The 115,343-nt window shown below is 64.6% G+C and carries 96 protein-coding genes, 1 tRNA gene and 1 pseudogene (2 of these 98 cut by a window edge); 65 read left to right on the forward strand and 33 right to left on the reverse strand.

Going from position 1 to position 115,343, the window contains the following annotated elements:
- From CLU90_RS07405 to CLU90_RS07475, 15 genes are all read left to right on the forward strand, one after another.
- Positions 1-107, forward strand: partial view of a type II secretion system protein GspD gene (locus CLU90_RS07405; protein WP_100427565.1) — the 3' end only. 1,849 nt of this gene lie to the left of the window's left edge; the window shows 107 of its 1,956 coding nt (coding positions 1,850-1,956); the start codon falls outside the window, past its left edge; its stop codon occupies positions 105-107.
- Positions 104-1,516 carry a tetratricopeptide repeat protein gene (locus tag CLU90_RS07410; RefSeq protein WP_100427566.1) on the forward strand — a complete coding sequence of 471 codons (1,413 nt, stop codon included), beginning with the start codon at positions 104-106 and terminating at the stop codon, positions 1,514-1,516. The genes CLU90_RS07405 and CLU90_RS07410 overlap by 4 nt, the downstream gene beginning before the upstream one ends.
- Before the next feature lie 7 nt (positions 1,517-1,523).
- Positions 1,524-3,227, forward strand: a complete 1,704-nt coding sequence (locus tag CLU90_RS07415; RefSeq protein ID WP_100427567.1) for a GspE/PulE family protein — start codon at positions 1,524-1,526, stop codon at positions 3,225-3,227.
- On the forward strand, positions 3,227-4,432 hold the full coding sequence (locus tag CLU90_RS07420) for a type II secretion system F family protein (protein ID WP_100427568.1): 1,206 nt from the start codon (positions 3,227-3,229) through the stop codon (positions 4,430-4,432). Before CLU90_RS07415 ends, CLU90_RS07420 begins: the two co-directional genes overlap by 1 nt.
- A 7-nt stretch (positions 4,433-4,439) precedes the next feature.
- Positions 4,440-6,005 (forward strand): hypothetical protein, encoded by a 1,566-nt coding sequence (locus CLU90_RS07425; RefSeq protein WP_100427569.1) that lies wholly within the window; start codon positions 4,440-4,442, stop codon positions 6,003-6,005.
- Positions 6,002-6,694 (forward strand): hypothetical protein, encoded by a 693-nt coding sequence (locus CLU90_RS07430; RefSeq protein ID WP_232731115.1) that lies wholly within the window; start codon positions 6,002-6,004, stop codon positions 6,692-6,694. Before CLU90_RS07425 ends, CLU90_RS07430 begins: the two co-directional genes overlap by 4 nt.
- Complete coding sequence (locus tag CLU90_RS07435) at positions 6,691-7,107, forward strand: hypothetical protein (protein WP_100427570.1); 417 nt, start codon at positions 6,691-6,693, stop codon at positions 7,105-7,107. The genes CLU90_RS07430 and CLU90_RS07435 overlap by 4 nt, the downstream gene beginning before the upstream one ends.
- Positions 7,104-7,823, forward strand: coding sequence for a hypothetical protein (locus CLU90_RS07440; RefSeq protein ID WP_100427571.1), 720 nt, complete (start codon positions 7,104-7,106; stop codon positions 7,821-7,823). The genes CLU90_RS07435 and CLU90_RS07440 overlap by 4 nt, the downstream gene beginning before the upstream one ends.
- A 5-nt stretch (positions 7,824-7,828) precedes the next feature.
- Positions 7,829-8,536, forward strand: a complete 708-nt coding sequence (locus CLU90_RS07445) for a type II secretion system protein (RefSeq protein WP_198511168.1) — start codon at positions 7,829-7,831, stop codon at positions 8,534-8,536.
- A 5-nt stretch (positions 8,537-8,541) separates the two neighbouring features.
- Positions 8,542-9,309, forward strand: a complete 768-nt coding sequence (locus CLU90_RS07450) for an ABC transporter permease subunit (RefSeq protein WP_232731116.1) — start codon at positions 8,542-8,544, stop codon at positions 9,307-9,309.
- The gene (locus tag CLU90_RS07455; protein WP_092709617.1) at positions 9,309-10,061 is read left to right on the forward strand and encodes a hypothetical protein; all 753 of its coding nucleotides are present in this window, start codon (positions 9,309-9,311) and stop codon (positions 10,059-10,061) included. Before CLU90_RS07450 ends, CLU90_RS07455 begins: the two co-directional genes overlap by 1 nt.
- 43 nt (positions 10,062-10,104) lie before the next feature.
- Positions 10,105-10,677: a prepilin-type N-terminal cleavage/methylation domain-containing protein gene (locus CLU90_RS07460; RefSeq protein ID WP_100427574.1), complete on the forward strand. Its 573-nt coding sequence runs from the start codon at positions 10,105-10,107 to the stop codon at positions 10,675-10,677.
- Between the two features lie 27 nt (positions 10,678-10,704).
- Positions 10,705-11,067 (forward strand): YgiW/YdeI family stress tolerance OB fold protein, encoded by a 363-nt coding sequence (locus CLU90_RS07465; protein WP_100427575.1) that lies wholly within the window; start codon positions 10,705-10,707, stop codon positions 11,065-11,067.
- 262 nt (positions 11,068-11,329) lie between these two features.
- Positions 11,330-15,781: a PAS domain-containing protein gene (locus CLU90_RS07470; RefSeq protein ID WP_157808769.1), complete on the forward strand. Its 4,452-nt coding sequence runs from the start codon at positions 11,330-11,332 to the stop codon at positions 15,779-15,781.
- Entirely contained in the window at positions 15,778-16,701 is a 924-nt protein-coding gene (locus CLU90_RS07475) for a diguanylate cyclase domain-containing protein (RefSeq protein ID WP_092709629.1), read from the forward strand. The genes CLU90_RS07470 and CLU90_RS07475 overlap by 4 nt, the downstream gene beginning before the upstream one ends.
- A gap of 92 nt (positions 16,702-16,793) precedes the next feature.
- Here CLU90_RS07475 and CLU90_RS07480 read toward each other — a convergent pair whose 3' ends face one another.
- The 7 genes from CLU90_RS07480 to CLU90_RS07510 all read right to left on the reverse strand — a co-directional run bounded on the left by CLU90_RS07480 (position 16,794) and on the right by CLU90_RS07510 (position 23,552).
- Positions 16,794-17,249, reverse strand: coding sequence for a MaoC family dehydratase (locus CLU90_RS07480; protein WP_100427577.1), 456 nt, complete (start codon positions 17,247-17,249; stop codon positions 16,794-16,796).
- A complete protein-coding gene (locus CLU90_RS07485) occupies positions 17,242-17,730 on the reverse strand; it encodes a MaoC family dehydratase (RefSeq protein ID WP_092709632.1) in 489 nt (162 codons plus the stop codon). Before CLU90_RS07485 ends, CLU90_RS07480 begins: the two co-directional genes overlap by 8 nt.
- The gene (locus CLU90_RS07490; protein WP_100427578.1) at positions 17,727-18,872 is read right to left on the reverse strand and encodes an acyl-CoA dehydrogenase family protein; all 1,146 of its coding nucleotides are present in this window, start codon (positions 18,870-18,872) and stop codon (positions 17,727-17,729) included. Before CLU90_RS07490 ends, CLU90_RS07485 begins: the two co-directional genes overlap by 4 nt.
- 16 nt (positions 18,873-18,888) lie before the next feature.
- The gene (locus CLU90_RS07495; protein WP_100427579.1) at positions 18,889-20,079 is read right to left on the reverse strand and encodes an acyl-CoA dehydrogenase family protein; all 1,191 of its coding nucleotides are present in this window, start codon (positions 20,077-20,079) and stop codon (positions 18,889-18,891) included.
- A 171-nt stretch (positions 20,080-20,250) separates the two neighbouring features.
- Positions 20,251-20,601, reverse strand: a complete 351-nt coding sequence (locus CLU90_RS07500) for a VOC family protein (protein ID WP_100427580.1) — start codon at positions 20,599-20,601, stop codon at positions 20,251-20,253.
- A 69-nt stretch (positions 20,602-20,670) separates the two neighbouring features.
- Positions 20,671-22,260, reverse strand: a complete 1,590-nt coding sequence (locus CLU90_RS07505) for an aspartate:alanine exchanger family transporter (protein ID WP_100427581.1) — start codon at positions 22,258-22,260, stop codon at positions 20,671-20,673.
- 257 nt (positions 22,261-22,517) lie between these two features.
- On the reverse strand, positions 22,518-23,552 hold the full coding sequence (locus CLU90_RS07510) for a LacI family DNA-binding transcriptional regulator (RefSeq protein WP_092709651.1): 1,035 nt from the start codon (positions 23,550-23,552) through the stop codon (positions 22,518-22,520).
- A gap of 396 nt (positions 23,553-23,948) precedes the next feature.
- Between CLU90_RS07510 and araD the strand changes: the two genes are divergently transcribed.
- From araD to glpK, 15 genes are all read left to right on the forward strand, one after another.
- Positions 23,949-25,616 carry an L-arabinonate dehydratase gene (gene araD / locus CLU90_RS07515; protein WP_232731370.1) on the forward strand — a complete coding sequence of 556 codons (1,668 nt, stop codon included), beginning with the start codon at positions 23,949-23,951 and terminating at the stop codon, positions 25,614-25,616.
- 41 nt (positions 25,617-25,657) lie between these two features.
- Positions 25,658-26,470: an HpcH/HpaI aldolase family protein gene (locus CLU90_RS07520; RefSeq protein ID WP_092709658.1), complete on the forward strand. Its 813-nt coding sequence runs from the start codon at positions 25,658-25,660 to the stop codon at positions 26,468-26,470.
- A gap of 64 nt (positions 26,471-26,534) precedes the next feature.
- Positions 26,535-27,638 carry an ABC transporter ATP-binding protein gene (locus tag CLU90_RS07525; RefSeq protein ID WP_092709662.1) on the forward strand — a complete coding sequence of 368 codons (1,104 nt, stop codon included), beginning with the start codon at positions 26,535-26,537 and terminating at the stop codon, positions 27,636-27,638.
- A 46-nt stretch (positions 27,639-27,684) separates the two neighbouring features.
- A complete protein-coding gene (locus CLU90_RS07530; RefSeq protein WP_100427582.1) occupies positions 27,685-28,935 on the forward strand; it encodes an ABC transporter substrate-binding protein in 1,251 nt (416 codons plus the stop codon).
- A gap of 75 nt (positions 28,936-29,010) precedes the next feature.
- Positions 29,011-29,925 (forward strand): carbohydrate ABC transporter permease, encoded by a 915-nt coding sequence (locus CLU90_RS07535; RefSeq protein WP_100427583.1) that lies wholly within the window; start codon positions 29,011-29,013, stop codon positions 29,923-29,925.
- Positions 29,922-30,752 (forward strand): carbohydrate ABC transporter permease, encoded by an 831-nt coding sequence (locus tag CLU90_RS07540; RefSeq protein ID WP_100427584.1) that lies wholly within the window; start codon positions 29,922-29,924, stop codon positions 30,750-30,752. Before CLU90_RS07535 ends, CLU90_RS07540 begins: the two co-directional genes overlap by 4 nt.
- Before the next feature lie 8 nt (positions 30,753-30,760).
- A complete protein-coding gene (locus tag CLU90_RS07545) occupies positions 30,761-31,657 on the forward strand; it encodes an aldose 1-epimerase (RefSeq protein ID WP_100427585.1) in 897 nt (298 codons plus the stop codon).
- Entirely contained in the window at positions 31,650-32,558 is a 909-nt protein-coding gene (locus CLU90_RS07550; protein WP_100427586.1) for an SMP-30/gluconolactonase/LRE family protein, read from the forward strand. The genes CLU90_RS07545 and CLU90_RS07550 overlap by 8 nt, the downstream gene beginning before the upstream one ends.
- A 28-nt stretch (positions 32,559-32,586) precedes the next feature.
- Positions 32,587-33,375 carry an SDR family NAD(P)-dependent oxidoreductase gene (locus tag CLU90_RS07555; protein WP_100427587.1) on the forward strand — a complete coding sequence of 263 codons (789 nt, stop codon included), beginning with the start codon at positions 32,587-32,589 and terminating at the stop codon, positions 33,373-33,375.
- 30 nt (positions 33,376-33,405) lie between these two features.
- Complete coding sequence (locus CLU90_RS07560; protein WP_100427588.1) at positions 33,406-34,860, forward strand: NAD-dependent succinate-semialdehyde dehydrogenase; 1,455 nt, start codon at positions 33,406-33,408, stop codon at positions 34,858-34,860.
- Positions 34,861-34,924: 64 nt separating this feature from the next.
- The gene (locus CLU90_RS07565; protein ID WP_157808770.1) at positions 34,925-36,325 is read left to right on the forward strand and encodes a porin; all 1,401 of its coding nucleotides are present in this window, start codon (positions 34,925-34,927) and stop codon (positions 36,323-36,325) included.
- 69 nt (positions 36,326-36,394) lie between these two features.
- A complete protein-coding gene (locus tag CLU90_RS07570) occupies positions 36,395-38,416 on the forward strand; it encodes an alpha-glucosidase (RefSeq protein ID WP_100427590.1) in 2,022 nt (673 codons plus the stop codon).
- A gap of 7 nt (positions 38,417-38,423) precedes the next feature.
- The gene (locus tag CLU90_RS07575; protein ID WP_092709695.1) at positions 38,424-39,185 is read left to right on the forward strand and encodes a TSUP family transporter; all 762 of its coding nucleotides are present in this window, start codon (positions 38,424-38,426) and stop codon (positions 39,183-39,185) included.
- Between the two features lie 43 nt (positions 39,186-39,228).
- A complete protein-coding gene (glpD, locus tag CLU90_RS07580) occupies positions 39,229-40,788 on the forward strand; it encodes a glycerol-3-phosphate dehydrogenase (protein WP_100427591.1) in 1,560 nt (519 codons plus the stop codon).
- The gene (gene glpK, locus CLU90_RS07585) at positions 40,785-42,275 is read left to right on the forward strand and encodes a glycerol kinase GlpK (RefSeq protein WP_100427592.1); all 1,491 of its coding nucleotides are present in this window, start codon (positions 40,785-40,787) and stop codon (positions 42,273-42,275) included. Before glpD ends, glpK begins: the two co-directional genes overlap by 4 nt.
- 169 nt (positions 42,276-42,444) lie before the next feature.
- Here the strand turns inward: glpK and CLU90_RS07590 are convergent, their stop codons facing one another.
- A complete protein-coding gene (locus CLU90_RS07590; RefSeq protein WP_100427593.1) occupies positions 42,445-43,248 on the reverse strand; it encodes an alpha/beta fold hydrolase in 804 nt (267 codons plus the stop codon).
- Positions 43,249-43,608: 360 nt separating this feature from the next.
- On the reverse strand, positions 43,609-44,826 hold the full coding sequence (gene alaC / locus CLU90_RS07595) for an alanine transaminase (RefSeq protein ID WP_092709708.1): 1,218 nt from the start codon (positions 44,824-44,826) through the stop codon (positions 43,609-43,611).
- Between the two features lie 307 nt (positions 44,827-45,133).
- Between alaC and CLU90_RS07600 the strand changes: the two genes are divergently transcribed.
- Positions 45,134-45,817, forward strand: a complete 684-nt coding sequence (locus CLU90_RS07600; protein WP_232731117.1) for a pentapeptide repeat-containing protein — start codon at positions 45,134-45,136, stop codon at positions 45,815-45,817.
- A 164-nt stretch (positions 45,818-45,981) separates the two neighbouring features.
- On the opposite strand, the gene CLU90_RS07605 is transcribed toward CLU90_RS07600, so the two are convergent.
- A complete protein-coding gene (locus tag CLU90_RS07605) occupies positions 45,982-47,196 on the reverse strand; it encodes an MFS transporter (protein ID WP_100427594.1) in 1,215 nt (404 codons plus the stop codon).
- Positions 47,197-47,302: 106 nt separating this feature from the next.
- Between CLU90_RS07605 and CLU90_RS07610 the strand changes: the two genes are divergently transcribed.
- On the forward strand, positions 47,303-48,229 hold the full coding sequence (locus CLU90_RS07610) for a LysR family transcriptional regulator (RefSeq protein WP_100427595.1): 927 nt from the start codon (positions 47,303-47,305) through the stop codon (positions 48,227-48,229).
- 197 nt (positions 48,230-48,426) lie between these two features.
- On the opposite strand, the gene CLU90_RS07615 is transcribed toward CLU90_RS07610, so the two are convergent.
- Entirely contained in the window at positions 48,427-50,697 is a 2,271-nt protein-coding gene (locus tag CLU90_RS07615; protein ID WP_100427596.1) for a carboxy terminal-processing peptidase, read from the reverse strand.
- A 520-nt stretch (positions 50,698-51,217) separates the two neighbouring features.
- Between CLU90_RS07615 and CLU90_RS07620 the strand changes: the two genes are divergently transcribed.
- Both CLU90_RS07620 and CLU90_RS07625 read left to right on the forward strand, forming a co-directional pair.
- Positions 51,218-53,188: a methyl-accepting chemotaxis protein gene (locus CLU90_RS07620; RefSeq protein ID WP_198511169.1), complete on the forward strand. Its 1,971-nt coding sequence runs from the start codon at positions 51,218-51,220 to the stop codon at positions 53,186-53,188.
- 49 nt (positions 53,189-53,237) lie between these two features.
- Positions 53,238-53,510 (forward strand): putative signal transducing protein, encoded by a 273-nt coding sequence (locus CLU90_RS07625; RefSeq protein WP_100427597.1) that lies wholly within the window; start codon positions 53,238-53,240, stop codon positions 53,508-53,510.
- Position 53,511: 1 nt separating this feature from the next.
- Here the strand turns inward: CLU90_RS07625 and CLU90_RS07630 are convergent, their stop codons facing one another.
- Positions 53,512-54,060 carry a thymidine kinase gene (locus CLU90_RS07630; protein WP_086136657.1) on the reverse strand — a complete coding sequence of 183 codons (549 nt, stop codon included), beginning with the start codon at positions 54,058-54,060 and terminating at the stop codon, positions 53,512-53,514.
- A 294-nt stretch (positions 54,061-54,354) separates the two neighbouring features.
- On the opposite strand from CLU90_RS07630, the gene CLU90_RS07635 reads away from it, so the two are divergent.
- From CLU90_RS07635 to CLU90_RS07645, 3 genes are all read left to right on the forward strand, one after another.
- A complete protein-coding gene (locus CLU90_RS07635; protein ID WP_442906678.1) occupies positions 54,355-55,746 on the forward strand; it encodes a pyridoxal-phosphate dependent enzyme in 1,392 nt (463 codons plus the stop codon).
- Complete coding sequence (locus CLU90_RS07640; RefSeq protein WP_092709731.1) at positions 55,743-56,924, forward strand: trans-sulfuration enzyme family protein; 1,182 nt, start codon at positions 55,743-55,745, stop codon at positions 56,922-56,924. The genes CLU90_RS07635 and CLU90_RS07640 overlap by 4 nt, the downstream gene beginning before the upstream one ends.
- A gap of 337 nt (positions 56,925-57,261) precedes the next feature.
- On the forward strand, positions 57,262-58,221 hold the full coding sequence (locus CLU90_RS07645; protein ID WP_100427598.1) for an IS110 family transposase: 960 nt from the start codon (positions 57,262-57,264) through the stop codon (positions 58,219-58,221).
- A gap of 80 nt (positions 58,222-58,301) precedes the next feature.
- On the opposite strand, the gene CLU90_RS07650 is transcribed toward CLU90_RS07645, so the two are convergent.
- Both CLU90_RS07650 and CLU90_RS07655 read right to left on the reverse strand, forming a co-directional pair.
- Positions 58,302-60,509 (reverse strand): acylase, encoded by a 2,208-nt coding sequence (locus tag CLU90_RS07650; protein WP_100427599.1) that lies wholly within the window; start codon positions 60,507-60,509, stop codon positions 58,302-58,304.
- Between the two features lie 15 nt (positions 60,510-60,524).
- Positions 60,525-61,364: a hypothetical protein gene (locus CLU90_RS07655; RefSeq protein WP_100427600.1), complete on the reverse strand. Its 840-nt coding sequence runs from the start codon at positions 61,362-61,364 to the stop codon at positions 60,525-60,527.
- Between the two features lie 112 nt (positions 61,365-61,476).
- On the opposite strand from CLU90_RS07655, the gene CLU90_RS07660 reads away from it, so the two are divergent.
- From CLU90_RS07660 to CLU90_RS07720, 17 genes and pseudogenes are all read left to right on the forward strand, one after another.
- On the forward strand, positions 61,477-61,923 hold the full coding sequence (locus CLU90_RS07660) for a DUF2939 domain-containing protein (RefSeq protein ID WP_092709737.1): 447 nt from the start codon (positions 61,477-61,479) through the stop codon (positions 61,921-61,923).
- Between the two features lie 124 nt (positions 61,924-62,047).
- A complete protein-coding gene (locus tag CLU90_RS07665) occupies positions 62,048-62,551 on the forward strand; it encodes a DUF2939 domain-containing protein (RefSeq protein WP_157808771.1) in 504 nt (167 codons plus the stop codon).
- Positions 62,552-62,602: 51 nt separating this feature from the next.
- Complete coding sequence (locus CLU90_RS07670) at positions 62,603-62,815, forward strand: hypothetical protein (protein WP_092709745.1); 213 nt, start codon at positions 62,603-62,605, stop codon at positions 62,813-62,815.
- Positions 62,815-63,204 carry a nuclear transport factor 2 family protein gene (locus tag CLU90_RS07675; RefSeq protein ID WP_100427602.1) on the forward strand — a complete coding sequence of 130 codons (390 nt, stop codon included), beginning with the start codon at positions 62,815-62,817 and terminating at the stop codon, positions 63,202-63,204. The genes CLU90_RS07670 and CLU90_RS07675 overlap by 1 nt, the downstream gene beginning before the upstream one ends.
- 263 nt (positions 63,205-63,467) lie before the next feature.
- On the forward strand, positions 63,468-65,198 hold the full coding sequence (locus CLU90_RS30100; protein ID WP_100427603.1) for a methyl-accepting chemotaxis protein: 1,731 nt from the start codon (positions 63,468-63,470) through the stop codon (positions 65,196-65,198).
- 438 nt (positions 65,199-65,636) lie between these two features.
- Positions 65,637-67,922 (forward strand): TonB-dependent receptor, encoded by a 2,286-nt coding sequence (locus CLU90_RS07685; protein ID WP_100429398.1) that lies wholly within the window; start codon positions 65,637-65,639, stop codon positions 67,920-67,922.
- A gap of 82 nt (positions 67,923-68,004) precedes the next feature.
- Positions 68,005-68,091 (forward strand) — tRNA-Leu (locus tag CLU90_RS07690).
- Between the two features lie 173 nt (positions 68,092-68,264).
- On the forward strand, positions 68,265-69,473 hold the full coding sequence (locus CLU90_RS07695) for a tyrosine-type recombinase/integrase (protein ID WP_100427604.1): 1,209 nt from the start codon (positions 68,265-68,267) through the stop codon (positions 69,471-69,473).
- 319 nt (positions 69,474-69,792) lie between these two features.
- Positions 69,793-70,185, forward strand: a complete 393-nt coding sequence (locus tag CLU90_RS07700) for a plasmid mobilization protein (protein WP_100427605.1) — start codon at positions 69,793-69,795, stop codon at positions 70,183-70,185.
- A pseudogene (locus CLU90_RS30205) lies at positions 70,175-70,588 on the forward strand (relaxase/mobilization nuclease domain-containing protein); the annotation flags it as partial. The gene CLU90_RS07700 and the pseudogene CLU90_RS30205, both read left to right, overlap by 11 nt.
- 478 nt (positions 70,589-71,066) lie before the next feature.
- Complete coding sequence (locus tag CLU90_RS30210) at positions 71,067-71,417, forward strand: hypothetical protein (protein ID WP_442906736.1); 351 nt, start codon at positions 71,067-71,069, stop codon at positions 71,415-71,417.
- Between the two features lie 650 nt (positions 71,418-72,067).
- Positions 72,068-72,664, forward strand: coding sequence for a hypothetical protein (locus CLU90_RS29170; protein ID WP_157808772.1), 597 nt, complete (start codon positions 72,068-72,070; stop codon positions 72,662-72,664).
- A 112-nt stretch (positions 72,665-72,776) separates the two neighbouring features.
- Positions 72,777-73,454 (forward strand): hypothetical protein, encoded by a 678-nt coding sequence (locus CLU90_RS29175; protein ID WP_157808773.1) that lies wholly within the window; start codon positions 72,777-72,779, stop codon positions 73,452-73,454.
- A 263-nt stretch (positions 73,455-73,717) separates the two neighbouring features.
- A complete protein-coding gene (locus CLU90_RS07715; protein WP_100427608.1) occupies positions 73,718-74,275 on the forward strand; it encodes a hypothetical protein in 558 nt (185 codons plus the stop codon).
- Positions 74,276-74,761: 486 nt separating this feature from the next.
- Positions 74,762-74,932 carry a phage tail protein gene (locus tag CLU90_RS30105; RefSeq protein ID WP_269800057.1) on the forward strand — a complete coding sequence of 57 codons (171 nt, stop codon included), beginning with the start codon at positions 74,762-74,764 and terminating at the stop codon, positions 74,930-74,932.
- A 49-nt stretch (positions 74,933-74,981) separates the two neighbouring features.
- Positions 74,982-75,143, forward strand: a complete 162-nt coding sequence (locus CLU90_RS29665) for a hypothetical protein (protein ID WP_175539330.1) — start codon at positions 74,982-74,984, stop codon at positions 75,141-75,143.
- A gap of 325 nt (positions 75,144-75,468) precedes the next feature.
- Positions 75,469-80,511 carry a diguanylate cyclase domain-containing protein gene (locus CLU90_RS07720; protein ID WP_100427609.1) on the forward strand — a complete coding sequence of 1,681 codons (5,043 nt, stop codon included), beginning with the start codon at positions 75,469-75,471 and terminating at the stop codon, positions 80,509-80,511.
- A gap of 25 nt (positions 80,512-80,536) precedes the next feature.
- Here the strand turns inward: CLU90_RS07720 and CLU90_RS07725 are convergent, their stop codons facing one another.
- The 3 genes from CLU90_RS07725 to CLU90_RS07735 form a co-directional block, all read right to left on the reverse strand.
- On the reverse strand, positions 80,537-82,036 hold the full coding sequence (locus CLU90_RS07725) for a nucleobase:cation symporter-2 family protein (RefSeq protein ID WP_232731119.1): 1,500 nt from the start codon (positions 82,034-82,036) through the stop codon (positions 80,537-80,539).
- A 274-nt stretch (positions 82,037-82,310) separates the two neighbouring features.
- Entirely contained in the window at positions 82,311-82,739 is a 429-nt protein-coding gene (locus CLU90_RS07730; RefSeq protein ID WP_100427610.1) for a hypothetical protein, read from the reverse strand.
- 55 nt (positions 82,740-82,794) lie between these two features.
- Positions 82,795-83,229, reverse strand: a complete 435-nt coding sequence (locus tag CLU90_RS07735; RefSeq protein WP_157808775.1) for a FeoC-like transcriptional regulator — start codon at positions 83,227-83,229, stop codon at positions 82,795-82,797.
- A 149-nt stretch (positions 83,230-83,378) separates the two neighbouring features.
- Here CLU90_RS07735 and CLU90_RS07740 point away from each other — a divergent pair, with 149 nt between their 5' ends.
- Entirely contained in the window at positions 83,379-84,092 is a 714-nt protein-coding gene (locus tag CLU90_RS07740) for a S24 family peptidase (RefSeq protein ID WP_100427612.1), read from the forward strand.
- Between the two features lie 44 nt (positions 84,093-84,136).
- Here CLU90_RS07740 and CLU90_RS07745 read toward each other — a convergent pair whose 3' ends face one another.
- The 9 genes from CLU90_RS07745 to CLU90_RS07785 form a co-directional block, all read right to left on the reverse strand.
- Positions 84,137-86,023 carry a propionate--CoA ligase gene (locus tag CLU90_RS07745; protein WP_100427613.1) on the reverse strand — a complete coding sequence of 629 codons (1,887 nt, stop codon included), beginning with the start codon at positions 86,021-86,023 and terminating at the stop codon, positions 84,137-84,139.
- 45 nt (positions 86,024-86,068) lie between these two features.
- A complete protein-coding gene (locus CLU90_RS07750; RefSeq protein ID WP_100427614.1) occupies positions 86,069-87,295 on the reverse strand; it encodes a hypothetical protein in 1,227 nt (408 codons plus the stop codon).
- Positions 87,296-87,309: 14 nt separating this feature from the next.
- Positions 87,310-88,836 carry an MBOAT family O-acyltransferase gene (locus CLU90_RS07755; RefSeq protein WP_100427615.1) on the reverse strand — a complete coding sequence of 509 codons (1,527 nt, stop codon included), beginning with the start codon at positions 88,834-88,836 and terminating at the stop codon, positions 87,310-87,312.
- Positions 88,837-88,973: 137 nt separating this feature from the next.
- The gene (gene prpF / locus CLU90_RS07760) at positions 88,974-90,164 is read right to left on the reverse strand and encodes a 2-methylaconitate cis-trans isomerase PrpF (protein ID WP_100427616.1); all 1,191 of its coding nucleotides are present in this window, start codon (positions 90,162-90,164) and stop codon (positions 88,974-88,976) included.
- Between the two features lie 98 nt (positions 90,165-90,262).
- Positions 90,263-92,857 carry a Fe/S-dependent 2-methylisocitrate dehydratase AcnD gene (gene acnD, locus CLU90_RS07765; RefSeq protein ID WP_100427617.1) on the reverse strand — a complete coding sequence of 865 codons (2,595 nt, stop codon included), beginning with the start codon at positions 92,855-92,857 and terminating at the stop codon, positions 90,263-90,265.
- A gap of 11 nt (positions 92,858-92,868) precedes the next feature.
- Positions 92,869-94,023 (reverse strand): bifunctional 2-methylcitrate synthase/citrate synthase, encoded by a 1,155-nt coding sequence (gene prpC, locus CLU90_RS07770; protein WP_100427618.1) that lies wholly within the window; start codon positions 94,021-94,023, stop codon positions 92,869-92,871.
- An 80-nt stretch (positions 94,024-94,103) separates the two neighbouring features.
- Positions 94,104-94,991: a methylisocitrate lyase gene (prpB, locus tag CLU90_RS07775; protein WP_092714575.1), complete on the reverse strand. Its 888-nt coding sequence runs from the start codon at positions 94,989-94,991 to the stop codon at positions 94,104-94,106.
- A 343-nt stretch (positions 94,992-95,334) separates the two neighbouring features.
- Positions 95,335-95,583: a hypothetical protein gene (locus CLU90_RS07780; protein ID WP_034751890.1), complete on the reverse strand. Its 249-nt coding sequence runs from the start codon at positions 95,581-95,583 to the stop codon at positions 95,335-95,337.
- 123 nt (positions 95,584-95,706) lie between these two features.
- The gene (locus CLU90_RS07785; RefSeq protein WP_092714573.1) at positions 95,707-95,943 is read right to left on the reverse strand and encodes a hypothetical protein; all 237 of its coding nucleotides are present in this window, start codon (positions 95,941-95,943) and stop codon (positions 95,707-95,709) included.
- 165 nt (positions 95,944-96,108) lie between these two features.
- Between CLU90_RS07785 and CLU90_RS07790 the strand changes: the two genes are divergently transcribed.
- Together CLU90_RS07790 and CLU90_RS07795 are read left to right on the forward strand one after the other, a co-directional pair.
- Positions 96,109-96,966, forward strand: coding sequence for an MBL fold metallo-hydrolase (locus tag CLU90_RS07790; RefSeq protein ID WP_100427619.1), 858 nt, complete (start codon positions 96,109-96,111; stop codon positions 96,964-96,966).
- A 121-nt stretch (positions 96,967-97,087) separates the two neighbouring features.
- Complete coding sequence (locus tag CLU90_RS07795; protein WP_100427620.1) at positions 97,088-98,518, forward strand: MFS transporter; 1,431 nt, start codon at positions 97,088-97,090, stop codon at positions 98,516-98,518.
- Positions 98,519-98,532: 14 nt separating this feature from the next.
- Here CLU90_RS07795 and CLU90_RS07800 read toward each other — a convergent pair whose 3' ends face one another.
- Both CLU90_RS07800 and CLU90_RS07805 read right to left on the reverse strand, forming a co-directional pair.
- Positions 98,533-99,438 carry a LysR family transcriptional regulator gene (locus CLU90_RS07800; RefSeq protein WP_100427621.1) on the reverse strand — a complete coding sequence of 302 codons (906 nt, stop codon included), beginning with the start codon at positions 99,436-99,438 and terminating at the stop codon, positions 98,533-98,535.
- Between the two features lie 6 nt (positions 99,439-99,444).
- Positions 99,445-100,893, reverse strand: coding sequence for a M20/M25/M40 family metallo-hydrolase (locus tag CLU90_RS07805; protein ID WP_100427622.1), 1,449 nt, complete (start codon positions 100,891-100,893; stop codon positions 99,445-99,447).
- A 175-nt stretch (positions 100,894-101,068) separates the two neighbouring features.
- Here CLU90_RS07805 and CLU90_RS07810 point away from each other — a divergent pair, with 175 nt between their 5' ends.
- From CLU90_RS07810 to CLU90_RS07820, 3 genes are all read left to right on the forward strand, one after another.
- Positions 101,069-101,599 (forward strand): GNAT family N-acetyltransferase, encoded by a 531-nt coding sequence (locus CLU90_RS07810; RefSeq protein ID WP_092714563.1) that lies wholly within the window; start codon positions 101,069-101,071, stop codon positions 101,597-101,599.
- A 120-nt stretch (positions 101,600-101,719) separates the two neighbouring features.
- Positions 101,720-102,166: a glycine zipper 2TM domain-containing protein gene (locus CLU90_RS07815; RefSeq protein ID WP_092714561.1), complete on the forward strand. Its 447-nt coding sequence runs from the start codon at positions 101,720-101,722 to the stop codon at positions 102,164-102,166.
- A gap of 147 nt (positions 102,167-102,313) precedes the next feature.
- The gene (locus CLU90_RS07820) at positions 102,314-103,264 is read left to right on the forward strand and encodes a PP2C family protein-serine/threonine phosphatase (RefSeq protein ID WP_100427623.1); all 951 of its coding nucleotides are present in this window, start codon (positions 102,314-102,316) and stop codon (positions 103,262-103,264) included.
- Here CLU90_RS07820 and CLU90_RS07825 read toward each other — a convergent pair.
- Positions 103,245-103,664 carry a DUF2177 family protein gene (locus CLU90_RS07825; RefSeq protein WP_092714556.1) on the reverse strand — a complete coding sequence of 140 codons (420 nt, stop codon included), beginning with the start codon at positions 103,662-103,664 and terminating at the stop codon, positions 103,245-103,247. The genes CLU90_RS07820 and CLU90_RS07825 overlap by 20 nt on opposite strands.
- Before the next feature lie 311 nt (positions 103,665-103,975).
- Between CLU90_RS07825 and CLU90_RS07830 the strand changes: the two genes are divergently transcribed.
- From CLU90_RS07830 to CLU90_RS07850, 5 genes are all read left to right on the forward strand, one after another.
- A complete protein-coding gene (locus CLU90_RS07830; RefSeq protein ID WP_232731120.1) occupies positions 103,976-105,580 on the forward strand; it encodes an FHA domain-containing protein in 1,605 nt (534 codons plus the stop codon).
- Positions 105,581-105,969: 389 nt separating this feature from the next.
- Positions 105,970-106,563: a metal-dependent hydrolase gene (locus CLU90_RS07835; RefSeq protein ID WP_092714554.1), complete on the forward strand. Its 594-nt coding sequence runs from the start codon at positions 105,970-105,972 to the stop codon at positions 106,561-106,563.
- A gap of 116 nt (positions 106,564-106,679) precedes the next feature.
- Positions 106,680-107,198, forward strand: coding sequence for a sigma-70 family RNA polymerase sigma factor (locus CLU90_RS07840; RefSeq protein ID WP_100427624.1), 519 nt, complete (start codon positions 106,680-106,682; stop codon positions 107,196-107,198).
- A complete protein-coding gene (locus tag CLU90_RS07845) occupies positions 107,198-108,160 on the forward strand; it encodes a FecR domain-containing protein (protein ID WP_100427625.1) in 963 nt (320 codons plus the stop codon). The genes CLU90_RS07840 and CLU90_RS07845 overlap by 1 nt, the downstream gene beginning before the upstream one ends.
- Before the next feature lie 126 nt (positions 108,161-108,286).
- A complete protein-coding gene (locus tag CLU90_RS07850) occupies positions 108,287-110,761 on the forward strand; it encodes a TonB-dependent siderophore receptor (protein WP_100427626.1) in 2,475 nt (824 codons plus the stop codon).
- A 9-nt stretch (positions 110,762-110,770) separates the two neighbouring features.
- On the opposite strand, the gene CLU90_RS07855 is transcribed toward CLU90_RS07850, so the two are convergent.
- The 4 genes from CLU90_RS07855 to CLU90_RS07870 all read right to left on the reverse strand — a co-directional run.
- Complete coding sequence (locus tag CLU90_RS07855; protein WP_100427627.1) at positions 110,771-111,658, reverse strand: pirin family protein; 888 nt, start codon at positions 111,656-111,658, stop codon at positions 110,771-110,773.
- On the reverse strand, positions 111,655-112,053 hold the full coding sequence (locus tag CLU90_RS07860) for an OsmC family protein (protein ID WP_100427628.1): 399 nt from the start codon (positions 112,051-112,053) through the stop codon (positions 111,655-111,657). The genes CLU90_RS07855 and CLU90_RS07860 overlap by 4 nt, the downstream gene beginning before the upstream one ends.
- A gap of 126 nt (positions 112,054-112,179) precedes the next feature.
- Positions 112,180-114,501 (reverse strand): SUMF1/EgtB/PvdO family nonheme iron enzyme, encoded by a 2,322-nt coding sequence (locus CLU90_RS07865; RefSeq protein ID WP_100427629.1) that lies wholly within the window; start codon positions 114,499-114,501, stop codon positions 112,180-112,182.
- A gap of 19 nt (positions 114,502-114,520) precedes the next feature.
- Positions 114,521-115,343: the final stretch of a hypothetical protein gene (locus CLU90_RS07870; RefSeq protein WP_100427630.1), read on the reverse strand. Its footprint extends 1,502 nt past the window's final position; 823 of the gene's 2,325 nt are visible here — the last part of the coding sequence; its start codon lies off the right edge, out of view; the stop codon is at positions 114,521-114,523.

The raw sequence follows: 115,343 nt of genomic DNA on the forward strand, positions 1-115,343 counted from the left end.
GCTACCTGCTGCCCGGCCAGGCGCCGCTCAACAGCCAGCCATACACGGATGGCCCGCCGGCGCCGGCCGTCCAGCCGCAGGCACGCCTGCAGGGAGACTTTCCATGAGCTTGCTCATGCAGGCGCTCAAGAAGGCCGAGCGCGCCAAACAGAACAGCCTGTCCGACGAGGAACTGGAAAAGCCGTCCGAAGCCTACGACCAGGTGCTGGAACTGGCGCCGGCAGACGCCCCGCCGCCCCGTCCCGCGCCAGTTGCGCCGCCGCCCGTGCAGCCGGCAAGCGGCTTGAGCCTGGAACCGCTGGCGGACGCCCCCGCGCCGCAGCCGCAAGCCAGTGCCTCCCGGCCAAGCCCCCAGCCCGGTCCGCAGCAAGGCGCGCAGCCCGGTCCGCCCCCCGAGCCGCCGCGCGCCCGTGCGGAACCGCCGCCCGCCCGGCCCCGCGCCAGCCGCAGCAATCCGCCGCCGAAAGGTCCCACCGGCCCCATCAGCGTCGACCCGGCCACCGTGCGCCTGGCCGTGCTGCTGGCGATCCTGCTGCTGGTGGCCGGCTCCATGGCGTACTGGTATTGGCGCGCCAGCACCAGCCCCGGCGCGGGCGCCAACCTGCCCGGCGTGCCCATGCCGCTGACGGATGCGCCGGGCACGGGCGGCGTTGCCGGTCCCGTCGTGGTGGCGCCAGCGGCCGGCGGCGCCATGCCGGAAGCCCCCGCACCCGCGCCGCTGCCGCAGGAGGCGCCGCGCGAACAGCGCCAGCAAGCGAACGCGGCTGAACAGCAGGCAATGATCCAGGCCGCCGCGCAAGCGGCCGTGGCCGCCCAGCTGGCGCAACTGCCGCCGCCTGCGCCGCCCAGCCTGCCGCAGGTGGCCGCGCCCGACAACAGCCAGATCCAGGTGCTGCGCAACGATACGGCGCCGCAGATCAACCCAGGCGTGCAACAAGCCTACCAGGCCTTCAACAGCGGACAGCTGGGCACGGCGCGCCAGCAATATGAAGCCGTGCTGCAGCAGGACGCCAACAACCGCGATGCGCTGCTGGGCCTGGCGGCCGTGGCCTTGCGCGAGAACCAGGGCGCGCAGGCGGCGGCCCTGTACGTGCGTTTGCTCGAGATCAATCCCGACGATGGCGTGGCGCTGGCCGGCCTGATCGGCCTGCGCCAGGGCGACGTCGTGCAAAGCGAGGCAAAACTGAAAGCCATCCTGGCGCGCAGCCCCGACAGCGGCCCCGTGCTGTTTGCACTGGGCAACGTGTACGCCAAGCAGCGCCGCTGGAACGACGCGCAGCAGCAATTTTTCCGCGCCTACAGCGCCGCGCCCGGCAATCCCGACTATGCCTTCAACCTGGCCGTGGGCCTGGACCGGCTGAACCAGCCCAAGCTGGCCGCCACCTACTACCAGCGCGCCTTGACCCTGGCGCAAACGGCGCCCGCCGCCTTCGACCAGGCCGTCGTGCAAACGCGCTTGCGCGAGCTGGCGGCCCCGGCCACCACCCCGGCCACCACCCCCCCCCGTCAGGAATAAGCATTACATGGCAGAACAGGCAAAACTTCCGCTCGGCAAATTGCTGATCCAGAAAGGCGTGATCAGCGAAGACCAGTTGCGCATCGCCCTGATCGAGCAGCGGCGCAGCAGCGAACCGCTGGGCAAGCTGCTGATCACATTGGGCTTCGTCACGGAAGCGACCGTGCGCGAGGCGCTCAGCGAAAACCTGAAACAGGTCAGCGCGGACTTGTCGAGCCTGGTGGTCGACGCCATTGCCTTGAAACTGATCCCGAAGGACGTGGCCAAGCGCTACCGCGTCTTCCCCATCGTCTACGAACGCCAGGCGGACAATCTGATACTGGCCATGGCCGACACCAGCAACATCGTCGCGCTCGACCAGATCAGCGCCATGCTGGTCAAGGGCATCACGATTTCCACGGTGCTCGTCAACGAATCCGATATTTCGCGCGCCATCGACCAGTACTATGGCTTTGAACTGTCGATCGACGGCATCCTGCACGAGATCGAAACGGGCGAAGTCAGCTATCAAAGCATGGCCTCGCCATCGGACGAGTACAGCCAGCCCATGGTGCGCCTGATCGACGCGTTGCTGGCCGACGCCGTGCAGAACGGCGCGTCGGACCTCCATTTCGAGCCGGAACAGTCGTTCCTGCGCATCCGCTACCGCATCGACGGCATCCTGCGGCAAATCCGCAGCCTGCACAAATCGTACTGGCCGGCCATGGCCGTGCGCCTGAAGGTGATGTCGAACATGAATATCGCCGAGGCGCGCGCGCCGCAGGATGGGCGCATCAGCATCAAGTTTTCCGGGCGACAGATCGACTTCCGCGCGTCGGCGCAGCCCACCACGCATGGCGAAAACTTCGTGCTGCGCGTGCTGGACCGCCAGAAAGGCATCGTGCCGCTCGACGCCCTGGGCCTGGCCGAGGCGGAACTGAACTTGCTCAAACTGATGATCGCGCGGCCCGACGGCGTGATCCTCGTGACCGGCCCGACGGGCAGTGGCAAGACGACGACCTTGTATTCGATCATCAACCACATCAATACGGAAAGCGTCAACATCATGACGCTCGAAGACCCGGTCGAGTATCCGATGAACATGATACGCCAGACCTCCGTCAACGAATCCGTCAAGCTGGGCTTTGCCGACGGCATCCGCTCGATGATGCGGCAAGACCCGGACATCATTTTAGTGGGCGAGATCCGCGACCGCGAAACGGCGGAAATGGCCTTTGCCGCCGCCATGACGGGCCACCAGGTGTATTCCACCCTGCACACGAACTCGTCCATCGGCTCCATCTCGCGCCTGCTCGATATCGGCATCCTGCCCGACATCATGGCCGGCAACATCATCGGCATCGTGGCGCAGCGCCTCGTACGCCGCCTTTGTCCGCATTGCAAGGAAACCGTAATCGCCGACGACGTCGAGCGCCGCCTGCTGGGCCTGGCGGCAACCGACGCGCCCGTGTCCATCTGCCGCGCCGTCGGCTGCGAGCGTTGCGCGCACCAGGGCTACAAGGGCCGCCTGGCCATCATGGAAATCCTCAAGATGACGGCCGAGCTCGACGAATTGACGGCGCGCCGCGCCAGTTCGCGCGAACTGAAGAACGCGGCGCGCGCGGCCGGTTTCAAGGGCATCGTCGACGACGGCGTGCGCCGCGTGATGGAAGGCGTCACCACCCTGGAAGAAGTGGGCCGCGTGGTCGACCTGACGGAAAGGCTGGCCTGATGGCGCAATATGTCTACCGCGCCATGGATGCCGCCGGCACATTGATTCCCGGCAGCATGGAGGCGGCCAACGTGCCGGACCTGGAAGCGCGCCTGCACCGCATGCAGCTCGACTTGATCGACTGCAAGATCACGGGCCAGTACCTGGTGCTGCTGGGTAAACGGGTCATCCACCGCCGCGACCTCATCAATTTCTGCTTCCACATGGAGCAATTGACGGGCGCGGGCGTACCCATCCTGGAAGGCTTGAACGACTTGCGCGAAAGCACGGACCACCCGCGCCTGCGCGAAGTCGTCACGGACCTGATCGAAAGCATCGAGGGCGGCCTGCCCCTGTCGGGCGCACTGGCCCAGCACGGCGACATCTTCGACGCCACGTTCACGAGCCTGATACTGGCGGGCGAACAGAGCGGCAAGATCGCCGAGGTCTTCAAGAATCTGTCCGAAAGTCTGAAATGGCAGGACGAGCTGGCGTCGCAGACGCGCAAGATCGTCATGTACCCGATCATCGTGGCCATCGTCGTGGCGGCCGTGACGTTTTTCCTGATGATCTATCTGGTGCCCCAGCTGACGGCTTTTATTCGCAACATGGGCGGCGAGCTGCCGCTGCACACGCGCGTGTTGATTTTTGTCTCGAATGTGTTCATCGATTACTGGTATGTGCTGCTGGCCTTGCCCGTGCTGCTGTTCTTCGGCCTGCGCGCGCTCATCCGCCGCAGCGAAAGCGCCCGCTATGCCTGGGACGGCTTGAAGCTGCGGCTGTGGCTGGTCGGCCCCGTGCTGCACAAGATCATCCTGGCCCGCTTCGCCACGTTTTTCGCCCTCATGTATGCTTCCGGCATCACGATACTCGAATGCATCCGCCTGTCCGAAGGCATCGCCGGCAACCAGGTGGTGGCGGCCGGCCTGCGTCGCGCCGCCCAGCTGATCAGCGAGGGCTACGGCGTCACGTCCGCCTTCCAGCACACGGGCATCTTCCCGCCGCTGGTGATCCGCATGCTGAAGGTGGGCGAGGCGACGGGTTCGCTGGACACGGCCTTGCGCAATGTCAGCTATTTTTACAACCGCGAAGTGAAGGAATTGATTGAGAAAGTGCAAGCCATGATCGAGCCGGCCATGACGGTCATCCTGGGCCTGCTGCTGGGCTGGATCATGCTGTCGGTGCTGGGGCCGATCTACGACACCATCAGTACAATCAAGACCTGAGGCCGCCGTGTTCCGCAAACAATTACTCTACATCACCAGCGACGCCCTGTGCGCCTACGACTGGAACCACGGCGTGCTGGGCCCGGGCCATACCTTCCCTGCCAGCGCGGCCGGGCTGGACGGCTTCGCCGCGTGGCTGGAAGACCCGCAGGCGCACCGGCTGGACGTGCCCGCCTACCTGCTGACGGACTTGATCGAGGAAGATTTCCAGCACCAGTTGCTGCCCCACGTGCGCGGCAAGGCGGGCCGTGCCTTGCTCGATCGGCGCAAGCAGCAATTGCACCGCGATACGCCCTACCGGGGCAGCGCCCTGCTGGGCCGCGAAAGCACGGGCCGCCACGACGACCAGGTGCTGTTCTTTGCGTTGACGAACCCGTCCTTGCTGCAGCCGTGGACGGAGGCGCTCGAACACTTGCGCGTGCCCGTGGCCGGCATTTATTCGACCAGCCTGCTCAGTATCGCGCTCGTCAAGAAACTGTCGATCGCGCACGAACACCTGCTGCTGGTGACGCAGCAATCGGGCGGCTTGCGGCAAAGTTACTATGAAAAGGGCCAGCTGCGCTTTTCGCGCCAGACGGCCACCATCGCACTCGACGGCGTGGCCGTGAATATCGCGCTGGAAACGGAAAAGACGCGGCAATTTCTCACCAGCACGCGCATGCTGGCGCGCGGCGACGTCCTGAATACCGTCATCCTCGCGCCGGCGCCGCAGATCGCCAAGCTCGAATTGCTGTGCGATAACGGTGTCGAAGTGGCTTACCATTTCATCGACCTGCAGCTGGCCGGCGAACGGGTGGGCTTGCGCCGCACGCCGGCGCTGGCCGACGAATTGCTGCTGACCTTGCTGGGCAAGCATCCACCGCCCAGCCACTATCCACCGGGCGCACTGGCCCGCTACTACCACTTCCAGCGCGCGCGCAAGACGCTGTATGGCGCCAGCGCGCTGATCGGCGCATCGGCAGCCCTGTGGTGCGCGATTAACTTGCTTGGCGGGATAGCCGACGGGGCCGCCACGCAGCGCCTGGCGCAGGAAACGGCGTCCTACCAGGAGCGCTACCGCAGCGTCATGTCGACCCAGCCGCCGGCGCCGGCCAAGACGCAGAACATGAAAGTGGCCGTGACGCTGGGCCACATGATCGCCAGCCAGGCGCCCGAACCGGGCAGGCTGCTGGGCGTGCTGAGCGCGGCGCTGGACCAGGCGCCGCAAGTCAAGCTGGGCCAGTTGCAGTGGAATGCGGGCCCGGCGCCCGCGCGCGCGCCCGGCGGCCAGCCACAGCCGCTACAGCAAGGCAAGGGCGCGCCGCCCGGCAGCGCCCTGGCCGGCATTCCCGTCGCGCCGCCGCAGGCGCTGCGCCTGGAAGCGGACGTGGACATGCCGAACAACGACTACCGCGCGGCCCTGTCCGCCATCACGTCCTTCGCGCAAACCTTGGCGCGCCAGCCCGGCCTGCGGGTGGCGATCGAGGAAGCGCCGCTGGACTTGCGTTCCAGCGCCAGCCTGTCCGGCAAGAGCGTCACGCCGGCCCCGGCCAGCCAGGCCCGCTTCACCCTTTTGCTCGCGTGGCAGCCATGAGCGGCCCCGTCAAGCAGCCACCGCTGCCCGGCATGAAGAAAGCCGCGGCACCCGCGCGCGCCCTGCCCGCCTGGCTGGGCGAACTGCACCTGATACGCCGCGCCCTGCTGTGCTTTACGCTGACCATGCTGGCCAGCCTGCTGCTGCTCAGCCTGAGCATCGCCTACCGCGAGCGCGAGGCGCAGCAGCTGGACCTGGCCCAGCGCACAAGCTCGGCGGCCGCGACCCTGTTCAACCATGCGGAAGCGGAAAAGCAGGAAATCCGCGCCTACGAACCGCAATTCCTGGCCCTGCGCCAGCGCGGCCTGATCGGCGAGGAAAACCGCCTGGCGTGGATCGACGCCATCCGCCTGAGCCAGGAACAACGCAAGCTGTTGCCGATCAGCTATGACATCGGCCCGCAGCAAGTGCTGTCCGTGCCATTGCCCATGGTGATGGGCCAGTACCAGCTGCGCGGCAGCCAGATGCAGCTGCGCATGGATTTACTGCATGAAATGGATTTGCTGAACCTGTTCGACGACTTGCGCCAGGCCGGCTATTTCGCCGTGCAGGAATGCGCGCTCAAGCGCAGCGGAGCCGGTGTCGCGCCGGGCACAGGCGGCGCCATGCCCCCGGTCCTCAGCGCCGATTGCCGCCTGCTGTGGCTGACGCTGGGCAGCGTGGCCGTGCCCGTGCTGGGGCGGCCATGAAGCGCGCCGTCCTCCTGTGTGCGCTGCTGGCCGGTGCCGTGCCTTCCATCCAGGCCCAGGGGCCGCAGCTGGGGCGTCTGTTTTCCACGCCGGAACAGCGCAGTGCGCTCGATGCGCAGCGCTATGGCAAGCCGGCGGCCGACCCCGCCTTGGCGGCGCCGCCTGCGCCACCACCGCCGCCACCGCCCGGCCCGCCCGTCGAATTGAATGGCGTGATGCAGCGCAGCAGCGGGCGCTCCACCGTCTGGCTGAACCAGGCGCCGCAAAACGAGCCGCACAACAGCCTGGCGCGCGGCAAGGACAACACCTTGAGCCTGACCCTGTCGAACGGCCAGGTGGTGCTGCTGAAGTCGGGCCAGCGCTATGACCCGGCCAGCGGCACGGTCACCGAGGCGCAGGAGACGCGGCCATGACGCCGCAGCCAAGGCGCCAGCGCGGCGCCGCCCTGTTGCTGCTGGTGGCCGTGCTGGGTCTGGGCACGGCCAGCCTGCTGATCAGCGCCTTTGGCCGCAACACGGGCGAAGCGGAACGCCAGCTGCGCACCCTGGCCACCCTGGCGCAGGCGCGCGACGCCCTGCTGGGCTTTGCGGCGGCCAACGGCCGTTTGCCCCGTCCCGCCGCCTCCGCCCTCGACGGGCGCGAACGGGCCGCCGACTGCGCCGGCGACGCCGACTGCAGCGGCTTTTTGCCGTGGGTGGCGCTGGGCGTGGACGGCGTGGATGCCTGGGGCAAGCTGCTGCGCTACAGCGTCACGCCGGAAATGGCGCGCGCCCCCATCGTCTCGTTTTCCGCCGTCGCCAACAGAGTCGTGCTCACGCGCGACGGGCGCGGCGCCTTCGCCTACGTGGCGGGACAGGAACAGTGCGACGTCAGCGCCCAATGCCTGCCCGTCGTGCTGTTCTCGCAAGGCAAGGATCACTACGGCACGGCCGCCAGCGGCGTGCCGCAGATCAATACGGCGCGGGGCAATAGCGACGAAGCGGCCAACGACGGCGCCAGCCGCAGTTTCATTACCCGCCCCGCCACCGGACTGGCCACGCCGCCCGGCGGCGCCTTTGACGACATGCTCACCTGGATTACCTTGCCCACCCTGTACCAACGCATGCGCGCCGCGCGCAACCTGCCATGAGCCATATGGATCGATTCCGGCGCCGCCAGGGCGGCTTTTCCCTGATCGAGATCGCCATCGTGCTCGTCATCGTCGGCCTGATGATAGGCGGCCTGGTGACGCCATTGACGGTGCAACTGGAACAGCGCAAGGTGGCCGAGACGCAGCAGGCGCTCAATGAAGCGAAGGAAGCGCTGACGGGCTTTGCGCTGCGCTACGGCTACCTGCCCTGTCCCGCCATCTCCGCCGGCAACGGCCTGGAAGACCGGCGCGGCGCCCGCTGCACGGGCGAAAAACGGGCCGGCTTCCTGCCCTGGGCCACCCTGGGACTGCGCCAGGGCGACAGCTGGAACAATCTGTTCCGCTACAGCGTCACGCCGGCCTTCAGCGACAGCGAGCAGCAATTCAACCTGGGCACGCCGCGCGACATCAGCATCGTCACGCGCAACGGCGGCGCGCTGCTGCAGGCGACGGCCTTGAGCGACATCCCCGCCTTGATCATGTCGCACGGCAAGAACGGCTTTGGCGCCACGGGCGTGCAGGGCCAGCGCCAGGCGGTGGCTTTCGGCAACAATGTCGACGAGCGCAACAATGCATCGAACGCCACCACCGTCATCAGCCGCGCCGCCAGCGGCCCGCAGCAGCCCGGCGGCGAGTTCGACGATATCGTCGTCTGGCTGTCGCCCAACATCCTGTTCAACCGCATGGTGGCCGCGCAAAGGCTGCCCCGCTGATGCCGATGTTCTTTCCTTCCCTCACCATCGCCCGCTACACGCTGCTCGAAGCGCTGCGCAGCCGCCTGCCATGGCTGTTCCTGCTGGCGGCCTGCGCCGCGGCCGGCCTGGCCGGCTTCCTGCAGCAACTGGCGCTGACGGAAAGCGGCGCCGTGCAGGCGGCCCTGCTGGCGGCCACCTTGCGCCTGGCCGGCGTCTTCCTGCTGGCCACCTTCATCATCACCAGCATGGCGCGCGAAGCGGCCGACCGGGGCCTCGAATTGCTGCTGGCTCTGCCCATGCCGCGCGCGGCCTACCTGCTGGGGAAACTGCTGGGCTACGGGGCGCTGGCGGCCGTGCCGGCCGTGCTGTTCGGCCTGTTGATGGCGCTGTTCGCCGCCCCCGCGCAAAGCGCGCTGTGGGCGCTGTCCTTGCTGGGTGAATTGTGGATCGTCGCTGCCTTCAGCCTGCTGTGCGCGGCCAGCTTGCAGCACGCCCTGCCCGCGCTGGCCGCCACGGGGGGCTTTTATGTGCTGGCGCGCATGCTGGGCAGCCTGCAACTGCTGGCGCACGGGCCGCAGGCGGGCGATTCCTGGCCGCAGCGGGCCACGGCCGGCGCCATCGACGTGCTGGCCCTGCTGCTGCCCCGCCTCGACGCGTTTACCCGCACGGAATGGCTGCTGTACGCGACGGGCGACTGGCATGCCCTGGCCGGCGTGGCGACGCAAACCCTCATCTACGTCGGCTTGCTGGCCAGCTGCGCGCTGTGCGACTTTTACCGCAGGAACATCTGATGGCTGCCGCCCAGCGTCCCTGGACCAGCGTGCCGCGCCCCCTGTGCTGGCTGCTGGCCGCCTGCCTGCTGCTGCAGCTGGGCTGGCGCCTGGCGCAGCAGCAGGCGCCCGCACAGGCGCAGCCCCTGCCCGCCGCGCCGCCAGCTGGCGTGGCGCGCCTGGCCAGCCTGGGCGAGCCGCTGGCCATGTCGAAGGCGATGCTGCTGTACCTGCAATCGTTCGAAGACCAGCCCGGCGTCAGCCTGCCGTGGCGTGCGCTCGATTACGACCGCCTGGCTGGCTGGCTGGAGACGGCGCAAACGCTCGATCCGCGCAGCCGCTACGCGCTGGTGGCCGCCAGCGAGGTGTATGCGGGCGTGGCCGACCCGCGGCGCGCGCGGCGCATGCTGGCCTTTGTCGCCGCCAGCTTCGCGGCCGACCCGCAGCACCGCTGGCCCGCCATGGCGCAGGCGGTGCTGGTGGCCAAGCACCAGTTGCACGACCTGCCGCTGGCGCTCGGCTATGCGCGCGCGCTGCGCCAGCTGGCGACGGGGCCGCACGTGCCGCCGTGGGTGCGCGAGATGGAAGCGTTCATCCTGGAAGACATGGACCAGCTCGACAGCGCCCGCCTGGTGATCGGCGGCCTGATCGCCGGCGGCCAGATCAGCGATCCGCACGAGCTCGCTTTCCTCGCGCGCAAGCTCGACGAACTGGCCAAAAAGAAAGCCAGGCCATGCGCGCGCGGCGCCATTTGCAGTAAACTGCCACCCTGAAGATGCCATGCCAGGCACCAGCACTTTTTTCCAAGGAAACCCCATGCTCCCACGCCGCCAGCACGGCTTTACGCTCGTAGAAATCGCCATCGTCCTGGTCATCATCGGCTTGCTGCTCGGTGGCGTACTGAAGGGACAAGGCTTGATCGACAGCGCCAAGGTGAAGAACATCATCCAGCAGTCGAATGCGCTGACGGCCGCCGTCAACGCCTACCAGGACAAATTCCGCGCCCTGCCCGGCGACGATATCCAGGGCACCGTGCACGTGCCCAATTCGGCCGGCAACGGCAATGGCGACGGCCAGATCGGCGACGGCCAGCCGCGCGAATTCACCCTGGCGCCGCAGCACCTGGCGCTGGGCGGCTTCATTACCGGTTCGTTCAACGGCACCTCGCAATTCATGACCAGCGCCCAGGGCGGCGCCGTCTACCTGTACAACGACGAAGTGGGCGGCCGGGCCGGCAACGGCATCCGTTTCGACAACCTGCCCGAAAGCTACGCGGAGCAGATCGACAGCAAACTCGACGATGGCGTGGCCGGCACGGGCAGCGTGCGGGCGAACATGCCCTATGGTAATGCCGGTGCTATCATCCCCCGCACCGCCGTCTTTTTCTGAGCCGCAAGTCACTATCGAAGGAATACCATGCCACCGCACCGCACACTCATCGTCTCCCTGGCCGCCTGCGCCTTGCTGGCCGGCGGCGCGCACGCCCAATACGTGGGACCGACGGCCGGCCCGGCCGCGCCCGCCAATGTGGCCGCCATCCTGAAAAATCCCGTCGACGACCAGGCCGTCGTGCTGCGCGGCCATTTGCTGCGCAAAGTGGGCAACGAGAAATACACCTTCTCCGACGGCACGGCGGAAATCCGCGTGGACATCGACGACAAGGTCTTCATGAACCGCAAGATCGACGCCAGGACCCGCGTGGAAATCCGTGGCGAAGTGGAAAAAGATTTCATGGAAAGCCCGGAAATCGACGTCGACGTGCTGACCGTCGTCCCGTAAGCTGCCTTGCCATCCCGCCGCCATGGCGGGATGGGCATCCCCCTCCTCTGTATGCCTTGCGCAAGCTTTTTTTCATTCCAGAAACTAGGCTTGTCAGAACAATCAATTTCGTCTAGCATCTTTTCATTCAAAGTCAGCCAGTGCCAGCGTCAGCCTGCCTGTCGACTCATCCATTCTGGGAGCTTTCCGGGTGCAAGATTTGCCTTCGATACGCTCAAGAATTTCATGGCTGGTGCTCGCCTGGGTCATTCCGACGGCACTCGTGTTTCTCCTGCTCGTGGCGCAAAGTTACACGCGCGAACGCGACCACGTCGTCAACGAAACGGCGCAGGCGGCGCGGGCCGTCGCCGCCGCCGTCGAACGCGACTTGAGCGGCGCCCAGATGGCCGCGCGCATCCTGGCCGCCTCGCCCGCCCTGCAAACCGACGACATCTGTGCCCTGCGCGCCCTGGCCGGCAGCCTGCTGCAGCCGGGCCTGGCCGTCAGCGCCTTCATCGTCTCCGACGCCAAGGGACGCCAGCTGGTCAATACCGCCCTGCCCGCCAGCCAGACGCCGCCACCGTTGCCGCAAAAATGGGCCGCCAGCATGGAGCGCACGCGCGAGGCCGGCAAGCCCCGGCTGACCAGCCTGCTCATGGCGCCGGACGAGGTGCCGCGGCTGGCCCTGAACCTGCCCTTGCCGCGTGACAAGGGTGCCGCCTATGTGCTGACGGCGCTGTACCCGTCCGACTACCTGCCCGTGCTGCTGCGCGAACTGCACCTGCCCGCCTACCTGGGCGCGGCCATCGTCAATGCCGACGGCATCAACGTGGCGCGCACCCTGGCGCCGCAGCGCTACGTGGGCCAGCGCACCGTGGCGCCCCTGCTCGAGCAGATACGCCAGGCGCGCGAAGGCGTGCTGCGCCATGCCACCCTGGAAGGCCTCGACGTGTATACGGGCTTTCGCCGCGCCCCCGACGACGCCTGGACGGCCGCCGTCACCATGCGCACCAGCACGGTGGCCGAAGCCCTGCTGGGTTCCGTCGTCACCGGCTCCCTGATCCTGGCGCTGCTGCTGGGCGCCGGCTTTGCCCTGGCCTGGCGCGTGGGCGGCCGCCTGGCCCGCACCTTGCAGGAATTGACGCAGCAGATACACGCGCTGGCGCAAGGCAAGCCCCTGCTGTCGCACCGGCATGCGGACCGCGAATCGGGCGACATGGCAGGCGCCCTGGGCGCGCTGGAACGCGACTTGCGCCGCCACCGCACGCAACTGGAAAGCCTGGTGGCCGAACGCACGCTGGCCCTGGAAAAATCCACGCGCCTGCTGGAAACCGTGTACGCGACGGCGCCCATCGGCATGCTGTTCGTGGACCTGGACTTGCGCATCGTCATGATCAACCACTACCTGGCCGCCATCAGCGGGGCCAGCGTGGCGCAGCATCTGGGCCGTCCCGTGGGCGCCATGCTGTGCGACGACGCCGTGCGCGCGGAGGTGGAACGCTGCGTGCGCCAGGTGCTGGAAACGGGAGCGCCCATCGTCGACCTGGAATTGCAAGGCCATGGCGGGCAGCCACGCGAACAGCTGAGCCACTGGATCGTCTCGTTTCACCCGATCTTCGGCCCCGAGCAGCAATTGCTGGGGGTGTCGGGCCTGTGGCTGGACATCAGCGAGCGCAAGCGCAGCGAAGCGGAGTTTCGCCGTTCGAAACATTTGTTCGGCACCATTATCGAAAACATCCCGGCCATGGTCTTCGTCAAGCGTGCCGACAAGCTGAGCTTTGAAATGATCAACCGCCACGCGGAACTGACCCTGGGGCGTTCGCGCGAGCAATTGCTGGGCAAGACGGACCACGATTTCTTCCCGCCGCAGCAGGCGTCCGCTTTTGTGAGCGCCGACCGCAAGCTGCTGGCCACGGGACAGATGGTGGAAATCGAACAGGAGGCGATCAACACGGCCGACGGCACGACGCGCCACTTCACCACGCGCAAGGTGGTGCTGCGCGACGATGCGGGACGCGCCAGCCACGTGCTGGGGGTGTCGATCGATATCACGGAACGCAAGCGCGCCACCGAGGTGCTGCACGCCACCACCTTGCGCCTGGAACAGAGCGAGCGCTTCATCCGCACCGTCACCGACAACCTGCCCGGCATGGTGTCGTACTGGGGCGCCGATCTGCGTTGCCGCTTCGCTAATAATTTCTACAATGAGTGGTTTGGCCGCAGCAGCGCCGAAATGGCCGGCATCCACATGAGCGAATTGCTGGGGCAGGAACTGTTCGACGTGTACGCGCCCCATGTCGAGGGCGTGCTGGCGGGCCGGCCGCAAAGCTTCGAGCGCGACCTGCCCGACCCGACGGGCCAGGTGTGCCACACGTGGACCAATTACATTCCCGACATCGACGACGGCGGCGGCGTGCGCGGCTTCTTCGTGCTGGCCTCGGACGTATCCGAGCTCAAGCGCACGGAATTGCGCCTGCACGAACTGAACGAGCAGATGGTGCGCGCGCGCGACAAGGCCGAGGCGGCCAGCACGGCGAAGAGCGAATTCGTCGCCAACATGAGCCATGAAATCCGCACGCCGATGAATGCCATCATCGGCCTGGCGCGCCTGCTGGAAGAGTCGCCGCTGGAACGGCGCGAGCGCAGCTATGTCGGCAAGATCCAGATGGCCACGCAGTCGCTGCTCAATATCGTCAACGACGTGCTCGATTTTTCCAAGATCGAGGCGGGACAGATGGTGCTGGAACAGCGCCGCTTCCAGCTCGAACGCATGCTGGGCAGCGTCGGCGTCTTGCTGGCCAGCAGCGCCTGGGCGCGCGGCGTGGAGCCCGTGTTCGTGCTGGGCCCCGGCGTGCCGGACGAACTGATCGGCGACGCCCTGCGCGTGGAACAGATCCTCATCAACCTCATGGGCAACGCCGTCAAGTTCACTTCGCATGGCGAAGTGGTGCTGTCCATCGCCATGCTGGCCGAGGATGCGGCCAGCGCGACGCTCGAGTTTTCCGTGCGCGACACGGGCATCGGCATCGGCGCGGCCGAGCAGGAACACATCTTCGACGCGTTTTCCCAGGGCGACAGCGGCACCAGCCGCAAATACGGCGGCACGGGACTGGGACTGGCCATCTGCCGGCGCATGGTGGAATTGATGGGCGGCAGACTCACCGTGAAAAGCACGCTGGGCGAGGGTTCCGACTTCCGCTTCCGCTGCCGCTTCGACAAGGTGGCGCCGCCGCCCGAGGCGCACGGCAAGGGCGCGTCCAGGGCGCTGTCGCTGCTGATCATCGACGACAACGCCAGCGTGCGCGCCATGCTCGAGAACTGGTGCGCGGCGCAGGGCTGGCACAGCCGCAGCGCCGACAGCGGCGCGGCCGGCCTGGCCCTGCTGCGCGCCCATGCCGGCGACGAACCGGCGGCCGATCTTGTGCTGCTGGACGCGGCCATGCCCGGCATGGACGGCATTTCCATGCTCACGGAGGCGCGCGCCGACGAACACCTGGCGCTGCCGCCCGTGATCATGCTGGTGGCCGACCAGGACAGCGAAAACCTCGAACGCCTGGCCGACAGCCTGATGCTGGCCGGCATCGTCTCGAAACCGGCCACGCCGGCACGCCTGCTGGCGGCCGTCACCGCCGTGCGGGATGGACGCAATGGCCGCAGCGCGCCATCCATGCTGCCCGTTTCCACACCCCTGTCGGGCTTGCTGGAAGGCATGCGCGTCCTGCTGGTGGAAGACAATGAAATCAACCAGGAAGTGGCGCAGTACATCCTGCTGCACTCGGGCGCGCGCGTGGCCGTGGCCACCAACGGCAGGCTGGCCGTCGACATGCTGGCGCACAGCCCGCAAGCGTGGGACGTGGTGCTGATGGATTTGCAGATGCCCGTCATGAACGGCTACGACGCCACCCTGGCCATCCGCGCGCTGGGCTTGCCGGACCTGCCCATCGTCGCCATGACGGCCAATGCCATGGACGAAGACCGCCTGCGCGCGATTGCCAGCGGCATGAATGCGCACGTGGCCAAGCCCATCGATGTCGACGACATGATCGAGACCCTGACCCGGCTGGTACCGGCGCCCCGTGGCCGCGGCAGCAGCGCCGCTGAGCCAGGCAGCGCCGCCACAGAGGTGCTGGAAGTGCCGGCTTCGATAGCCGGCATCGACCTGGCGGCGGCCCTGCACCGCTTCGGCGGCGATTATGGCGCCTTCCTGGCCCTGCTCAAACGCTTTGAAAATTCGCAGGGCGACGCCGTCGAGGAAACCCGGCGCCGCCTGGCCGCGGGCCAGGCGCGGGAGGCGGCGCAACTGCTGCACCGCGTCTGCGGCGTGGCCGCCAACCTGGGCGCCACGCACGTCGCCAGCCTCGCCGGCGAGGCGGAAAAGGCGCTGAAAACGGGGCAATCGCACGCCACGGCCGCCTTGCTGGGACAGCTGGAACGGGCGATGGCCGAAGTCATCGAAGCGGCGCGCACCCTGCCCTCGCCCCTGCGGCGCGGGCAGCCGGCCCAGGCCACGCCCGGCGGCGCACCGCTCGACCTGCATGGCGGACTGGCCGAGCTGCTCGTCCTGATCCGCAAGAATAACCTGAAGGCGCTGGCGCAATTCCACGCCCTGCAGCCCGCCCTACAACAATCAGACCGGGAAGCGGCCCTGGCGCTGGCAAACGCGATCGAGACGTTGAATTTTTCCGAAGCGGAAAAACTCGTGCTCGATCAGCTGAAACGAGAGGAAAACAAGTGAGCTGGACCAACCTTGCCATGAACGGGCGCATCCTCATCGTCGATGACGCCATGGAAAACATCCAGATCCTGCACCAGCTGCTGCGCGAGGAACACGACGTGCTGTTCGCCCTGAGCGGTGTGAAGGCGCTGGAAATTGCGCATAATCAACTGCCGGACCTGATCCTGCTCGACGCCGTCATGCCCGGCATGGATGGCTATGCCGTCTGCAACGCGCTGCGCGAATCGGCCATCCTCAGTGCCATCCCCGTCATCTTCGTCACGGCCCTGAACCAGCCCGAGGACGAAACGCGGGCGCTGGAAGCGGGCGCCGTCGATTTCATCACGAAACCGTTCAACGCGGCCGTCGTGCGGGCCCGCGTGCGCAGCCAGCTGACCATCAAGCGCCAGGCCGACGCCATGCGCGAACTGTCGCTGACGGACTCGCTGACGGGCGTGGCCAACCGGCGCAGCTTCAACGACACGATGGACAGCGAATGGCGGCGCTGCGCGCGCGACGGCGTGCCGATGGCCCTCATCATGGCCGATATCGACCACTTCAAGGATTACAACGACACGTATGGCCACCAGGCGGGCGACCTGTGCCTGCAGCAGGTGAGCGCCGCCCTGCGCCGCTGCGCCGTGCGCCCGCCCGACCTGCTGGCGCGCTACGGCGGCGAGGAATTCATCATCCTGCTGCCGCAGGAAACGCGCGACGGCGCCGAAGTCGTGGCCCAGCGCATCCTCGACGAAGTGCGCGCGCTGCAGATTCCCCACGCCAGATCGAGCGTCGGCCCGCACGTCACCGTCAGCCTGGGCATGGCCAGCGTCATGCCCACGGAAGGCATGGACCCCAGCGCCCTGATCCGCGCCGCCGACGCCCTGTTGTACCGCGCCAAGCATACGGGGCGGGACAGGTATTGCGCGTCGGAGGGGGAGTGAAGAGGTGGCGCGCCTGCGTCGGCTTACGCCCTGCGGGCTAAGCCGACCTACGCCGACCTACCCCAACCTACGCGGCGAGCCAGGCTTATCGCTCAGGGATAGCAGCGCATCAAAAACTCCGCCACGCACACGGGTTTGGTGTCGCCTTCCCTCTCCATGGTGACGGCCCAGTTCACTTGCGCGCCTTCCGGCAGGTCCTCGACGGACAGGATGTCGAGCCGCGCGCGCAAACGGCTGCCGACGGGTACGGGCGCGGGAAAGCGCACCTTATTCAGGCCATAGTTGATGGCCATGCGGATGCCGGCCATGTGCAGCGCTCCCTGCAACATGGCCGGCAGCAGCGATAACGTCAAAAAGCCGTGCGCCACGGTGCAGCCGTACGGCGACTCGCGCGCGCAGCGCTCCGCGTCGACGTGGATCCACTGGTGGTCGTCCGTGGCGTCGGCAAAGGTGTCGATGAGCTGCTGGGTGATGGTGAGCCAGTCGGAGACGGCCACGTGCTGCCCCGCCAGCGCCTGGAAACCGGCGATGCCGGCGATATCACGCATGCTGCTCTCCGGCAGGGCGGCGGCCGAACATGCCCATGCCTTCGACCGTGGTGACCACTTCGCCATGCTGGTTGCGCACGCTCCACACGGAAATGACGATGCCGCGGTCCGGCTTCGACGTGGACGGGCGCACTTCCTTGACCTGGTAGGTCAGCTGCAAGGTGTCGCCCGCGCGCACGGGTTTGAGCCAGCGGATACTGTCCAGGCCGGGCGAGCCCATGCTGGAGGAATGCTTGAGCAGATTGTCCACCACCAGGCGCATCATCATGCCGCAGGTATGCCAGCCGCTGGCGATGACGCCCTTGAAAATCGTCTTTTCCGCGGCCGCATGATCGACGTGGAACGGTTGCGGATCAAAATCCGTGGCGAAGGCAATGATTTCCTTTTCCGTTACGTGGCGCTGGCCCAGGTCGATTTCCAGGCCTTGCGTAAAATCTTCAAAATACCAGTGTTTCGGGGTGATGGCAGGCGATGCGGTCATGCGGTCTCCGTCGGCAAGAAGCCCGGCTGGGCGATAAAGCGCTCGATGTGATGGTCCACGTCGCCCAGGGTCAGGGCGATCATGGAGAGGCGCTTGAAATGGTGGGCGGCGGGCAATTCATCGGTGACGCCCATGCCGCCATGCAATTGCACGGCTTGCTGGCCGACAAAGGTGGCGGCCAGGCTCACCCGCGCCTTGGCGGCCGACACCGTGCGGCGGCGCTCGGCCACATCCTCGCTATCGGCCCTGGCGGCGGCCAGCATGGCCATCGAACGCGCCTGTTCCAGGTGAATGAACATGTCGGCCATGCGGTGCTGCAAGGCCTGGAACTTGCCGATCGGCGCGCCGAACTGCTGGCGCGTCTTCAGGTACTCGAGGGTGGCGGCAAAGATGGCATCCATGGCGCCCACGGCTTCCGCGCACAGCAGCGCGGCGCCATAGTCGAGAGCCGCGTCCAGCACGGGCCAGCCCTGCCCCGCCTGGCCGATCAGGGCGTCATGCCCCAGCACCACTTGCACGAGGGTCACGGTAGCGGCGCGCTGGCCGTCGATGGTGCGGTAGTCGCGCACGGTAACGCCGGGCGCATCGACAGGCACGAGGAACAGCGAAATGCCATCCGTATCGCTCTGGCCGCCATTGCTGCGCGCCGAGACGATCAAGGCGCCCGCCTGGGCGCCGTGGATGACGACGGTTTTCTCGCCGTCGAGCACGAAACCGTCTCCGCTGGCGGTGGCCGTGGTGGCGATATCGTGCATGTCGTGGCGCGACTGGCGTTCGCCCAGCGCGCAAGCCAGTTTCAGGCTGCCGCTGGCGACCTGTTCCAGTACCCCATCGTGGCCGCCCGCCAGGCTCAGGAAGCGCGCGCCCAGCACGGTGGCGAAATAGGGTTCGACCACCAGGCCACGGCCCAGTTCCTGCATCACCAGCAGCATGTCGACGGCCGTGCCGTCGAAGCCGCCCGCGCCGGCCGGCAGCGGCAAGGCCGTCATGCCCAGCTCGGCCAGGGTGGCCCAGGCAGAATCGGACGTACCCGTGGCCGAGTGGACGATCTGCTTGCGCGTTTCAAACGGGTAATCCTTGTCGACCCAGCGCCTGAGCGCATCGGCGAATTGCTGCTGTTCCTGATTAAATTGAAAGTCCATGTCGTCTCCTTCTGGCTTACAGGCCCAGGATCATCTGCGTGATGATGTTTTTCTGGATTTCATTCGAGCCGCCATAGATCGATGTCTTGCGGTAATTGAAGTAATACGCGGCCAGCGGCGCGGCCAGGTCGTCACCGCCAGCGCCGTGCGGCACGCTGCCATCAAGAAAATCCGGGTCGAACGGCAAGGCTTGCGGGCCGATGGCTTCAAGCATCAGCTCCGTCAGCTGCTGCTGCAGTTCCGAACCGCGCACTTTCAGCATCGACGCCTGCGGTCCCGGCCCCTTGCCCTCTTCGCTGATGACGCGCAAGACCGTCATTTCCAGCGCCATCAATTCGATTTCCAGAGTAGCGACTTTGGCGGCAAAGGCGGGATCGTGCAGCAGCGGCGCGCCGCGCTTGTTCTGCTGCATGGCCAGCTGCTTGAGGAAGGTCAGTTCGCGCTTGGAGCGGCCGACGGCGGCGATGCCCGTGCGTTCGTGGCCCAGCAGATACTTGGCGTAGGTCCAGCCCTTGTTTTCCTGGCCAACCAGGTTGCTGACCGGCACGCGCACATTGTCGAAGAAGACTTCGTTCACTTCATGCTCTTCATCGAGCATGATGATGGGGCGCACGGTGATGCCCGGCGTTTTCATGTCGATCAGCAAGAAACTGATGCCTTCCTGCTTGCGCACCGTGCTGTCCGTGCGCACCAGGCAAAAGATCATGTCCGCGTGCTGGCCCAGCGTCGTCCAGGTTTTCTGGCCATTGACGATGTAATGGTCGCCGTCGCGTTCGGCCGTGGTTTTCAGCGAGGCGAGGTCGGAGCCGGCGCCCGGCTCGGAATAGCCCTGGCACCACCAGTCGTCGCAATTCAGGATGCGCGGCAGATAATATGCTTTTTGTTCGGCGTTGGCGAAAGCCATGATGACGGGCGCCACCATGTTGACGCCGAATGGCAAAATCGGCGGCGTGGCGGCGCGCGCGCACTCGTCTTCCCAGATGTGGCGCTGCACGGACGTCCAGCCCGTGCCGCCATATTCGACGGGCCAGGCCGGCGCGGCCCAGCCTTGTTGCGCGACGATCTTGTGCCAGCGCACGTAGTCGTCGCGGTTCAGGCGCAAATGCCGGCGCACCTTGCGCTGCAAATCCTCAGGCAAATGGGTATCGAGGAAGGTGCGCACCGTGTCGCGGAAGGCGCTCTCCTCGGCCGTGTAATGCAAGTCCATGTCTGTCTCCTTGTTCTTATCGGTTGCCGTGATGACTGCACGCAAGGAAGCTCAGCGCACAAAAAAGCACGACCGTTCTCAAGGATTGTACAACAGATTGGGAGCGGCGCCAGGGGTTTTACAATGGCTGGCGCTGGGTGAATTGGCTGACTGCCGCCGTTGGCACGTCGCCTATGTGTGCGACAGAATATTGATGAGCTTGCCGAACGGGTCGCGCACGAAAAAGCGCCTGACGCCCCAAGGTTCATCGGTGAGCCCATATTCGATGGCAAAGCCTGCGGCGACCATGCGTTCAAAGGCGGTATCGACGTCATCGACTTCAATGGAAAGGTCGGGCACGGCAGTGTTCGAGCCGCCTTGCGTCGCAAAGCTCACTTGAACGCTCATCTCGGCTGGCGATCCATACGTCATGATCCAGCCGTGGTCCATCAACAGGCTCAGGCCCAGCACTTCCTCGTAAAACTTCCGCGCCAGGCCCAAATCCGACGCGGGGATGTTGGCAACGATACGCTTGACTTGCATGTTTTTTTTCTCCTTGCCAACGATTGAAACATTCAAAACGCGCCCTGACAAGCCCGCTCCTGTCAGTAATCACCCGTACAAATGCAGCAACACCTGCACGGCCACGATCTTGACGATGGTCATGCTGGGGAAAATCATCGCATAGCCGAGGTTCGGCCGGTCCGACTTGGCCAGGCGGTTGGCGAACACCAGCACGGCCGGGTTGCCCGTGGCGCCGGCCGCGATACCGAGCAATTCAGGAAACGGCAGGCGCAGGAAGACCTTGCCCAGGATGACGACGAGGGCCACCACCACCAGCACCGTCACGGCGCCCAGCGCCAGCATGGGCAAGCCGTCGGCGCCCACTTGCTGCACGAAAGGCAAGCCGGACGCCATGCCCACGGAAGCGAGGAATATCGTCAAGCCATAGTTGCGCATGACCAGGTTGGCCGACAGGGGCAGGCGCCAGCTGATCTTGCCGACTCGGCCCAGGCGGCCCAAAATCAGCGCCATCACGAGCGGCCCGCCGGCCAGGCCCAGGCTGAACGAGCCTATCCACGGCAAGGGGATAGGCACGAGGCCCAGCAGCACGCCCAGCACCATGCCCATGCCCAGCGACACATAGCTGAACTCGGCCGTGGCCGTGATGGAATTGCCGAACAGCTTGCGCACGTCGGCCGCATGTCTGGCCGGCGCGATGGCCATCACGCGATCGCCAAATTCCAGGGTCAGGAAGGGATGCGGCAAAATCATGGCGTCGCCGCGGCGGATGAAGGCGATCTGCAGGGGAAAATTCTTGGTCAGATTCAGCTCGCCCAGGGGCACGCCGACGATTTCCGCGTCCGACACGAACACTTCCGTGCCATCGAAATCGCTGCGGTCCTTCATCAGGCGGCCCGGGTCCAGGTGGCCCAGCGCCGTGCGCGCCGCTTCCACGCCCGCCACCGTGCCCGACACCATGAGCGCGTCGCCCACGCCCAGCACGAGGCTTGGGTCGGGCAAGCGGTTCTGGTGGCCCTGGCGCACGCCGATCACTTGCACGCCCGCCAGGGGGCCGTCGGCCAGCTCGGACAGGGTGGCGCCCGCCAATTTGGCTGCGTCGATGGTGATTTCGGAGACGACGATGGGCGCCGGCGGCGGCGTCAGTACGGGTTTCAAGATGCGCCCGGCCAGGTACAGGCCCAGCATGGGGCCGACGACGCCGAACGGATATGCGACGGCATAGCCGACGGCCGCGTCGCCATTGCCGTGCGACGCTTCCAGCGCCGCCTGCAGGGCGGCCGTGCTGGTCATGGCGCCGGCAAACACGCCGCTGGCCATGCGCAACGAGATATCGATCCACTGCCCGCCCCAGATGGACACGGCCAGGCCGCCCATGACGGCGACAAAGGCGATCAAATTGTGTTTCTGTCCCGCGCCGCGCAAGCCGGCGAAAAATTGCACGCCGTATTGCACGCCGATGCCATACAGGAACAGCAGCAGGCCGATGGAGCCGACCATGGGCGGCGGCACGGAACCGGGAGCAAAGGCGCCCAGCGCCAGCCCCGCGAACAGCACGCCGCCCACGCCCAGCGAAAAGCCGAACACGCTGATGCGCCCCAGCGCATAACCGGCGCCGATGACGAGAAACAGGGCGAGGATCGGCGTCGACTCCAGGGTATGGCGGAAAAGTTCAAGCATGGGGCAGCCTTATTCTGGGGAAGGCCCAGTTTAGCATGCACAAAAGCAACACGATGGCGAGGATGACAAGCAAGCGTGCGCACGTTTGTGCCATAAAAACGGGCAAAAAAAAGCCCGCTGCGGGAGCGGGCTGAATCTAATTCCTGTGAGGAAGTAGAGGAGACAGGTGCATGATGCCGCATCGCAGCATATCAAGCCAATTGTATGTTGTGATGATAGAAATATGATTCATCAATATCTGCGGCAAGCACGGTGTCTCAAGCACTGGCCCGCGCGATCAGTTCGTACGCCAGCGGCGCCAATGCCGGCGGCGCGGCGCCCTCGTCCACTTCGCCCAGGCGCTGCAAGATGGCTTGTGCGGCCAGGCGGCCGATGTCATAGCGGGGCACGCGTATCGTCGTCAGCGCCGGCATGAGTTTTTCCGAAAACGGGAAGTCGCCGAAGCCCGCCACCGCGCATTGCTCGGGGATGCGGATGCCGAGGCGTGCCGCCTCGTAGATGGCGCCGGCGGCCATGTTGTCGTTGGCAAAAAACAGGGCGTCGGGCCGCTCGGCGCGCGCCATTTGCTCGCTGAACACTTGCCCGCCCGCGTCGAGCGGCGCCGTCACCGACGCTGACACGATTTCCGCACGCAAACCCAGCTGCCGCATGGTTTCCTCATAGCCCTGTGCCCGCTTGCGCGCGCGGAAATCGCTGCCGATGCCGCTGTCGACGTAGACGATGCGCCGGTAGCCTTGCCCGTGCAGATACAAGGTCATGTCGCGGCCCGTGGCGATATGCGAAAAACCGATCTGCGGATACGGCCGCTCGGGGCGGATATCCCACGTTTCGATGACGGGAATCTGCAAGCCCGCCAGCAAGGTTTCCGTGGCGGCGCTGTGGTCGGCGCCCGTCAGCACGAGCGCGCGCGGCGACCAGCCGAGAAAGGCGCGCACGACCTTTTCTTCCGTCTCGATCGAGTAATCGTGGGTGGCCAGCAGCAACTGATAATTGTGCTGCGACAAGGTGGTCGACAAGCCCTGGATGGTTTCCGCAAAGATGGAATTGGACACGCTGGGCACGATGGCGCCCACGATGCGGCCCTGGGTCGAGGCCAGGCCGCCGGCCGCCTCATTGCGGATGTAGCCGAGCTGGTCGATGGCGCTCTTGATACGGTCGCGCGTTTCCTGCGACACGCGGTCCGGTTCCTTGAAATAGCGCGACACGGAAATGGCCGAGGTCTGTGCCAATTTGGCCACATCGAACACGGTGCTGCGGCCGAGGCCGCGCCGCTTGCGTACTGGGTCGTTCATGGGTACTGCCTTCTCAAAAATCGGTGATCACCACGCATCATGCCATGGCCGGGCGCACGGGGGACGCCAGCGTAACGCCGGTGCTTTACGGCATTTCGGCCGGGCCGCGGAAATTCCACCTTGGAAATTGGCGTCAATGAAATCATGCCGATAGTGTAAGGGCTGCGCGCCTGCACCCTGCATTAAATCTGTTGACAGCCCCGTGCGATTCAAATTATATTTCGCTGTACTTGCAATGTTAGCGCTAACAAAGGCGGCTAGCAAGGCCCGAGACAGCAGCACTGGAACGCCATCCGCAGCGCGCCAGGCAACCGAAAAGGACACACATTGAGCTCCGCTACCTCCCGCCGCACGCTGGAATCCCTGCGCAGCCAGCGCTGGCTGGCCCCAGACGACATGCGCTCGTTCGCCCACCGCCAGCGCCTGCAGCAGATGGGCTTGCGCCGCGAGGAATTCCTCGACCGCCCCGTCATCGCCATCATCAATACCTGGAGCGACCTGTCGCCGTGCCACTCGCACCTGCGCGAACGGGCCGAAGCCGTCAAGCGCGGCATCCTGCTGGCCGGCGGCTTCCCCGTCGAGCTGCCTGCCCTGTCCTTGGGCGAAGTGATGGTCAAGCCCACCACCATGATCTACCGCAACTTCCTCGCCATGGAAACGGAAGAACTGCTGCGCTCGCTGCCGATCGACGGCGCCGTGCTGCTGGGCGGCTGCGACAAGACGACGCCAGGCATGCTGATGGGCGCCATCAGCATGGACATCCCCGCCATCTTCTGCCCTGCCGGCCCCATGCTCAACGACCGCTACCGCGGCCAGAGCGTGGGCGCGGGCACGCACACCAAGAAATTCTGGGACGACTACGTGGCCGGCGACATCGCCAAGCCCGAGTGGATCAAGCTCGAAGCGAAGATGACGCGCTCGCCCGGCACCTGCAACACCATGGGCACGGCCTCGACCATGACGTCCATCGTCGAAGCGATGGGCTTTACCTTGCCGGGCGCCACCAGCATTCCCGCCATGGACGCCAATCACGTGCGCATGGCTTCGCAATGCGGCGAGCGCATCGTCGGCATGGTGTGGGAAGACTTGAAGCCGTCGCGCTTCTTCACCCGCGCCGCGCTGTCGAACGGCGTGGCCGCCTACATGGCGCTCGGTGGCTCGACCAATGCGGCCATCCACCTGGTCGCCATCGCCGGGCGCGCCGGCCTGGCCCTGTCGCTCGATGAAATGGATGCGATGGCGCAAAAAGTACCGGTCATCGCCAACCTCTTCCCGTCCGGCGACAAGCTGATGGAAGATTTCTTCTATGCGGGCGGCATGCCGGCCCTGCTCAAGGAAATCGCGCCGCAGCTGGAATTGACGGCCTTGACGGTCACGGGCCGCAGCCTGGGCGAGAACATCGCCGACGCCGTCTGCCTCGACGACAGCGTCATCCGCAAGGTATCGCAGCCGGTGGCCGACGGCGCCGCGCTGGCCGTATTGCGCGGCAACCTGTGTCCTGGCGGCGCCGTCATCAAGCCGTCGGCCGCGAATCCGAAATTCGCCAAGCACCGGGGCCGCGCCCTCGTGTTCGATTCGAACGCGGAAATGCTGGCGCAGATCCACGCGCCGGACCTGGACATCGATGAAAACACGGTGCTGATCCTGCGCAATGGCGGCCCCATCGGCGCGCCCGGCATGCCGGAATGGGGCAATCTGCCCGTGCCGAAAAAGCTGCTGCAGCAGGGCATACGCGACATGGTGCGCATCTCCGACGCGCGCATGAGCGGCACCCACTACGGCACCTGCGTGCTGCACGTGACGCCGGAAGCGGCCGTGGGCGGTCCGCTCGCTTTGGTGCGCAACGGCGACATGATCGAGCTGGACATCGCCGCGCGCAGCCTGAACATGGACGTGACGGACGAGGAACTGGCGCGCCGCCGCGCCGAGTGGCAGGCGCCGGCGCAAAAATATGCGCGCGGCTACACCAAGCTGTACATGGAGCACGTGACGCAGGCCGACCAGGGCTGCGACCTCGACTTCTTGCTGGGCAACGCCGCCACGCCCGAGCCGCCGATCTTCTGACGCCGCCATCTTCCGACATATATAGAGAGCACAAAGTAATTATGGATATCCTCGACAACCCCTTCCGCGCCTTGCTGGCGGACAAAGCAGTACCGCTGGGCAGCTGGCTGATGGCCGGCACGCCCGTGACGGCCGAAGCCATGGGCTGCGCCGGTTTCGACTGGCTGGTGCTGGACATGGAACACGTGCCCATCGATTACCAGGATGCCTACCAGATCCTGCAGGCAGTGGGCGGCACACCGGCCTGCCCCGTCGTGCGCCTGGCCTGGAACGACCTGGTGCAGATCAAGCGCGCGCTCGACATCGGCGCGCAGACCCTGATGTTCCCGTTCGTGGAAAGCGCGGCAGAAGCGCGCAGCGCCGTGGCCGCCACCCGCTATCCGCAGCCGGGCCAGGCTATTCCCGGCACGCGCGGTTTTGCCGCCATGCACCGCGCCAGCCGCTACGGCACCGTGCCCGACTACGCCACCCGCGCCAACGGCGCCGTCTTCTCGATTATCCAGCTGGAAACGCCTGCCGCCCTGGCGCAACTGGAAGAGATCGCCGCCGTCGATGGCGTCGACGCGCTGTTCGTCGGTCCCGGCGACCTGTCGGCGGCCATGGGCCATATCGGCAATATCGGCCATCCCGACGTGCAGGCGGCGATTGCCGACGCGGCCCGCCGTGCCCGCGCCATCGGCAAACCCATCGGCATTGTCGGCCCTTCGCCGGAAATGGTGCACACTTTCATTAGTTACGGCTATGACTACGTGGCCATCGCCTCGGACATGGGCATGATGATGCGCCAGGCCAATGCCTTTATCACGGCCCTGAAACCGTCACTGGCGAAAGCCCTCGACACGGGCGCCTACTAATCTATTTCTGTTGCAACGCACGTAGCGCGCTCAGACGCGTCATTCGCATCTTTTGGAGACAAGCATGTCAGGTGTAAAACTGGAAAAGGTCGTCAAGAAGTACGACAACGGCGTCGAAGTCATTCATGGCATCGACCTGGAAATCAAGCAAGGCGAGTTCGTCGTCTTCGTGGGCCCTTCGGGCTGCGGCAAGTCCACCCTCATGCGCATGGTCGCGGGGCTCGAGTCCATCACGGGCGGCACCATCTCCATCGAAGGACAGGTCGTCAACGACCTGCCGCCGCGCGAGCGCGACATCGCCATGGTGTTCCAGGACTATGCGCTGTACCCGCACAAGTCCGTGTTCGACAACCTGGGCTTCGGCTTGAAGCTACGCAAGTTCCCGAAGGCGGAAATCGAACAGCGCGTGCGCGCCGCGGCCGCCATCCTGAAAATCGACCACTTGCTCGACCGCAAGCCGCGCGCCCTGTCCGGCGGCCAGCGCCAGCGCGTGGCCATGGGCCGCGCCATCGTGCGCCAGGCCAAGCTGTTCCTGTTCGATGAACCGCTGTCGAACCTGGACGCCCTGCTGCGCTCGGAAATGCGCACGGAAATCAAGAAGCTGCACCAGCGCATCGGCGCCACGACGATTTACGTCACGCATGACCAGGTCGAGGCGATGACCCTGGCCGAGCGCATCGTCGTGCTGTCCGGCGGCAACATCATGCAGGTCGGCACGCCGGACCAGATCTACAACGAACCCGTGTCGAAATTCGTCGCGGGCTTCACGGGCTCGCCGCCGATGAACTTCCTTGGCGCCAAGGTGGCGCGCAATGAAGCCGGCCAGTTTGATATCGTCCTGGGCAAGGCCCGCCTGGCCCTGCCGCTTGAGCGCCAGGCAGCCTGCGGCAAGCTCGACGGCCGCACCGTGGAATTCGGCATCCGCCCGGAAGACATCACCTTGGAAGCGGCCGGCAACGCCAGCGCCGCGCTGGCCGCCACCGTGGTCGTGGTCGAACCGCTGGGCGCGGAAACCCTGGTGATCTTCCAGTGCGAAGGCGGCGAACTGACGGCGCGCCTGCCACCCACGTTTGCACTGGCGCCAGGACAGCAAGTCACGGTACAGCTGGACATGGAGAAATTCCATCTGTTCGATCCGCAGGGCGGCGCGGTACTGCCATCCCGATAAGCCGCGCACAAGCGGCATTCCCATACCAAAACAGGAGACAAACATCATGCGTATCAAATCCCTCGTCCTGGCGCTCGGCGCCACGTTCGTCCTTGCCACTGCGGCCCACGCGCAAACCGTCAAGGTCTTTGTCGGCGGCCAGGAGCGCCCCGAAGTCATGCGCGAACTGTTCGCCAAGTTCATGGCCGCCAATCCCGGCGTCAAGATCGACCTGGAAACGGGCGGCGCCACGTCCGAGCTGCAGCAGAAATACCTGAACACGGTGCTGTCGGCCGGCGACTCGACCCTGGACGTGTTCCTGATCGACATCATCCGCCCGGCGCAATATGCCTCGGCAGGCTGGATCGAAAGCCTGGACAAATACCTGGGCGCCGACCGCGACAAGATCATGGGCCAGTACCTTCCCGCCTACAAGCAGGCGAATATGGTCGACAACAAGGTCGTCGCACTGCCCGCCTTTGCCGACGCCATGTTCCTCTATTACCGCAAGGACTTGCTGGCCAAGTACAAGCTGGCGCCGCCGAAAACCTGGGATGAGCTGGCCACCGTGGCGCGCACCATCCAGGCCGGCGAAAAGAATCCGGAATTGCAAGGCATCAGCTTCCAGGGCAAGGCCATCGAAGGCGCCGTGTGCACCTTCCTGCTGCCGTACTGGAGCCAGGGCGGCGAGCTGGTCACCAATGGCAAGCTGACCCTGGACAAGCCCAAGGCGGAAGCGGGCCTGGCCATGTGGAGCAAGCTGGTGCAGCAAGGCGTGGCCAAGAAAAACATCGCCGAAGTGGCCACCGACGATACGCGCAAGGAATTCCAGGCCGGCAACGTCTTGTTCGCCGTCAACTGGGGCTATGCCTGGAACCATTTCCAGGATGGCTCCGACAGCAGCGTGAAAGATAAAGTGGGCGTCGTCAGCCTGCCGGCCATGGCGGGCGGCAAGCCGGCCTCGTGCATCGGCGGCTGGCAGTGGGCCGTGTCTTCGTATTCGAAGAACAAGGAAGCGTCGGCCAAGCTGGTGCGTTGGCTGTCGAGTCCGGAAGTGTCGAAGCAGCTGGCCATCAAGGCCTCGAACCTGCCCGTCTACCCGTCCGTCTACCAGGACAAGGAAGTGCTGGCCGTCAATGGCTGGTTCGCCGATGCCCTGCCGGTGGTGCAAAGCGCCCGTTCGCGTCCTGTCACGCCGCGCTACAGCGAAGTGTCCGAAGCCGTGCGCGTCAACACGAATGCCGTGATGGCGGGCGTGAAAACGCCGGCGGCGGCCGTGGGCGAGATCGAAAACCGGGTCAAGCGCATCCTGCGCTAACCGGCATGCGCCCGGCCGCCACGACGGCGGTCCGGGCGGCACACGCATACGCACACCGCAACAGACGAGGAAATCATGAGGCAACGCACCCTGAAAAGCCGCATCACGGACCCCAGCGAAACGACGCTGGCCTGGGTCCTGCTGACGCCGGCGATTCTGTTTTTACTGCTGATCGTGGCCTACCCGGTCGGCAAACTGATCTACAACAGCTTTTTCGACATCCGCCTGTCCGGCGGCAGCCTGCCCAGTTTCGTGGGCCTGGACAACTACAAGATGGCGCTGGAAGACAGCCTGTTCTGGAAGTCGCTGAAAAACACCATCATCATCACCGTCGTCACCGTGCCGGGCGCGCTGGTGGCGGGCCTGGGCCTGGCCATGCTGGCCAACATGCCGTTCAAATACCGCTGGCCCGTGCGCCTGGCGCTGCTGCTGCCGTGGGCACTGCCGCTCGCTTTCGTCGGCCTGATCTTCGCATGGTTCTTCCACAGCGAATACGGCCTGGTGAATGACATCATCCGCCGCATCGACCTGCTGATCCCCGGCCTGGGCTGGGAGCCGCAAATCTGGTTCAACTCGCCCGCGCTGACCATGGCCGCCATCTGCATCACGACCATCTGGAAAACCTCGTCGTTCATGGCGCTGATTTTGCTGGCCGGCCTGCAGACCATCCCCGCCTCGCTGTATGAAGCGGCCGAAGTGGACGGCGCCAGCAAGTGGAAGCAATTTACGGAAGTGACCCTGCCGCTGCTGGTGCCATCGATGCTGGTGGCGCTGATCTTCCGCACCCTGACGGCCATCCAGTCCTTCGATATTCCGTACAACATGCCCGGCCCTGGCGATGAAACCAAGACCCTGGCCATGTACATCCAGTCCAATACGGTGGACTACCTTGATGTGGGCTACGGCTCGACCCTGGCCGTGTTCATGTTCCTGCTGTCGATGGCCACCACGTTCGTGTATCTGAAATATGTAAGAGGAGACAAAGAATGAGCGGCCTGTTTTCATCGAAGCGCCTGCGCTGGTTCGCCGCCGCGATCGTCATCCTCAACGGCGTCTTCCCCGCCCTGTGGATTCTTTTCACCTCGTTGAAAACCGAGAGCGAACTGACGCAAAAGCCGATCACCTACTGGCCGCACGAACCGACCATCGGCAATTTCATCTCCGCCTTCCAGGACCAGCCGCTGCTGACGTTCCTGACCAACAGCCTGATCGTGGCCGGCCTGTCGACCCTGCTCAGCCTGTTCATCAGCGCGCTGGCCGCGTATGCGATCGCCCGTCTGCGCCTGCGTTTCCGCGGCCTGATCCTCACGGCCATCATCGGCGTGTCGATGTTCCCGCTGGTGACCCTGATGGTGCCGCTGTTCGAGATCATGCGCAGCCTGGGCTTGCTGAACTCCTACTGGGCGCTCGTGCTGCCGTACACGGTGCTGAACCTGCCGATTTGCACCCTGATGATGGTGAGCTTTTTCCAGGATATCCCGCGCGACATCGAGAACGCGGCCATGCTCGACGGCTGCACCCGCATCAGCGCCCTGTGGCGCATCGTGCTGCCGCTGGCCGCGCCCGGCGTGGCGACGGCCGCCATCCTCGCCTTCGTCAATTCCTGGGACGAGTTCCTGCTGGCGCTGTCGATGAATTCGGCCGTGGCATACCGTACCCTGCCCGTCGGCATCCAGCTGTACCAGGGCGAGTTCGCCTTCCCGTGGCCGATCATTTCGGCGGCGCTGGTGGTGGCCATCGTGCCCATCGTCGTGCTGATCGTGATCTTCCAGGAAAAGGTCGTCAGCGGCCTGACCTCGGGCGGCTTGAAGGGCTGAGGTAAGACATGGACCATCAGTCTCCCTTCACCCTCGCGCACGGCGACTGCCGCGCCGACGTCCACCCGGCCACGGGTGGCGCGCTGGCGGCGCTCCGCTGGCGCGGGCGCGACATCCTGCGCGCCGCGCCGGCCAACGCCGGTGTGCGGCAGATGGCCTGCTATCCGCTGGCGCCGTATTCCAACCGCATCGGCAACGCCATGCTGCAAGCCGATGGGCATACGCATGCGCTGCGCGCCAACTTCCCGCCCGAGCCGCACAGCATCCACGGCTTTGGCTGGCAGCGCGCCTGGCACGTGGCGGCGCGCACATCCGACAGCGCCGAACTGCTGCTCGTGCATGGCGGCGACGCGGACTGGCCATTTGCCTGCACGGTGCAGCAAACCGTGCTGCTCGACGATGCCGGCCTGCGCCTGACCTTATCGGTGCGCAATGACGACACGCGCGCCATGCCGGTAGGCCTGGGTTTCCACCCCTATTTTCCGCTGGCCCCTGGCCTGCGCCTGCAGGCGCAGTGGGATGGCGTGTGGAGCATGGGCGCCGACCGCTTGCCGGCCGGCCTGGCACCCGTGGCGCAAGCGTCGCCATTCGCCACGCCGCAGCCGGTGGCCGGCTGGCAGGCGGACAACTGCTACAGCGGCTGGATGGGCCGCGCCAGCCTCGATTACGGTAATTACAGCGTGCAGCTGTCGGCCAGCGACAATTGCGGCCATTTGGTCTGCTTCGCGCCGAACGACGAGCGCGGCTTCATTGCGCTGGAACCCGTCACGCATGCGAATAACGCGTTCGCGCTGGCCGCGCGCGGCGCGCAGGGCACGGGCATGCGCGTGCTGGCGCCCGGCGAAAGCCTGCACATCGCCATGCGCCTGGCCATGAAAGACACTGCGGAGGCCCAGCATGCGTGAATGGCAAGCCGAACTCGTGCTTGATGCGCGCGCCCAGCTGGGCGAATGCCCGCTGTGGAGCGTGGCCGAGCAGTGTCTGTACTGGATCGACATCGCCGGACGCCGTTTGCACCGCTACGATCCGGCCACGAACCTCGACCGCGTCTGGTGGGTGCCGTGCGAGCCGGGCTGCATCGCCCTGGCTGAAAAGGGCGGCCTGGTGGCGGCCCTGCGCGACGGTTTCTACCGCTTTTATCCGCAGGAAGGCTTGCTCGACAAGCTGGCCGATGCACCGTACGACAGTAGCGACATGCGTTTCAACGATGGCCGCTGCGACAGCGCCGGGCGTTTCTGGGCCGGCGCCATGTACGAGCCGCGCACGGCGGAACTGGCCGCCATGTTTTGCCTGGAACGGGGCGCCACGCGCCTGGGCTGGGGACCGCAACAAGGCTTCGGCGTCAAGGTCAGCAACGGCCTCGCGTTCGCGGCCGATGGAGCATCACTGTTCCAGTCCGACACGCCGAACCACGTGATCTACCGTTTCGCGTTTGACGCGGCCAGCGGCCAGGTGGGCGAGCGCCAGGTGTTCGCGCGCCTGACCCTCAAGGGCGAAGAAGCCGTGTATGGCGGCCGTCCCGATGGCGCGGCAATCGACGCCGAAGGCTGCTACTGGAGCGCGCAGTACGAAGGCGGCCGGGTGCTGCGCTTTTCGCCGCAGGGCGAAATCATCGGCATCGTGCGCGTGCCCGTCACGCGCCCCACCATGATCGCCTTTGGCTGCGCCGACCTGCGCACCCTGTACATCACCAGCGCGCGCGAAGGCGCGGCGGACGACGAACTGGCGCGCCAGCCGCAGGCCGGCGGCCTCTTTGCCGTGCGCCTGGACGTGGCAGGCCGCGCCGAACCCCTTTACCGGGATTGATACCCCACACAACCCTCCCGAGGACAGCATGAACGCCAACATCACTCTCTACCCCAGCCTGCAGGGCCGCGTGGTCTTCGTCTCCGGCGGCGGCTCCGGCATCGGCGCCTCGCTGGTCGAACACTTCGCCCTGCAAGGCGCGCAAGTGGCTTTTTGCGATATCGACCGCGACGCCAGCGCCGCCCTGGCCGCGCGCCTGGCGCCCCTGTGCCGCCATGCGCCGCATTTCATCTACAGCGACATCCGCGACATCGCCGCCTACCAGGCCAGCCTGGCCGACGTCGAGGCGCGTTTCGGCGCCATCCGCGTGCTGCTCAATAACGCGGGCCGCGACGACCGCCACAGCCTGGCCGAACTGACGCCCGAGTACTGGGACAACTGCCTGGCCCTGAACCTCAAGCACCACGTGTTCGCCATCCAGCAGGTGGCGCCCGGCATGGCGGCAGCCGGCGGCGGCTCCATCATCAACCTCGGCTCCATTTCCTGGATGCGCGGGCGTCCCAACCTGGTCGGCTACACCACGTCCAAGGCCGGTATCGCGGGCCTGTCGCGCACCCTGGCGCGCGAACTGGGCGAACAGAATATCCGCGTCAACGCCATCGCCCCGGGCGCCATCGCCACGGACCGCCAGGCCGCGCTGTGGCGCGATCCGGAAGAAGACCGGCGTTTCATCGAACTGCAATGCCTGAAATACCGGCTCGACGCGGGCCACGTGGCGCGCACGGCCCTGTTCCTGGCGGCCGACGATTCGGACGGCATCACGGGCCAGAACATCATCGTCGACGCCGGCCTCGCCCAAGTCTCTGTCGCGGGTTAAACCGCATCCCCCCATCCAAGGAGAACCCTCATGTTGAACCTGCAAGACGCAAGCCTGTTGAAACAGCAATGCCTGATCGATGGCGTCTGGTGCGATGCCGATGACGGCGCCACCATCGCCGTGACCAACCCGGCCACGGGTGCAGTGATCGCCACCGTGCCGCGCATGGGTGCGGCCGAGACGCGGCGCGCCATCGCCGCCTCGCACGTGGCCTTCCGGCTGTGGCGCAAGCAGACGGTGAAGGCGCGCGCCACAGTGCTGCGCACCTGGCATGCCTTGATTTTGCAGCACGCCGACGACCTGGCGCTGATCCTCACCAGCGAGCAAGGCAAGTCGCTGGCCGAAGCCAAGGGCGAGATCGTCTCGAACGCGGCCTACCTGGAATGGTTTGCCGAGGAAGGCAAGCGCGCGTATGGCGACGTGATCGCCCCGCCGTCGAACGACAAGCGCATCGTCGTCATCAAGCAGCCGATCGGCGTGTGCGCGGCCATCACGCCATGGAATTTCCCGAACGGCATGATCACGCGCAAGGCCGGCCCCGCCCTGGCGGCCGGCTGCGCCATGGTCCTGAAACCGGCGTCGCAAACGCCGCTGTCGGCCCTGGCCCTGGGCGAACTGGCGCTGCGCGCCGGCGTGCCGCCCGGCGTCTTCAATGTGGTGACGGGCGCGGCGCAAGCGATCGGCACGGAACTGTGCCACAACGACCTGGTGCGCAAGATCACGTTTACGGGATCGACGGAAGTGGGCGCCTGGCTGTCGCGCGAGGCGGCCGGCACCATCAAGAAGCTGTCGCTGGAACTGGGCGGCAACGCGCCCTTCATCGTCTTCGACGACGCCGACATCGACGCGGCCGTCGAAGGCGTGCTGATGTCGAAATACCGCAACAGCGGCCAGACCTGCGTGTGCGCCAACCGCATCTACGTGCAGGACAGCATCTACGACGACTTCGCCGCCCGCCTCGTGGCCAAGGTGGCCGAGCTGAAACTGGGCAATGGCCTGGACGCTGGCGTCACGCAAGGCCCGCTGATCGATGAAAACGCCGTGCGCAAGATCGAGCAGCACATCGCCGACGCGCTGGCCAAGGGCGGCAAGCTGGCCATCGGCGGCAAGCGCCACGCGCTGGGCGGCAGCTTCTTCGAGCCCAGCGTGGTGCTGGAAGCGAACAGCGACATGCTGGTGGCCACCGAGGAAACCTTCGCCCCGCTCGCTCCCCTGTTCCGCTTCGGCAGCGAAGACGAAGTCGTCGCCATGGCCAACGCCACGCAGTTCGGCCTGGCCGGCTATTTCTACAGCCGCGACCTGGGCAGAGTCTGGCGCGTGGCCGAAGAACTGGAAGTGGGCATGGTCGGCATCAACACGGGCATGATCGCCAATGAAATGGCCCCATTCGGCGGCGTCAAGCATTCGGGCATGGGCCGCGAAGGCTCGCACTACGGCATGGACGACTTCCTCGATATCAAATATTTGTGCATGGGAGGGATTTGATTATTTAATTAGGCAAGGCAGGGATCAGCAACAATACACCTATAAAAACACAGGAGACAAGATCATGCAAACGACGTTACGCAAGACCACATTGGCCGCGGCCATCACGGGCGCCCTTTTCTCGGCATCATTTGTTAGCGCTAACGCGCGCGCCGACGAACTGAGCGACATGAAAGCCATGCTGGCCCAGTTGCAGGACCGGGTGGCGCAGATGGAAGCGAAGGCTGCCCAGCCAGCGCCAGCAGCAGCGATGGCGGCCGCACCGGCATCATCGGCGGCGGCCCCGATAAAACCCGTCACCGGCTTCAACTGGAAGCTGTACGGCCGTGGCGACATCGGCTACACGGTCTCGCGCGGCAAGGACGCCAGCGGGCGCCAGCTGACCAACCACCGCCTGAACCAGGGCGAGATGGCCAGCCGCCTGGGCCTGACGGGCGCCTGGGTCTTCAGCGATGAATACAAGGCCATCTTCGGCGTCGAGACGGGTCTGAACCTGTTCAACGGCAACGCGGGCGGCGGCACGCAAAACAACACCACCTCGTCCGTGCTGTTCAACCGCGGTTCCACCGTCGGCTTTGCGTCGACCACCTGGGGCTCGGTCGAAGGCGGCACCATGTACATGGCGCCGTTCTGGGTCTCGCTGGGCGCCGACCTGGCGTCGGCGCACAACTACGGCGCCAACGATTTCAGCGCCCTGTTTTCGCTCACGCGCCCCGAATCGCTGGGCCGCTACCTGAAAGACCCCGTGACGGGCAACGCCAGCAAGACGACTAGCCTGGCCGGCAACAACTCGGGCACGGCCCTGTTCTATGGCAACGCGCTGCGCTACCGCAGCCCCACCTGGAACAATATTTCGGCCGAGGTATCGTATTCGGCTGGCCAGCAGGCGTCTTCCGCCACCGACCTGGAAAACGATGGCCGCAGCTGGGCCGCCAACGTGCTGTACAAGAAGGGCGACCTGTTCCTCGGCTATGCGCACATGGATTACCAGCAGAGCAACGACATCAGCACGGCCGGCACGCCGAACTTCATCAAGCGCAACCAGGTCACGGACATCGTCGGCGCGCGCTACAAGTGGAACGACTTTACCCTGGGCGGCTCCTACACGTCCTACCGCGTGTCGAACGCGGGCGGCTATGCGGCCGACGCCTTCGGCGTGTCGGGCGCATATGACATCGGCAAGCACCGCATCGAAGGCAGCCTGGCGCACATCAGCTATGACGGCGCCAACGCCAAAGGCGCTTTCGGCACGAATACGGGCGATGGCGTGGGCAAGCCAAAGTCGACGGCCTACTCGCTGGGCTACCTGTACAACTTCCAGCCTACCCTGTCGTTCTATGCGTATGCCACGCGCATCGCCAACAACAGCCACGCCAAGCTGGGCGTATTGCAGTTCCGGGGGGACAATAACTACTTCGGCTACAGCCCCGTCGAGCTGACCGCCGGCATGTTCCTCGTCTTTTAATTAGTGCAGTAACCCCGGCCCGCCATGCGCCACCACGCGGGCGGCCGGTTTTCACAGGAGTTGATCGTCATGCAGTACACACTACACCAGGAAAATGACAGCGTCGCCCTGCGCTGCGCCGGCCGCTTGCTGCTGCGCCACAGTCCCGCTGCGCCGTGCGTGTTCGTCGGCCAGGGCCGCGAAAGCATGGAAATGTACCGCGGTAACTTCGAGATCGAGGATTACGTCGAGGAGCGCAATGCCCTGCGCGCGCTGGCCGTCACCGAGGACGATGGCGCCACCACCCTGCGCTTTGCGCGCCATGCGGGCGAGACACCGCAACTGGTGCTGGCCGTGCAGGCAACGCCGCATGGCGTGCACCTGGTGGTGCGCTATGCGGCGCCGGGCTGGAACCGCCTGTGGCTGCGCCTGCCGGCGGAACAGGATGAACATGTGTGGGGCTGCGGCGAGCAGATGTCGTACTTCGACCTGCGCGGGCGCCACTTCCCCCTGTGGACGTCGGAGCCGGGCGTGGGCCGCGACAAGTCGACGCATTTGACGTGGCAGGCGGACGTGACGTCCAAGTCGGGCGGCGACTACTATCACACGAATTATCCGCAACCGAGCTTCATCTCTTCGCAGCGTTACTGCCTGCATGCGGAAACGACGGCGTATGCGGACTTCGATTTCCGCCAGCCCGACTTCCACGAGCTGCAATTCTGGGCCATGCCAGAGCGCCTGGAATTCATGCTGGCCGATACCTTCGCCGACCTGGTCGGCGTCGTCTCGCAGCGCTTCGGCCGCCAGCCGCAATTGCCTGCATGGCTGCAAAATGGCGCCATGCTGGGCCTGAAAGGCGGCGAGGAACATGCGCGCGCCATCCTCGCGCAGGCGCAGGAACACGGCTTGCCCGTCAGCGCCCTGTGGTGCGAAGACTGGGTGGGCTTGCGCCAGACCTCGTTCGGCAAACGCTTGTTCTGGGACTGGCGCTGGCAGCCGCAGCGCTATCCTGACCTGAAAAACTGGATCGCCGACCTGGCCACGCAGGACATCCGCTTCCTCGGCTACGTCAATCCCTACCTGTGCAACGACGGCACCCTGTATCAGGAAGCGCTGCGGCAGGGCTTTCTGGCGACAAGCATGGATGGCGGCGCCTACCTGGTCGACTTCGGCGAATTCGATTGCGGCGTCGTCGACTTCACCAATCCGGCGGCCGCCTTGTGGTTCGAGGAACGCATCCTGCGCCAGGAAATGCTCGATTTCGGCCTGTCGGGCTGGATGGCCGATTTCGGCGAATACCTGCCGATCGACCTGCGCCTGCACAATGGCGCCGACGCGCGCCTGATGCACAACGCGTGGCCGACCCTGTGGGCCGAAGTCAATGCGCGCGCCATCGAGCGGGCCGGCAAGACGGGCGACGCCACCTTCTTCATGCGCGCCGGCTACACGGGCGTGCAGGCGCACTGCCCGCTGCTGTGGGCGGGCGACCAGTCCGTCGACTTCAGCCGCCACGACGGTTTGCAGACGGTGATCTGCGGCGCCCTGTCGTCCGGCCTCCTGGGCAATGCCTACCACCACAGCGATATCGGCGGCTATACGAGCTTGTTCAGCAACCTGCGCACGGCCGAACTGTTCCAGCGCTGGACGGAGATGGCCGTGTTCACGTCGATGATGCGCACGCACGAAGGCAACCGTCCCGACGAAAACTTCCAGTTCTACCAGGATGAAGAGGTGTTCCGCCACTTCGCCCGCATGACGCGGCTGCACGTGGCGCTGGCACCCACCATCCGCGCCCTGGCCGAAGAGGCCGTGGCGCGCGGCCTGCCGCTGCAGCGCCCGCTGTTCCTGCACTATGAACACGACCGCGCCACCTACGCCATCCAGGACCAGTACCTGTTCGGCCCCGACTTGCTGGTGGCGCCTGTGCATGCGGCCGGTGCCGCGCGCTGGAGCGCCTACCTGCCGCAGGGCGACGCCTGGATCCACCTGTGGAGCGGCACGGTCTTCGACGGCGGCCAGCGCGTGGAAGTCGATGCGCCGCTGGGCCAGCCGCCCGTCTTCGTGCGGCGCGGTTGCGCGCAGCAGGACTTCTTCCTGTCGCTGGCGAAATGAGCGTGGCATGAGCGTGGCGTCGCACCTGCTGTTCCTGGCCTGCGTGGCGCTGGCCAGCGTGGCGCAGAACCTGACGGGATTTGCCTTCGGCCTGATCCTGCTGGGCCTGACGGCCGTGCTGCACCTGGCCAGCCTGGGCGACGTGGCCAACGTCGTCAGCGTGCTGGTGCTGGTCAACGCCGCCATCACGTTTGGCCGCACGCGCCCGCGGCTGGCCTGGCCCGTGTTCGGCCCCTCGCTGGCCATCAGCCAGCTGGGCGTGGGCGCGGGCGTGGCCCTGCTGGGCTGGTTCAGCGCGCAGCAAGTGAGCCTGCTGCGCTTCCTGCTCGGCTGCGCCATCGTCGTCTGCGCCTTCATGCTGGTGCTGCGCGCCAGCGCGCGTGCGCGGCAGTCAAGCCTGCCCTCGTTTCTGTTCTTCAGCGGCGTATCCGGCGTGATGGGCGGCCTGTTCGCCAGCGCCGGCCCACCCATGGTGTACCACCTGTACCGCCAGCCATGGCCGGCCGACATGATCCGCCATTCGCTGATCGTGCTGTTCGCCGCGAATGCCGTGCTGCGCCTGGCCCTCGTGCTGGCGCACGGCCAGTTCAGCATGACGGCCTTCTGGCTGACCCTCGAGGCCTTGCCGCTGGTGATGGGCTTGACGTGGCTGGCGCGCCGCCACCCTTCGCGCCTGCCCATCGAACACGTGCGCCGCGCCGTCTTCGTGCTGCTGCTGATCGCCGGCCTGGCCCTCGTGCTGCCGCCCGTGCTGTCGCTGCTTGCCTGAGACGGCACTTAATTTTCTTTTACTTTTACCAGACGAGTCTTCCATGTCCGCTTCCCGCTTTTCCTCCCTGCCCGCCGACTGCGACCTGCTGGTCGTCGGCGGCGGCATCAATGGCGCCGGCATCGCGCGCGACGCGGCCGGCCGCGGCCTGCGCGTGGTGCTGTGCGAACAGCACGACCTGGCGCAGCACACCTCGTCCGCGTCCACCAAGCTGATACACGGCGGCCTGCGCTACCTCGAATACTATGAATTCAAGCTGGTGCGCAAGGCGCTGCAGGAACGCGAAGTGCTGCTGCGCGCCGCGCCCCACATCATGTGGCCGATGCGCTTCGTCATGCCGCACGACGCCGCTCAGCGCCCCGCCTGGATGATACGCGCGGGCCTGTTCCTGTATGACCACCTGGCCAAGCGGGCCTTTTTGCCCGCCTCGCAAGGCATCGCGCTGGACACCCACGCGGCAGGCGCGCCGTTGAAAGCCGGCTACCGCAAGGGCTTCGTGTACTCCGACGGCTGGGTCGACGACGCCCGCCTGGTGGTGCTCAATGCGCTCGGCGCACAGGAACACGGCGCGCACATCCTCACGCGCACGGCCTGCGTCGATGCACGCCGCGATGGCGGCGCCTGGCAAGCCACCCTGCAAGCCGGGGATGGCCAGCGCCAGGTGCTGCGCGCGCGCGCCATCGTCAACGCGGCGGGACCGTGGACGGCGCAATTCGCGGGCGCGGCCGGCGGCGGCAAGACGCAGGGGCTGCGCCTGATCAAGGGCAGCCACATCATCGTGCCGCGCCTGTTCGAGCATCCGCACGCCTACATCTTCCAGAACCCGGACCAGCGCATCATCTTCGCCATCCCCTACCAGGACGACTTCACCCTGATCGGCACCACGGACGAGGAATACAAGGGAGAGGTCAGCCAGGTGAAGATCAGCCAGATGGAAATCGATTACCTGTGCCAGGCCGCGAACCGCTATTTCAAGCGCGAGATTTCTCCCGCCGACGTCGTGTGGACGTATTCGGGCGTGCGCCCGCTGCTCGACGACAGCGCGCAGAACGCCTCGGCCGTCACGCGCGACTACCTGCTGGAGGTGGCGCGCGGCGATGTGGCGACGGGTGCGCCCCTGCTCAATATCTGGGGCGGCAAGATCACCACCTACCGCAAGCTGGCCGAGGAAGCACTGGGCTTGCTGGCGCCCCTGCTGGACAATCGCGCCGCGGCGTGGACGGCCGAGGCGCCTCTGCCCGGCGGCGACCTGCGGCAGGAAAACCAACTGGTGGACAGCCATGATTTCGACGCCTTTCTCGGCCGCTTCCAGCGCGACCACGCCTGGCTGCCGCCCGCGCTGGCGCGCCGCTATGCGCGCGCCTACGGCAGCCGCGCCGCGCGCCTGCTGACGGGCGCCACCTCGATGGCCGACCTGGGCGCGCAGCTGGCGCCCGGCCTGTACGAGGCCGAAGCGTACTATCTGATCGAGGTGGAATGGGCCAGGAGCAGCGACGACATCCTGTGGCGGCGCAGCAAGCTGGGATTGCGCTGCACGCCGGCCGACGTGGCGCGCCTGCAGCAGTGGCTGGCCGTCCATCTGGCGCAAGAGGTGGCGGCATGACCTATCTGCTGGCCTTCGACCAGGGCACCTCCAGTTCGCGCAGCATGGTCTTCGATGAATCAGGCGCCATCGTCGCCGTGGCGCAGCGCGAGTTCCGCCAGCTGTTCCCGCAGCCGGGCTGGATCGAGCATGATCCGATGGAAATCTGGCACAGCCAGATCGAGACCTGCCGCGCAGTGCTGGCCAAGACGGGCCTGCGGGCCGATGCGCTCGGCGCGCTGGGCATCACCAACCAGCGCGAAACGACCGTGGTGTGGGACCGCGCCACGGGCGAACCCGTCTACAACGCCATCGTCTGGCAAGACCGCCGAACGGAAGCGCTGTGCGAGGACTTGCGCGCGCGCGGCCTGGCCGGCGCCATCCATGCCAAGACGGGCCTGGTGCTCGACCCGTATTTTTCCGGCACCAAGCTGCGCTGGATACTCGACGCCGTGCCCGGCGCCCGCGCGCGGGCCATGCGCGGCGAACTGGCCTTCGGCACCATCGACACGTGGCTGGCGTGGAAGATGACGGGCGGACGCCTGCACGTGAGCGACGTCAGCAACGCTTCGCGCACCATGCTGTGGAACCTGCATGAAGGCTGCTGGGATGCCCAGCTGCTCGATTGGCTGGGCATTCCCGCCAGCCTGCTGCCATCCGTCCATCCATCGAGCCACGTGTATGGCGAAACGGATGCGGATGTACTGGGCAGCCCCGTCATCATCGGCGGCATCGCCGGCGACCAGCAGGCGGCGCTGTTCGGCCAGACCTGCTTCAAGCCGGGCATGGCCAAGAATACCTATGGCACGGGCTGCTTCTTGCTGCTCAATACGGGCGAGCAGTGCGCGCAATCGCAGCATGGACTGATCAGCACGGCCGCCTGCCAGGTGGGCGCGCAGCCCACGTACGCGCTCGAGGGCAGCGTTTTCATCGGCGGCGCCGTGGTGCAATGGCTGCGCGATGGCCTCGGTGCCATCGGCCACGCGGGCGAAGCGGAAGGCCTGGCCGCCTCCGTGCCCGATTCCGGCGGCGTGGTCTTCGTGCCGTCGTTTACGGGACTCGGTGCGCCGTACTGGGTACCGTCGGCCAAGGGCGCCATCCTGGGCCTGAGCCGCGGCAGCACGGTGGGCCACATCGCCCGCGCCGCATTGGAAGCGATCGCCTTCCAGAGCGCCGCCCTGCTGGGCGCCATGACGCGCGACGCGCAAGCACCGATCACGGAACTGCGCGTGGACGGCGGCGCCTGCGCCAACAACCTGCTGCTGCAATTCCAGGCCGACTTGCTGGGCATCCCCGTCGTGCGCCCACAGGTGATCGAAACGACGGCGCTGGGCGCCGCCTACCTGGCCGGTCTGGCCATCGGCCTGTATCAAGGCACCGACGAACTGGCGTCGCACTGGCGCGCCGACCGAACGTTCTTGCCCACCATCGGGCGCGACCAGGCGGCCAGCCTGATGCAGCAGTGGGAGGTGGCCGTGCGGCGGTTTACGGGGAATGGAGAACACTGAGAAACGTCGGGGCAAAAAAAAGCCCGCTGCGGGAGCGGGCTGAATCTAATTCCTGTGAGGAAGTAGAGGAGACAGGTGCATCTTGACGCATTGCGGCATATCATGCCAATCATGTGTTGTGATGAGCAAGATAAGCCCCATCAATATCTTGACGTGATGCCCTGCTTGCCTACCTGACGCTGCCAGCCGCTTCCTCGATCAGCCTGGCCACTTGCGCTGGGTGCGAGCTCATCACCACGTGCGAGGCGCCGTCGATCACGACGGTTTTCTTCGCATTGGCACGCTGGGCCATGAAGGCCAGCGCTTCTGCCGGAATATTCTTGTCTGCCTTGCCGTAGACAAACCAGGACGGGATACCCTTCCAGGCTGGCGCAGGCGAGACTTCGTTCAGCGCAACATCGGTGATCGGACGCTGGCCGACCGCCATCAGGCGCGCCTTGGCCGCCGGCAAATCGGCGGCGAACTGGTCGTGGAACTTGGCCTGGTCGATAAACAGATCGTTGCTGCCGTCGGCCAGCGGCACGGGCTTGGCCAAGGCCGTACCCAAGGTGCCGCCCGGATATTTGCCGGACAGGCCAGCGGCCGTCTCGCCGGCATCGGGAGCAAAAGCCGCCACGTACACCAGCGCCTTGACGTTGCCGCCTGCCTGGGCAGCGGCGCTGATCACCGAACCGCCGTAGGAGTGCCCCACCAGCACGACCGCGCCAGGCACGCTGTTGACGACACGGGCCACGGAATCGGCGTCACTCTTGACGCTGCGCAGATGATTGGCCGCGCCGATGACGGTGTAGCCGTCTTTTTGCAGGATGGCGGCGACGCCATCCCAGCTCGATGCATCGGCAAACGCGCCATGGACCAATACGATGGTGGGCTTGACGACGCCCGCCGCCGAAGCCGGGCTGGCAGGAACGACGCTGGCGAACAAAGTGCCCACGACGGCGGCGATGGACAATGGCTTGATGAATGAGTGCATGATGATTCCCGATATTGGAGAGTGGTGACAGGCTGCCCGCTTCTGCAGGCGTGTCGAAATACTAGCACTCAACAATGTCATTTTTGCAGCTTTGGCGGCAACCTGATCTTCTTGCAGGGGCAAGGCCTGGCCCGATGATCTGGCGGCGGGCCGCTGGTGTGGCCGGCGGTGGACAGCGGTGATGGCGACGCGCAAAAAAAAAGCCCGCTGCGGGAGCGGGCTGAATCTATTTCCTTGGAGGAAGATAGAGGAGACAGGTGAATGATGCCGCGTTGCAGCATATAAAACCACTTTATATTCGTGATGTCAGAAATACGCAGCAGTGATATTACGGGCAACGGACAATTCCGTACGGCAACTTTATGCAGCCGCTTCCGCTTTCCCGTCGCCAGAACGCAACATATTCTTGATGCCCCGCAGCGCCTGCCGCACCCGCGCCTCGTTTTCGATCAGGGCGAAGCGCACGTATTCATCGCCATACTCTCCGAAACCGATGCCGGGCGACACGCTGACCTTGGCTTTTTGCAGCAGCAGCTTGGAAAATTCCAGCGAGCCCAGGTGGCGATACGCTTCCGGTATGTGCGCCCAGATATACATCGACGCCTTCGGTTTTTCCACCATCCAGCCCGCCTCATGCAAGCCTTTGACCAGCACGTCGCGGCGGCGCTGGTATTGGGCGCAGATCTCCGTCACGCAGCTCTGGTCGCCTTCCAGCGCGGCGATGGCAGCCACTTGCACGGGCGTAAAACTGCCGTAGTCGTGGTAGCTCTTGATGCGCGCCAGGGCCGCCACCAGTTCCGCATTGCCGACCATGAAGCCGATGCGCCAGCCGGCCATGTTGTAGCTTTTCGACATGGTGAAGAACTCGACGGCCACGTCGCGCGCGCCCGGCACCTGCATGATGGACGGCGCCTTCCAGCCATCGAAGGTGATGTCGGCGTAGGCGAGGTCATGCACCACCAGAATATTGTGCTGTTTCGCCAGCGCGACGACTCTTTCAAAAAATTCCAGCTCCACGCATTGCGCCGTCGGGTTGGACGGGAAGCCCAGCACCATCATCTTCGGTTTCGGGTAGCTTTCGCGGATGGCCCGTTCCAGTTCGGCAAAGAAATCCACGCCCGGCCCCATGCGCACGGAGCGGATATCGGCGCCCGCGATGACGGCGCCCCAGATATGGATCGGGTAGCTGGGGTTCGGCACCAGCACCGTGTCGCCACGGTCCAGCGTCGCCAGCATCAAGTGGGCCAGGCCCTCTTTCGAGCCGATGGTAACGATGGCTTCGCTGTCCGGGTCGATGTCGACCTCGTAGCGCTTCTTGTACCAGTGCGCAATGGCGCGGCGCAAGCGGGGAATGCCTTTTGACGCGGAATAGCCGTGCGTGTCGGGGCGTTTCACCGTCTCGACCAGCTTGTCCACGATGTGGGACGGCGTGGCGCCGTCGGGATTGCCCATCGACATGTCGATGATGTCCTCGCCACGGCGGCGCGCGGCCATCTTGAGTTCGGCGGTGATATTGAAAACGTAGGGGGGAAGACGATTGATGCGCGAAAAGCTGCGCGGAGCTTGGCTGTCGGTCATGGTATCTCTATACGTAAGCGCCCGGATCCGTCCGAGCGACGTTGGCACAATGCGTGCGCCTGCAGCGATACTAACCCGAGCTTGCGGAAACTGGCAAGGCCGATTTGGACACGCTACAATACGCGCTGATCGAAAATGAGCGCACCGGTTGGTAACCCGGTAAGTGCCCGGCACAGTCCGGCATGCTCCCGCCCACGCGGACCCGCGGCGCTGACCCTTGGCTGTACCACCAGCCGGGGAGGTGTACTGGTTCGTGCATTTTCCCGCCGCGCCATCCCTCCCCTGCTTTGATGAGGAATGAAGACGGATGGCAACACACGACACCGCAGTAACCGGCATGACCCTGGACCGCGCCGGCATCGAGCAGCAACTGGCGCAATCGGCGCGCCACTTCATCGATTGCGCGTTCGACGGCGAAGACTTGTCGCGCCTCGACTTGCAGGGCTGTACCTTCGAGCGCTGCACCTTTGCCGACACCAACTTGTTCGCCAGCAAACTGGCACGCAGCACCTGGCGCCGCTGCCGCGCGGGCAGCGCCGATTTCGAATCCGTCGATGCCGTCGACGCCAGCTTCGAAGGCTGCGACCTGAACAACACGAAATGGCGGCGTTCCAAGCTGGCCTCGGCCACCTACCGCGGCTGCAAGCTGACGGGCGCGTCTTTCGAGGAAGCGGCCCACCTGGGTCTCACCTTCGAAGACAGCCTGCTGGTGGGCGCCGACCTGCGGGGATTCTCGTTCCGCAAGGCGACCTTGAAACAGCTGGATTTTTCCGACGCCTACCTGGCCGGCTGCGATTTCCGCGACGCCGTCTTCGAAGGGGGCAGCCTGCGCAACGCCACCATCAAACTGGCGAAGTTCCAGGGCGCGGACTTGCGCGGCGCCGATATCGACGGTTTCAAATTGAACGAAGCGGCACTGCTGAAAGGCGCCGTCATCACGCATGCGCAGGCGGCGAACTTCATGCGGGCGCTGGACCTGGTGGTGATTTAAGAAAACGCAGGCAAAAAAAAGCCCGCTACGGAAGCGGGCTGAATCTATTTCCTTGGAGGAGATAGAGGAGACAAGTGCATCTTGCGGCATCGCGGCATATCACGCCACTTTATCTTCATGATGATAGAAATACTCATCAGTGATAATGAGGCGCCATCAGGGTTTCAAGCCGTGCGGCGCGCGGCTTGCGGTAAAAATTCTCCCATCCACACCAGCACGGCCAGTCCGGGGAATGCCATACCGGTCAGCAAGGTTGCTTGCCAGCCGTAGCTCGCGTACACCCAGGCGCCAATGGCCGAGCCGGCCGCGCCGCCGGCAAAGAACAGGGCGAAATACAGGCCGTTCAAGCGGCCCCGCACTTCCGCGCCCAGGCTGAAGATGGCGCGCTGGCCCAGCACCAGGTTCGCGGCCACGCCCATGTCGAGCACGATGGAAGCGACCACCAGCAATCCCAGCGCCACGTGTTTCGATTCCGGCGCAAACATCGGCAAGGCAAAGGCGACGATGCCCAGCGCCAGTGCAACGGCCGTGGCCGGCAAGGTGTGGCCCGCATCGGCCAGGCGGCCGGCGATGGGCGACGCGACGGCGCCGGCCATGCCCACCAGGGCAAAGATGGCGATGCCCGTTTGCGACAGGCCGAACGCGGGGCTGGACAAGACCAGCGGCGTGACGGTCCAGAACAGGCTGAAGGCGCCAAACAGGCCCGCATGATAGGCGGCGCGGCGGCGCAGCACGGGCGTGCCCAGCAACAGATGCCACAGCGAGGCCATCAGGGCCGAATATTTCATGCTCGACACGGGCTGGCGCACGGGCAAGGCACGGCGCAGGACCAGCGCCAGCAGCACCATCAGCACGGCGGCGCCGCCAAACACCACGTGCCAGCTTGCATGGGCCGCCACCAGCGACGCCACGGGGCGGGCCAGCATGATGCCCAGCAACAAGCCGCTGACCACCTTGCCCACCGTCTGGCCCCGCGTCGCTTCCTGCGACAGGTGGGCGGCAAACGGCACGATCACTTGCGCCGCCACGGAACCGAGGCCGATGGCCAGCGCGGCGGCCAGGAACACGATCGCGCCCGTCGAGAGCGCCGCCGCCACGAGGGCCGTGGCCGTCACCAGCAAGGCCGTGACGATCAGGCGGCGGTTTTCCAGCAGGTCGCCCAGGGGCACGACAAACAGCAGGCCCAGGGTATAGCCGACTTGCGTCAAGGTGACGATCAGCCCGGCCGCCTTGGCCGACAGGCCCGTCGAGGCGCTGATGGGCCCGACGAGGGTTTGCGCGTAATACAGATTGGCCACGATGAGGCCGGAAGCGATGGCCAGCAGCAGCACCATGGCGGGTGAAATATCGTGGGAAGTAATAGATGAGGCCTTGTTCATGTTGTTTCCTCGGTTCGGTAGGGATGTGGCCATTCTAGACAAAGCCGTGGCAAAGATAATTAGGGCATAATCCACTTATACTTTTCACATAAGATGAACAATCAAGATGGACAAGATCAAGGCCATGCAAACCTTCGTGCGCATCGTCGAAGCCAACAGTTTTTCCAAGGCGGCCGAGACCTTGAATTTGCCGCGCGCCGCGCTGACGGCCACCCTGCAAAAGCTGGAAGCCTACCTGGGCACCCAACTGCTGCAGCGTACGACGCGCCGCCTGTCGCTGACGCCGGAAGGGGCCGAATACTTTAGCCATTGCATCGATATCCTGAAAGCCGTCGATACGGCGGAACTGGCCTTTCGCGGCCCCGACGCGAAAAAACCGCGCGGCTTGTTGCGCATCAACCTGCCCAGCACGGTGGGCCGGCGCCTCGTCATTCCCCATATCGCGCAATTCCACGCCGCCTGGCCTGACGTGCAACTGCAGCTGAGCCTGACGGATCGCCTGGTCGACCTGACGCAGGAAGGCATCGATTGCGCCTTGCGCGTGGGCACTTTGCAAGATTCCGCCTTCATCGGCAAGCAGGTCGGCCTGATGCGCTTCGTCACGTGCGCCGCGCCCGCCTACCTGGCGCGGCACGGCACGCCGCACGCCCTGGCCGACCTGGCCGCACACCAGGGCATCATGCATTACTCGGGACGCACGGGACGCGCCTTCGACTGGGATTTTCAGGAAGGCAAAGAGGTCGTGCGCGTGCAGATGGCCGGGCCCATCGCCGTCAACGACGCGGACGCCAGCGTCGATTGCGCACTACAAGGGCTGGGGCTGGCGCAGGCGGCCATGTACCAGGTGCGCCAGCACCTCGACAGCGGCGCGCTGGTGGCCGTGCTGCCCGACTGCTCGCCGACGCCGATGCCGATGTCGCTGCTGACGCCGCAAGGCCGCCTGGCCACGCCCAAGCTGCAGGCGTTTGCCGGCTGGATCACGGCCCTGCTGGCGGCCCACCCCGACGTGCAACCGCCCGCGCATAAAATCTGAGGCAAAAAAAAGCCCGCTACGGGAGCGGGCTGAATCTATTTTCTTGGAGGAGAATAGAGGAGACAGATGAAGTATGCTGCATCGCGGCATATCAATCCAATTGATTGTTGGAATGATAGAAATACGCGAAACGAATAACTACTGTTTACCCCAAAGCAAAAGCTGGGGTCAGACCCGACGGGTCTGACCCGTATTCATTACTTCGCCGTCGCCGCCACCGGCGTCGCCTTGGCATCCGCGCCATATGGCAAGACCTTGGAAGCCATGCGCGTATCGGCCTTGATCAGCGCCACTTCATCGGCCAGGATGCGCGCCGCTTCGTTCAGCAGCACGTCCTTGGCGCTCTTGGCGGCCGTCTCGGCATCGAGCTCGGCGCTCAGGGCCCGCTCGTCGCCCTGCAAGCCGTCGTCGGTGCGCAAGGCGCCCTTCACGGCGGCGATCTGCTTGGCCGTCTTGCTGGCCGCTTTCGCCCCCTTCAGCACGTCCTTCGGATCGGGAATCACCACCAGGTCGTCGGCAGGATTCGAAATCTGCGCGATCAGGCGTTTTTCACGGGCCTTGGCGCGCGCTTCCTGGGCATCGCGCTCCTTGCGGCGCACGGTTTCATTGAGCGAAATCTGGTTTTCCTTGCGCTGCTTGACGACGAGGGCGATGTCATCGAGCAAGTACTGGAAATCCTTGTCCTTGGCCACGCGCGCTTCATGCTTCTTGTCCAGCAGCGGCACGATATCCTTCAGGTCGCCCGTCGGCATATACGATGCCGGCTTGATGGCCACCCATGGCAAGGCATTGTCATAGCTCGATTCGCCGAAGTTTTCCGTGTCCGACATGGCTGGCAGCTTGATGTCGGGGGTGACGCCGCGCAACTGCGTGGTGCCGCCATTGATGCGGAAGAACTGGGCGATGGTCATTTTCAGCTCGCCGAAGCGGGCTTTCTCGCTGCCGCCGAAACGGTCGAGATTGAACAGGGTTTGTACCGTGCCCTTGCCGAAGCTGCCTTCGCCGATGATGACGCCACGGCCGTAATCCTGCACGGCGGCGGCGAAAATTTCGGAAGCGGAAGCGGAACCGCGGTTGATCAGCACGCCCATCGGGCCATCCCAGGCCAGGCCCGTATTGGTATCGCTTTCCACGTCGACCTTGCCTTCGGCATTGCGCTGCATCACGACAGGGCCCTTGTCGATGAACAGGCCCGTCAGTTCGACGGCTTCGTTCAGCGAACCGCCGCCATTGTTGCGCAAGTCGATCAGGACGTTGTCGACCTTGTCCTTCTTCAACTCGGCCAGCAAACGGCTGACGTCGCGCGTGGCGCTTTTGAAGTCTTTGTCGCCGCGGCGGCGCGCTTCGAAGTCCTGGTAGAAGGTCGGCAGGGCAATGACGCCGATGCGGCGCTTGACGCCGTTGTCGCGCACTTCGATGATCGATTTCTTCGCCGCCTGCTCTTCCATGCTGATTTTCTTGCGCACCAGCGGCAAGACGACGTGCTTGGCGTCCGGGCCGGCGTCGGCCGGCAGGATGTCGAGGCGCACGACGGAGTCCTTGGCGCCGCGGATCAATTGGACCACGTCGTCGATGCGCATGCCCAGCACTTCGGTGATGGGGCCGCTTTCGCCCTGCCCCACGCCGACGATGCGGTCGCCTACTTTCAGCTTGCCCGACAGGCCGGCCGGGCTGCCCGGCACGACTTCGCGCACCACCGTGTATTCGTCGCGCGTCTGCAGCACGGCGCCGATGCCTTCGAGCGACAGCCGCATGGCGATGTCGAAGTTATCCGACGCGCGCGGGCCCAGGTAATTGGTATGCGGCTCGATCGACATGGCGTAGGCGTTCATGAAGATCTGGAACACGTCTTCGCTGTTGAGCTTGCGCGCACGGGTCGTGTAGCTTTCGTAGCGCTTGTCCAGCGTTTCGCGGATGGCCTTGTCTTCCTTGCCCGCCAGTTTCAGGCGCAGCCAGTCATTCTTGACGCGCTTGCGCCACAGGTCGCGCACTTCCTCGTCATTCTTCGGCCAGGCGGCCTTTTCGCGGTCGATCTGGTAGCTCTCGTCGGCCGTGAAGTCGAACTTGGTTTTCAGCAATTCACGGGCATACGCCATGCGCTCGTCGAAACGCTGCTGGTACAGATTGTAGATGGCAAACGGCGCCGTCAGGTCTTCATTGACGATGGCGTCGTCGAGCTTGGTGCGCAGCGGGGCGAAACGGTCGATGTCGGCCTGCACGAAAAACAGTTTTTCCGCGTCCAGGGATTTGAAATAGCGGTCGAAGATTTTCTCCGACATGGCGTCGTCGAGCGGCATGGCCTTGTAATGGACGCGCGTCAATACGCGCGATGCCCACAAGGCGGCCTGCGTTTGCTGGGCCAGTGGCTTCATGGGTAGCGGAGGAGCGGCGCTCTTGTCCGTCTGGGCTGCGCCAGCGTGGGCTGACAGGGCAAGCACCAGGGTGACCAGCATCATTTGCTTCTTCATCGGCTTCTCCGAAAATTAGTTGAATCAATTCCAGGCGGCGCAACATTCATGCGCCAGCCAGCAAGACAGTAAGGGGAATACACGACTGGTCTGCATATTATTCTACAGGATACGGCCTGGCAGTCTCCCAAGGAATATCAGTTTCTTCCCGGAAGCTTAAACGCGGATTAAGGACGATGCCTCATTCATTACAAAGTGAAACATTCGTGACAAAAATTGCATCGCCCATCAGCGGCGAAGAGCAAAAATCTTCATTGAAATCAAAAAAGTCAATGAGTCGCTTTTGCGATCCTTGATATGGATGATGTTTTTGCGCGAAATATTGATTCCTGCGGGAAACACTTAGTAACAAAAGGCAAGCAACATGCTATCATCGCGCCCTGAAATCCAGCTTGCCCGTGCGCGGCTCCCACAGCCGGCGCGCCTCCGTTTCAACAGTATTCCCCACCAGATCCCCTCCCCGCGTGTCATGTCATGACCAGGAATGGCCGAGCTGATTACCCTTTGCCAGACTCAAACTATGCCTACAATTTCGTTCTCCCCCCGCCACTGGAGTGTCGGCGGCAAGATTACCGTGTTCACCTTTGCCCTCGTCAGCCTGATCCTCGCCAGCCTGACGACCTTGATCAGCATCCGCACCTCGACCGCCCTGGAACAGCGCGCCGAAGCGGCCGTCACCAGCGAGCTCAATAGCGTCATGACGACCACGCAAGTATTCCATACGGCCATGGTCAACGAGGCGGCCAGCTTCGCGCGCCTGTTCGCGGCCGAATTTCCCGGCCCGTTCACGGTCGACACGGGCGCCATGGTGGCCGTCGCCGGCAAAGCCACGCCCGCGCTGGCCAACGGCGGCAAAGTGCTCAACCTCGACACGGCCCTGGTCGACCGCTACACGGCCCAGACGGGCGTGATCGCCACCATTTTTGCCGCCAATGGCGATGAATTCGTGCGCATCAGCACTTCGCTGAAAAAGCAAGATGGCGAACGGGCCATCGGCACCCAGCTCGACCACAACCACCCCAGCTATGCACCGCTGCGCGCGGGCCAGCGCTTTGTCGGCATGGCCACCTTGTTCGGCAAGCAATACATCACCCAGTACGACCCCGTGCGCGACGCGGGCGGCAAGGTGGTGGGCGTGCTGTTCATCGGCCTCGATATCAGCCAGAATCTGGCCATGCTGAAAGAGAAGATTCGCCAGGTCAAGATCGGCCAGACGGGCTACATCTATATCGTCGACACGGCTCCCGGCGCCAACTACGGCCACCTGGTGCTGCACCCGAACAGCGAAGGCAAGAGCGCGCTCGAGTTCAAGGCCAGCGACGGGCGATTGTTCATCCAGGACATGCTGGCGCAAAAAGACGGCGCCATGCGCTACACGTGGACGGCGCCCGGCGAAACGGCTGCCAGCGCGCGCGAAAAGCAGCTGTATTACCGTCAATTCAAGGATTGGCAATGGATCATCGCGGGCGGCACGTTCACGGACGAGATCACGGCGGAAGCGCGCCAGTTGCGCAACCAGTTGGCCGCTTCCGGCTTCATCGCCCTGCTCGTCTTCGCCCTGCTGCTGTACTGGCTCGTGCGCACCCTCGTGTCGCGCCCGCTGGCCGCCGCCGAAACGGCCGCCGCGCAGATCGCCGCCGGCGACCTGACGGTGCACCTCGATACGACCAGCCTGGATGAAATCGGCCGCCTGCTGCGCGCCATGAACCGCATCAGCGACAACCTGTCGCAAGTGGTCGGCAACGTGCGCGGCAGCGCCGGGCAAATCGCCACGGCGTCCGGTGAAATCGCCAGCGGCAATCTGGATCTGTCGAGCCGCACGGAACAGCAAGCCAGTTCGCTGGAAGAAACGGCCGCCTCGATGGAGGAGCTGAGCTCCACCGTGCGCCAGAACGTCGATCACGCGCAGCAGGCAAGCCGGCTGGCGCACGACTCGTCCAGCCTGGCCGCGACAGGCGGCGCGGCCGTGGCCCAGGTGGCCAGCACCATGGATGCCATCCGCAGCTCCTCAAGCAAGATCGCCGACATCATCGGCGTCATTGACGGCATCGCCTTCCAGACGAATATCCTGGCCTTGAACGCGGCCGTGGAAGCGGCCAGGGCCGGCGAGCAGGGACGCGGCTTTGCCGTCGTCGCCACCGAGGTGCGCACCCTCGCGCAGCGCTCGACGGCGGCGGCGAAAGACATCAAGGACCTGATCCAGGCGTCCGCCAGCACAGTCGACCTGGGCCACGCCCAGGTGAGCCAGGCCAGCGCCACCATGGATACCGTGGTGGCCAGCGTGCGGCAAGTGAGCACCATCATGGCCGAGATCGCGCAGGCGAGCGAAGAGCAGCGCAGCGGCATCGAGCAAGTCAACCAGGCCATCGCCCAGATGGATCAGGTAACCCAGCAGAACGCGGCCCTCGTCGAAGAAGCGGCCGCGGCCGCCGACGCCTTGCAGGAGCAGGCGCAGGAGCTGAACCAGGTGGTGAGCGTGTTCAAGCTGTAAAAGCGGGGCCGGTGCTAAGATGGCGCATACCACCTTGCCAGGAGACGCAATGCACGACGACTATGTTTTGATTGCCCGGCTGATGATCCCCACGGATGCGCACGTCATCCGCGGCTGCCTGGCGGCGGCCGGCATCGACGTGCTGCTGACGGACGACCAGCACATGCAGGCCGACATGCTGCTGGCGGCCGCCATCGGCGGCGCCCGCGTGATGGTGCGCGAGCACGACGTGGCGCGCGCCAATGACATCCTGGCCGCCTTCGAACGGGGCGACCTGACCTTGTCGGATGATGCCGATGTGGGCGCGCCCGTCGCCGATTAATTTACGAGTAGAAACAGCGCCCGCACGCCTGGCGGTAGGCTTCATTGCCGCCTATGCTGATCTGCTCGCCTTCCTTGATGCGGCGGCCCTGCTCATCCACGCGGATGTTCATCGTGGCTTTCTTGCCGCAAGTACAAATATTCTTCAACTCCTCGATATCGTCGGCCAGCGCCAGCAGGTAGGCCGAGCCGGGGAACGGTTCGCCCTTGAAATCCGTGCGCAAGCCGTAGCAGATGACGGGCACGCCCTTCACTTGCGCCAGCTGGTGCAGCTGCTGCACCTGGGCCGTGCTGAGAAATTGCGCCTCGTCCACCAGCAAACAGGCCACCTGGGGAATATCGTCGAGGAAATTCGTGTCGGCGTGGAAGATGTCGACCTGGCGCTGCGGGCCCAGGCGCGAGGTGACCCGGCCCACGCCGTAGCGGCTGTCGATGGCGGCCGTGTACAGGCGCACCTGCTGGCCCTGCTCTTCATAATTGTGCGCGACCTGCAACAAGGCCGTCGACTTGCCCGCGTTCATCGCGGAATACCGGAAATAAAGTTTTGCCACTGCCGCCTGCCCTGTCTGTCTGATTATTCTGGATACTGTTTAGCACCTTTTCGAGGCGTGATTATAAATCGCAATGGCGCGCTTGCGGCAGCTTAATAGTCGCGCCATTGGCGCGGCAAGCGGGCAAAAAACGGCGCATACTCGTATCGCGAACCTTGCCGCCGATATGCGAAGCGCGCATATGCAAGCATATAAACATTCGTTCGCCGCACTCGTCCACCCGCCTACACTGCGCGGCACGGAAGGCGGCTCGGGACACAATCCGGAGCCGTTGTTTCTCTGACAGGAGCCACCATGAATGATCGAATGCCATCCCCATCCCAGCCGCCAGCGCTATACAAGCTGATCGGCAATACCCCGCTGGTCGAAGTGACCAGGCTCGACACGGGCCTGTGCCAGCTGTTCCTGAAACTGGAATCGCAAAATCCCGGCGGTTCCATCAAGGACCGCATCGGCCTGTCCATCATCGAGGCGGCCGAAGCGGACGGCCGCCTGCAGCCGGGCGGCACCATCGTCGAGGCGACGGCCGGCAATACGGGCATCGGCCTGGCCCTGGTCGGCCGCATCAAGGGCTATCGCGTGATTCTCGTCGTGCCCGACAAGATGTCGACGGAAAAAGTGCTGCACCTGAAAGCCCTGGGCGCCGAAGTGCACACCACACGCTCGGACGTGGGCAAGGGCCATCCCGAGTACTACCAGGACTACGCGGCGCGCCTGGCGCGCGAACTGCCGGGCGCCTTCTTCGCCGACCAGTTCAACAATCCCGCCAATCCATTGGCCCACGAAACGACGACGGCGCCCGAAATCTGGGAGCAAAGCGGCCATGACGTGGACGCCATCGTCGTCGGCGTCGGCTCGTCCGGCACCCTGACGGGACTGACCCGCTACTTTCGCAAGGCGCAGCCGAAGCTCGAATTCGTGCTGGCCGACCCGCAAGGCTCCATCCTCACCGAATACATCGACACGGGCAAAGTAGCCGACACGAGCGGCTCATGGGCCGTGGAAGGCATCGGCGAAGATTTCATCCCGGCTATCGCCGACATGGACAGCGTCACCAAGGCCTACACCATCACGGACCAAGAAAGTTTTGATTCCGCGCGCGCCCTTCTGCGCGCCGAAGGCATCCTCGGCGGGTCTTCCACCGGTACCCTGCTGGCCGCCGCCCTCAAATACTGCCGCGAGCAGACGACGCCGAAGCGCGTCGTCACGTTTGTCTGCGACACGGGCACGCGCTACCTGTCGAAGGTCTACAACGATGGCTGGATGCGCGACCAGGGCCTGTTGCAGCGGGCCGTGTCCGGCGACTTGCGCGACCTGATCGGGCGCCGCTACGACGAAGGCGACGTCGTCAGCGTGGCGCCGGGCGACACCCTGCTCACGGCCTTCAACCGCATGCGCGCCAGCGACCTGGCGCAGCTGCCCGTCATCGATGGCGGCCAACTGGTCGGCATCATCGACGAATCGGACTTGCTGCTGCACGTCTCGGGCGACGCCGCGCATTTCGCCTCGCTGGTGGGCGCCACCATGACGACGCAGATCGAAACGCTGGCGCCTTCGAGCGGCTTGCCCGCCCTGCGCGCCACCCTGGACCGGGGCTTGACGGCCGTCGTTGCCGACGACGCCGCCTTCTATGGCCTGATCACCCGCTTCGACCTTCTCAACCACTTACGCAGGACACTATCTTGAGCCAGGAAACCACCCGCAAGAGCCGCCTCGCCACGCGCGTCATCCACGCCGGCCAGTCGCCCGACCCGTCGACGGGCGCCATCATGCCGCCCATTTACGCCACCTCCACCTTCGTGCAGGACAGCCCCGGCGTGCACAAGGGCCTGGACTACGGCCGCTCGCACAATCCCACGCGCTGGGCGCTCGAGCGCTGCGTGGCCGACCTGGAAGGCGGCGGCGCGGCGTTCGCGTTCGCCTCGGGCCTGGCCGCCATTTCGTCCGTGCTGGAATTGCTGGACGCGGGCAGCCATATCGTCGCCGGCGACGATATGTACGGCGGCACCTACCGTTTGTTCGAACGGGTGCGCCGGCGCTCGGCCGGTCACGAATTCACGTATGTCGACCTGACGAATCCAGAAAACCTGCTGGCCGCGCTGCGCCCGGAAACAAAGATGGTGTGGGTGGAAACGCCCACCAACCCGATGCTGAAACTGGCCGACTTGCGGGCGATTGCCGACATCTGCCGCGCGCGGGGCATCATCGCCGTGGCCGACAATACTTTCGCCAGTCCGCTCGTGCAGCGCCCGCTGGAACATGGCTTCGATATCGTCGTGCATTCGACCACCAAGTATTTGAACGGCCACTCGGACATCATCGGCGGCATCGCCATCGTCGGCGCGGAAGAACGCCAGGCGGAATGGCGCGAGCAACTGGGCTTTTTGCAAAACTCGGTGGGCGCAATTGCCGGCCCGTTCGACAGCTTTTTGGCGCTGCGCGGCGTGAAAACCCTGGCCATCCGCATGCAGCGCCATTGCGAAAGCGCGCTGGCCCTGGCGCAATGGCTGGAACAGCAGCAGGAAGTGAAAAAAGTCTTCTATCCGGGGCTGGCTTCGCATCCGCAGCACGCGCTGGCGCAGCGCCAGATGGACGGTTTCGGCGGCATCATCTCGATCGACCTCGATACGGACCTGGCCGGCGCGCGACGCTTCCTCGAGCGCTGCGAAGTATTCGCCCTGGCCGAAAGCCTGGGCGGCGTGGAAAGCCTGATCGAGCACCCTGCCCTGATGACGCATGCCAGCATCCCTGCCGAACAGCGGGCCAAACTGGGCATCGGCGATGGCTTGATCCGGCTGTCGGTGGGGATCGAGGATATCGAGGATTTGCGCCACGATCTGCGCACGGCGCTCGATGCGATTTGAGTGGGGGATTGTCGGATTACGCTGCGCTAATGCGACCTACTGCTACGAACTTGATGCGTTTTAATGCGGTGCTTGTCGGATTACGCTGCGCTAATCCGACCTTGTATTATTCCCTTCATGCCGTTCGTGATATTGCGAACGGTATCGACCGCTGTCAAAATCTTGGTAGGCATATCAAGACCGGGTAACTGGATGCCGTATCCGCCCTTAGGCTTCGAGCCAGTTTCGTAGATCTCGCACCAGTTACCCATCCTCAATGTCAAGATCGGACAGTATCTTTGGCACCGGCATGCCGGTTAGCCCGCATTCACAAGGTAGATCGCAAGAGGAGCACAGCATGTTTAATCTGGGAATCGACGTTGCCAAGGCAAAGCTCGACTGCGCGCTGCGCCTGCCCAATGGCAAGCATCGTAACAAGGTAGTAGACAACAATGACAAAGGATACACCGAGCTGCACGCATGGCTACTCAAGCATGAGGCCGGCAGCCCGCGTGTGTGTATGGAAGCGACCGGCACCTACTGGGAAAGGGTGGCCGAATATCTGGCGGGACGGGGCATGCTGGTCAGTGTCATCAATCCGGCGCAGATCAAGGCCTTCGGCGCTTCGCGCCTGGTGCGCACGAAAACGGACAAAGTCGACGCGCAGCTGATCGCCGACTTCGCCCATGAACGCCAGCCCGAGCCATGGCTGGCGCCGTCGCCGGCCGAACAGGCACTGCGCGCCATGGTGCTGCGCATGGAAGCCTTGCAAGCCATGCGCCAGCAGGAAAGCAATCGGCTCGATGTGGCGCGTGCAGCGGTACGCCAGGGCATCGTCGATCACATCACCTGGCTCGATGGCCAGATCAAGGAACTGATCCGAGCCATCAGACGGCATATCGATGACGACCCGGATTTGCGCGGCAAGCGTGAGCTGCTCGACACCATTCCTGGCCTCGGAGAGCGGACAATTCCGGTGCTGCTGTCCTACTATGCCAATCCCGAGCGCTTCGACAGCGCCAAGCAAGCCGTGGCGTTTGCGGGACTCGACCCGCGCCAGCACGAGTCTGGTTCCAGCGTACGTGGCAAGCCACGCATGTCGAAGGTCGGCCATAGCTTCCTGCGCAAAGCGCTGTACATGCCCGCCATGGTGACCGTGTACCGGACAGCCTGGGGCAAGCGCTTTGGTCAGCGCCTGCGTGCTGCTGGCAAGGCAAAGAAACTGATCATCGGCGCCATGATGCGCAAGCTGGTGCACGTGGCATTCGGCGTGCTCAGGTCGGGAAAAATATTTGATCCGACCTTGCACGCCGCTTGACGGGGATAACAGTATCTACATGCAACATGTAGTGTAGGTCGGATTAGCCCGCAAGGGCGTAATCCGACGCACCACCAACATCACTCCCCCGGCCGGTACCTGCGCTCCAGGTGCCTGCTTACGTCCTCGGGATAGAACAACACCTCCTTGAACTCGCCGCGCGCATACATGGCCGCCTGATCCTTGAAGTGGGGCGATGTCGGGTCGCCGCTCTGGCCACCGGCGAGGATGCTTTTCGCCCTGACGCGCGGGCCGAATTCCACGGCCGCGACAAAGCTGTTGCCACGCTCGCCGTAAATCCTGCGCGTGGTACTCTTGCTGCTCTGTCCATACGCGGCCAGCGCGCCCCAGTTGCCTGACGCGTAAGGCACCGGCAAACTGGCTTGCGCATCGTCGAAGGGCTGGACCACGTCACCCGTCAGGCGCTGGAAGCGGTTGATTTCGCCCCACGGCGTTTGCCAGTTGCCGAAATCGCGTTGCAATTTGTCCGCCGCCGTCGCCAGGGCAGCCAGCCGCTGGGCCGCCGTGACCTTCTCGGTCGCCAGAAAATCGACCACGGGCACGCCCTGCTCGCGCGCCTGCTTGCCCGCCAGTTCGGCCAGTTCCTGGCCCCAGAATACGGCCAGCGAAGTGGCGGTGGACGTCAGCGCATAGCGCCAGTCCCAGGCACGCAGCAGAGCCACCTTGTCGGCCAGCGCCAGCTTTTGCGCATCGCCCTCAGGCAGCGCATCGTATGCCGCGAACAGCGGCGGCAGCAAGGATTCGAAAGCAGTCAGTTCGCTGTCGTAGGAAGCGGCGATCAGGCTGTCGAGCGTGAAATCCTTCTTGTTCTGGAAAACCTTGACGGCATGCAGGCCGCGCGCGTTTTCCCCATACACGGACATGTAGGCCGGATAGTCCTGCTGGCGCGGGCTGTTGGCGCCGGCCGCCGAATACGGCCAATTGTTCGTGTTCTGTATCCAGCCATTTTTCGGATTGAACAGGGTGATGGTCTGCGCCACCGTGTGCAGCCCTTTCCATTCCGTGGCCGGGTCGCTGCCGTCGACGGGCTGCTTCCAGTTGAAGCGCGGGTCGCGCACGGGGATGAAATTGCCGTGAAAATAGGCGATATTGCCATCCGCATCCGCGTACACGGTATTGTTCGAGGAATTCGTGCGCAGTTCCATGGTCTGGTAGAACGCCGCGTAATCGCGCGCCTTGGTGCGCGCATACGACTGCGTGAGCGCCTCCAACGGTTCGTTCATCAGGCGCACGGCCACCCAGCGTCCATCCTGCGCGCGCACGATGGGGCCGTGGTGGCTGTAGTAGACGGTGATGGTTTTCGAGCCCATGCCGCCGTTCGCCAGTTTATATGGCAAGGTGATCGGCACGGCTTTCAAGGGACGCAGGCCGCCGTCATAGCGGTAGAACCATGCGCCATCCTTGTCGACGATGCTTTCCAGGTATTCGTCGATGACGTCGCCGCCGCCCGAGGTATGCATCCAGCCAAGGCGTTCGTTGAAACCCTGGTAGACGAAGAACTGGCCCCAGGTGACGGCGCCATATGCATTCAGGCCTTCGCCGCTGGTGACCTGCACTTCGGGACGGAAGTAGAACGAGGTGTGCGGGTTGATCATCAAGAGCGCATGGCCATTTTTCGTGATCGCGGGCGCGATGGCGAAGCCGTTCGAGCCGCTCGGCTCAGGCTCCAAGCCAGTTTCCACGCTGGCGAGCGCCACGGTGGCGGGCCTGGCCTGCTGGCCGTAAAACGCTTCGAGCTGCGCCAGGTTGACCGATTCGATATCGCCGCCGATGCTGCCCTCGCTGAAGCTCAAGGCCATCCACGGCTCGAAATGCGTGATCAACCTGGGTTTGACGTGCGGATGCGTGGCCAGGTAAAAATTCAGGCCGTCGGCGAACGCATCCATCAACTTGCGCAGCCACAGCGGGCTGGCGCGGTACTGCGCCTGCAGCTCAAGCGGATCGATGAAAAGCTTCATGCGCAAGTCGCGGTACAGCTCCCGTTCGCCCTCCACTTCCGCCAGCCGCCCCATGGCGTTGATGTAATTGAGTTCCACGCGGGGGAAATCGTCCTCGGCCTGCGCATACATCAGGCCAAAGACGGCATCCGCATCCGTCTTGCCCGTCACATGGGGCACGCCCCAGGTGTCGCGCGCGATGCTGACATGGGCGGCCTGCGCCTGCCAGCGGGCCATGTCCGCGACAGAAACGGCGGGCGCCGCCAGCACGGGAGGAGCGGCGACGGCGCCGCAGGCGATGGCGGCAAACAAGGCACGGCGAGCTGGCATGCACTACTCCTATAATCAGGATGCGTCGATGAGGGTGGCTATCCGCTGGTTGAGTTCCACATTTTCCGCCTGCAGCTGCGCCACCTTCTGTTTCAGGCTGGCGATCTCGCCGCGCAGGCGCTCCGCTTCGGACGGCGCCTGGGCTGCATTCTCGGCCCACGGCTCGTTGCCCGTTTCCGGCGTGTCCTGCGACACGTGGGGCGCTTTCGGCTCGCGCGGCGTGCGCGTGGCGGCGCGCTGTTCGCGGATTTCCTTGGCCGCCTGGCGCAGCAATTTCTTGCCACCGGCGACGGCCGCCACCTGCTCTTCCGGCGGCAGGGACGCCACGGTGGCCGCCGCGTTGATGGAGATCGTGCCCGAACGGACGGCTTCCACCAGTTCCGGCGACGCGGCCTTCTGGATTTTCTCGATCTGGCTGATCTGGTTGCTGCTCAGGCGGGCCGCCTTGGCCACTTCTTCGCGCGTGCTCATGGGGGGCTTGGGCGCGTTTTCGCCTTCGGGCGCATCGGCCGCGCTGACGGGTGCCGGGCTGCGCGCGGCGACGATTTCCTTCTTGCGCAAGGCCAGCACGCCGCGCTGGAAGTCCGACACGCTGCGGCGCGCCAAATGATTGTCGATCATCCACAGCATGACGTCGTCGAGCGAGCTAAAGCTGGTGTTCTGGATGGTCTTGAATTCGATGCCGTGCTGGCGGCAGATGGCGTAGCGGTTATGCCCGTCGATCAGCACGTCGTTCCACAGCACCAGCGCATCGCGGCAGCCTTCGGCCAGCAAGCTGCGCTCGAGCGCCGCGTACTCGCTGGCGGTGAGCGGGTCGATATACGACTGCAGCACCTGATTGATAGTGATATTCATGGTTGTCCTCAATATTGCGGCGCGATGGTCCGCGCCGGCACGAATGCTACACCATCCGCCATGCCTGGCCGGGTAAAATCACGGCGGCACAGCTCATACAAAAATACGGAACATGAAAAGAAAGTACGCCACCGCGATCATTTTTGGCGTTGCCGCCATCGGCTTCACCTGGGTCAGCCCCTACATCGCCATGTACCGCATCAGCATCGCGGCGAAATCCGTGCGCCTGGAAAACCTGGCGCAGCAGGCGGACCTGCCCGCCGTGCGGGCCAGCGTGGCGCGCCAGCTGCGGGCGGCCGGCGAGACGGCCAATGAAGACGATTTCAAGGAAATGCTCGACACCATCGTCTCGCCCCCCGGCATCACGACATTGATCATGCACGGCAAGCAGGGAGCGGACGGCAAGCGCCACGACTTCGGCATGGCGTACCGTTCGTGGAATGAGGTGGTGCTGCGACGTAGCGGCGCCGGCCCCGCCGCCAGCCAGTTCCTGCTGCGCCGCCACGGCATCTGGGACTGGAAACTGACGGACATTACCTTGCCGCCAGAATTACTCTGAGAAAACTTGATCCAAAACAACACTTACCTAAACCGCTATATTGATTTTGAGAAATATTATGTAGAATGCCAACACTTCAGGCGCACGGGTTCGCCAGGGATCCGAGAGATCGCAGATGAAAAGAATGATGCTTCTCGCTGTAGCGGTACTGGTCGCGCTGGCCGGCGTCTTCTATGGCAGCCCGTATGTCACCATGAACAAGATCCGTGCGGCAACCATGGAGGAAGATACGCAGGCGCTGGCCGAGCAGATCGACCTGCCGCAGCTGCGCGGCAGCCTGGGGCAGCAACTGCATGCCCTGTTCTCGGCGCCGGAAGTGGCCGACGACATCAATCCCGACGTCATCGATCCCCTGCTCGACACCATGCTGATGCCCGAAGGCATCGTCGCCTTGATGAAGCTCAATGACCGCTATGAAAAACCGCTCGCCAAGGTCAGCGACATCAGCGGCCGCCAACGCAACACCAAGCCCGACTACAAACTGCGCTACACCTCCTGGAACAGTGTCGTCGTGCAGCGCGCCCACAGCAAAAGCCACATCGGCGAACTGACCCTGACGCGCGACGGCCTGTGGAGCTGGAAACTCACGTCGGTGGCGCTGCCGAAGAATCTGCTGGCCGACGCGTAAAACGGCCGCGCACTGCTATCATCTGCCCACCCACATTCCTTTGGAGGCAGCATGACTGACCTGGTACACCACGCACTCGCCCACGCGGCCAAACCGGCCACCACACCCTGGGTCGTCACCCTGGTCAGCGGTGAAAAGCTGACGGGACCCATCACCGCGCTGGCTGACGGCTGTTACGCCATCGGCCTGGGACAAATCAAGTATTTTTCCAGCGACAAGGTCGCCAGCCTGAATGTATCGGGCGCGGGCGCGTTCCCCATCTGATGACGGGATCGAGAAGGCCGGACGCCACGGATCTGGCGGCGCAGCTGCAGGCGCTGGAAGCGGCGCTGCAAAGCCAGGCCGTGCGCGCCGACAGCGCCAGGCTGGCGGCACTGCTGGCCGACGAGTTCGTCGAATTCGGCAGCTCGGGCACGCTCTGGACGCGCGCGGCCACCCTGGCGGGCTTGCCGGCGGAAGACTTTTGCCCGCGCAGCATCAGCGATTTCCAGGCCCGCTTGCTGGCACACGATGTTGCCTTCGTTACCTACCGTTCGCAACGGCACGCCATGGGCGTCCTGCCCGCCAGCGCCAGCTTGCGCAGTTCGCTGTGGACGTGGCGCGACGGCCGCTGGCAGATGACCTTTCACCAAGGTACGCCGATACCCGCTTGAACAAGTATTCCATGTCAAAAAGTTGTTTTTTGGCACGCAAAATTTGATTGATCTACTGAATTTTTTGTGCAACAATGAATTTAATAAATAAAACAAATAAATCATTGAAATTGGTTTTTAAGTAAAACGATCCTCACACCACGAATCCGTGTTTTGGATAGAGAAGCACTGCGCAGGGAACGACAGGCTACCAGGCAAGCGCCTGCCACCCGCCCCGCGCAAGCCCCCTTTCTAATCGTCACACGTATTTTGGGAGAGACATCATGGATAAATTCACCGTACGCACCCAGCTCACTCTGGCTTTCGGCCTGCTGGTCTTTTTCCTCATCGGCATCTCGACCCTGTCCGTGCGGAGTTTTTCCACCTTCAACACGGGCTTTGACCAGTATGTCAACGGCATCACGGCCCGCGCCAACACGGCGCACCGCGTACGTGATGCGATCGACATGCGTGCCGTGGCGGCCAGGAACCTGGTGCTCGTGACCAAGCCGGAAGACCTGGAAATCGAACGCAAGCAGGTCTTGCAGGCGCATGCCGACGTCGTCAAGAACATGCAGCAGCTGCTGCAGCTGGCCCAGCAGCCAGGGGTGTCGGACGACGTGCGCGCCATCATCAACAAGATCGACGGCATCGAAAAGCGCTATGCTCCCGTGGCGCTGGGCATCGTGGACCTGGCGCTGCAAAAGAAAAACGAACAGGCCATCGTCAAGATGAACGAGGAATGCCGTCCGCTGCTGGCCGCCCTCGTCGCCGCCAGCAATGAATATTTCGCCCTGACGGACCAGCGTTCCGCCGTCATCTTGCAGGAAGACAACGAACGCTACATTCTCAACAGAAATATCCTCATCGGCGCCAGCTTGCTGTCCATCGTCCTGGCGGGCCTGGCCGGCTGGCTCATCACGCGCAGCCTGCTCAAGGCGCTGGGCGCCGAACCGAAGCAGCTGTGCGACGCCGTCAGCCTGCTTGCCGCCGGCGACCTGACAGGCAAACTCAGCGTTGCACAGAACGATAACCTCAGCGTGCTGTCGGCCCTGCAGCGCATGCAGGAGTCGCTGACCACGGTCGTGTCGTCCGTGCGCCAGGATTCCGACACGGTTTCCCTGGCCGCCGAGGAAATTTCCACCGGCAATAACGACCTGTCGCTGCGCACGGAACAGCAAGCCAGTTCACTGGAAGAAACCGCTTCCTCGATGGAAGAACTGACCAGCACCGTGCGCAAGAATGCGGAAAATGCCCGCGAAGCCAATGTGCTGGCCACAACGGCATCGGACGTCGCCAGCAAGGGCGGCGCCGTGGTGGGACAAGTGATGGGCACCATGGAGCTGATCAGCGAATCGTCGCGCAAGATCGTCGACATCATCAGCGTCATCGACGGCATCGCCTTCCAGACCAATATCCTGGCCCTGAATGCGGCCGTGGAAGCGGCGCGTGCCGGCGAACAGGGCCGCGGCTTCGCCGTCGTGGCCACCGAGGTGCGCGGCCTGGCCCAGCGCAGCGCCAGCGCGGCCAAGGAAATCAAGGCGCTGATCGACGATTCCGTGAGCCGCGTCGATGCCGGTTCCCGGCTGGCGGCGCAGGCGGGCACGACGATGTCCGAGGTGGTCGCCAGCGTCGCCCGCGTCAGCAACATCATCGCTGAAATCACGGTGGCCAGCCAGGAACAGTCGGCCGGCATCGAGCAGATCAATCAGGCCGTGACGCAGATGGACAGCGTCACGCAACAAAACGCATCGCTGGTGGAAGAAGCGGCGGCCGCGGCCGAATCCTTGCGCGACCAGGCCAGCCACCTGGTGCAAACCGTGAGCATCTTCAAGACGCACGACAGCCACGTGGCGGCGTCCGCGCCAGTATCAGCGCCAGCACGTGCCAGCCACAAGCCGCTGCGCCTGGTACCGGCGCCGGCCAGCAGCAGCGTCAAGCGCCAGCCCGCACCGGCAAAACACCGTTCCGTACAAGCGGAAGCCGTGACGGCCGGCGACTGGGAAGAGTTTTAATTGAGCAAACCGGGCATGCGGCCACATGCCTGGCGTCACTTGCACGGGGAGATAGCCGCCGGCGGCGCCTCCCCTGTCGCGCGGCAACAACACGCCCCTCCCCCAAAAAAATCCGCGGCAGCTGTTGTATTTCCAGTGCCCTGGCACGGGCAGCACCGCAAAAACCATCGCTCTTCTTGCGCTCCCGCAGGAAACCCCATCGCCATAGCCGCCCGTTTTTGCGCCCGCACAAGCCTGCCGGCACTCCACTATGCACCCGCCAGATATTGACGACAAATACGATTTTTTTTGTGCATTCAGTCGAAACGGATATGAATAGTCGCCGCTGGAAAATGGCATGAATACCAAAACTTTCCGTGCTAGCATGATTTTTCGTTCAGCTGGCCAGCGCCAGCTTGCATGCCCCCAATAACCTCGACCGACAGGAGCCGTTTCATGATGACACCGCATGCCAGCACAGTACGCCACACCCTGATTGCCCTGGCAATCGCTGCCGCCTTTCCTCTGCAGGCAATGGCGCAGGACAGCGTCCCGGCGCCAGTGGCCGACGCGCCTGCCGCTCCGGCGGCACAGGCCGGTCCTGGCCAGCTGGAAACGGTGATCGTGACGGCGCAGCGGCGCGCGGAAAACATCAAGGACGTGCCGATGTCCATCGCCACCCTGAAGGGCGACAAGCTCGACACCCTGACGGCCGGCGGCGCCGACATCCGCTTCCTCAACAGCCGCTCGCCCAGCGTCTCCGTCGAGTCCGATTATGGCCGCACCTTCCCCCGCTTCTACATTCGCGGCCTGGGCAATACCGACTTCGACCTGAACGCCTCGCAGCCGGTGGGCCTGGTGATGGATGACGTGGTGCAGGAAAACGCCATGCTCAAGGGTTTTCCCGTGTTTGACGTCGACCAGGTCGAGGTGCTGCGCGGGCCGCAAGGCACCTTGTTCGGCCGCAACTCGCCGGCCGGCGTGATCAAGTTCGATTCCGCCAAGCCCGTCTTCAAGACGGAAGGCTACCTGAGCGGCGGCTTCGGCAAGGATGGCATGAAGAATCTGGAAGGCGCCTTCAACGTGCCCGTCAGCGACACCGTGGCCCTGCGTTTTTCCGGCCAGACCCAGCGCCGCGACGACCGCGTGCACAACCCGCGCCCCACCGGCACGCGCGACTTCGAAGGCTATGAAGACAGCGCCGCCCGCCTGCAGGTATTGGTCAAGCCCACGCGCGACTTCACTGCCCTGTTCAACGTGCACGCGCGCAACCTCGACGGCACGGCCACCTTGTTCCGCGCCAATATTCTCAAGCAGGGGACCAACGACCTGGTCGACGGTTTTGATTACGATAACTATCCGACCGACGGCATCAACCGCCAGCACCTGAAAACCAAGGGCGGCAGCATGCGCCTGAAATGGGACCTGCCCGGCGTCACCCTGCATTCGATCACCGGCTACGAAAAACTCGATTTCTTCAGCCGCGCCGACGTCGACGGCGGCTATGGCGCCGTGTACGCGCCGCCGATGGGCCCAGGCTACATCCCCTTCGTCGTGGAAACGGCCGACGTGATCCCCAACCACAAGCAGATTTCGCAGGAATTCCGCGCCGAATCGTCTGCCCGCGGCCCGCTGCAATGGATAGCCGGCCTGTTCTACTTCAAGGAAGATATCCAGATCGACAGCATCAGCTTTGACAGCCTGGCGCCCGGCAATCCGCAAAACAGCGCCTACGCCACGCAAAACCAGAGCTCGAAGTCGTACGCGGCCTTCGGCTCGCTCAACTACACGGTCTCGGACGCCCTGAAACTGCGCGCCGGCCTGCGCTACACGAGCGACAAGAAGGATTTCTCGGCCAAGCGCGTGGAAGCGACCACGGCCGGCCCCTTCGACCTGCACGACACTTCGCACAACGTCAGCTGGGATTTGAGCGGCACCTATGTGCTCACGCCGGCAACGAACGCCTATGCGCGCATCGCCACCGGCTACCGCGCGCCGTCGATGCAGGGCCGCCTGAACGGCCTGGCCGACCGCCCTTCGTTTGCGGGCGCGGAAAAAGCCCTGTCCGTCGAGGCCGGCATCAAGCAAGACCTGTTCGACAAGCGCGCGCGCCTGAGCCTGGCCGTCTTCCAGTACCGGGTCAAGGACAAGCAACTGACGGCTGGCAGCGGCGCGGTCAACATGAACCAGCTGATCAACGCCGACAAGGCCACGGGCCGTGGCGTGGAACTTGACTTCCAGGCCAACCTCAGCGATTCGCTCAGCATGACCCTGGGCGGCAGCTACAACCACACGGAAATCCAGGACAAGAAGCTGTTCGTGCAAAGCTGCGGCAACGCGCAAAACAACCCGGCCAGCGGCTGCACCGTCACCGATCCGCTGGGCCCGTTCAAGGGCACGGCCTACATCGACGGCAACCCGCTGCCGCGCGCGCCGGAATGGCAAACCAACTTCACCCTGAAGTACAGCATTCCCCTGGCCAACGGCGAGTTCTACGCCTACACGGACTGGGCGTATCGCACCAGCTACAATTTCTTCCTGTATGAAGCGAAGGAATACAAGGCCAAGGAACTGCTCGAAGGCGGCTTGCGCGTCGGCTACAAATGGGACAAATACGAAGTCTCCGCATACGGGCGCAACATCACCAACCAGATCCAGTCGCTGGGCGCGATCGATTTCGACAACCTGACGGGCATCGTCAACGAACCGCGCACGTATGGGGTGCAGTTCAAGGCGACGTTTTGATGGCGGGTAGATAAACCGGACAGCGTGGCTCAGGCACAAGATGGCGTATTGAGCATCACCTGTGCTAGAATCTCGCCGCGCTGCCCGGATGGTGAAACTGGTAGACACTGGAGACTTAAAATCTCCCGCCTGTAAGGGCGTGCCGGTTCGATTCCGGCTCCGGGCACCAAGAACTCAGCCGTAAAAATCCAAGAACGTCCAAAAACCCGCCTTCGTCATAGGAGAGCGGGTTTTTTGTTGTCCATGTTTGTCCATCGGCGTACATTCAAAGCGATGAATTTTGTTGGTACTTTTTGCTGGATTTGGGATTTTCTCTAAAAAAATACCATCAGGGAGTGCGCCATGCCACTGTCCGATCTGCTTATCCGCCATGCCGTCTACAAGGGCACGCCCAGCGGCGACAAGTATCCCGACCTGTACGGCATGTACCTGCTGGTCACCCGTACGGGCAAGTACTGGCGCATGAATTACCGCCATGCAGGCAAGCAAAAAACGCTGGCGTTCGGCGTCTACCCCCGCGTGAGCCTGGCCCAGGCGCGGCGCAAGGCCGAAGACGCGCGCAAGGCGCTGGCCGAAGGAATCGATCCGAACGGCGTCAAGCGCGCGCAGAAGGCCGAGCAGCGCAGCGCCGCCCTGAACACCTTCGACAAGCTGGCGCGCCAGTGGCTGCTCACCATCCAGCGCAACGGCAGCGCCAGTACGCAAAAGAAAGTCGGCAACTGGCTCGAAGGCGACGTCATCCCCTACCTGGGCAAGATGCCGCTCAACACCATCCGCCCGCGCGACGTGCTGCGCGTGGTGCAGCGCGTCGAGGCGCGCGGCGCGATCGATTCGGCGCACCGCATCAAGCAGCTGTGCGGCCAGGTGCTGCGCTTCGGCGTGGCGATGGACCTCGTCGAGCGCGACGTCACGGCGGACCTGAAAGGCGCATTGACGCCGGTGCCAAGAACGCACTACCCGGCACTGACGGAACCGGGCGATGTCGCGCCGCTGCTGCGCGCCATCGACGGCTACCAGGGCCACGCCACGGCGGTGGCGGCGCTGAAACTGGCGCCCATGCTGTTCGTGCGTCCCGGCGAACTGCGCGCCGCCGAATGGAGCGAAATCAATCTCGATGCCGCCGAGTGGCGCATCCCGGCCAGGAAAATGAAAATGCAGCTCGAACACCTGGTGCCGCTGCCGACACAGGCCGTGGCGATCCTGCGCGCGCTGCAGCCAGTCACCGGCGAAGGCCGCTATGTGTTTCCCGGCCTGCGCAGCGGCCAGCGCTGCATGAGCGAAAACACCATAAATGCGGCGCTGCGTTCCCTGGGCTATGCCAAGGAAGTCATGACCGGCCACGGTTTCCGCGCCATGGCCCGCACCATCCTCGACGAAGTGCTGCAAGAGCGCGTGGACCTGATCGAGCACCAGCTGGCGCACAGCGTCATCGACCCGAACGGGCGCGCCTACAACCGCACGGCGCACCTGCCTGCGCGCCGCGCCATGATGCAGCGCTGGGCCGACTATCTCGACGCCCTGCGCGACGGCGTCGCCACGCCTCCAGCCTGACGGCGACGCCCGCCTGGAGAAAGAAAACCAGCGGCGGCGCTGGCCGGAACAGGTGCCGCGCCACGCGCGCATGTCGTCGCCGCGCCACGATAGGCGACACGGCGTGCGTCCACCCACATCCGCCGTCGTCCTGTTTCGCGACAGCGCCCGCGCTGTTTGATATCGCGTAAGAAAAGCGGCTGGCCCGCGGCTACATTCAAAGGCGGGGAGCCGCGGGCGCGTGGGCTGGCGAGGAGCAAGCCATGTTTTCGCTTCGCTCAAACCGGCTTGCCCTGCGGGGCCATCCTCGCTGCGCTCGCCCACCACGCCAGGAGCATCGATGCACGCCGAGACCACGCCACGCAAGCGACAAGGCGGCCGCCCGAAGGGCGACCCGGCCGCCGTGCGCGGCGCCACCATCGGCGTGCGCGTCTCGGCCGCCGAACATGCGGCGCTGCTGGAACGCGCCGCCCGCATGCAGATGCGTCCCGCGCAATGGCTGCGCGCCGCAGCGCTGGCGCGCGTCTTGCCCCCGCCACCCGTCGCCGCCATCAACCGCGAACACTACGTGGAACTGGCCCGCCTGGCGTCCAACCTGAATCAGTTGACCCATCTCGCCAACGAGGGTGGCCGCGTCGCCGTGAACGACGCCCTGCTGCAGCGGCTGATCGCGGAAACGCGCCGCCTGCGACTGGCACTCTTGGGCGTGAAGGAGCAGGACGATGATCGCTAAGGCCATCAAGGGACGCGGCTTTCGCGGCGTGCTGGCGTATGACCTGGGCAAGGAGCAGGCGCGCGTGATCGACAGCAACATGACCGGCCGCACGCCGCGCGAACTGGCGCAGGAATTCGGCGCCGTGCGCAAGCTGCGCCCAGGCTTGGGCAAGGCGGTGCTGCACGTGTCGCTGTCGGCCGCGCCGGGAGAGCAGCTGTCCGACGCACAGTGGACGCAGATCGCGGGCCGCTATCTGGCGGGCATGGGCCTGGACGACAACCAGTACCTGCTGACGCGCCATGCCGACACCCGGCATGAACACGTGCACCTGCTGGTCAACCGCGTGCGCTGCGATGGCGGCGTGGCCAGCGACAGCCACGACTACCGGCGCCAGGAAATCATCATGCGCGCGGTCGAACGCGACTTCGGCCTGCAGCAGCTGCGCCCCTCCGTCGAGGCGCCGCGCCGCGCGGCGAGCCGGGGCGAAATCGAGGCAGGCCTGCGCACCGGCGTCGCCTCGACGCGGCAGCGCCTGCAGCAGCTGTGCGACGCCGCCATCACCGGCTGCGCCAGTTTTACCGCTTTCATGCAGCGCCTGGCGGCGGCGGGCGTGGCGCTGGTGCCTGTAACGCAGCGCAATGACAGCACCCTGGCGGGCCTGTCCTACCGCCTCGATGGCGTGCTGATGAAGGGCAGCGACCTGGGACGCGGATACAGTCCCATGGGATTGGCGAAACGAGGAGTCCACTATGACAAAGAGCGAGACCTTGCGGCAGTTGGCCACTGCCGAGAACACGGCGCAGCTGGACGCGCTGGCGTGCAAAATGGCGCAGCTGCACCAGGCGAAGCTGGCCAGCGCCGAGGAACTGGCGGCGCTTCTGGAGCCGCTAGCGCAGGCGATGGCGGCACTGACGGACGAGACGCGCCAGACGATGCAGCAGCTGGGCCTCGACGGCACGCGCCAGGGGGAACAGTTCCGGCGCCAGATCGAGACGGCGACGAGCGCCTGGCGCAGCGCGGAGCAAGCGGCACGCGAGAGCGTCCAGGCAATCGACTGCAGCAGCCGTACGCTGTCGCAGCGCCAGTACCTGCTGGCCGCGCTGGTGGGCATGATGACGGGGCTGCTCGCCAGCGCATTGTGGCTCTGTCTGGCACCTGCCCCCAGGCTGCAGAACGTGCTGGACGCGCAGCAGCTGGCCGCGCTGATCCGGCCCGCGACCGCAGCCTGGAAGCCGTGCGCGGGCAAATGACGGCACTGGGCTGCGCGCAGTTCATCGTCAGGCTGGTGCAGGCAAGGGACGGCAAGCAAGAGACGCGGCAGTGGAGCGGGCTGGAACTGCTGCGCAGCCTGGCCTGGCTCAAGCGCATGAATGCGCGCGGCTACGACGTCACCCTGCGGCCGGCAGGCCAGCATGGCCTGGTGTTGCTCGACGGCCTGCAACAAGACGACTTGCAGCGCCTGGACGCGCGCGGCTGGCACAGCGCCGCCGTGGTGGAAGTGCAGCATGGCCGCTTCCAGGCCTGGATCAAACTGTCCGTGCACCCAGTCGCCGACGCCTTGCGCGGCCAGGCGGCATCCCGCCTGGCATCCGACCTTTGCCGCAGTGGCAGCGCCATCACGGTTGCCGAATGTGGCGCGCTGGCCGGATTGACCTGCCACGCATCGGCCATGGCCGAAGGGCAAGCGGCACGCTATGCGCTGCTGCACGCATCGAGTGGAGCAGTGGCAGCCGCCGCAGCAACCGGCCTGGAGCGCATGGCGCACCCGCCTGACCCGTCGCCACCGCCCAGACTGGCCATGCCGCAGGGCGCCGTCCGGAAGCGCTCAGGCGGACGCGCCAGATAACCGGCATACCGGTGCTGGCGGCCTGGGCAGCGGCGTTCCCGCTTGCATTTCGACATGGCGGCGACTGTCTGGCGCGTGGGGAATCATTTGCACGGGCGTAATAATACGTGTAGTTTTCCGTTTGACAATTTGCTATTCTCGGGGGGGGCGGCTATCGGCTGCGGATTCAACCGGTCAACGACGGCAACCGGCCAGCAGCAGACATTGACGCATATGTGCTTAAAGGGATATGACGTGGGTAATTTGAATGAAGGTGCCAAGGAAGCACGCAGTGAGATCAAACGCTTCCAGGAATACATCAATGCGCCGAGTTTGGTGCCAGACCAATGCTACCGCATGGCTAGTCCGACTTATGGGTTAGTGTGCTATGTGAACCAAGTTACGGCTCTATTCTTGAGCAAGAACTACTCCGTGATTCCAATCTTTCTGAAGAGGTCATACGATGCGCTTTTGGCAGTCACTCATGCTCGAGTAAGTGAGCCATACCGGAATCTGGTCATCCATTATCTTAGCCACGTTGCTCATTTTCTGGTTGATTACTCTTGCCTAGACCAAGATACGGCGAGCAATATTGAATTTATCCCACCGGCACTGCTTGAGCTTTCGCCTAGTTCGTTACCTGCAGACTTGTACGTAGCAAATGAGTTCTGAACGGAATTACTTGCATGATTATTATTGAAGTGCCGTTTTCGGCCAGTTGCAGACAGTGGTTAGCTGACCCGAGCACCTAGCCACGGAGACCGAAACCCTGCAAGGAGCATAAGTGGATTTCGCGGAACTAGCTTTTAGAAGAATTGATGATCGGCAGCTAAAAGCTGACGCCTATGTTGATTGGGCAAATGAGTTGCTTGAAGGAGGTCGTGACGTCCCCAGCATTTGGGAGTTGGCGGCCTACCGCTGGGATGCCTATATTGATCCTGATCAAGTTGAACGGTTATTTCTGTCATGCGTAGGCGACCTGGGGCTCGAATTGCAGAGTGAATGGTACGTCGCTCTTTGCGCATATTCAAGCAGCTTATGCGAGCGAATGTTGCGTGGTATTACGCAACCGTGGGACTGCTTGATTGAAATGCTGACTCTCGCAGACGATCACAATGAACCGTATATTCATTGGATTTGGATAGACCTTTCACGTGACCTTGAGCCGATAGAAAGAAGAAGATCAGATTACATTTGCTTCAATGGCACATTGGACCTTAAGAAATCCGATGACTGCATACGCATGGTCGCGCAGCAGTTCATCGCCCTTTGCACGTTACCTCTTTCCGAGAAATTCCCATGGGTTTGGCTATGTCAGGAATGCGGTGCGGTTGGCGAGGAGAGTACCTTTACCGAGGCAAAGGCTTGTTTGTGTACAAAGTGTGGAACTACCTTTGCGATGAAAAACATGCGTTTCTTCGAGCATCGAGATGAACTTGTTAGGCGCTGCGCGGCGAAGTGAACTGGGACCACGGCTGGCGCGACCATGTTATCAATGGCCAACCCGATGTCAGCTACGCGGCGGATGCTTAGTGAACGAGTACAATCGGCCAGCAGCGGCCATTCGAAGCAGCGTGACAATGTGTGAGATTTTCTGATTGGCAATCCGCTATGCTCTGGTGCCGCTACCGGCCAGAAGCAGACGCTCAAAGTAGCGTGGACGAATCTTGGCTGAGCGGTTCCCAGCACCTCTCCCACGCCGCTTAAAACTCTTAATGTTTGAATATGATCCTTCGTTTAATAGTGTTGCTCATTACCTTCGCCGTTCACACTTGTTCGACCGCCGCGAGTGATCAGCAGTCGGCGCCCGCTCGTATCGGGCAGGTCGTCATTGATATGCCGATGGGGCTTAATGGGCCAGATCGTACCTCCCCCAATCCCTCGTCTGAACTGCACGTCTACTTTTCGCAGAAAGGTATACCGCCGACTCTCCTCCAGCTAACGAGAGTCGTTACTCCAGAAGCGCGTCCCGATCTAACTGAGAAGGTCAGGTATGAAGTTGCGACGCATTTCCTAAAAGGCTTACTGCACACGTTTAGCACGAACGTACAAGGCTGGCAGGTTTCGTCTATTGAGCGGGTGAAGGTCGGAGTGAATTCGATGGCAAGGGCCAAGTGGTCGGGCAGCTACCATGGAATTCCGACCCAAGGAGAAATGTACCTCCTCGTACTCGGCAAAGAAGGATACTGTTTTCATACCTTCGGCCAATCCAATGTTCAGAACGATACTTTGAAGTCATCAGTTAAGGCGATCAACGAACTCCGCATCGACAACGGAAAGTGAGCGCGGCAACTTCCGCTTTGGGGCGTAAGCGGACACCGCAATACAGAAGCAGCCACCTCAAAAAATCGCAGTAGTTTCGGCCATGCTTTTCAAGAAGGTATTCCCTCACTGCTGATGCTTGCAGGAACGAAAATACAAAGTCAAAAAAACTTCAACGCGAGTACTAGCATTTGACGTTTTTTGTACTAGACTATTTGTCTGAAGTCACCAGCAACCGCTCCAGGTGGAATGGTAACGAAGAACTTTTTCTCCAATGATGGTATTTATGATGGTATTTTTGGATATTGGCTGAGTTAACAGAGCGGTTTTCGATTCCGGCTCCGGCACCAGCGCACAGGATTCAGAAACATCAAAAAGCCATTAACTCCCAAGGGGTTAGTGGCTTTTTTACGTCTCGCCACTCCCCTGATCCAGATTAAACCCGACAAAAACCGGTAGCGATTACGCCAAATTTACGTCATGATTACGCCTCAACAAGCGGTAGATATGGCATCGCGCTGGGCGCGCCCGACCTCTAGCTTATCTTTTGCCGACGAGGGTAACGTGATGGCTAATAGCATCGCCTCGCTTTCATTCGAATACCGCTTCAAGCTCCATCTGATCGTCACCGATGACGCGGGCGACGCCGGCGCCGTCATGGTGGCCCTGGCCGCTTGAGAAAGTCCACCAGTGCAATTTGGTAAAAAAATTTCCAGGGGACGAAAATATGGATAAGAAGAAAAGTCCTAAAGAATTATATAAAAATATTCTCACAAAAAATCTAGGGCAACGTCTCGATGAAATGTCCAATTCCGAGAGAATAATATATTGGGGTTTTGTAATAAGTGGAATTATTACAATGATTCTCCTTGTGATTTTTTTAGGGTGAGAATGTTTTTCTAAAATTTTAGCTGATCCGTCTGGGCACCATCGCCGAGGTCGGCGAGGCCAAGGCGCGCGCCTGCACCTGACCGGTAAGCAGCATCCACTCATCCCTCTTCCATTTCCAACACGTTCGGCACGTCCGCCACTCCCGCTTTACCGCGACCTCCACCCCGATCAATTCCCTCCCCCACTGGCATTTTTACAACACTCCCCATCAGCCCGCTGGCTCCCCCACGGTTCCCTGCTGATATAATACTTACAATCAAGTAACATTCCGAAATGTGCGCCTTCAGGCTCCCGCAACCGTCTGTGTACTGCTAGCCCAGCCCATGCGCTCCCTTTTCGATCACGAGATCATCAAACAGCTGCACAGCGGTGCCCGCTCACGGGTTTATCGCGCCAGGGCTGCGGATGGCGCCGCGCTGATCGTCAAGAAGCCCAATCAGCCCTTCCCCTCCTTTCAGCAACTGGCGCAATTCAAGCGCGAGTATGCGATCGCGCGCCACTGCCGTCATCCTGGCGTGGCGCATCCGCTGGCGCTGCAGCTGCACGGCGGGTGCTGGACGATGGTCCTCGAAGATACCGGCGGCCAGGCGCTCGGCCAGGTGTTGCGCGCGCAGGTGGCGGCGCGCAGGACGCCGTCGCAGCCCGCACTGGCGCTGGATGACTTTTTCGACATCGCCCTGCAACTGTGCGCGGCGCTGGAAGAGGTCCATCGTCAGGGCGTGATCCACAAGGACATCAATCCCTCGAACCTGGTGTGGAATGGCGAGCGGCGCCTGCTGCAGCTGATCGATTTCGGCATCGCCTGCGAACTGCCCTACGAAAGCCAGGGCATCGTCAATCTGCAGACGCTGGAAGGCACGCTGCGCTACATGGCGCCGGAACAGACGGGACGCATGAACCGGCGGGTCGATTGGCGCGCCGATTTCTATGCGCTGGGCGCCACCTTCTACGAACTGCTGGCCGGCCAGGCGCCATTCGAGACGGACGACGAGATGGAACTCGTGCACTGCCACATTGCGCGCAGTCCCGACTGGTCGCACCCGGCGCTGGAAAATTTGCCTGGCCAGTTGCTGCCGATCATCCAGCGGCTGCTGGAAAAAAATGCCGATCAGCGCTACCAGAGCTTGCAAGGCTTGCGCAGCGACCTCGAAGCCTGCCGCGCGCAACAGCCGGCGCAGGCGCTCAAGCTGTCCGACCACAACGGCCGCTTCCTCGTGCCGCAAACGCTGCATGGGCGCGAGGATGCCATCGCCGAGCTGCTGGCGGCGTTTGAGCGCAGCGCCGCGGGCAGGTGCGAGATGCTGCTGGTGGCCGGCCATTCGGGCATCGGCAAGTCCGCCGTCGTCAACGAAGTGCAAAAGCCCATCATCGCGCGGCGCGGCTGTTTCCTGTCCGGGAAATTTGACCAGCTCCAGCGCGACGTGCCGTATGCTTCGCTGATCCAGGCCTTCCAGGGGCTGGTGCGCCAGCTGCTCGGCCAGCCCGAGGAAACGCTGCGCCAGTGGTCCGCCAAACTGCATGCGGCGCTGGGCAGCGGCATCGGCATGCTGGTCGAGCTGATTCCCCAACTGGCGTTGATCGTCGGCCCCACCGACCCGATGCCTGCGTCGGCGCCGGCACAGGCCCAGCTACGCCTGGACCGCCTCTTCCCCCGCTTCGTCGAGGTATTCGCCTGCGCCGGGCATCCGCTGGTGCTGTTCCTCGACGACCTGCAATGGGCCGATGCGGCTACCTTGCGGATGATCGAACTGCTGATGGTCTCCTGCGACAAGAGCTGCCTGCTGTTCATCGGCGCCTACCGCGACAATGAAGTGAGCGCCGCGCATCCGCTCATCGCCTTGCGCGACAAGCTGCTTGCCCGTGACGTGCGCCTGTCCACGCTGTTGCTGGGCGCGCTGACCGAGCCGCAGGTCGCGCAAATGGTCTCGGCCACCGTGCGCGTGGCGCCCCCCGACTGCGCGCCGCTGACCAGCATTTGCTACCGCAAGACGGCCGGCAATCCGTTTTTCCTCAACCAGTTTCTCGCTTCGCTCAATGAGACGGGCCAGCTGCGCTACCGGGCCGCCGGCGATTGCTGGGACTGGGACCTGCCCGCGATAGAGCAGGCCGGATATACCGACAACGTGGTCGAGGTGCTGCTGGAGAAAATCCGCCGCCTGCCCACGGTGACGCAGCACCTGCTGCAACTGGCCGCCTCGTGCGGCAACCGCTTCGCGCTCGACACGCTCGCGCTGGCAGTGGGCCGCGCGCCCCGGAAAACGCAGCAAGACCTGTGGCCGGCGCTTAGTGCAGGATTGATCCAGCCGCTCGACGAACGCTATAAGTACCTCGATGGCGACACCGATGCCGCCAACAGCGGCGTCAGTTACCGCTTCCTGCACGACCGGGTGCAGCAGGCCGCCTACCTGGTCGCCGGCGACGCTGCGCGCGCGGCCAACCATCTCCTCATCGGCCGCTTGCTGCTGCGGCATGCGGCGCCGGAACGTATCGACGAAACGCTGTTCGAGACCGTCGAACAGCTCAATGCGGGCCGCGCGCTGATCAATGATGCGGACGAGCGCGTACAGCTGGCGGCGCTCAATCTGCAGGCCGGCGTCAAGGCACGGCGGTCCGCCGCGTTCCAGTCCACCCTCGAGCACATGCGCACAGGTCTCGACCTGCTGCCTGCGCCGGCATGGGGCGCCCACGCCGGCCTCTGGCTCGACCTGCAGCTGGGCGCGGCCGAAGCGGCCTACCTGTGCGGCCAGTTCGATGCCGCCGAAGCGATCTACCCACTGGTGCGCGCCCGCCCCCTGACGCCGCTGCAGCATGCGCGCTGCATTGCCATCCAGGCGCACCAGTATCAGTTACAGGGCCGCCTACTCGACGCCATCGCCGTGCAGCGCGACGGCCTGGCGCTGCTGCAGATCGACATTCCGCACGACGTGGCGCAGATGAAGGCGCGCTTCGCCGATATCCTCGCCGACATCGGGCGGCAGCCTGGCGCGCAGGCGCCCGACACCTTGCTGGCGGCCGATGAGATGTGCGAGCCGGACGCGGTGGCCGCGATGCAGATGATGCAGGGCCTGTGGATGGCCAGCTACTACGCCGGCCAGCAGGATCTCAGCGCGCTGATGGTAGTGTCGATGACGCGGCTGTCCATACAGCGGGGGAACAGCGATTTCAGCGCCGTCGCCTATGTCGGCTACGCGATGATGGTGGCGCTGTACAGCGGCGACATCGCGCGCGGCTACAAATTCGGCGCAATGGCGATGGCGCTGGCCAGGCGCCGTGCCAACCTGCAGACGCGCACGCTCACGGGCCTGATGTTCGGCGCGCTCAGCAACCACTGGACGCAGCCGCTGCGCAGCTCCGACGCGCTGTACGAAGAGGCGTTTGGCTGGGCGCTGGAAATCGCCGATTTCGTGCAGGTCGGCGTGGTGGCGGCCGTGCGCGCCACCGACCGGCTCATCCTCGGCGACTACCTGCCGCACCTGATGCACGACATCGAGCACGACCTGGCGCTGATGCGCGCCAACGGGCAGCAGGCGATGGCCGATTGCTGCGTCGCCGCCGCGATCCAGCCGATCAAATGCCTGATGGGCCTCCTGCCCCGCCACGACAGCTACGACGATGCCACCTTCAGCGAGGCGCGCTTCCTCGATCAGTATGGCGGCTCGCACCTGTACCGCGCCTACTTCCTGCAGGGGAAGATACGCAACGCCTACCTGTTCGACGGCGCCGACGCCGAGCTGCTGGCCGGCCAGCTCGGCAACGTCACCCAGATCATGCGCGGCCAGGCCAAGGTTGCCGAGTGCAGCTTCTACGCCGCGCTGATCCTGATCCGCGCCTTGCGGCGCAATCCTGCGCGCCCCGATGCTGGCGGCATGCTCACCGTGATCGGTACGCTGCAGGAAAACCTCACTGAATGGGCCAGGCACGGCTCGGACAATAGCGCTGCCAAACATCTGCTGGTGCTGGCCGAGATGGCACGCTACCGGGAAGAGCTGCAGCTGGCCACGCGTCATTACCAGCAGGCGATCGACGCGGCCGGCCTGGCCGGCTACGTCAACATGCAGGCGCTGGGCAATGAACTGTGCGGCGAATGCTGGCTCGACCAGGGACATGCGCGCGTGGCCGGCGTCTTCATCAGGGACGCCATCGCGCATTACGATCAGTGGGGCGCGCAGGGCAAGGTGGCGCAACTGCGGGCGCGCCACGGCGCGCTGCTGTCAAGGGTCGACGGCCGCGGCACGCAGCCGCAGCCTGGCCCCCATACGCAAGGCAGTTCCGCGCTCGATCTGGTGTCGCTGCTGAAAGCGTCGCAGATCCTGTCGAACGAAGTGGGCCTGCGCAATGTGCTGACGCGCCTAATTGCCATCGTGTGTGAAAACGCCGGCGCGCAGGTGGCGCGCCTGCTGCTGCTATCCGAAGGCAGCTATCAGCTCGAGGCCAATATCGATGGTGATGCCGTCACCGTCCTGCAATCACGCCAGCTTGACCTGAACGCCTCCAGCGACCCGCAGTTTCCGCTATCGCTGCTGCGCTACGTCGTGCGCACCGGCGCCGAGGTGATCGAGGATTGCATCACGGGCGCCTCGCGCTTTGCCGCCGACCCGTACGTGCAGCTGCAGCGGCCGCGCGCCGTCATGTGCCTGCCGATCCGGCATGGCGGCCAGATCGGCGGCATCCTGTACTTCGAGAACCGGCTGGCCGAAGCGTCGTTCACGGAAGAACGCGTCGCGTTCCTGCGCATGCTCGGTGCGCAGGCGATGATTTCGATCTCCAGCGCCAGGCTGCACGACAGTCTCGAACGGCGCGTTGCCGAACGCACGGAACAGCTGGAAGACGCCAACCGCAAGCTGGCGACCCTGTCCATCACCGACGGCCTGACGGGCCTGGCGAACCGGCGCCATTTCGACGACGTGCTGCGCGCCGAATGTGCGCGTGCCACGCGCGTCGGCCAGCCGCTTGCCGTCGTCATGCTCGATGTCGACTATTTCAAGCGTTTCAATGACCGTCACGGCCACCAGGCCGGCGACGCATGCCTGATCCGGGTCGCGCAGGCGCTGGCGGCCGGCATGCGGCGCGCGGGCGACCTGACGGCGCGCTACGGCGGCGAAGAGTTTTCGATCGTGCTGCCGAACACCGGGGCGGATGAAGCGCGCCAGATCGGCGAAGCGCTGCGGCGCGCCATCGAAGAGCTGGGCATCGCGCACGTGAGCGCGGATGCGCTGCAGGTGACGATCAGCGTCGGCATCGCGGTCCAGTCGGCACCGGGCGCCGCCGATCCGGACACCCTGCTGCGCCTGGCCGATGCCGCGCTGTACCACGCCAAGGATGCGGGACGCAATTGCGTCGAGCTCAGGGTGCTGCCGCCCGGCTGACCGGCATGCGGCGCCAGGCTGCGTTTCAATCGCTGCCATGGCTGTTCTCGCGCGCCTGCTCCTGCGCCTTTTCCTGCGACGCCAAGCCATTGAAGAACAGATTGAGCAGCACGGCAACGATGGCGGCCAACAGGATGCCGCTGTGCAGCAACGGCGACAGCACTTTCGGCATGTGCTGCGCGTACTGTTCCGCCACCAGCGGCAGCATGCCGAAACCGATAGCCAGGGCCACGATGAACAGGTTGTTGCGGTTGCTCTTGTAGTCGACGCCGGCCAGGATGCGGATGCCGGTGGCGGCCACCATGCCGAACATCACCAGCCCTGCCCCGCCCAGCACGAACGCCGGCACGGCTTCGGCCGTTTGCGCAATCTTCGGGATCATGCCCATGACGAGCAGGATGATGCCGGCCGCCACGCAGACCCAGCGGCTGCGCACGCCCGTCACGCCCACCAGGCCCACGTTTTGCGAAAACGAGGTGTAAGGGAAGGTATTGAAGATGCCGCCGATCAAGGTGCCCAGGCCATCGACACGCAAGCCGCGGCTGATGTCGGCCTGCCCGACGCGCTTGCCCGTCATGTCGCCCAAGGCCAAAAACATGCCGAGCGACTCGATCATGACGACGATCATCACGAGACTCATGGTGACGATGGCAACCAGGTCGAAAGTCGGCATGCCGAACTGGAACGGCGTGACGATGGCAAAAGCCTTGGCGCCGGCCACCTTGGCGAAATCGGCCTTGCCCAGCGCAAACGACAGCGCTGTACCGGCGATGATGCCGATCAATACGGCGATATTCGACAGGAAACCGCGGCCATACTTGGCCACCAGCAAGATAACGGCCAGCACGAAGACGGCGATACCCATGTTGTCCAGCGCGCCGTAACCGGGGTTGGCGATCATGGGCACGGGACCGGCCGGCGCGGGCAAGCCGGCCGCCGTGGCGGCAGCGGCCATCTTGACAAAGGCGGGATCGGCGATCTGCGCCATGGCGGGCGGCCCGCCCATGGCCCAGTTCACCCCCACGCGCATCAGCGACACGCCGATCACGGCGATGATGCTGCCCGTGACGACGGGCGGAAACAGGGCCAGCAATCGGCTGATGAAGGGCGCGATCAGCATCGAGACGACGCCGGCACCGATCACGGCGCCAAAGATGCCCGTGATGCCCAGGGCCGGATTGTTCGCCATGGCCAGCATGGGACTGACGGCGGCAAAGGTGACGCCCATCATGACGGGCAGGCGGATGCCGAAATGCTTGCCTATGCCCAGGGACTGGATCAGGGTCACGAGGCCGCAGCAGAACAGGTCGGCACTGATCAGCGCCGCCACCTGCTCGGGCGGCAGCTTGAGGGCGCGCCCCACGATCAACGGTACGGCAATGGCGCCCGCGTACATGACGAGCACGTGCTGCAAGCCCAAGGTAAACAGCTTGCCGGCCGGCAGGATTTCATCGACGGGGGACGGCGCGGCAGGCGCGCTGCCGGGAGTGCTGCGGTGGATGGATTTCAAGCGGGAAGAGGCCATTTACGCTCCAGTTCCTGGGTGACCGCGCCCCGGATGGACGCGGATGAAAGGGAAAAGCAAGAGAGAAACGGGACGACGGGAACACACTGGCGACCGATGATGCATGCGAAGCTCCTGGGATGGGACGACCAAGGTAGCCATGCACGCTTCGTGCCAGGTGGATTGTATACAGTTTGTGGTGACAAACCAGCACGAGGCGCATGGTACCCTCCCCCTTCGCACCGATTTCAGGCGCGCCGCCATGCGCATGCACTAAAAGAGGACGCCAGCGCCGTCAGCGTCGCGTCCGCACCTCCTTGACGGCAGCGGCCGCATCTGCCGCCAGTTCACCGATATCCTTGTCGCGGCGCCGGTCGAACCAGCGCACGCTGGCACTCACCAGCCACCACGCCGGCAAGCCGACGAGCGCCATCAGCGGTGCGGCGATGAACAGGAAGCCCGTGGCCGGATCACAGCCATACAGCGCCGCCACCGTTTGCGCGCTGTCAAACAAGCCGGGCCACCACGCCAGCACCACCGACACCAGGACGGGACCGGCAAACGTTGCGATGATGATGCTGGAGCAAATACGGATAAGCGCTTCCTTGCAGTTGCGTGGCCACATGACCATGAAGCTGAGCAAGGTGGCAAAGAAGGCGGCCAGCAAGGGGACGCCCAGCAGCTTGATCCAGGCAGCCCCTGCGGCGGTGATATCGATATGCATGATGTGCTTTCAGTTGCGGCAAAAAAGCTGCGCTTGGCAGCTTGCTTGCTGTCATTCATTTGAGAAATGGCTTGCTGCCCTGCTCTTGCGCCGGGCCAAACAGCGCCGCCACCAGCGGATCGCGGCTGGCCGTGCCGCGCACCCAACTGGCCGTGCGGCGCACTTGCGGCGGCAGCTCGGCCCAGCCATCGACGTCGTCGTCCCGCTCGCCCAGCGCATACAGGGCGGGCCGCTGGCGACCCGGCTCGGTGCAATGGCGCTGCGCCAGATGGATCTGCCCCATGCCGCACATGTGGCGCAAATAGCGGCTCATGGTGCCCGCATCGAGTCCCAGCAAGGCGGACAACTGCGCCGCGCTGGCCTGGCCCTGCTCGCCGATGTACTGCGCGATGCGGGCGATGTGCAGCTGCGACTTCTTGCCGCGTCCCTGTAACTGGCGCCCCTGCCGCGGCGCCGCCCTGCTTGCAACCAACTGACTACCGTTCAACATCTGCCTGCCCTCCCGTAGCGTCGCCAGCCGGCAGACGCTGTAGTGCGTTTGCGACAGGCAACAAGTAGACTTTATCAATCGCTAATGTTAAAGTCAAGCATTTGGTAATTTATCAAACGGTAAATTTCGGGTTTAATGTGGAGATGAATATGTATCAATACAGACGCGACCGCCTGCTGGCCCTGATCCGCGAGCACTACGACAACACGCGCAAGAAGATTTCCGACGTCAGCGGCTGGAGCGAGGCGCGCATCTCGCAAATCCTCTCGCCCACCTACCGCGAGGGACGCGCGTTCAGCGAAAAGATCGCGCGCAAGCTGGAATCGGACCTGCAGCTCGATAGCATGTATTTCGACCAGGGCGCGGCGCCCGACCAGGCGGCCATGGCCGCGCGCGCGCTGGCCGGCGCGCAGCCCGTGGTGGTGGAAGATGGCGAGGATGAGCGTTTTTACCCGATCCGCAAGGTCAAATTGCGGCTGTCGGCGGGCATCACGGGCTTTGCCATCGAACCGGAAACGCACGACGGCAGCACCATCAGCGTGCCGCGCAGCTGGGTCGAGCGCAATGGCTACCACCCTGAAAAACTGGTGGCGATCAAGGTCAAGGGCGAGAGCATGGAGCCGGCGCTGTACGAGGACGACGTGGTGATCATCAATACGGCCGACAACCGGCCGGCCGACGGCATCGTGTTTGCCATCAATTACGAAGGCGAGCCGGTGGTCAAGCGCATGGCGCGCGACATCGGCGAATGGTGGCTGACGTCGGACAACCCCGACCAGCGCAAATACCACCGCAAGCTGTGCCGCGGCAATGACTGCCTGATCGTGGGCCGGGTCGTGCGCAAGGAAAGCGACCGCATTTGAGGGCGAAGTTTATCGAATGATAAACTTCGCCCTCAGCATGGCGCTTATGCCAGCGCTGCCTGGATCTGCTGCAGCGATGCCGGGTCGTCCATCGACGTCAGGTCGCCCGGGCTGCGCCCTTCGCAGATGGCCTGGATCGAGCGTCGCAGCAGCTTGCCCGAGCGCGTCTTCGGCAGCTGCGCCACGAACAGCACGCGCGCGGGCCGCGCCACGGCGCCCAGCTGGCGGTCGACCACGGCCATCACTTCGCGTTCCAGCGCCGCTTTCGCTTCCACGCTGTCGTATCCCTGCGGGTCCTTCAGGATCACGAAAGCCATCGCCACTTGGCCTTTGAGCTTGTCTTCCACGCCCACCACGGCCACTTCCGACACGTTCGGATGGCTGGTGATGCTTTCCTCGATTTCGCGCGTGCCCAGGCGGTGGCCGGCCACGTTGATGACGTCGTCCGTGCGGCCCAGAATAAAATAATAGCCGTCCGCGTCGCGCACGCCCCAGTCGAACGTGGAATACACTTGCCGCTCGCCGAAGGTGGACCAGTAGGTGTCGACGAAGCGCGCATCGTCGCCGTACACCGTCTGCATGCAGCCCGGCGGCAGCGGACCTTCCAGCACCAGCACGCCCTTTTCGTTGGCGCCGCACTCCTCGCCCGTCGCCTCGTTGAGCAGCCTGACCTGGTAGCCGTACATGGCCAGGCCGGGGCTGCCCAGGCGCGTCGGCGTGTCGGCCACGCCTTTCGCCACCGAGAGGATGGGCCAGCCAGTCTCCGTCTGCCAGTAGTTGTCGATGATGTCCACTTTCAGTTCGTCGGCGATCCATTGCGACGTGGTTTCATCGAGCGGCTCGCCCGCCAGGTACAGCGCTTTCAATGACGACAGGTCGTATTTGCGCATCAGTTCCACCGGATGCTTGCGCAGCACGCGGATGGCCGTCGGCGCCGAGAACATGCGCGTGACCTTGTATTTTTCAACGATGCTCCACCAGATGCCCGCATCGGGACAGATGGGCAAGCCTTCGTACAGGATGGTGGCCATGCCGGCGATCAGCGGGCCGTACACGATGTAGGAATGACCCACCACCCACCCGATGTCCGAGGTGGCAAAGAAGGTTTCACCGGGCTTGGCGCAGAAGTTGTACTGCATTGACGACGCCAGCGCCACCGCATAGCCGCCCACGTCGCGCTGCACGCCCTTCGGTTTTCCCGTCGTGCCCGAGGTGTACAGCACGTACGATGGTTCGTTCGATTCGAGCCAGGTGACGGGCACCCGCGCGTCCAGGTGCCGCTCGCGCAGGGCCGCGTAATCGACGTCGCGGCCTGGCGTCAGTTCCATCGGCACCAGATGGCGATCGACCAGCAGCACTTGCCGCGGCTTGTGCGCGGCGATGCGGATGGCTTCGTCGAGCAGCGGCTTGTAGGCGATTGCCTTGCCATTGCGCGAACCGGCATCGGCGGAAAACACCAGCTTGGGCTGCGCATCGTCGATCCGGCTGGCCAGGCTGTTGGCGGCAAAGCCGCCAAAGACGACGGAGTGCACGGCGCCGATACGCGCGCAAGCGAGCATGGCGAACGCCGCCTCGGCGATCATCGGCATGTAGATCAGTACACGGTCACCCTTGACCACGCCCAGCGACAGCAAGATGGCGGCGCAGCGTTCCACTTCGCGCTGCAGCTCGCGAAAACTGTAGGTGCGCTCCGTATTCGTTTCCGTGGAAATGGCGATCAGCGCGGCGGCATCGCCCTGGCTGTCCACCCAGCGGTCGACGGCGTTGTGGCACAAATTGGTGGTGCCGCCGACGAACCATTTGGCGAACGGCGGGCGCGAATAATCGAGCACTTGCGAAAACGGGGTGTTCCAGTCGATCTTTTCCGCTTCCTCGCGCCAGAAAGCATCGGGCGTATCGATCGAGCGTTGATAAAAACTTGCGAAATTCATGTCTCCTCCGGTAGTGTAGTTTTCCATGCTTTTTTACTTATCTGTTCATCTGCGTCCCCCGCCCTGGCCATGCTGTTCAGCCAGCAGCTGCCGGGAAAACAAGGCCGGCTGCGCCGCCGCGCAACTGCCGCGCTCTTGCGCGATCCGTTCGCGGTTTTGCGCCAGGCTGGCGCCATCGAGCGACATGCCGAACTGCCCGTCGTCCGGCGCACTGTCCTGTGGCGACATCACGCGCCGCAGCACGATGTCGCCCAGCGCCTTCTTGAAATGCCCCGCTTCCCAGTACCAGCGGGTGGCAGTGCCCCGCTCATTGGCGGCGGGTATCGGCTCGCAGTTGTACGGCCCATACCCGCTGAAATCAGTCAGGGAAATGCGTGCGTCCGGGTATCGCGCCCTGACCGCGCCAATTTCCTGCACCAGCTGTGCTTTCCATTCCTCGAACAAGGGCCACAGCCCCGCAGCCTCGAACATGGCCAGCATTTGCGCGTGATACGGATAGATCACCAGCTTGACATCGGCCTGCGTGGCCGCCATCGCCAGCAGACAATTACGCAGCAATTGAAAGTCTGCGGTGGCAAGGCCGCGCGTCGATTTGCGGCGCAAGTTGGCGGCGCTTTCCTGCGCCCGTTGCGCAAACATCTTGTGGTAGCCGTCGCGGCGCGCATGGCCGCCATAGTCAAGCAAGGGATTGAAGCCGTCGGCCGACATGGTCGCCGCTTCGCCATCATGCTGGATGCGCAGCGTGTGCACGGCATCCTTGACTGACGCCAGCGAGAAAAGCGCATCGAAGCGCCAGAACGCATGGCCATGCGCAGGCGCAGCGGTGGCTGGCGCCGGGCGTGCAACTGGCGCGACGGCGGGATTGAGAAAATCGATGAATTCCATGCCCACGATGACCGTACGTGGCCGGACGCCTGCCTGGCGCAATTGCGCAAACTGGCTGGCGGACGTGGCCAGGCCCGTGCCGGGTATCGCCAGGTTGTAGCCGGCGCCCAGCGCCGCCAAGGCGCTGGCGCGCGGATCGAAGCCGATCTCGGCGCGCGAATTGCCGAGGATGATGAAGCGCGGCTGCCTGCGCAGCGCATGCTCCTGCTTGATCTGGTTCTGGTAGCGGCTCAAGCCCGGCTTGACGGCATTGAAGTTGTCGCGCCGGACGACGCCGTACAAGCCATACGGATCGACGACGAAGACGAAGGCGCCCAGCAGCACGGCACCGGCCGCCAGCAGCAGCGCCAGGATGGCCAGATAGGATTTGAAAGGAGATGCCGTCATGATGTGCCCTCCCCCTAGAATTGAAAATACAGGAATTCGGCGGGACGGTTCAGGGCCAGCATGCTTGCCAGCGCCAGCACGGCGATGGCCGCCGCCCACCCAGGCGAGGCGCGCCAGGCAAGCATGCGTTCCCCTCCCTCCTGAAAATCCAGCGCGGGATCGAAATGGCGCATGATCTGCTGCGTATTCGGCAAGGCAAAGGTAATCAGCGCAGCCACCGCTATCCACGTCCAGCTTTCAATGAATGCCGTGCCGCCGCCCAGGTAATAAGCCATGCCCATGGCGCCCAGCATGGGTTGGAGCGGCAGCAGATGGGGCGCCAGCACATCGGGCAAGGCCAGGCCAAAGCCGCCTGCCATGCCTTTGATGATCGTCAGGGCGGTCGCCAGGTCGGGCGCGCGAAAGAAGACCCAGGCAAGGCAGACGGCAGTGAAAGTGAGGATCGTCGCCAGGATGTTCACCACCCGCGTATCGGACGGCAAATGCCACTGCCGCGCGACAGCGCTCCAGCCCTTGTGGATGGCCAGGTAGGCGCCATGCAGCGCGCCCCAGACGATGAAATTCCACCCGGCGCCATGCCACAGGCCGCCCAGCACCATGGTGATCATCAGGTTCAGGTAGCGCCGCAGCGGGCCGCAGCGCTTGCCGCCCAGCGGGATATACAAGTAATCGCGCAGAAAGCGCGACAGGGTCATGTGCCAGCGGCGCCAGAATTGCGCGATATTGCGCGATTTATAGGGTGAATCGAAGTTCAAGGGCAGCCGCACGCCAAACAACCGGGACAAGCCGATGGCCATGTCGGAATAGCCGGAAAAATCGAAGTACAGCTGGAACGCATACGCGAGCACGCCAGCCCAGGCGACCAGCAACGATGGCGCGACGGGATCACTGAACAAGGGCGCCGCATAGGCGCCGATATTATCGGCAACCAGCACCTTCTTGGCCAGGCCGATGAAAAAAATCGTGCTGCCGATGGCGATATTGCTGGCAGACAGGCGGAAGGTACGCCGGTCGACAAATTGCGGCATCATTTCCTTGTGATGCAAGACGGGGCCGGCGATCAGATGGGGGAAATAGGTGACGAACAGCAGATAGTGGACGAAGCGGCTTTCCTGCACCTTGCCCTTGCAGGTGTCGACCAGGAAGGCGATCTGGGTAAAAGTAAAAAAGGAAATGCCGATGGGCAGAATCACGTGCAGGGCGGGCATGGGCCGCTCCAGCAATTGCGCCAGGCTGGCAAGGAAAAATCCCGCGTATTTATAGTAGGCGAGCAAGCCGAGGTTGGCGGCAATGGCGGCAGCCAGTATCGATTTCTTGCGCGCCGGGGGACTGGCTGCCAGCCAGGCCGCGCAGCCGTAGTTGAAGACGACGGAACCCAGCAACAGCGGCAGGTAGCGGTAATCCCAGTAAGCGTAGAAGAACAGCGAAGCCGCCGCCAGCCAGGCGGCAGCCCATAATTGCTTGCGCCGGCCGAGGATGAAAAAACCGGCCACCGTGACGGGCAGATAGGCAAACAGGAAGATCCATGAGTTGAATAGCATCGCTTTACCTGTCGGGAAGATGGGAGGTCGCCAGGGCCACGCCTTGGCGCCCCGCCATTTTCCTTGTCGCTCCGTTTCGTTGCTAGCAGAAATATCAACTTATCTGCATGCGTATCGGCCCCGCCGGACCTGGCAGCTTAAAACGCGTCGCCGGGAATGCGCACCGCCCCTTCCATCAGCACGCGCGCGCTGCGGCTCATGATGGCCTTGGTGACGCTCCATGCGCCATCGGCCAGCGCCGCTTCCGCGCCCACCATCAGGGTGCCGGACGGGTGGCCGAAGCGCACCGAGTTACGGGGGCCGCCGCCGGCCGCCAGGTTGACCAGTGTGCCGGGAATGGCCGCCGCCGTGCCGATGGCGACAGCGGCCGTGCCCATCATGGCGTGGTGCAGCTTGCCCATGGACAGGGCGCGCACCAGCAGGTCGATATCGGCCGCGTTGACCTGCTTGCCGCTGGACGAGACGTAGCTGGCCGGCCTGGCGACAAACGCCACTTTCGGCGTGTGCTGGCGCTTCGCCGCCTCGTCGAGATGGGAAATGAGGCCCATGCGCAGCGCGCCGTGCGCGCGGATGGTCTCGAAGCGGGCTAGCGCGGCCGGATCGCCATTGATGGCGTCCTGCAGCTCCGTGCCCGTGTAGCCGATGGCGTCCGCATCGACGAAAATCGTCGGGATGCCGGCGTTGATCATCGTGACTTTCAACACGCCGATGCCAGGCACGTCGAGGTCATCGACGAGGTTGCCGGTAGGGAACATCGCACCGCCGCCGCCCTCTTCCTCGGCGGCCGGATCGAGAAATTCCAGTTTCACTTCGGCGGCCGGAAAGGTCACGCCATCGAGTTCGAAGTCGCCCGTTTCCTGTACTTCGCCCTGCGTCATGGGCACGTGGGCGATGATGGTCTTGCCGATATTGGCTTGCCAGATGCGCACCGTGGCGATGCCGTTTGCAGGCACGCGGGCGGCGTCCACCAAGCCGCTGGCAATGGCGAACGAGCCGACGGCGGCCGACAGGTTGCCGCAGTTGCCGCTCCAGTCGACGAAGGGCCTGTCGATGGAAACCTGGCCGAACAGATAGTCGACGTCGTGGTCAAGCTTGCTGCTTTTCGCCAGGATCACCGTCTTGCTAGTGCTCGAGGTGGCGCCGCCCATGCCGTCGATCTGCTTGCCGTAGGGGTCGGGGCTGCCGATCACGCGCAGCAGGAGCGCATCGCGCGCGGCGCCCGGCACTTGCGCGCTGGCAGGCAAATCCTGCAGGCGGAAGAACACGCCCTTGCTGGTGCCGCCGCGCATATAGGTGGCGGGGATTTTGATTTGGGGGGTATGGGTCATTAGAGTTCCTGCGTTGAATTGCTGATTAAACCCAGAGGCAAAGAGCTGGGGTCAGACCCGCCGGGTCTGACCCCTGATTACGTTGCATCAATCGTGAATTACGCGGCTTTCGAAGACTCGAGGAAATCCTGCGCAAAGCGTTGCAGCACGCCGCCCGCCTCATAGATCGACACCTCTTCCGCCGTATCGAGGCGGCAGGTGACGGGCACTTGCACCGTTTCGCCGTTCTTGCGGTGGATGACGAGAGTCAGGGTGGAGCGCGGCGTGCGCTCGCCCACGACGTCGTAGGTTTCGCTGCCGTCCAGGCCCAGGGTCTTGCGGTTCACGCCAGGGAGGAATTCCAGCGGCAAGACGCCCATGCCCACCAGGTTGGTGCGGTGGATGCGCTCGAAGCCTTCGGCCACGATGGCTTCCACGCCGGCCAGGCGCACGCCCTTGGCGGCCCAGTCGCGCGACGAACCCTGGCCATAGTCGGCGCCGGCGATGATGATCAATGGCTGCTTGCGCTCCATGTACACCTCGATGGCTTCCCACATGCGCGAGATCGTGCCTTCCGGTTCAATGCGCGTGAGCGAACCCGCTTTCACCTTGCCGTCCTCGATGACCATCTCGTTTTTCAGGGTCGGGTTGGCAAACGTGGCGCGCTGCGCCGTCAAATGGTCGCCCCGGTGCGTGGCGTAGGAATTGAAATCTTCCTCGGGCAAGCCCATCTTCGCCAGGTATTCGCCGGCCGCGCTGTCGAGCATGATGGCGTTCGATGGCGACAAGTGGTCGGTCGTGATGTTGTCGCCCAGGACGGCCAGCGGACGCATGCCTTTCAAGGGGCGCGCACCGGCCAGCGCGCCTTCCCAGTACGGCGGCCGGCGGATATACGTCGTCTGCGGACGCCAGTCGTACAGGGGGCTGACCTTGATGCCGTCGTCAGCCTGCGCGGCGAACATCGGAATGTACACCTTGCGGTACTGTTCCGGCTTGACGCTGGCAGCGACGATGGCGTCGATTTCCTCGTCGGACGGCCAGATATCCTTGAGCAGAATCGGCTTGCCATCCGCGTCATGGCCCAGCACATCCTTTTCGATATCGAAGCGGATGGTGCCGGCGATCGCGTAGGCCACCACCAGCGGCGGCGAGGCGAGGAAAGCCTGCTTTGCGTACGGGTGGATGCGGCCGTCGAAGTTGCGGTTGCCCGACAGGACGGCCGTGGCGTACAGGTCGCGCGACACCACTTCATCCTGGATCACGGGGTCGAGCGCGCCCGACATGCCGTTGCACGAGGTGCAGGCAAAGGCCACGACGCCAAAGCCCAGCTGTTCCAGTTCCGGCATCAGGCCCGCTTCCTGCAGATACAGTTCCACGGTTTTCGAGCCGGGCGCCAGCGACGATTTCACCCATGGCTTGCGGGTCAATCCCAGGCGGTTCGCATTGCGCGCGATCAGGCCGGCGGCGATCATGTTGCGCGGATTGTTCGTGTTGGTGCAGCTGGTAATGGCCGCGATGATGACGGCGCCGTCCGGCATCTTGCCCGGCTCGTTCTCGACCACGCCGGAGATGCCGCGCGCGGCCAGTTCCGACGTCGGCACGCGGTTGTGCGGATTCGACGGCCCGGCGATATTGCGCACGACGGACGACAGGTCAAACGTCAGCACGCGCTCATACTGCGCGTCGACCAGGCTGTCGGCCCACAGGCCCGTCTCTTTCGCGTACAGCTCCACCAGTTTCACCAGTTCGTCGTCGCGGCCCGTCAGTTTCAGATATTTGATGGTTTGCGCGTCGATGTAGAACATGGCGGCCGTGGCGCCAAATTCCGGCGCCATGTTGGAAATCGTGGCGCGGTCGCCCAGGGTCAGGTGCGAGGCGCCTTCGCCAAAGAATTCCAGGTAGGACGAGACGACCTTCTGCTTGCGCAAAAATTCCGTCAGCGCCAGCACCGTGTCGGTAGCCGTGATACCGGGCTGCGGTTTACCCGTCAGCTTGACGCCGATAATGTCGGGCAAACGCATCCACGAAGCACGGCCCAGCATCACGCTTTCCGCTTCCAGGCCGCCCACGCCGATGGCGATCACGCCCAGCGCGTCGACCATCGGCGTATGTGAATCCGTGCCGACCAGGGTGTCGGGATAGGCCACGCCGTCCTGCACCTGGATCACGGGCGACATGCGCTCGAGGTTAATCTGGTGCAGGATGCCGTTCCCCGGCGGGATCACGTCGACGTTTTTAAACGCTTTCTTGGTCCAGTCGATGAAGTCGAAACGGTCTTCGTTGCGGCGGTCTTCGATGGCGCGGTTCTTGGCGAAGGCGTCGGGGTCGAAACCGCCGCATTCGACGGCCAGCGAGTGGTCGACCACCAGCTGCGTGGGCACGACGGGGTTGACGAGGGCCGGGTCGCCGCCCTGGGCCGCGATGGCGTCGCGCAGGCCGGCCAGGTCGACCAGGGCCGTCTGGCCCAGGATGTCATGGCAGACCACGCGCGCGGGGAACCACGGGAAGTCCAGGTCGCGGCGGCGTTCGATGAACTGGCTCAGCGAGGCGTTCAGGGTGGCCGGGTCGCAGCGGCGCACGAGGTTTTCGGCCAGCACGCGCGAGGTGTAGGGCAAGGTGGCGTAGGCGCCTGGCTGAATCGCATCGACTGCGGCGCGCGTGTCGAAGTAGTCCAGCCCTGTTCCCGGCAAGGCCTTGCGGTGCAGTGTGTTCATATTAGGGGTCATTATTTGCGGTCCTTGATCGGCACGAATTCCAGGTCTTCCGGGCCCACGTAGTTGGCGCTCGGGCGGATGATCTTGTTGTCGATGCGCTGCTCGACGATGTGGGCGGCCCAGCCCGAGGTGCGCGAAATGACGAACAGCGGCGTAAACATCGCCGTCGGCACGCCCATCATGTGGTAGGACACGGCCGAGAACCAGTCCAAGTTCGGGAACATGTTCTTGATTTCCCACATGACCGATTCCAGGCGCTCGGCGATGTCGAACATTTTCGTGGAACCGGCTTCCTGCGACAGCGAACGGGCCACTTCCTTGATGACCACGTTGCGCGGGTCGGAGATCGTGTAGACGGGGTGGCCAAAGCCGATCACCACTTCCTTGTTGGCGACGCGCTCGCGGATGTCCGCTTCCGCTTCGTCAGGGTTGTCGTAGCGTTTCTGGATTTCCAGCGCCACTTCATTCGCGCCGCCGTGTTTCGGGCCGCGCAGCGCACCGATGGCGCCCGTGATGGCCGAGTGGATGTCCGAGCCCGTGCCGGCGATGACGCGGCTGGTGAAGGTCGAGGCGTTGAATTCGTGTTCCGCGTACAGGATCAGCGAGGTGTGCATGGCTTTTTCCCACGACGCCGACGGTTTTTCGCCGTGCAGCAGGTGCAGGAAGTGGCCGCCGATCGAATCGTCGTCCGTTTCCACTTCGATGCGCTTGCCGTTATGGCTGTAGTGGTACCAGTACAGCAGCATGGAGCCGAACGACGCCATCAGGCGGTCGGCGATGTCGCGCGCGCCCGGCGCGTTATGGTCGTCTTTTTCCGGCAGGGTGCAGCCCAGCACGGACACGCCCGTGCGCATCACGTCCATCGGGTGGGCGGCGGCCGGCAGCGCTTCGAGCGCCAGCTTCACGGCCGACGGCAAGCCGCGCAAGGATTTCAGCTTGGCCTTGTAGCCTTTCAGTTCCGCGGAAGTCGGCAGCTTGCCGTGCACCAGCAGGTAGGCGATTTCCTCGAACTCGCAGCTGTCGGCCACGTCCAGGATATCGTAGCCGCGGTAGTGCAAATCGTTGCCGGTCTTGCCGACCGAGCACAACGCCGTGTTGCCGGCGGTGACGCCGGACAGGGCGACGGATTTTTTAGGCTTGAAAGTGGCGGCTTGCGGTGCGTTCATTGATTTCTCCAAAAATTGACTAGTCTCGGTTGCGTCACTGCGGGGCCAGCATGCGGCCCCTGCTTCTTGCTTATTTCTGCTTATTTCTTTTGCGCGGCGAACAGCGCATCGAGTTTTTGCTCGAAATCGTGGTAATTGATCGATTCATACAGCTCCATGCGCGTTTGCATGGTGTCGACGACGTTCTTTTGCGTGCCGTCGCGGCGCAGCGCCTGGTAGACGTTTTCGGCCGCCTTGTTCATCGCGCGGAAGGCCGACAAGGGGTACAGCGCCAGGCCCACGTGGGCGCTGCGCAGTTCGTCCAGCGTGAACAGCGGCGTGGAACCGAATTCCGTGATGTTGGCCAGGATCGGCACGTTGACGGCCTTGGCGAAGGTGGCGTACATGTCCAGGTCCGTGATCGCTTCCGGGAAGATCATGTCGGCGCCCGCCTCGACGCAGGCGACGGCGCGCTCGAGCGCCGCTTCCAGGCCATCGACGGCCAGCGCATCGGTGCGCGCCATGATGACGAAGTTCGGGTCCGTGCGCGCATCGACGGCCGCCTTGATGCGGTCGACCATTTCTTCCTTGCTCACGATTTCCTTGCCCGGACGGTGGCCGCAGCGCTTGGCGCCAACCTGGTCTTCGATGTGCAGGGCGGCCGCGCCGAACTTGATCATCGATTTCACGGTGCGCGCCACGTTGAAGGCGGACGAACCGAAACCCGTGTCGGCGTCGACCAGCAGCGGCAGGTCGCACACGTCGGTGATGCGGCGGATATCGGTCAGCACGTCGTCCAGGCTGGAAATGCCCAGGTCGGGCAAGCCCAGCGAGCCGGCCGCGACGCCGCCGCCGGACAGGTAGATGGCTTTATAGCCGGCGCGCTTGGCCAGCAAGGCGTGGTTGGCGTTGATGGCGCCGACCACTTGCAACGGAGATTCTTCCTGGACGGCCTTGCGGAATGCGGCACCTGCGGAGTATTGAGTCATGTGTTCACCTTATGGGTTTCGGATGGTCCCGAATGTTTCACGGAGTGGCTATGAGCACCAGTATTGCAAATGCCGTGCCAGGCCGGCGCGGCGTCGCAAAAAAGACGTGACGGCAGAGTGAAAACAGGGGGAAGGCGCGCGCCGGCGCTGCTCTACGGCTGTACCGCCTGGTAACAGCGATGTCACGTTTGGTTTGCGCAACGTTTCAATATTGTTTCATAATTTCACCTTGAAACAAAATATTGAAACATGCAACAGAACTCGGTGAAATCAATGGAAGCAGGAGCGGAAAGAAAAACAGCCGGCGGGTGCCGGCTGAAGATGAGTGCGGAAAGGTGAGGGATCAGGCCAGCCGCACCAGCGGATTGGCGATGATGTTGTCGATCTGGCGCACGGCTTCCTCGCAGGCGGCGGCGATGGCGCCCTCCTCGTCGTCGCGCACGAATTGCATGGTCGAGCCTTCGAATACTTCCAGTCCTTCCGCCGTGGCGCGCTCGATGTCGCAACTGGCCGACCATTTGCCGTCGGTGGTGGGCACGGCCAGGGGAACGATTTCCCAGCCTTTATAGTGAATTTTGGAACTGCTATTCATGGGGTGCCTCCTTGGCGACTGACTCAATAATGGAAATCGTAGCATGAAGCGCGACCGGCAGCGACGTGTTTCACGCGCCGGCCGTAGCCAGGCTCACTTTCGGGCTAAACGATTTACGCTGGCTCAAGGACGCAGCAGGTTATCCACTTCCGTGCGGGCTACTTCCAGGCCGGCCGCGCATGCCGTCTCGGGAGCCGCATAACCGCCCAGGGTGCGGCTGCGCGTGATCGCCTGCGCCTCGGGCTCCCCTTCGCGCTGCAGGCGGTAGGTAAAATCCCATAGATCGTCGTTATCCTTTTGCGGGGTCACGGAAATCGTAAAACCGCGGTACTGTTCGCTGCGTGCAGTGATATCGTTCATGAATTCCTCCTTGTAGCAATGAGGTTAGCACGCGGCAAGGCGCAGGGTGCGCACGACTGCGATGGGCGCATATCTGTTTTTCGCATGCCGAATCTCAAATTTCAACATTTTTTGAACGGACTCTGGCGATATAATGTCCTTCCCTGTCCGTCCTTTGCTGCCGTGATGACCCCACAAATCCAAGCTTTCTTCGACACTGCCACCTCCACCGTCACTTATGTCGTCTACGAGGCCGACGGGCGGGACTGCGCCATCATCGATTCCGTGCTCGACTACGACCCCAAGGCCGGCCGCACGTCCACCGCTTCGGCCGACAAGGTGATCGCCTTCGTGCGCGAACACGGCTTGCAGTGCCGCTGGCTGCTGGAAACCCACGCACATGCCGACCACCTGTCCGCTGCGCCCTACCTGCAGCAGCAGCTGGGCGGCGACGTGGCCATCGGCGCCGCCATCCAGACGGTGCAGCAGGCGTTTGCCGCCGTCTACCACCAGGACGGCGCCAGGGCCGACGGCTCGCAGTTCGACCAGCTGTTCGCCCCGGACCAGGTGTTTCATATCGGCGCATTGGAAGTGCGCGCCCTGCACGTGCCCGGCCACACGCCGGCCGACCTGGCTTACCAGATCGGCGACGCCGTGTTTGTCGGCGACACCCTGTTCATGCCGGACGTGGGCTCGGCCCGCTGCGACTTTCCCGGTGGCTCCGCGTCCCTGCTGTACCGTTCCGTGCAGCGTTTGCTGTCGCTGCCGCCGCAGACCCGCCTGTTCATGTGCCACGACTACCCGCCCAACGGCCGCGCGCCGCGCTGGGAAGTGACGGTGGCCGAACAGCGCGCCAGCAATATCCACTTGCGCGACGGTATTACGGAAGAGCAATTCGTGGCCATGCGCACGGGCCGCGACGCCACCCTCGACATGCCGACCCTGATCCTGCCCGCCATCCAGGTCAACATCAATGCGGGCAAGCTGCCCGAGCCGGAAGACAACGGCGTGCGCTACCTGAAGATACCGCTCAATGCGATCTAGCCTGGTGATGTAGTTCCCTCACATGGCGTCAGACGCAACAACACAATGCACATGCTGCGTCTTCCGCCATGCCAGATCCCTCAGTACCATGTGGCGACCCTATCCGAGGATCCGCCACGCCATGCAACCACCGTCAACATCCGCTCCATCCGAGCAACAGACCATCACGCTACCCATGCGCGGCGCGCTTGCCAGCCTGTCTCTGGCCATGCTGCTGCCCGCGCTGGGCACCAGCATCGCCAACGTGGGCTTGCCCGACATGGCCAGGGCCCTGCACGCGCCGTTCCAGGATGTGCAATGGATCGTGCTGTCCTATCTGCTGGCCATCACCGCGCTGATCGTCAGCGTGGGGCGCCTGGGCGACATGGTCGGCCGGCGCCGCCTGCTGCTGGCCGGCATCGCGCTGTTTGCCGCCGCCTCCATCCTGTGCGCGCTGGCGCCCTCCTTGTGGCTGCTGGTCGCCGCGCGCGCCCTGCAGGGCCTGGGCGCCTCCGTCATGATGGCGCTGACCATGGCCTTTGTCGGCAGCACCGTACCCAAGGCCAGGACGGGCAGCGCCATGGGCCTGCTCGGCACCATGTCGGCCGTCGGCACCACGCTGGGTCCCGCGCTGGGCGGCCTGCTGATCGCGCGCTTCGGCTGGCAAGCCATTTTCCTCGTCAACGTGCCGCTGGCCGGCATGGCGCTGCTGCTGGCCTGGCGCTACCTGCCGGCCGACCGGCGAAGCGCCAACGCCAAACGGCCCGTGTTCGACCACCGCGGCACCTTGCTGCTGGCGCTGACCCTGGCCGCCTATGCGCTGGCCATGACCTTGGGCCGCGGCCATTTCGGCATGCGCAACGTGGCGCTGCTGCTGGCCGCCTGCGTGGGCGCCATCGTGTTCGTCCGCGTTGAACTGAAAGCGCCGGCGCCGCTGATACGCCTGGCCATGCTGCGCGCGCCCGTGCTGGGCGCCGGCCTGGCGACCAGCATGCTCGTGTCGACGGTCATGATGTCCACCCTTGTGGTCGGCCCCTTTTATCTCGCGCGCGGCCTGGGCCTGGGCGCTGCCGCCACCGGCATGGTGCTGGCGGCCGGGCCGCTGGTGGCCGCGTTCTGCGGCGTGCCGTCCGGCTGGCTGGTGGACCGCTACGGCGCGCGGCGCATGGGCGGCGCGGGCCTGGGCGGCGCGGCCGTCGCCTGCCTGGCGCTGGCCCTGCTGCCCGCCAGCCTGGGCATTCCCGGCTACGCCGCACCGATCATGCTGCTCACGGCCAGCTATGCGCTGTTCCAGGCAGCCAACAATACGGCCGTGATGGGCGATATCGCTCCCGAGCAGCGCGGCGTCATCTCCGGCATGCTCAATCTGTCGCGCAATCTGGGGCTCGTCACGGGCGCCTCCGTGATGGGCGCCGTCTTCGCTGCGGGCGCCGGCGATATCGCCAACGCCCGGCCAGCGGCCACGATCGTCGGCATGCATGCCACCTTCGGCGTGGCCAGCGCGCTCATTCTGGCGGCGCTGGCGATTTTCGTGCTAGGCCGCTCCCAAGGCAGGGCTGAAGACCCCGCATGATGCGCGCGGAGGCATCAGCCCGCATTGATCTGGCCCGCGCAGACGTCGACCACGCAGCCGCGCAGCCAGCGGTGGGCAGGGTCGGCATCCATGCGCGGATGCCACATCAGCGACACGGTCAGCTCCGGCATGCGCAGCGGCAGCGCAAAGGTGAACATGCCGGCGCGCAGATTGCCCGTATGGCGTTCCGGCACGGTGGCGATCAGGTCGGAGCCGGCGGCCAGCGCCAGCGCCGCCGTAAAGCCGCCGACGATGCTGGCGATCGTGCGCTGCAATCCCAGGGCGGCCAGCGCGTCGTCCATCGGCCCCGTATCCTGGTCGCGCCGCGCCACCAGCACGTGCTGGCCGGCCGCATAGCGCTCGGCGCTGATGTCGCCCTGCGCCAGCGGATGACCGCTGCGCACCACGCCCACGAAACGGTCGCCGAACAGCCTGCGCGTGCGCACTTCCGGGCTGCTGAGACTGCCGATCACGCCCGTTTCCAGGTCGATGCTGCCCTCGCGCAGCTGCGTGCTTTCGCGGTCGGGCTTTTGCACGAAGCGCAGGCGCACGCCAGGCGCTTGCGCGCCGATGTGCGCGAGCAGCGCCGGGCCGAAATTTTCCACGAAACCGTCGCTCGAACGCAGCGTGAATGTTTGCGCCAGCTGGCGCGGGTCCAGCTGCTCCGCCGGTCGCAGCACGGCCAGCGCCTCGCCCACAAGGTGGCCCACCCGTTCGCGCAGCTCCAGCGCGCGCGGCGTGGGCACCAGTTCACGGCCGGCGCGCACCAGCAGCGGATCGCCCGTCGTCTCGCGCAGGCGCGCCAGGGCGCGGCTCATGGCCGATGGGCTCAAGCGCAAGCGCCGCGCCGCGCGCGTGACGCTGCCCTCGGCGAGCAGCACATCGAGGGTAATCAACAGGTTCAGGTCGGGTAGCGACATTGGCGCTTATTCACCCTGCTCCGGCGCGCGGCCGATCTCGCCGTCGATATTGGCCAGGAACCAGGCCAGCGACGACATCAGTGCCACGTTGCGCTTGAGGTTATCCGGCTCGACCTTGTCCAGGGTGTCGGCCGGCGTATGGTGGTAGTGGAAGTAGCTGTGGCTGTCGACCAGCGGCTCGAAACTGGGCACGCCGGCCGTTTCCAGCCGGTGCAAGTCGCCCGTGCCCAGCGCGTCGCGGCGCGTGAATGCATGCGCGCCCATCGGCTGCAGGGCTGCCAGCAAAGGCGTAAACAGTTTTTCCGCCTTCGGTCCCACGCTGGCCTTGATGCCGAACGGGCGGCCGGCGCCGCTGTCCATCTCGATGGCCGCATATTGCTTGCCGAGCGCCTGCTTGTGGGCGTCGAAATAGGCCTGGCCGCCACGCCCGCCGTTTTCCTCGTTCATCCAGGCGATCACGCGGATGGTGCGGCGCGGGCGGTAGTCGAGCTTTTTCAGGGTTTCCACCACGCCCATGGCCGCCACCACGCCGGCGCCGTCGTCGTGCGCGCCCGTCGCCAGGTCCCAGGAATCGAGGTGGCCAGACACCACCACTACTTCATCGGCCTTGTCCGTGCCCGGCCAGTCGGCAATGACGTTGTAGCTGTCCGCGTCCGGCAGGTTTTGCGGCGTCAGGGTCAGGTGCATCTTCATGGGACCGCGCGCGGCCAGGCGGCCGATCAGCAGGGCGTCTTCCACGGTGACGGCGGCGGCCGGAATGCGCTGTTTGTCGTCCAGGCCCGTGGCGCCCGCGTGCGGGATGCGGAAGTTCGCGCCGCCGATCGAGCGCACCAGCGCGGCGGCCGCGCCCAGCTCCGCCGCAGCCCTGGGGCCGTTGAAACGGAAACGCGAACCCTGGCCATAGGTGACGCCGGCCAGGCCACGCTCGGCCATCTCCTGGTCGAACGGCGTGTCGATCAGCACGATGGCGCCCTTCACTTCCGGCGCACGCGCCTTGAGTTCTTCCAGGCTTTTGACGATGATCAGGGGCGCCGTCAGGCCGGCGGCCGGCGTCGCGCCCGAGCCGCCCAGGGCCGTGAGCACCACGCGCTGCGACACGCCCTGCGGTCGGCCCGCATAGTCGACGATTTCCGCCGTTTCCACGCCGCGCACCCAGTGCGGCACTTTCACGGGCTGCAGGGTGACGGTGGCGCCCAGCTGGCGCATGGTGTTCGCCACCTGCTGCACGGCGGCGGCGGCGCCGGCGGAGCCGGACAGGCGCGGGCCGATCAAATCCGTCATGTCGGCCAGGCGGGCGTAGGCCCAGTCGCTTTGCAGCGCCGTGTCGCGCACCTGCGCCAGCGCTTGCGGCGTGTTGCCTGGCGCGGCGGCAAAGGTCCCGGCGCTGACGATGCAGCCCAGGGCAAGGAATAAAGCGGAACGGCGCAGTGGCGCGCCAGTCAGGATGGTATGCATGTGATGTCAGTTCCAGTCAACGAAGTCGAAACGGGTGCGCCGTGGCCATGGGCAAGGCGCGGCTTTCTACGATAGCGTATTTATTCTGTCATTGCAGCAACTTTTACGGGATCGATTGCCTGTTTCCCCCGGAGTCGATTACCATCAGGATTCGTGATCGCCACCGGAAACCGACATGCTCAAGGGAACCCTCTGTACCGTCCGGCATTTGCAAGCTGCCGACCTGAACACCTATATTTCCCTCGTCAACGACTTGCCCTCGCGCGGCGAGTTTTTCTCCTTGCAATTCAAGTCGCCCGAGGCCATGCGGCGCGACTTCCTGCAAACGGGCTTTGTCACCGAAGACAGCGAATTGTTCCTCATCGAAGACAAGGCCCAGCACATCATCGGCACGATCACGCACTTCAAGAGCCGCACGCCGGCCTCGCGCGAGATCGGCTACCGCCTGTTCGACCGGCAGCGCGACGGGCAAGGCTACATCAGCGAAGCGACGCGCCTGGTGGTCGACTACCTGTTCAGCGCCTATCCGTATCACCGGCTGGAACTGCTGATGGACCCGCTGAACTTCGGCTCCGAGCGCATCGCGCAAAAGAACGGTTTTACCCAGGAGGGCTTGATACGCCAGGCCTTCTTCATCAATGGCGTGATGCGCGATGCCAAAATGTACAGCCTGCTGCGTCCCGAATGGCAGGCGCGTACGCGCTGACTTGTTACCACCGGGGCAGGATTGTAATAAGTTGTATTAGACGTGGAACAAGCTTGCGGCAGCGGATATAGTCCAGTTCATGCAGATCATTGTGATCTCGCCGGAATGGAAGGAAATGCCATGTTGAACAAGAAACTCCTGGGTGCGGTAATGGTAGCGGCAGTGGCGGTGTCTTCGGCCGCAGTCGCCGGTGACCGCGACTTCAATACCGTTGCAGGCGCCGTTGTCGGGGCGGCCATTGGCAACAGCACCGGCGGACGCAATGGTGCGATCGTCGGTGGCGTCATCGGCGCCGCCGTCGGCAACAGCATCAATACAAATGACCGCTATTACGACCGTGGCGGCTATCGCGGCGGCTACCGCGAAACCTATTACGCGCCTGCGCCACAGCCCGTGTACTACGCACCGGCGCCGCAGCCCGTGTACTACGCGCCGCCACCGCGCTACTACGGCCCGCCGGCTGTCGTCTACGTGCAACCGGGCCGCGGCTACTACCGTGATTATGACCGCCGCGACTACTATGACCGTGGCCACGGTCATGGCCACGGCTGGGGCCATCGCCGCTAAGCATTGCCCTGCATCACCCCGAAGAGACCTGCGCCAGCCTGCTGCCGCAGGTTTTTTTGCGAAATAGGCAAGGTATCGCTCCCGCACGATTTCGGCTAAGCTGTGTCCTATGATCAACATTGCTGGCCGCCTGGACCGCAACAACCGATGCATTTAATCAAAGACGGGCTCGACTTCGCCCCCTGGCTCGATGCCGCCGCCGGCAGCAGCGTGGGCGCCGGCCCGCTGCCGCGCCGCGAGAACCAGGATAACTTCCTGCTGATCGATGCCAGCGGCCACGCCGTCTGCCTGTCGCGCCAGGCGCCGTTCCACTGCCAGGTGCCTGGCTGGCCACGCGGCCATGTGCGCGCGGCCGTGCTCGACGGCATGGGCGGCCACGGCCAGGGGCGCGAAGCGGCGGAAGCGGCCGTGCAAGGCTTGCTGGCCGTGCCCGCCTGCCTCGATACGGCCAGCCTGGCTGCCAGGCTGGATCAGTTGCACACGCGCTTGCAGGATACCTTCGCCAGGACGACGCCAGCCCAGGCGCGTCCACCCGGCACCACCCTGACCTTGCTGGAAGTGCCGCCCGGCGAAGCGCCGCTGCTGTATCACGTGGGCGATTCGCGCCTGTATGAAATTGCCGACGGGGCGGCCAGCATCCTCACCGTCGACCACGTGCCGGCCACCGTGTATGCCATGCGCGGCGCGCTCGACGAGACGCGCTGGCGGGCCACCGTGCATGGCGAGCACCATCCGCAAATCTCGCAGGCATTTATCCTAGGCAACGCCATCAGCGACAGCTTGCAGCTCGACAAGCCATTAATGGGCCTCGATGCGGCCACCTTGCCGCCCTTCCTCGCGCATCTGGGCGACCGCCGCGTGCTGCGCGTGCGGCCCGGCGCCCACTATCTGCTGGCCAGCGACGGCTTCTGGGCCTGCGACGACCCGCTGGCTCTCACGGCCCGCTGGCCCGCCCTGTGTGCCGGCAAGACTGCGGCACAGGCCGTCACCGCCCTGTTGGACGATTTCCTCTCCCATCCGCCAACAGGTTTACATAGCGACAACCTTACCGTGCTGGCGCTGCGCTTCGATGCGGAGTTCACCGTCCCAAGCGGCTAGCGGCCAGGTAGCCGGCAGTCGCCGACACGGCCGACAGCACGGCGCCCCAGGCCATGTCGATCGCCGTCAAGGCCAGCGGCCAGTCGCGCAAGGTCGCATAGTTGCTCAAATCATAAGTGCCATAGGCAAGCAGCCCGAGCAGCGCACCCAGCGCCGCCGCCGTGGGCCCGCGGCGCGCGCGCAGGCCGGGCAGGATGGCAAACACCACCAGCCCCAGCACGTACAGCAGGTAAAACAGCACGGCCGGGCCCCAGCGGGGCGTGTCCGCCAGCAAGGGTCCCAGGGCTGCGGCGTACACCGGCTTCATCAGCACCGCCAGCCACAGGGCGTCGATGGCCAGGAAGACGCACAAGGTGGCGCCATAGGCAATGGCAAGCTGGAGCGGGCGTTGGGCAGGCATGGTCGTCTTTCGGCGTCAGGCGGCGCGTGGGGAACTGTTGCGCCAGCATAATGCAAAAAACGGCACCAGGGGGCGCATGAATGGGGAAGCAAGTCCATGACATATCAAAATAACATATCCAGAAAGATATAAAATGTGTTTTTGAGCAATTATTTCCAGGGCATGCATGACGAGGTGTGACCAGGGCAACGAATTTGGCCAAAAAGAGCGCATTCCGCTGCCGCGAAAGTTGCCAAGCAGGCGCAAAAGCGCGTAAGCTCTCATGTATAACAGAGGGCAGAATGTCCCCGCTCGATTCGAGTCAGAATGTCATGAAAAAATGCAGCAACCCGGAGCACCCGCACTGTACGTTCTGGGTCTTGCCTAGGGATACCGTCTGCGCGGGCAACCACCCGCAAGCGACGACTGCCCCCAGCAGCTACGACCTGTTGACCGCACTGCGCAGCGCCCGTTCCGAGCCATCGGCAACGGCGCTTCCGCACGCCCCTGCACATGATTCTGATAGTCGCGATGCTGTCATTCGCGATGCCGCCATTCAAACGGTAAGCCGCTCCGTGGGGGCCTGCGCCGCCCCCCCGGCGTTCACGCCAGCGCCCGTCGCGCCATCACCGGTCCCTCCCGCCTACCAGCCCGTGCAAGCCCACCTGCACATCAGCGGCTTCGACCCGCGCGCGGCAGGCGGACGGCAAACCCTGAAGATGGAGTTGCGCGGCATGAGTGCCGCCTGCGCGCCGCAGCTGACCTTGCGCCTGCGCTCGGACCTGATCCCGCGCGGGCACGTGCAGCATGATTTCGTGCGCACCACGCGCGGCGACTGGCGTCCCGTGTTTGTCGAGTTTTCCTCGCGCAACAAGGAACACGGGCAATACCAGATCGAAGTGGAAGTGCACAGCCACGTCGACGGCGCCGTGGCGCAGAAATGGGTATGCACGTTTGTCATCCTCGTGCCGCGCCGCGACGCCACCCTGACGGAAATCCACCAGATATTCCTCAGTACGCACAAGAACGTGCGCGTGATGGCCGACGACGCGTCGATCGCCCGCGTGACGGGCGGCGATGGCTGCAACCTCGACGTGACGGCGCGCAATGCCGGCATTGCCCACGTGGATCTGTCCGCGCCGCAAGGCAAGATCGACATGGGCTTTACCACCATCGCCTGGGACGAGGAGTTGATCGAAGTCGACCTTCCCGCCGCCAGCCACTGCCATCCGCACCCGAGCCAGGCCGCCTGTCTCGTCAATGCGGCGCCGGAAGCGGGCGAACAGCGCCAGATCCGCCTGTTCGCGCTGGAAGAATGCATGCTGGGCCGCTTCGAACTGGTGGATCCGGAAGCCGATGTACTGCTCAGCCATTTCAGCCCCGATGGCCAGGACAACAATGGCTTGACGCGGCGCCTGTCGGGCCGCCACGCCATTATCCGGCGCGGCCAGCAAGGCTTTGAAATCGAGGATGTGTCGCGCTATGGTTTGCTGCTCGACGGCGTCTGGCCCGGCAAGCACAAACCCGTACCCCTGCGCCTGGGCATGCGCATCGAATTGTCTGCCAGCATCAAGGGCATCGTCGTGCTCAGCGTCACGGCCCTGCTCGCGCATGGCGTGATCCTGCACCGCATCGACCACGGCGCCCGCGCCGAATGCTTTTATCTGCTGCTGCCCGACACCCAGCCCACGCCGGCCAGCCACCTTGCCACGCCGCAAGCCAGCGGCTTGCCCGTGCTTTTCCACCGCAACGGCGGCTTCTGGCACCTGGACACGGCCAGCGGCAAGGAAACGGCGCTGGCCCCCGCCACCGCGCTCGACAAGCTGAGCGGCTTCGCGCGGCACAAGCGCTTCGCCAGCGAACCGTATCCGGAGTGCTGGATCATCCGCACCGAAGGCGCGGCCCTGTGCGACAGCGCAACCATGCAAACGGCCTGATACAGCACCTCCTGACACCTGACCGCTAGCGCGGTACCAGCACCAGGAAAATCAGCGACAAGCCAATAATGAACACCGCTTCCAGCGAAAACACGAGGGCGGGAATCTGCAATTCGCGCGGAATTTTCATGGCGACACCTCTTCAAAACGTCAAACTGCTTTCAGCATAGCGCGCCCTGCGCCAAATACATTATCAGCCGCACAACATGGTTGTTGACCCGGCATGCATTGCCGAGTCCGCTGACCAAGCTATCCCGACACACAATTTAACAAATTATCAGCAGATATTCCGCAAATAGCCGCCCTCCACGCCCCTGCATACTGTATATTCATCCAGTTAATACCAGCTGACATTTCACACGGCGCCCGCAGGGCGTTTTACATTTCCTATGGCTTCCAACAAAGCGCATCATGCGACCGGTTGGGCTGCCGGCGTGATCGCCGCGGCCCTGGTCGCGCACGCTGGCGCCGGTGGCCCCTATCAAGTGCTGAGCATGCTCGCCTTTGTCATGGGGGCGCTGGGCGGCACGGCGCCGGACTGGCTGGAAGTGGCCTGGTGGGCGCGCACGCACAAGCTGTGGATCACGCACCGCACGTGGACGCACTGGGGCCTGGCCTGGATCGCCCTGCTCGTCTACACGTATCTGCAATTGCCGCATCACCCGTGGGCCCCGCCCCTGTTCGGCTTTGCCGCCGGCGGCATCATGCATCTGCTGGCCGACTGGCCCAATCCGCTGGGCGTACCGTGGATATTCCGCCGCCACTCGCTGCGCTGGTGGAAGAGCGGCCGCCACGACATCATCGTCATCATCGCCGCCTGGCTGGCCGCCACCATCGTGGCCGACCATGTATTTTTTGACGGCATCCACTGGCAGCGCAGCGTCCTGGCGCTGGACAGCCTGCTGCACTGGTCCGCCACTGCCCTGCAGCAAGCCTGGACGGATCTGCAACAGTGGCAGGAACGCTGGCGCCTCGGTGGCTGACGCCGATTGACGGAGGTCGCATGGCAATGTGATAATGAGTATCATTCTCAAACAGCCCAGCCAGCCGGCACCCCCGCGTTCCGTCAGCCCAGCTCTTCCCTTGCCTGGAGAACGCAGTGAGTACCGTCAGTCCCACCCATGCCAATCACCTGAGCACCCTGTACAGCGAGCATCACGGCTGGCTGTATGGCTGGCTGCGGGGCAAGCTGGGCAACCGCGCCGAGGCGGCCGACCTGGCGCAGGACACGTTCTTGCGCTTGCTGGGCAAGCGCGATTTGACACCGCTGGCACCGCTGCGCGAGCCGCGTGGCTACCTGGCGACCATCGCGCGCGGCTTGCTGATCGACCGCTACCGGCGCCAGGCGCTGGAACAGGCCTACCTGGAAGCGCTGGCGCAGCAAGCCGAACCGGTATCGATCAGCGCCGAAACGCATGCCATCATCATCGAAACCCTGCTGGCCATCGACCGCCTGCTCGACCGCCTGGGCGCGCGCACGCGGGCCATCTTCCTGCTGGCGCAGATCGAGGAGCTCAGTTATGTGGAGATCAGCCGGCGCCTGGGCGTATCCTTGCCCACCGTGAAAAAGCACCTGGTGCGCGCCTACACGGAATGCCTGATGCTGGCGGCCGGCTGATGTTCGGCGCATCCTCGTCCACTCCTATCGCCCGCAAGGTCCTGGCCGCCGCCGCCCACTGGCACGTGGAACTCCAGTGCGGCAGCGCCGACCCGGTCGCCCTGCAGGCATGGCGCGACGCCAGCGCCGAACATGAGCGGGCCTGGGAACTGCTGCGGCACATGGATGGCCAGCTGGCCACGATACCGGCGGCGCTGGCGATGCCTGCCCTGCAGGCGGCGCAGCAGCGCCGGCGCAGCGCCGCCAAGATACTCGCCCTGCTGGTGGCGGCCGGCGGCGGCATCGCGCTGGGCCAGGCAGGCCTGCAGTCCGCGCCTTGGCAAGCGTGGACGGCGTCCTTGCGCACGGCGCCGGGCCGGCGCCGCCACGTGACCTTGGCCGATGGGGGGCGCATGGAAATGAACACGGATAGCGCGCTCGATGTCGCTTACGGCGCCACGCACCGCTGCATCCGCCTGCACCATGGCGAAATCATGATCACGACGGCGTCCGATGCGCGCCCCTTCCTCGTCGACACGCCGCACGGCTTGATCCGCGCGCTCGGTACGCGCTTCGGCGTGCGCTGCGATGACGATGGCAGCACGGTCAGCGTCTACGAACACGCCGTGGAAGTGCGCTGCGCGGCGCGCCCGGACGCCGTGCGCCGCCTCCAAGCGGGACAGCAGCTGCGTTTCAGCGCAACCGGCACGCAGGACGTGCAGGCCATGCCCGCGCACCAGGACAGCTGGCTGCGCGGCATGCTGGTGGCCGCCGACTGGCCCCTGCAGCAACTGGTGCAGGAACTGGCGCGTTACCGGCGCGGGCGCCTCGCGTGCCACGCGTCCGTGGCGCGGCGGCCCGTTACGGGCACGTATCGGCTCGACGATATCGACGCCGTGCTGGAAAGCCTGTGCGCCTCGCACGGGCTGCAAGTGACGTACTTCACGCGCTACTGGGCCACGGTGGCGGCCCGGGCTACATAGTTATTTTCAGTTTTTTTGCGCCAGGGGTTGGTGTTTCGCTGCGCTGCTTCGGCTTCATGAATAGGTAGCCGATTCACACGCCGATTCACGTACCAATTCTTATCCCTTAGAGCAGAAAGACCGAGCATGCAGCTGACCACCCCCGTCCTCCATCCCGCCGCGCGCGCCATCCGCCTGGCCGTCATCGCCATGGCTTGCGCCGCCCCCGCCGCCTTTGTCGCCGCGCCCGCGCTGGCGCAAGGCCAGGCCGCCACCGCCCCGCAAGCCTATGCCGTACCGGCCGGCCCGCTGGCCACCGCCCTCAACGACTTTGCCGTCGCCGCCGGCGTCAGCCTGTCGACCGACCCGGCGCAGACGCGGGGACTGCGCTCGCCCGGCGTGCGCGGCAGCTTTGGCGTGACCCAGGGCTTTGCCCAGGTGCTGGCCGGCAGCGGCCTGGAAGCCGTGCAACTGCCGAACGGCGCCTACGTGCTGCGCCAGGCAGCCGCACCCTCCGCAGCGGCGGCCGGCGTGGAAAAGACCATGGCGCCCGTGACGGTCAGCGCCAGCATGGAGCGCGACCCCGTCAGTGAGCACAGCAATTCGTATGCGGCGCGCGCCGTCACCGTCGGCAAGGGCGTGCAGACCCTGCGCGAAATTCCCCAGTCCGTCAGCGTCGTTACGCGCCAAAAGATGGACGACCAGAATCTCAACACCATCGACGCCGTGCTGGCCAACACCACCGGCATCACCATGTACGACAGCCCCATGGGCGGGCGCTATGTGTATTCGCGCGGCTTCATGGTCGACACTTACCAGTTCGACGGCGTGAACCGCGCCATGTACTACCCGCAGGCGAACAGCTTTACCAGCAATACGGCCGTGCTGGACCGCGTGGAAATCGTGCGCGGCGCCACCGGCTTGCTGCAGGGCACGGGCTCGCCGGGCGCCGCCATCAACATGGTGCGCAAGCGTCCGCTGGCGGAAAAGCAGGTGCAGCTGGCGCTGAGCGCCGGCCGCTGGAACGACGTGCGCGGCGAAGTCGACGTCACCGGCCCCTTGAATGAGTCGGGCAGCATCCGCGGCCGCGCCGTGGCCGCGCATGAGCAGCGCGATTATTTCTATGACGTGGCCGACAGCCGCACCGACGTGCTGTATGGCGTGCTGGAATTCGACCTGGCGCCGGGCAGCAAGCTGACGACGGGCGCCAGCTACGAGAAACTGCACTCGACACCCTTCTTTTCCGGCATGGCCCGCTACCGCGATGGCAGCGATCCGAAGCTGCCGCGCGAAACCTTCCTCGGCGCCGACTGGAACCGCTGGGCGAGCCGCCAGACGGCCGTCTTCGCCGAATTCGAGCACCGTTTCGACGCCGACTGGCTGTTCAAGGCCAGCGCCAACTACACGCGCGAGCGGCATGACGTGAAATACATGTTCAGCCAGGGCGCGATCGATCCCGCCACCATGGCCGGCATGATGATGTATGGCGGCGTGTTCGACTATGGCAGCACCAACAAGGGCCTCGACCTGTCGCTCGACGGCAAATTCAACGCCTTCGGCCGCCGCCACGGCTTCAGCGCCGGCATCAACACGAACCGCCTGGAAAGCGACAGCGATTTCAGCCTGGCACTGCTGCAGCAGCCGAACAACCCTCTGCGGCCCAATCACGGCGTGGCCGAACCGAGCGACGCCTGGTTCCGCGAAAACAGCTACCGGGGCGATCCCAGCGTGACGAAAATGACGCAGACGGGCGCCTATGGCGTGGCCCGCTTCAGCGTCAGCGATCCGCTCACCGTGGTGGCGGGCGCGCGTGTGTCGAACTACAAATGGAGCAGCGTGTACCGCGACACGGGCGAGGTGTATATCGATCCGTACCGCGAAAACGGCGTCGTCACGCCGTATGGCGGTGTGATCTACGCGTTCGACAAGCGCTGGTCCGGCTATGCCAGCGTGTCCGACATCTTCCAGCCGCAAAACCAGCGCACGGCCGAAGGCGCCCTGCTCGACCCGCTCAAGGGGCGCAACCTGGAAGTGGGCGTCAAGGGTGAACTGTTCGACGGCAAGGTCAATACCTCGCTGGCGCTGTTCCGCATCGAGCAGCGCAACCGCGCCGAACTCGACCTGGTCAACACCTGCTCCAGCGGCACGGAATGCTATTTCTCGGCGGGCAAGGTGCGCAGCGAAGGCGTCGATGCGGAAATCAGCGGCGAAGTGGCACCGGGCTGGCAGCTGTTCGCCGGCTACACCCTGAACAATTTTAAATATCTGGAACAGACGTCGAATGCGGGCGTGATGTTCGCCAGTACCTACTCGCCGCGCCACATGCTGCGCGCGTGGAGCGACTACCGCCTGCCCGGCGCCCTGCAAAAGTGGAGTGTGGGCGGCGGCGTGAACTTCCAGACGGAGAGCTCGCGCGTGACGCAGAACGTCACGGTGGCGCAAGGCGCGTATGCCTTGTTCAGCGCGCGCGGCGCCTACCAGATCGACCGCAACTGGACGGCGTCGCTGTCCGTGACGAACTTGCTCGACAAGCGCTACTACCAGACGGTGGGCGCGCCTGCGTGGGGCAATTTCTATGGCGAACCGCGCAAGGCGCAACTGACCTTGCGCACGCGTTTCTAGACGAAACGCTTATGCCGGAGGACGCAATGGCGCCTTCGGCAGCGGGATGAATTCCGTCTCGCCCGGCACGCTCACCATGCGCTGGGCGGTCCAGTCGTCGGCCGCCTGCGACAATCGTTCCTTGCTCGACGAGACGAAATTCCAGAACAGGAAGCGGTGGCCGTCCAGCGGCTCGCCGCCGATGACGACGAACTGCACCGGACCGCCGCCTGCCGCCACCACGGGCACGGCCCCAGCTTCCAGCAAGGCCATGGTGTGCGGCGCGAGCGCCACGCCATCGACCAGCACGTCCCCGCTGACCGGATAGATCGCCGCTTCCGGCGGCAAGCCTTCCAGCCGTAATGTACGCCCCGCCTGCAGCGCCACGTCCAGGTACACCGTCTGCATGTAGGTGCGCACGGGCGACGTCCGACCAAAGGCCGTGCCGATCAAGACCTTGACGACGGCGCCATCGAGCGGCACGACGGGAATGTCGGCTTGCGGCGTGTGCGTAAAACTCGGTTCGTCCTCCTCGTGCGCCTTGGGCAGCGCGGCCCACAGCTGCAAGCCGTGCGTGCGGTGCGGCTGGCCCGCCAGGTCGTGCGGCGTGCGTTCCGAATGCACGATGCCGCGCCCGGCCGTCATCCAGTTGATGGCGCCCGGTTCGATGCGCTGGTAGGAGCCGATGCTGTCGCGGTGGTCGATCGCGCCCTCGAACAGATAGGTGACGGTGGCCAGGCCGATGTGCGGATGGGGGCGCACGTCGTGGTTGGCGTCGGGCGCCACGTCGATGGGGCCGAAATGGTCGAAGAAGATGAAGGGGCCGACGGCCTGCTTGGCCGCCGAAGGCAGCAAGCGCCGCACGACGAAGCCGCCGCCCAGGTCCTTTTCGTGGCTTTTCAGGATGGCCGCGCTCATGCCAGCACCGTCGTGATTTCGGTGGTGACGGCCGTCATCAGCTTGTGGATCGGGCATTTGCCGGCCACGGCCAGCAATTCCTGGCGCTGCGCATCCGTCATCTCCCCCGTCAGGTGCAGGGTGGCGGCCAGGCGGTACACGCCCTTGCGCTCTTCGCTGGCATCGCGCTCGGTCGACACTTCCACGTGTTCCAGTGGGATACCCTTGTGCCTGGCGTACCAGACGACGGTGAGCGCCTTGCAGGCCGACAGGGCCGCGTCGTACAGGTCGTGCGGCGAAGGGCCGGCGTCGCCGCCGCCCTCTTCCACCGAGGCGTCGGCGGAAATGATGTGGTCGCGCACGTGCACGATGTGGCGCATGGGTAGCGACTGGTCGCGGATGGCTTTGATGGTCATGGCGTTCCTTGGTGCGTTTGGAAAGCCACAATTTACACCGTTTGGCCGCTTGGCGCAGCCCGCTGCCCTGCAAAACTGGTCATGAGATACGGAACACGGCGTGACGACGCTGTACGCAGGACTTGCCTAGTCGAGCGTGCGCGCCACCCTGAACCCCACGATATCGTTCGACAGCACGGTTGAAAAGCCGTTCCGCAGGGCCGAGCGCAGGTAGCGCGGGTGGTACAGCCACGAGCCGCCGCGCAGGATGCGCCGGCTGCTGTCGCTGCCCTCTTCCCACGCGCTGCCATCGACGGGCGCGCCTTCGTAATTGTCGTGCACGACGTCCTGCACCCATTCCCACACATTGCCATGCATGTCGAACAGGCCCCAGGAATTCGGCGCGAAAGTGCCCAGCGGCGTCGTGCCGCCCCGGTACACGCCGCGCGGGCCGCCGTTATACACGTACAAGCCATCGTAGTTGGCTTGCTCGGTGCTGATCGTGTCGCCCACATTGAAGGCCGTGCGCGTGCCGGCGCGGCATGCGTATTCCCATTCCGCTTCGCTGGGCAGGCGGTAGTGCCGGCCCGTGCGTTCGCTCATCCACGCCAGGTACAGCTGCGCGTCATTCCAGCTCACGCCCACCACCGGGTGCTGGTCGTTCTGCACGAAGCCGGGATTGTCCCAGTCCGTCTCGGAACCGCCCGCCCAGCCGGTCGCCTTGACGAAGGCGCGCCATTCGCCCACGCTGACGGGGTGGCGCGCCAGCGCAAACGGGCGCTCGATGCCGACCCAATGCTGCGGCATTTCGCGCTCGAGCCACGTCTGCTGCGAGCCGGCCTGGATGGCGGCCTTGTGTTCCGTCTCGTGCGCGCCCATCTGGAAGCGGCCGCTGGGAATCAGTACCAGTTCCGGCCCCTGGCCCGAGCCATCGAGAAAATCGTCGCGCAAGACGCCTTCCGCATTGGGCACCGGTTCCACGTGCTCGGCTTCCGGCGCCGGTGCGGATGCCGGTACCGGGGCAGCGGCTGCCGCGGCGCGGCTGGCCTGTTCCTTGCGCGCGCGTTCCTGCTCGGCGCGATAGGCCGCTTCCGCCTTGGCGACGATGGCCTTGCGCTGCAACTCCTGGTGTTCCTGCAAGGCGGTGGCCGCATCGGCTTCGCGGCGTGCGCGCAGCTGGCCGCGCAGCGCTTCCTTGCGCAGCTTGCGCGCCTCTTCCGCTTCGAAATGGCGCTGCGCCTCCTGTTCGCGGCGCAGTTTGTCCTGGCGCTGCTTTTCCAGCGCGGCGGCCTGGATCTCGGCCTTGCGGCGCTGGTCCAGTTCTTCCTGACGTATCCGGGCCTGCTTGAGTTCTTCCTCGCGGGCCTGTTCGGCGGCCAGCGCCGCTTCCCGTTGTTGCTGCGCCTGCTGCGCCGCGCGCGCCTGCTGCTGGCGCGCCTGTTCCGCCAGTTCTTCGGGCGACGGTCCGGCCGCGCGTTCCAGGCTTTCCAGCAAGGCTTGCACGGATTGGGGCCGCAGTTCCGGCGTCAGCGAAAACCCGTTCTGCAGCACTTGCCATTGCTGCGCGTTGAGCGCTTGCGGCGCCGATGGCAAATGGCTGGCATTGCGCGCATCGTCGAACGGCATGCGCCCTTCGAGCATCTGATAGATCATCACGGCCACGGCATACACGTCCAGGCGCGGGCTGGGCTGGCGCTGGTTGGCGCCGGCCTCGGGCGCCCGGTAACCGTGCGTGCCCGCATTCGGCATGTCCAGCGCCAGGCTGCTGTCCGCATTGCGCACGCGCGTAGCGATGCCGTAGTCGAGCAGCTTGACGTCGCCCTTCGCCGTCAGGAAGACATTGCCCGGCTTGATGTCGCGGTGCACGAGCTTGTGCTTTTCCCACGCATACGACAGGGCGTCGGCCACCGGCTGCAGCAGTTCCTGCACGGTGGACAGGGGCAGCGCGCCCGTGCGCGCCAGATAGTGCTCGAGGTCTTCGCCATCGAGGCATTCCATGATGATGAAATAGCTGGCCGTGGCCGGGTCCTGCGCCCACTCGTAGACGCGGACGATGTTTTCATGCGCGAGTTTGCGCGCCTGGGTCGCTTCCTCGATCAGCAGCTTGGCATGGGTGGCGCTTTGCGTCAGCTGCGGCGGCAAGATCTTCAGCGCCACCATTTCGCTGCTGCCCAGCTCCGCGTGCGTGGCGAGGTCGGTTGCTTGCCACACCTGCCCCATGCCGCCCGTGCCGATCAGCCGCTCGAGCCGGTAGCGGCGGTTTTGCGGGCCGATTTCCTGGCCCGTCATGAAGCCCAGCTCCGTCCCCTGGCGCACGGGCGGCGGCGCGGGCACAGGCGCAACGCCTGGCGGCGCGTACTCGGCGTCGAGAATGGCGTTCTTGCGGCGTTCAAATTCCTGCTCGCTGAGCAGCCCGTCGTCGTGGAGGGCCCGCAGTTCCCGCAGTTTTTCTCGTGCTTTTTGCATCATCTGGGGTAGAACGCTTCCGTCAAGGCTGCAAGGCGACGCCGCAGGCGGCGCAGAATTTATCTTCCGGATGGCCCGCGCGCTGCGCGTGGCCGTTCTTGCAGCGGGCCGGTGCTGCTGCTGCTGCGGCGGCGGCGCCCGGCTGCAGCGCCTGCGCCACGGCCACGCCCAGCTGCGCCTGCGCCGACAGGCCATGCGCGTGGGCCGCGTTCTGCAAGTTGATCAGGTCGAGCTGCTGGCGCCGTTCGCGTTCCGCCTGGCCTTCCAGGTAGTTGCGCTCCTGCGCCACGCTGTCCTGCGCCATGCGCATGGCGTCCAGCGGCGCGACGCTGTTCTCGGCCGCCGCCAGCGCCGCCAGCGCGTGGATCTGCTCGGCGCTCATGCCCGCCTGCAGCTGCGTTTTCAGCACTTGCGCCAGCACGGCCGCATTCTGCCCGGCGGCCATCGCCACCTTGCCCGTGTCGCTCAGCGAACCGATTTTCTCGATGCGGTCGATGTCGATGCGCGCCAGTTCGGCCGCGTGCGCCTGCTGCGCCAGCAGGGCTTCATATTCACCTTTCCAGCGCGCGTAATCGCTTTCGCGCTGCTGCGCCATGGCCAGCAGATCGCGCTGCCATTGCGCTTCCTGTTCCAGCTGGCGCAGCTGCTGGCGCTGTTCCTCGATGGCCAGCGCGTCGAGCTGCGCCAGCTGCGTTTGCTGCTGCAGCTGGCGCGCGTGCACGCCGTCGGCCTCGATGGTGCGCAGCAGCTTTTCCTGCTGCGCGATGGCGTCTTCGCGCGCGCCGCCGCGCCGCAGCGCCGCGACTTTTTCCGCGATTTCCGCCGCCTGCACCTGGGCCGCTTCA

Source organism: Janthinobacterium sp. 67, from assembly GCF_002797895.1.
In the GTDB taxonomy this organism is placed as follows: Bacteria; Pseudomonadota; Gammaproteobacteria; order Burkholderiales; family Burkholderiaceae_D; genus Janthinobacterium.

Bases quoted from the DNA above. Each gene is read 5' to 3' on its own strand.
- CLU90_RS07410 (WP_100427566.1), top strand. From the start codon at position 104: ATGAGCTTGCTCATGCAGGCGCTCAAGAAGGCCGAGCGCGCCAAACAG.
- CLU90_RS07415 (WP_100427567.1), top strand. From the start codon at position 1,524: ATGGCAGAACAGGCAAAACTTCCGCTCGGCAAATTGCTGATCCAGAAA.
- CLU90_RS07420 (WP_100427568.1), top strand. From the start codon at position 3,227: ATGGCGCAATATGTCTACCGCGCCATGGATGCCGCCGGCACATTGATT.
- CLU90_RS07430 (WP_232731115.1), top strand. From the start codon at position 6,002: ATGAGCGGCCCCGTCAAGCAGCCACCGCTGCCCGGCATGAAGAAAGCC.
- CLU90_RS07435 (WP_100427570.1), top strand. From the start codon at position 6,691: ATGAAGCGCGCCGTCCTCCTGTGTGCGCTGCTGGCCGGTGCCGTGCCT.
- CLU90_RS07440 (WP_100427571.1), top strand. From the start codon at position 7,104: ATGACGCCGCAGCCAAGGCGCCAGCGCGGCGCCGCCCTGTTGCTGCTG.
- CLU90_RS07445 (WP_198511168.1), top strand. From the start codon at position 7,829: ATGGATCGATTCCGGCGCCGCCAGGGCGGCTTTTCCCTGATCGAGATC.
- CLU90_RS07450 (WP_232731116.1), top strand. From the start codon at position 8,542: ATGTTCTTTCCTTCCCTCACCATCGCCCGCTACACGCTGCTCGAAGCG.
- CLU90_RS07455 (WP_092709617.1), top strand. From the start codon at position 9,309: ATGGCTGCCGCCCAGCGTCCCTGGACCAGCGTGCCGCGCCCCCTGTGC.
- CLU90_RS07460 (WP_100427574.1), top strand. From the start codon at position 10,105: ATGCTCCCACGCCGCCAGCACGGCTTTACGCTCGTAGAAATCGCCATC.
- CLU90_RS07465 (WP_100427575.1), top strand. From the start codon at position 10,705: ATGCCACCGCACCGCACACTCATCGTCTCCCTGGCCGCCTGCGCCTTG.
- CLU90_RS07480 (WP_100427577.1), bottom strand. From the start codon at position 17,249: ATGCGTGATATCGCCGGCATCGCCGGTTTCCAGGCGCTGGCGGGGCAG.
- CLU90_RS07485 (WP_092709632.1), bottom strand. From the start codon at position 17,730: ATGACCGCATCGCCTGCCATCACCCCGAAACACTGGTATTTTGAAGAT.
- CLU90_RS07490 (WP_100427578.1), bottom strand. From the start codon at position 18,872: ATGGACTTTCAATTTAATCAGGAACAGCAGCAATTCGCCGATGCGCTC.
- CLU90_RS07495 (WP_100427579.1), bottom strand. From the start codon at position 20,079: ATGGACTTGCATTACACGGCCGAGGAGAGCGCCTTCCGCGACACGGTG.
- CLU90_RS07500 (WP_100427580.1), bottom strand. From the start codon at position 20,601: ATGCAAGTCAAGCGTATCGTTGCCAACATCCCCGCGTCGGATTTGGGC.
- CLU90_RS07505 (WP_100427581.1), bottom strand. From the start codon at position 22,260: ATGCTTGAACTTTTCCGCCATACCCTGGAGTCGACGCCGATCCTCGCC.
- CLU90_RS07510 (WP_092709651.1), bottom strand. From the start codon at position 23,552: ATGAACGACCCAGTACGCAAGCGGCGCGGCCTCGGCCGCAGCACCGTG.
- araD (WP_232731370.1), top strand. From the start codon at position 23,949: ATGCGCTCGTTCGCCCACCGCCAGCGCCTGCAGCAGATGGGCTTGCGC.
- CLU90_RS07520 (WP_092709658.1), top strand. From the start codon at position 25,658: ATGGATATCCTCGACAACCCCTTCCGCGCCTTGCTGGCGGACAAAGCA.
- CLU90_RS07525 (WP_092709662.1), top strand. From the start codon at position 26,535: ATGTCAGGTGTAAAACTGGAAAAGGTCGTCAAGAAGTACGACAACGGC.
- CLU90_RS07530 (WP_100427582.1), top strand. From the start codon at position 27,685: ATGCGTATCAAATCCCTCGTCCTGGCGCTCGGCGCCACGTTCGTCCTT.
- CLU90_RS07535 (WP_100427583.1), top strand. From the start codon at position 29,011: ATGAGGCAACGCACCCTGAAAAGCCGCATCACGGACCCCAGCGAAACG.
- CLU90_RS07540 (WP_100427584.1), top strand. From the start codon at position 29,922: ATGAGCGGCCTGTTTTCATCGAAGCGCCTGCGCTGGTTCGCCGCCGCG.
- CLU90_RS07545 (WP_100427585.1), top strand. From the start codon at position 30,761: ATGGACCATCAGTCTCCCTTCACCCTCGCGCACGGCGACTGCCGCGCC.
- CLU90_RS07550 (WP_100427586.1), top strand. From the start codon at position 31,650: ATGCGTGAATGGCAAGCCGAACTCGTGCTTGATGCGCGCGCCCAGCTG.
- CLU90_RS07555 (WP_100427587.1), top strand. From the start codon at position 32,587: ATGAACGCCAACATCACTCTCTACCCCAGCCTGCAGGGCCGCGTGGTC.
- CLU90_RS07560 (WP_100427588.1), top strand. From the start codon at position 33,406: ATGTTGAACCTGCAAGACGCAAGCCTGTTGAAACAGCAATGCCTGATC.
- CLU90_RS07565 (WP_157808770.1), top strand. From the start codon at position 34,925: ATGCAAACGACGTTACGCAAGACCACATTGGCCGCGGCCATCACGGGC.
- CLU90_RS07570 (WP_100427590.1), top strand. From the start codon at position 36,395: ATGCAGTACACACTACACCAGGAAAATGACAGCGTCGCCCTGCGCTGC.
- CLU90_RS07575 (WP_092709695.1), top strand. From the start codon at position 38,424: ATGAGCGTGGCGTCGCACCTGCTGTTCCTGGCCTGCGTGGCGCTGGCC.
- glpD (WP_100427591.1), top strand. From the start codon at position 39,229: ATGTCCGCTTCCCGCTTTTCCTCCCTGCCCGCCGACTGCGACCTGCTG.
- glpK (WP_100427592.1), top strand. From the start codon at position 40,785: ATGACCTATCTGCTGGCCTTCGACCAGGGCACCTCCAGTTCGCGCAGC.
- CLU90_RS07590 (WP_100427593.1), bottom strand. From the start codon at position 43,248: ATGCACTCATTCATCAAGCCATTGTCCATCGCCGCCGTCGTGGGCACT.
- alaC (WP_092709708.1), bottom strand. From the start codon at position 44,826: ATGACCGACAGCCAAGCTCCGCGCAGCTTTTCGCGCATCAATCGTCTT.
- CLU90_RS07600 (WP_232731117.1), top strand. From the start codon at position 45,134: ATGGCAACACACGACACCGCAGTAACCGGCATGACCCTGGACCGCGCC.
- CLU90_RS07605 (WP_100427594.1), bottom strand. From the start codon at position 47,196: ATGAACAAGGCCTCATCTATTACTTCCCACGATATTTCACCCGCCATG.
- CLU90_RS07610 (WP_100427595.1), top strand. From the start codon at position 47,303: ATGGACAAGATCAAGGCCATGCAAACCTTCGTGCGCATCGTCGAAGCC.
- CLU90_RS07615 (WP_100427596.1), bottom strand. From the start codon at position 50,697: ATGAAGAAGCAAATGATGCTGGTCACCCTGGTGCTTGCCCTGTCAGCC.
- CLU90_RS07620 (WP_198511169.1), top strand. From the start codon at position 51,218: ATGCCTACAATTTCGTTCTCCCCCCGCCACTGGAGTGTCGGCGGCAAG.
- CLU90_RS07625 (WP_100427597.1), top strand. From the start codon at position 53,238: ATGCACGACGACTATGTTTTGATTGCCCGGCTGATGATCCCCACGGAT.
- CLU90_RS07635 (WP_442906678.1), top strand. From the start codon at position 54,355: ATGAATGATCGAATGCCATCCCCATCCCAGCCGCCAGCGCTATACAAG.
- CLU90_RS07645 (WP_100427598.1), top strand. From the start codon at position 57,262: ATGTTTAATCTGGGAATCGACGTTGCCAAGGCAAAGCTCGACTGCGCG.
- CLU90_RS07650 (WP_100427599.1), bottom strand. From the start codon at position 60,509: ATGCCAGCTCGCCGTGCCTTGTTTGCCGCCATCGCCTGCGGCGCCGTC.
- CLU90_RS07655 (WP_100427600.1), bottom strand. From the start codon at position 61,364: ATGAATATCACTATCAATCAGGTGCTGCAGTCGTATATCGACCCGCTC.
- CLU90_RS07660 (WP_092709737.1), top strand. From the start codon at position 61,477: ATGAAAAGAAAGTACGCCACCGCGATCATTTTTGGCGTTGCCGCCATC.
- CLU90_RS07665 (WP_157808771.1), top strand. From the start codon at position 62,048: ATGATGCTTCTCGCTGTAGCGGTACTGGTCGCGCTGGCCGGCGTCTTC.
- CLU90_RS07670 (WP_092709745.1), top strand. From the start codon at position 62,603: ATGACTGACCTGGTACACCACGCACTCGCCCACGCGGCCAAACCGGCC.
- CLU90_RS07675 (WP_100427602.1), top strand. From the start codon at position 62,815: ATGACGGGATCGAGAAGGCCGGACGCCACGGATCTGGCGGCGCAGCTG.
- CLU90_RS30100 (WP_100427603.1), top strand. From the start codon at position 63,468: ATGGATAAATTCACCGTACGCACCCAGCTCACTCTGGCTTTCGGCCTG.
- CLU90_RS07685 (WP_100429398.1), top strand. From the start codon at position 65,637: ATGACACCGCATGCCAGCACAGTACGCCACACCCTGATTGCCCTGGCA.
- CLU90_RS07695 (WP_100427604.1), top strand. From the start codon at position 68,265: ATGCCACTGTCCGATCTGCTTATCCGCCATGCCGTCTACAAGGGCACG.
- CLU90_RS07700 (WP_100427605.1), top strand. From the start codon at position 69,793: ATGCACGCCGAGACCACGCCACGCAAGCGACAAGGCGGCCGCCCGAAG.
- CLU90_RS30210 (WP_442906736.1), top strand. From the start codon at position 71,067: ATGGCGGCACTGACGGACGAGACGCGCCAGACGATGCAGCAGCTGGGC.
- CLU90_RS29170 (WP_157808772.1), top strand. From the start codon at position 72,068: ATGGCGGCGACTGTCTGGCGCGTGGGGAATCATTTGCACGGGCGTAAT.
- CLU90_RS07715 (WP_100427608.1), top strand. From the start codon at position 73,718: ATGATCCTTCGTTTAATAGTGTTGCTCATTACCTTCGCCGTTCACACT.
- CLU90_RS30105 (WP_269800057.1), top strand. From the start codon at position 74,762: ATGGCATCGCGCTGGGCGCGCCCGACCTCTAGCTTATCTTTTGCCGAC.
- CLU90_RS29665 (WP_175539330.1), top strand. From the start codon at position 74,982: ATGGATAAGAAGAAAAGTCCTAAAGAATTATATAAAAATATTCTCACA.
- CLU90_RS07720 (WP_100427609.1), top strand. From the start codon at position 75,469: ATGCGCTCCCTTTTCGATCACGAGATCATCAAACAGCTGCACAGCGGT.
- CLU90_RS07725 (WP_232731119.1), bottom strand. From the start codon at position 82,036: ATGGCCTCTTCCCGCTTGAAATCCATCCACCGCAGCACTCCCGGCAGC.
- CLU90_RS07730 (WP_100427610.1), bottom strand. From the start codon at position 82,739: ATGCATATCGATATCACCGCCGCAGGGGCTGCCTGGATCAAGCTGCTG.
- CLU90_RS07735 (WP_157808775.1), bottom strand. From the start codon at position 83,229: ATGTTGAACGGTAGTCAGTTGGTTGCAAGCAGGGCGGCGCCGCGGCAG.
- CLU90_RS07740 (WP_100427612.1), top strand. From the start codon at position 83,379: ATGTATCAATACAGACGCGACCGCCTGCTGGCCCTGATCCGCGAGCAC.
- CLU90_RS07745 (WP_100427613.1), bottom strand. From the start codon at position 86,023: ATGAATTTCGCAAGTTTTTATCAACGCTCGATCGATACGCCCGATGCT.
- CLU90_RS07750 (WP_100427614.1), bottom strand. From the start codon at position 87,295: ATGACGGCATCTCCTTTCAAATCCTATCTGGCCATCCTGGCGCTGCTG.
- CLU90_RS07755 (WP_100427615.1), bottom strand. From the start codon at position 88,836: ATGCTATTCAACTCATGGATCTTCCTGTTTGCCTATCTGCCCGTCACG.
- prpF (WP_100427616.1), bottom strand. From the start codon at position 90,164: ATGACCCATACCCCCCAAATCAAAATCCCCGCCACCTATATGCGCGGC.
- acnD (WP_100427617.1), bottom strand. From the start codon at position 92,857: ATGAACACACTGCACCGCAAGGCCTTGCCGGGAACAGGGCTGGACTAC.
- prpC (WP_100427618.1), bottom strand. From the start codon at position 94,023: ATGAACGCACCGCAAGCCGCCACTTTCAAGCCTAAAAAATCCGTCGCC.
- prpB (WP_092714575.1), bottom strand. From the start codon at position 94,991: ATGACTCAATACTCCGCAGGTGCCGCATTCCGCAAGGCCGTCCAGGAA.
- CLU90_RS07780 (WP_034751890.1), bottom strand. From the start codon at position 95,583: ATGAATAGCAGTTCCAAAATTCACTATAAAGGCTGGGAAATCGTTCCC.
- CLU90_RS07785 (WP_092714573.1), bottom strand. From the start codon at position 95,943: ATGAACGATATCACTGCACGCAGCGAACAGTACCGCGGTTTTACGATT.
- CLU90_RS07790 (WP_100427619.1), top strand. From the start codon at position 96,109: ATGACCCCACAAATCCAAGCTTTCTTCGACACTGCCACCTCCACCGTC.
- CLU90_RS07795 (WP_100427620.1), top strand. From the start codon at position 97,088: ATGCAACCACCGTCAACATCCGCTCCATCCGAGCAACAGACCATCACG.
- CLU90_RS07800 (WP_100427621.1), bottom strand. From the start codon at position 99,438: ATGTCGCTACCCGACCTGAACCTGTTGATTACCCTCGATGTGCTGCTC.
- CLU90_RS07805 (WP_100427622.1), bottom strand. From the start codon at position 100,893: ATGCATACCATCCTGACTGGCGCGCCACTGCGCCGTTCCGCTTTATTC.
- CLU90_RS07810 (WP_092714563.1), top strand. From the start codon at position 101,069: ATGCTCAAGGGAACCCTCTGTACCGTCCGGCATTTGCAAGCTGCCGAC.
- CLU90_RS07815 (WP_092714561.1), top strand. From the start codon at position 101,720: ATGTTGAACAAGAAACTCCTGGGTGCGGTAATGGTAGCGGCAGTGGCG.
- CLU90_RS07820 (WP_100427623.1), top strand. From the start codon at position 102,314: ATGCATTTAATCAAAGACGGGCTCGACTTCGCCCCCTGGCTCGATGCC.
- CLU90_RS07825 (WP_092714556.1), bottom strand. From the start codon at position 103,664: ATGCCTGCCCAACGCCCGCTCCAGCTTGCCATTGCCTATGGCGCCACC.
- CLU90_RS07830 (WP_232731120.1), top strand. From the start codon at position 103,976: ATGAAAAAATGCAGCAACCCGGAGCACCCGCACTGTACGTTCTGGGTC.
- CLU90_RS07835 (WP_092714554.1), top strand. From the start codon at position 105,970: ATGGCTTCCAACAAAGCGCATCATGCGACCGGTTGGGCTGCCGGCGTG.
- CLU90_RS07845 (WP_100427625.1), top strand. From the start codon at position 107,198: ATGTTCGGCGCATCCTCGTCCACTCCTATCGCCCGCAAGGTCCTGGCC.
- CLU90_RS07850 (WP_100427626.1), top strand. From the start codon at position 108,287: ATGCAGCTGACCACCCCCGTCCTCCATCCCGCCGCGCGCGCCATCCGC.
- CLU90_RS07855 (WP_100427627.1), bottom strand. From the start codon at position 111,658: ATGAGCGCGGCCATCCTGAAAAGCCACGAAAAGGACCTGGGCGGCGGC.
- CLU90_RS07860 (WP_100427628.1), bottom strand. From the start codon at position 112,053: ATGACCATCAAAGCCATCCGCGACCAGTCGCTACCCATGCGCCACATC.
- CLU90_RS07865 (WP_100427629.1), bottom strand. From the start codon at position 114,501: ATGATGCAAAAAGCACGAGAAAAACTGCGGGAACTGCGGGCCCTCCAC.